The sequence below is a fragment of the Yersinia sp. 1652 StPb PI genome (genome assembly GCF_041538345.1).
Taxonomy (GTDB): Bacteria; Pseudomonadota; Gammaproteobacteria; order Enterobacterales; family Enterobacteriaceae; genus Yersinia; species Yersinia enterocolitica_E.
This window is the reverse complement of sequence record NZ_JAULSM010000001.1, coordinates 169,947-285,289: the sequence shown is the minus strand read 5'-3', so window position 1 is coordinate 285,289 and position 115,343 is coordinate 169,947. Positions and strand designations below refer to the sequence as shown.

The window sequence follows — 115,343 nt, the reverse complement described above, 5'->3', positions numbered from 1 at the left end:
GGAGTGCGCATCTTTGAGCCACGGTGCGAATGTTTAACACCTTCCAGTGGTTCACGTTCTCCGGGAATGGTCCACATGGCGGTTTCAAAATCCACTTCTGACCAACGGGCAAAGCGTAATTCACTGGAACGGATAAAGACCAATAAAGTCAATTCTACCGCTAGCCGAGTGAGTGGCCTGCCACTGTAGTAGTCGATACGGTGAAGTAACTCTGAAACACGGTTTAACTCAAGTGCAGCACGGTGCTTTCTTTTACCAGTAGCAACAGCGCCCGCCATCTCCTGCGCGGGGTTGTAATCAATTAAACCGCTTTGTACCGCATAGCGCATTATTGCTGTGGTTCGTTGTTGCAGACGGGAAGCCACCTCAAGACGTCCAGACATCTCTACGGCTTTGATTGGAGGCAAAAGATCACGGGTTCCGAGGTCTGCAATATTCCGTTTGCCTATGGCTTGAAAGAGATTGTCCTCTAAGCTTTTGAGCACTCGAGCACTGTGAGCTTCTGACCATTGACGATTACTGGCATGCCACTCTCTGGCTACCACTTCAAAAGTTATCGCTTCTTGCTCCTGCTCTACCTTAACGGCTTTCTTGCTCTCACTTGGGTCCACACCGTTAGCTAACAGCTTACGAGCTTCGTCACGCCGTGCCCTGGCATCAGCCAACGATATTTCAGGGTACTTCCCCAGCGCCAGCATCTTCTCTTTACCACCAAAGCGATAGCGTAGCCGCCAGTATTTCGAGCCATTAGGGTGAACCAGTAACACCATGCCTTCGCCGTCGGTAAGTTTATAGGCTTTTGCTTCAGGCTTGGCTGTACGAACCTTCACATCACTCAGAGCCATGTTGAGTATCCTTTCAAGGGTTCTGCGTGGGTACAAACATTATCGAACCGGGATATACCCGCAATTGTACCCACATCAGTAAGTTGATGTAGATTGAATCAGGTTGACTTATGTTGAGTGAAAAAGCGAGAGGAGCCTTGCGGGGACTGGATTTTAGACATAAAAAAAGACGTCCGTAGACGTCTATTTACATACTAATGGTGCCGAAGGCCGGAATCGAACCGGCATGCCTCGCGGCGGTTGATTTTGAGTCAACTGCGTCTACCGATTTCGCCACTTCGGCACTGAAGTAGTATGCGGAGAACGAGGTGAATTATACCTAGCAATGATCTGCATGCAACTGTTATCCCACCAAGTTTAGTCTAAGTGTCGAAAAAAACGCCATCAACGCCGTTTTAGCAGCAAATAAACACTGATTAGGAGGAAAAGTATACTCGGCAACAGCGCACCGATGACCGGTGGAATGCTGTAAACCAAACTAAGTGGACCAAAAATCTGATCCAGTACGTAGAAAACAAAGCCGAAGAAGATACCGGTAACCACCCGAACCCCCATCGGTACACTACGTAATGGGCCAAAAATAAATGACAACGCCATTAGCATCATTACCGCGACTGAGAATGGTGCGAATATCTTGCCCCACATGTTCAACTCGTAACGGCTCGATTCCTGCCCACTTTGCCGCAGGTACTTACTGTAATCGTATAAACCACGAATGGAGAGCGAGTCGGGATTCATCGCAACCACCCCCAGTTTCTCTGGGGTCAGATTGGTTTTCCACTCGCCAGTCAAGGTCTGAGAACCAGTCACTTGCTTAGGATTGGTAAGATCAGATTCATCAACCTGCGATAAACGCCAAATATTGTCGTCATAAGTGGCTGTTGCGGCGTAACGCACCGAAAGCAGGCGATCTTGTTTATCAAAATGATAAATGTTAACCCCGGTCAGTTCATTGTCACCCGATACCCGCTGGATATAGATAAAGTCAGAACCGTCTTTCGCCCACAGACCCGATTGCGTTGATAAGAGTGAACCGCCATACATCTGCTGAGCGCGGAAATTACGCGCCATCTGCTCACCTTGAGGCGCAACCCACTCGCCGATCGCCATTGTCAACAATACCAGCGGAATCGCGGTTTTCATCACCGACGCAGCGATTTGCATGCGGGTAAAACCTGATGCCTGCATCACCACCAGTTCACTGCGAGTCGCTAATGACCCAAGACCCAGCAATGCGCCTAATAGCGCCGCCATCGGGAAAAAGATCTCAATATCCTTAGGGATACTCAGTAGGGTGTACATGCCAGCGGAAACTGCTGAGTAGTCACCCTGCCCGACTTTACGTAGCTGATCGACAAACTTGATGATGCCAGAGAGCGATACCAGCATGAATAACGTCATCAAAATGGTATTGAGGATAGTCCGTCCGATATAACGGTCTAATACACCAAACATCAGGCAGCACCTCTCAATCGCGCACGTAACTTACGAGCCGGCAGGCCATCCCACAGGTTCAATACCACCGCAACCGCCAGATATGCACCGTTTACGGTCCACATCCAGACAAGTGGGTCCAGCTTGCCGTTACCTGCATTAGAGCGCAGGGAGCTTTGTAACAGGAAGAAAATCAAATACAGCAACATTGCCGGCAACATGCTCAGCACTCGCCCCTGACGTGGATTGACAACACTCAGTGGCACCACCAACAACGCCATGATAATCACCGATACAATCAGTGTCAGACGCCAATGAAACTCTGCGCGGGCATCGGGTTCATTTGCACGCCATAGCTGTTTCATGCTCATCTGTTCAGCCACATTGTTGTTTTGTTGCACTTCCTGATGGCCGATTATTGCTTGGTAATCAACAAAATCAGTGATGCGGAAATCGCGCAACAACGCGGTGCCTTCATAGCGGGTACCTTTGTTTAAAATAACCACTTGTGAGCCATCTGGCCGTTCGGTCATATGGCCGCTATCTGCCACAACCACAGAGGGGCGTTGATTACCGTTTGGCCGCAATTGTGCCAAAAATACACGGTTAAACTCTTTGCCTGTCACATTACCGATAAATAAGGCTGAATTGCCATCGGTTGAAGACTTAAACTGCCCACCGGCCAAAGCGGCCAGGCTTGGGTTAGCGCGGGCGTCGTTCAATACTTCATCTTGATGTTTAGAAGACCACGGACCAAGCCAAATGGTATTAACCGCCGCCAGAGCAGAAGTCACCAGCGCCAGAATCAATGCAGCCATTATGAGGGATTTTTTGCCCATGCCGCAGGCATGCATCACGGTGATTTCACTCTCCGTGTACAATTTGCCCAACGTCATCAGCAGGCCAAGGAATAAGCTCAATGGCAGGATAAGTTGTGCCATTTCCGGCACACCGAGCCCCAAAAGGGATAAAACCAGGTTTGTCGGTATTTCACCATCGACCGCAGCGCCTAATATCCGTACTAACTTCTGACTAAAGAAGATTAATAGCAGGATGAACAGAATCGCAATTTGGCTCTTAAGTGTTTCCCGTACCAGATATCTAATGATGATCACGCTAATACGCCTGTGAAAACTTGTCTTTTTGCAGGAAAATCGATAGTTTCATCGTTAATCCGCCATTTATTCTCATCATATGGCAACCTTCACAGCTAAAATAGTATTACAGCATCTAGCGTTTAGGTGTCCTATAGGAACATGCTTATAGTCGCCAAAACAAAACAACTTATGCCGTTAAGGTTAACACACGTCGTTAACACAACGGAGAGAGATCGTTGCGGAGCGCTACATTCTAGCGGTAGCTTCCGCCTTTGTCTTTAAGATTCAGGAGAGTGCATGGAGTTCAGTGTAAAGAGCGGCAGCCCGGAAAAACAGCGCAGTGCCTGTATTGTAGTCGGCGTTTTCGAACCTCGTCGTCTATCTCCCATTGCCGAACAACTCGACAAAATTAGTGATGGCTACATCAGCGCTTTATTGCGCCGTGGTGAACTTGAAGGCAAAGTCGGGCAGACGCTGTTACTGCACCATGTGCCGAATATTCTCTCCGAGCGCATCTTGTTAATTGGTTGTGGTAAAGAGCGTGAGCTTGATGAACGCCAGTACAAGCAAGTGATCCAGAAGACCATCAATACCCTTAATGACACCGGTTCAATGGAGGCCGTCTGCTTCCTGACTGAACTGCATGTTAAAGGCCGCAATACTTATTGGAAGGTGCGTCAGGCGGTAGAAACAGCCAAAGAAACGCTTTACACCTTCGATCAACTTAAAAGTAATAAAACCGAGCCTCGCCGCCCGTTGCGTAAAATGGTGTTCAATGTGCCAACCCGCCGCGAATTGACCAGCGGTGAGCGCGCAATACAGCACGGTCTGGCAGTGGCATCTGGTATCAAAGCCGCTAAAGACTTGGGCAATATGCCACCCAACATCTGTAACGCCGCGTATCTGGCGTCTCAGGCGCGCCAACTGGCCGATGCGTTTAGCACCAACATCATTACTCGCGTTATTGGTGAGCAACAGATGAAAGAGCTGGGAATGCACTCTTATCTGGCTGTTGGCCATGGTTCGCAGAATGAATCATTGATGTCAGTGATAGAATATAAGGGTAATCCGAACCCTGACGCTAAGCCAATTGTGCTGGTAGGCAAGGGGCTGACCTTCGACTCTGGTGGTATTTCCATCAAACCGGCCGAAGGCATGGACGAGATGAAATACGACATGTGCGGTGCAGCAACCGTTTATGGCGTGATGCGGGTGGTGGCTGAGCTGCAATTGCCGTTGAACGTAATTGGTGTATTGGCGGGTTGTGAGAATATGCCGGGTGGCCGTGCTTATCGCCCTGGTGATATTCTAACCACCATGTCCGGCCAAACAGTCGAAGTGTTGAATACCGATGCGGAAGGCCGTTTGGTACTGTGCGATGCGCTGACCTACGTTGAGCGTTTTGATCCAGAACTGGTGATTGATATCGCGACACTGACCGGCGCGTGTGTGGTGGCATTAGGGCACCACATTACCGGTTTGATGTCGAATCATAATCCATTGGCTCATGAGCTGATTGGGGCGTCCGAACAAGCCGGTGACCGTGCATGGCGCTTGCCGCTGGGTGATGAATACGCCGAGCAACTGGACTCCAATTTTGCCGATATGGCAAATATTGGTGGCCGTGCTGGTGGAGCCATTACCGCAGGCTGCTTCTTGTCGCGCTTTACCCGTAAATATAGCTGGGCGCATCTGGATATCGCTGGCACTGCATGGCGTTCAGGTAAGAACAAAGGTGCAACAGGCCGTCCGGTCGCGTTGTTGTCTCAGTTCCTGCTAAATCGTGCAGGACTAAACGGCGACGATTAATCGTTTTATGTATTCCATTTGATATACACCCAAGCTCATTGGGGTTGCAGGTAGGCGGCAAACGAACTCATCCCGATGAGCTTACACAGTCAAGTGATTCGGGTGAGTGAGTGCAGCCAACACCCCTGCGGCGTCAAGGACGAAGGGTGCTGAGAACCTATGAAAAACGCCACCTTCTACCTGCTCGAACACGACACGCCCGCCGGTGAACTACGTGCTCATGAGGCGTTGGCCTGCGAAGTTGCAGCTGTCCATTGGCGGGCGGGCAAACGGGTGCTAATCGCCTGTGAAAGTCAGGAACAGGCTCAGCGGCTGGATGAAGCCCTGTGGCAACGAGCACCAGACCAATTTGTGCCACACAATCTGGCCGGTGAAGGGCCAAAATATGGCGCGCCAGTCGAACTTGCCTGGCCGGAACGGCGCGGTAATTCACCCCGCGACCTGCTTATCAGCCTGCTGCCAGAGTTCGCAGGTTTTGCCACCGCTTTCCATGAAGTGGTAGACTTCGTCCCTTACGAAGAAAATTTGAAACAGTTGGCGCGCGACCGATATAAGTCTTATCGCAGCGTCGGCTTCCACTTGACTACGGCAACGCCGCCAACTAATTGAAATAAAAAGAAAATGGAAAACACACCTTCTAATATCGACAAAACTGAGCCGTCCCTCGATAAAACATACAGCCCGCAAGAAATCGAACAGCCGCTGTATGAACACTGGGAAAAACAGGGCTATTTCAAACCGAACGGCGATACCAGTAAAGAAAGCTATTGCATCATGATCCCGCCGCCAAACGTAACCGGCAGCCTGCACATGGGCCATGCTTTCCAGCAGACGATTATGGATACCTTGATTCGCTACCAGCGCATGCAGGGGAAAAATACCCTCTGGCAGGCGGGTACCGACCATGCCGGTATCGCAACCCAAATGGTGGTTGAGCGTAAGATTGCCGCAGAAGAAGGCAAAACCCGCCACGATTATGGCCGCGATGCGTTTATCGATAAAATCTGGCAGTGGAAAGGCGAGTCCGGCGGCACCATCACTCGCCAGATGCGCCGTCTGGGTAACTCCGTGGATTGGGAACGTGAGCGTTTCACCATGGACGATGGCCTGTCTAATGCGGTTAAAGAAGTGTTTGTTCGCCTGCACAAAGAAGATCTGATTTACCGTGGCAAGCGCCTGGTGAATTGGGATCCAAAACTACGCACCGCTATTTCTGATCTGGAAGTAGAAAACCGCGAATCCAAAGGTTCCATGTGGCATCTGCGTTATCCGCTAGCCGATGGTGCCAAAACCGCCGAAGGTAAAGATTATCTGGTGGTCGCCACCACTCGCCCGGAAACCGTATTGGGTGATACCGGTGTTGCAGTGAACCCGGAAGATCCGCGCTATAAAGATCTGATCGGTAAAGAAGTTTACCTGCCGTTAGTTGGCCGCCGTATTCCGATCCTCGGTGACGAACATGCCGATATGGAAAAAGGCACTGGTTGCGTGAAAATCACCCCAGCGCACGACTTTAATGACTATGAAGTAGGTAAACGTCACGCCCTGCCGATGATCAACATTCTGACTTTCGACGGTGATATCCGTGCTGAAGCTGAAGTGTTTGATACTAACGGTGAAGCTACCGATGCTTGCAGCGGTGCAATCCCAGAACAATTCCAGGGTCTGGAACGTTTTGCTGCCCGTAAAGCTGTCGTCGCTGAATTTGATAAACTTGGCCTGCTGGAAGAGGTTAAACCGCACGACCTGACGGTGCCTTATGGCGACCGTGGCGGCGTGGTTATCGAGCCGATGCTGACCGACCAATGGTATGTACGCACAGCACCGCTGGCTAAAGTTGCCATTGAAGCGGTAGAAAACGGTGAAATTCAGTTCGTGCCTAAGCAGTACGAAAACATGTATTACTCATGGATGCGCGACATTCAGGATTGGTGTATCTCTCGCCAACTGTGGTGGGGCCACCGTATTCCGGCCTGGTATGACGAGCAAGGTAAAGTGTACGTCGGCCGCGATGAAGCTGAAGTGCGCCGCGAAAACAATCTGGGCGCAGACGTGGCATTGCGTCAAGACGAAGACGTGCTGGATACCTGGTTCTCATCCGGTCTGTGGACATTCTCCACATTGGGCTGGCCTGAGCAAACCGATGCGTTGAAAACCTTCCACCCGACCAGTGTTGTGGTCAGTGGTTTCGACATTATTTTCTTCTGGATTGCGCGCATGATCATGATGACCATGCACTTTATGAAAGATGAAAATGGTAAGCCGCAGGTGCCGTTTAAGACCGTCTATATGACCGGTCTTATTCGCGATGACGAAGGGCAGAAAATGTCCAAGTCGAAAGGTAACGTCATCGACCCACTGGATATGGTTGACGGTATTTCACTGGAAGAGTTGCTGGAAAAACGTACCGGTAACATGATGCAGCCACAGTTGGCGGAAAAAATCCGCAAGCGCACCGAGAAACAGTTCCCGAATGGTATTGAACCGCACGGCACTGATGCCCTGCGCTTTACGCTGGCAGCGCTGGCCTCTACCGGCCGTGATATCAACTGGGACATGAAACGCCTGGAAGGCTATCGTAACTTCTGTAATAAGCTGTGGAATGCTAGCCGTTTCGTGCTGATGAATACTGAAGGACAAGATTGCGGGCAGAACGGCGGCGAAATGGTGCTATCACTGGCTGACCGCTGGATTCTGGCGGAATTCAATCAGACCATCAAAGCCTACCGTGAAGCGATGGATACTTACCGCTTCGATCTGGCGGCGGGTATTTTGTATGAGTTTACCTGGAACCAGTTCTGTGACTGGTATCTGGAGCTGACCAAGCCGGTGATGAACAGTGGTTCTGATGCTGAACTGCGCGGTACCCGTCATACCCTGATTGAGGTTCTGGAAGCATTGCTGCGCCTGGCGCATCCAATCATTCCTTACATCACTGAAACTATCTGGCAGCGGGTTAAAACCCTGAAAGGCATCACAGCAGATACCATTATGCTACAGCCTTTCCCAGAATATGATGCCAGCCAGGTCGATGAGAAAGCCCTGAGTGATTTGGAGTGGATCAAGCAAACCATCATTGCGGTGCGTAATATCCGTGCAGAGATGAACATCGCGCCAGGTAAGCCGCTGGAAGTCATACTGCGTGGAGCCAGTGCTGAAGCTCAGCGCCGTGTGTTGGAAAACCAGAGTTTCATCCAGTCGCTGGCACGCTTGTCCTCTCTCACTCTGCTCGCTGACGGTGATAAAGGCCCGGTGTCGGTGACCAAACTGGTTGAAGGCGCAGAAGTGCTGATTCCAATGGCGGGCTTGATCGATAAAGCCACTGAGCTGGATCGTTTGGCGAAGGAAGTCGCAAAACTGGAAGCAGAGATTGAGCGTATCGAAGGCAAACTGGGTAACGAAGGCTTTGTGGCGCGCGCGCCTGAAGCGGTAGTTGCCAAAGAGCGTGAAAGAATGGCGGCCTGTGCTGAAGCCAAACAAAAGTTAATTGAGCAGCAGGCAGTCATCGCTGCTCTGTAATTAACCCGGGTCCCGACAGCCTGATAAGAACAGCGAGCTAATTATTTAGCCGCTGTTTTTTTTATCATTACATTCATTCAGTGTCATACCCTAAATAATTCGAGTTGTAGGAAGGCGACAAGCGAGAGACAAATCGGTCGGGAACCGATTTGAACAGCATTTATGCCAGCCCGCAGGATGAGGCTCATTCATCCCGATGAGCTTACTGGTAGTATGTGATTCGGGTTATTGAGTGCAACCAACGCACATACAGCTTGAAGTATGACGGGTATAGATGGTATTACAGATTATTACTATGTTATTACCCATTGGTTTATAGAGTAATACGCCATGACCACTGCCACACCGATCCGTCTGCTGGTGCGCCCTATCACCGTCGCAGACAATCTCGCTATCGCCAATGTTATCCGTGATGTTTCGGCTGAATTCGGCTTGACCGCAGATAAAGGCTATACCGTATCTGATCCTAATCTGGATCACTTGTTTGAGCTGTATAGTCAGCCACGTAGCGCTTATTGGGTGATCGAGGTCGACGGTAATATCGCTGGCGGCGGCGGCGTAGCACCGTTGTCAGGTGGCGAAGCCGATCTGTGTGAATTGCAGAAAATGTATTTCCTGCCCATATTACGCGGTAAAGGTTTGGCAAAACAGTTAGCGTTACAAGCGTTGGCGTTTGCTCGTCAGCAGGGTTTTGGTCGCTGCTATCTGGAAACCACTGCCAGCCTGACCAGCGCCATTGGCTTATATGAGAAACTGGGTTTTGAGCATATTAACTGTTCGATGGGCAATACCGGCCATGTGGACTGCGAAGTGACGATGTTGAAAAAACTGTGATTATTCAGGGCGCATCGAGCGCCCTGATAGTATTAGCTGGAAAATGCCGCTAACACCGCTATAGCGTCAAGCACCAGGGCAATTACCCAAAGTCATTGGCGCTATAGCAAGGCAGCAAACGAGCAAATCCCGATGAGCTGACTCAAGTCAGTGATTCGGGTGAGTGAGTGCAGCTAACACCGCTATAGCGTCAAGGACGAAGGGTAATTTAGTGGCGCTTACCGTCGTCGTCTTCATCCACCAACTCTTCACCGTCGAAATCACCGTCTTCGTCATCTTCGGCGTTCGGGTCTTCGTAGTAGGTGCCCCAACCATCGTAGTTAACGCCACAGGTTTCGGCCAGTGCAATCAGTTGTTCAACCTGTGCATCAATGATTTCAGCATTTAGTGCAACTTCACTGATCACGTCACAACACATCACTAATGAGCCATCTTCCACTTCCAGCTCTTCAGCATCTGTCACTTCATAACCCAGCTTGAATGCTTCAACGGCAGCCTTCTCCAACACGTCGAACTTCTCAGCGGAAAGGTGATGTTCAATGGTGTATAGCGCATCTGGGTCACTGCCATCGTCTAGCAGTTCTTCGATGATCAGGCGGGTCTCGTCACGTTGTTCGTCCAGCATTTCGCGGTTTGCCATGCCTTTATCCTCAGTCAATGGGCTTTGTATGATGCTATTTTCCCACACCCACGCTAATGCCTCCACTATAAACGAGAAAGATTTATTGATTAGGGTTGTAATTGAATAATTATACGTATAAATTGAATTTAAATTCATATTGAAGTTCAATTAATCCCCCCAATAATTGGTGTTGTAGCCAGACAGCAAGTTATGAAGGGCAAATGGAGATGAACAGATGAGTCAGTTCTATAAACGTCACTTTCTAAGGTTACTGGATTTTACCCCCATCGAGATTACGGCCCTGCTGGATCTAGCTGCTGAACTCAAGCAAGCCAAGAAATCAGGCTGTGAGCAGCAAAAATTAGCAGGTAAGAATATCGCGCTCATCTTCGAAAAAGACTCGACTCGTACCCGATGCTCTTTCGAAGTTGCCGCATATGATCAAGGTGCTCGCGTGACTTACCTCGGCCCAGGTGGGAGCCAAATTGGGCATAAAGAATCAATTAAAGATACCGCCAGAGTGCTAGGCCGCATGTATGACGGTATCCAATATCGCGGTCACGGGCAACAAATCGTTGAAACGTTGGCCGAATTTGCCGGCGTCCCGGTATGGAATGGTCTGACAAATGAATTCCATCCAACCCAGCTACTGGCTGATTTGCTGACCATGCAAGAGCATTTGCCGGGTAAGGCGCTGAGTGAAATGAAGTTTGCCTATCTTGGTGATGCGCGTAACAACATGGGTAACACCATGCTGGAAGCGGCGGCTCTGGTTGGAATGGATCTGCGCCTGGTTGCACCAAAAGCATGTTGGCCGGAGGCCAGTCTGGTGGCGGCTTGTCGAGCGCAGGCACAGAAAACGGGCGGAAAAATCACCCTGACAGAAGATATTGCCGAAGGGGTAAAAGGCGCTGATTTCCTGTACACCGATGTTTGGGTGTCAATGGGTGAGCCGAAAGAGGTGTGGCAAGAACGTGTTGCCTTACTGAAACCTTATCAGGTCAATATGGAGGTGGTAAAACTTACCGGTAACCCGCAGGTCAAATTCCTGCACTGCCTGCCTGCATTCCACGATGACCAAACTACCGTGGGCAAACAAATGGCCGAACAGTATGATTTGCCGGGGGGAATGGAGGTTACCGAAGAGGTGTTTGAATCTGCTCACAGCATCGTATTTGATCAAGCAGAAAACCGCCTGCATACCATCAAAGCAGTGATGGTCGCGACATTGGGTCAAGACTAAACATAACAGGGCCGATCATCTGATGTGTCGGCTTTTAATTATTTTCACATCTAATCAATAAGCGTTATTGGTGCAGGCAGATTGAGTGCGGACAGCGCGCAGCCAACGGAGCATACACGGAGTATGTGACGGCGGCGAGCACTGCCCGAAGCTCAAGCTGACAAGTGAAATAGCTTATTTTACAGATATCTTCACAACAGCTTTACGCACATTAGCCGGTTCCCCCACCGCACACAGTGGTTTATGCACTTCACCCGGGTAGAACACCACAAAATCACCGGTCTGCATAACAAACTGCTTCTCATCAACACCCGCCGGTAAAAAAGCGATGTCTTTGTCCGCTAACCAGTCAGTGTCCGGCTTACCGGCAGGCTGATTACTGAACGTCATCCCCTCGACGCCCGCCAAAACAATCTGAATATCCAGATACTTAGCGTGATATTCCGCACGGCGATTTTCCAGATAATCCGTGCAGTCATTGGAGATCAATACGAATAGATTATTGCCATCAATATCATGCTTACCCAATGGGGTTTCTGCGGTGATATGGCTCTTCACATACTCAATAGCTTCTTTTAATTGTGCAGGCAGATAAGGCAACAATTCCAAATGATGAATATTTCCGGTAATCATGGCTTTCCCTTTCGTGTAAATAAAATGAAATAACGTTTCATTATAACCAGTTCACTGTTCATTTAGTGGGAAGTGTTTAACATTTATTAAGCTGGAATAAAGATTGTGCTGCTGGACGAATTAATAATCATTACTTTTTTGTAAAATTTTTTTATCACTAATTGTTATAACAAATAACTGTTGAGACTTTGACCACAGACAGTAAAGCCATTATCGTGAGAAACTGCGATGAAATAGTCGAAAAAACAATAATTTCCTAGCGATGTTAACTATCTATACTTGCTATTAACGCGAAAACATTCGTGGTTGTAGCCCATTTCGGGGAGTCACAATGAAAGCTAAAATTCTGTCATTATTGGTTTTGACAGCACTATCTGGCGGTGCATTGGCAGCAACGCCACCAGATACTCTGGTCGTAGTACAATCCCTGGATGATATCGTCAGCCTTGATCCGGCTGAAAGTAATGAACTGTCGAGTATTCAAACGGTTCCAAGTCTCTACCAGCGGCTGGTACAGGCTGATCGTGATGACCCGGCAAAAGTGGTGCCGATCCTTGCTGAAAGTTGGCAAGGTGATGCCGCAGCCAAAACCCTTACCGTGAAATTACGTCCGCAGGCTGAATTTGCTTCTGGTAATCCAGTGCAGGCCGATGACGTGATTTACTCCTTTACCCGTGCGATAAAAATGAACCGTTCACCGGCTTTCATCCTTAACGTACTGGGCTGGGATGCTAGCAACATCGATCAACATCTGAAAAAGATTGATAACAAGACCGTTCAACTGAGCTGGAGCGCTGATGTCAGCCCAGCGGTTGCTCTGAATATCTTATCAACCCCAATCGCCTCAATTGTTGATAAGAAAGCCGTCAGCGCCAATGTTAAAGAAAACGACTATGGTAATGCCTGGCTGAAAATGCATTCCGCCGGTAGTGGTCCGTTCAAAATGCGGGTATATCAGCCGCACCAAGCCATCGTGCTGGATGCCAACCCGACATCTCCGGGTGATAAGCCGCTGATTAAAAATATCATTATCAAAAACGTACCGGACCCAAGTGCCCGCCGCCTGCTTATTCAGCAGGGTGATGCCGATATTGCCCGTGAATTGGGGCCAGATCAGACCGCCGCGCTGAAAACACAAGCTGGCGTTAAGGTGGTTGAGATCCCTTCAGCGGAACAAAACTATTTGGTATTCAACACCGCCAACCCTGCTAACCCACTATTGAGCAAACCTGAATTCTGGCTCGCTTCACGCTATTTGGTTGATTATGAAGGAATTACCAAAGATCTGCTGAAAGGCCAATATTTCGTGCATCAAAGTTTCCTGCCGGTCGGTTTACCAGGTGCTCTCGAAAGCAATCCATTCACCTTTGATCCGGCTAAAGCTAAAGAGATTTTGGCCAAAGCAGGCATTAAAGATGCCACATTGACACTGGATGTTGAGAACAAACCTCCGTTTATCACCATCGCTCAATCGTTACAGGCAAGTTTTGCTCAAGGTGGCGTGAAATTGGTGTTACTGCCAGCAGCAGGCAGCCAAGTGTATGGTCGAGTCCGCGCTAAACAACATCAGTCTGCTATCCGCTTGTGGATCCCGGATTACTTTGATGCGCACTCCAATGCCAGCGCCTTTGCCTATAACGACGGCAAGAGCAGCACTGTTGCCGGTTTAAACGGTTGGGTTATTCCTGAGCTGAATAAACAAACACTGGCCGCCGTCGCAGAAGCCGATCCGGCGAAACGCACTGCGCTCTATACCCAGTTGCAACAAGAGCTGCAACAGAACTCGCCTTATATCTTTATTGATCAAGCCAAAGCACAAGTTGTGCTGCGCGATAACGTAAAAGGCTACCAGCAAGGTTTGAATGCGGATATGGTCTATTATGACCGTGTCAGCAAATAGCCTATTCCCTGCGTACTTGAAGTTGCAGGGTTGTTAGCTGCGTGAACTTACCCGAATCACTTACCAGTGTAAGCTCATCGGGACTCGTTCATTTGCCGCCTACCTGTAACGCCAAGTTCTTGGGCATAGCTGGTTGATATATCGATAAATGTATCTATGAAACAGTGAGTTGCTAGTCGATGTCTGTAGCACTAAATAATACGCCGGGAACCCAATCCCGGCGTCGTCTTTGGGGGTTTTTACAGGGTTTATTTACCCTGGCCCTGACCTTATTCGGTCTGCTGGTAATTACCTTTTTCCTGTCGGCGCTGTCGCCGGTAGATAGGGTATTACAAATCGTGGGGGACCACGCCAGTGAGGCTACCTATCAACAAGTTAAACACCAACTTGGGCTGGATCAGCCATTAGCCGTGCAGTTCTGGCACTATTTGGTGCGGCTGCTGCATGGCGATCTGGGTACTGCCAGTGCCAGCGGCCAACCCGTGTTACAGGATCTGCTGACAGTTTTCCCCGCCTCGTTAGAATTGGCCACCTTGTCATTAGTGATTGGCGCAGCACTGGGGGTTATCCTCGGCTTGTTGTGCGCCCGCTGGGCAGGCAGCAAGCTGGATGCCACGATTCGCTTTATCACCTTGCTGGGTAACTCGGTACCTATCTTTTGGCTTGGCCTGCTGATGTTGCTGCTGTTTTATGCGCGCCTGCAATGGAGCCCGGGGCCCGGTCGCCTTGACGATATTTATCAATATACTGTGGAAGCGAAGACCGGATTTGCGCTGATTGACACCTGGCGCTCCAATGATACCGGTGCCTTTAGTAATGCCATCGCCCATTTAATTTTGCCGGTTTCCCTGCTTTCTTACTATGCTCTGGCCAGTATCACCCGCCTGACCCGCTCAGCCTGCTTGAGCGAGCTGAATAAAGAGTACATTACACTGGCGCGAGCGAAAGGCGCGGGTGAAATGCGAATTCTGCTGATGCATGTACTACCCAATATCCGTGGCACATTACTGACCGTGATTGCGCTGGCCTATACCAGTATGTTGGAAGGTGCGGTGTTAACCGAAACCGTTTTTGCCTGGCCGGGTATTGGCCGTTACCTGACCAGCGCACTATTTGCTGGCGATACCACCGCGATTATGGGCGGGACACTGCTGCTAGGTATCTGCTTTATTTTGATTAACAATGTGACGGATCTGCTGGTCCGCCTGCTGGATCCGAGAACGCGCTGATATGTCGATGATAACCTTCTGCCACGCGCTAAAGCGTTCCCCCTCCACCAGCATTGGACTGTTTATTCTCTCTTCGCTGGTGATCATTGCGATTTTCGCTCCGTGGTTAGCGCCACAAGATCCCAACTGGCAAAACGCAGCCGACCGTTTATTACCGCCGGGTGCACACCACTGGCTCGGTACTGATAGTTATGGCCGCGATATGCTGTCGCGCCTGATTTACGGCACCCGCCCAACCTTAGGGCTGGTACTGCTGGTTACCGTGATCACGCTACCATTGGGGTTACTGGTCGGCGTGCTGTCCGGCTATTACGGTGGCTGGCTCGAACGCATTTTGATGCGCATCACTGATGTAGTGATGTCGATGCCACGGCTGATTCTGGCCTTTGCCTTCGTGGCGATGCTCGGCCCCGGTTTGATTAACGGTGCATTGGCATTGGCACTGACTACCTGGCCGGCCTATGCCCGTCAGGCCAGAGCCGAGATCCAATTATTGCGCAAAAGTGATTATCTGGCCGCCGCTGAAATGATGGGAATTAAAGGTCTTCGGCTATTGTGGGGCCATATTTTACCCATGTGTCTCCCCTCGGCGGTGGTGCGTCTGGCGCTGGATTTAGCTGGCATTATTTTGGCCGCTGCCGGGTTAGGTTTCCTCGGGCTAGGAGCCAGACCGCCCATGTCCGAATGGGGATCAATGGTTGCTGACGGAATGCAGGTTATCTTCGATCAATGGTGGATCGCCGCGATCCCAGGCTGCGCCATTTTGCTCAGCAGCATGGCTTTTAATCTGTTAGGCGATGGCCTGCGCGATATTTTGGATCCTCACCATGACTGATAAAATTTTCGCCGTTGAAGGCTTGAGTGTCGACTTTAAACAACAGCGGGTGGTGGATAATATCTCTTTCCAGCTCGGCCATGAGCGCGTAGCACTGGTCGGTGAATCCGGTTCCGGTAAATCCATTACTGCCAGAGCACTGATGGGGTTAGTTCGCTCACCGGGCAAAGTCAGCGCCAAAAAGCTGAGTTATTACTCTGACAATACCGATGAACAAGGAAATCCCGGTAAGATCGTCGAACACGATTTGACATCCCTTAAGCCGAAACAGTGGGGTGCGTTACGTGGCAGTGAAATTGCTATGGTGCTGCAAGATCCCCGCTACGCACTGAATCCGGTGCGAACCGTAGGTAAGCAAATTGAAGAATCCCTGCTGTTACATAATGCTCTCTCAGGGGCCGATGCTCATGAACGAGTATTAAATGCACTGGCTGCCGTCGGGCTGAATGAAGGTGCTTACCACAGCTATCCTGGCCAACTCTCCGGCGGAATGGGCCAGCGGGCAATGTTAGCTATAGCATTGGTGAATAACCCACGAGTATTAATTGCCGACGAACCAACATCAGCCTTGGATGCCAAACTGCGTAATCAAATTCTTGAATTGATTGTTGAACAAACCGAGCAGCGCAATATGAGTTTACTGTTGATAAGCCACGATTTGCCGTTGGTCGCTGAGCATTGCCATCGCGTGCTGGTGATGTATCAAGGGAAACTGGTCGATCAAGGGGCGGCGGCAGATTTGCCTTATTCAACTCATCCTTATACCCATACGTTATGGGCCTGCCGCCCGAATGCCGGTACCTATGGCACTGACTTGCCAGTATTAGATCGCAGCGCTGATTTCTCTGGAGGTTCCCATGGCACTGATTGAAGTCAATAATCTCCGGGTCAGTTTCCCTCAGAAGAATCAGGTAAAAACAGCGGTTGAATCAGTAAGTTTTGCCGTTGAAGCGGGTGAAACCTTCAGCCTGATCGGCTCATCCGGTTGTGGTAAATCCACGGTATTACGTACTTTGGCCGGTCTACAGCGAGAATGGCAAGGGGAGATAACCTTGCTGGGTACGCCGTTACGGCCAGGGCAACGTTTCACCGGCCAACTGCGTAAAGATGTGCAGATGGTGTTTCAAGACCCTTATGCGTCGCTGCACCCTCAGCATAATATTCAACGCACATTGGGTGAGCCATTACAGATTCACGGTGAAAAGAATATCCAGCAGCGAATCGTAAGTGCATTAGAGCAAGTAGGTCTGCCTGCTTCTGCCGCCCAGCGTTACCCTCATCAGTTCTCTGGCGGCCAGCGCCAGCGTATTGCTATTGCTCGCGCCCTGTTATTGCGACCAAAACTGTTGTTGCTGGATGAACCGACTTCAGCATTAGATATGTCGGTTCAGGCGGAAATCCTCAATTTGCTCAATCACTTGAAACGCGAACATGGCATGACGTATTTATTGGTCAGCCACGACAGCGATGTGGTGGCCCATATGTCTGAACGCGCGGCCCTGATGGAGAGCGGGAAGATAGTAAGAGAGTTTGCCCGGCGGGATTTAGAGCTGGCTGAGCATTTTATGGGATAGCGTTTTGCCGTTCACTCGTGGGTTAAGTTTGGTTGATAGAATAGATCGGATCACTGTTTCCGTTGATAATCATTCAGCGCTCACTTAATTTCCGCCGCTTCAACCGAGTTAAGGCCCATAAGCGTGGGCCTTAACAATCCGCGCTTACGCACGTATCGCTGGCCTGCTGCGCAGGTACCCTCGGCTCATCACTTCGCTGGCGGGACGGTGTGATTCGCATCCATGCTCAAGCACACCTCAACCCGCCATCCTTGGCGGGTTGCCCTTGCTACACTCTTCACTCGGCTGCTCAAATGTGCTTTTAAACATCAAAACCTAAAGAAAGGGTTTTGATTTTGACGTTGGGCGCAATCAGGAATATTGCCGACAAAGATTGCAGGCCGAATGAGCCGCATGGACGCGGCGAAAGGGGCTGTCGAGCTGGGAGCGAGTCGGCCCCGGTTCGATTAGCCAGCAAGCTGCCGGAGGGCATGGCGAAGCCACAATATTTCGCGCAAGCGCGGGATTCCACAAGGGGGCGCGCCCGCCCCCTTTGGCGGTTGAGGCGACTAAGGTTAGGTTAGCTGTAAAATTATAACAACCGAACCGGATCACCAAATCACCAAATCACCAAATCAACCAAAATAATCAACCGGATCACTTACCACCAGGACGAGTGACTAAAACCCCTTCATCAACCCCACCACACCCTGCACATAACCATCCAACGTCTCCTCCTCCATCTCATTTGCCCCCTGCACCAAAAATGGTGGTAAATAATCCATTCCGGTCAGGTTCGCCATGGCATGGAAGGGCAATAACAGATCTAACGCCGGATAACGGTTATATCCCTGTGGCGTATAATCCTGAGCCTTCCCTCCAGTGGAGACCACCAACTGCAACGGCTTACCCTGTAGCTTATTGCCACCACTGCCGTAGGCAAAACCATGGGTTAATACCGCATCCTGCCATTCACTTAAAATAGCCGGTGAGCTGTACCAGTAAAACGGAAACATCATCACAATCACATCATGTGACTTCAACAACTCCTGTTCCCGCGCCACATCTATCTGAAAATCAGGGTATTCACGCATCAGTTCATGCACCGTGACATTCGCTAGTGGGCGGATGGCCTCTATCAACCGACGGTTAATACGAGACTCATCCGGGTGACGATGGGATGTTAAGACTAAAATAGCGGGCATAGCACTTCTCCAACCAGTTTGATAAACCTATTTTTTCATTTTCCGGCTGGTCGGTGTAGGCTGCTATCAGTCACATTAATTTCAACTAAAGGTATCAACCACTATGTCGCTGCCTCTGGATATTCATCGTTTACTGCCCGCTTTTCTCACCGCAGCTCAGAGTGACAACTTCTCCACCGCAGCCAGGCAGCTAGGTATCACACCCGCTGCGGTCAGCAAGAATATCCGCATACTGGAAGAAAAACTGGCGCTACGTCTGTTTCAGCGCAATACCCACAGCGTGGTGCTAACGGATGAAGGCAAAACATTATTGGCACGAGTGGCACCACTGTGGCAGGCACTTTCCACCACTCTGGATACGGTGCGTAATGATGAGCGACAACCCAGTGGTACGGTGCGGGTCAGTGTCATCCCCGGCTTTGGCCGCCAACTGTTGATGCCACTTATTCCAAAATTTATGGCACGTTATCCGCAGATTGATTTGGATCTTTCACTGGAGGCCAGAGTGGTGAATTTGGTCGGAGAAGGATTTGATGTCGGTATCGGCACTCGCATCGATCCCGATAGCCGCTTGATTGCTCGTCAGCTTTACCCAATGCAAATGCTGCTGGCGGCATCCCCTGCTTATCTGGCCCGCAATGGTTCACCCAGTAACCCACAGGATCTCTATCAGCATCAGTGTTTAATACACCGTAATCCATCAAATGGCCGGAGAGTAAAATGGCAATTGCAGCAGAATAATGAGGTTCAATCCTTAGAGTTGTCAGGTCGTTTGATCTCTTCCCAGCCGGATATGCTGCTACATGCCGCATTAGCGGATATGGGGATCACCTATGTGGCACAATGGCATGCAGCGCCACACTTTGCCGATGGCAGCCTTATGCCGGTATTGGTGAGTTACTGGCCCGCCCCGACCCCAGTATGGCTTTATTATGCTTCTGCCGATTTACCCCCCAGAGTCCGTGTTTGGGTTGATTTCCTGTTAAAACATTTCGGCCCACATCACACTTTTTCCGCACAATAAGTCACATAAAAATATCGTTTTTGTGACGCACTGAGCAGGGAATAGACCTAACGTCGATTTCCTTGTTCTAAGTCAAATTAGTTGACTGTCACTTCTGCCATTACCCATATATAGTGGTTGTAGGAATTCAAACATCTATATGTAGTAGTTATCCACAAAACCATCCACACCTCCCTCGCAGCCCTTACCCGCTGCGGCTTGCCTTGTGGATAAGATTTCTTGTGGATAATTATTACCGGCTACAGGAGCAGGCATTGTGAAAACAGTAGTGATTAAACGGGACGGTTGTCAGGTACCTTTTGATGAGGTGCGGATCAAGGAAGCCGTCGAGCGCGCAGCCTTGGCTGTTGACGTTGTGGACGCAGATTATTGTGCAACTGTTGCCCGTGTGGTCGCTCAGACGATGGAAAACCAGCCGAAAGTTGATATCCGCGACATCCAAACTGCGGTAGAAAACCAACTGATGGCCGGTCAATACAAGCAGTTAGCCCGCGCCTATATTGAATATCGCCATGACAGGGATATCTCGCGGGAGCTGCGTGGTCGCCTGAATCAGGAAATCCGTGGATTGGTTGAGCAAAGTAACAAAGCGCTGCTTAACGAAAATGCCAATAAAGACAGTAAAGTGATCCCCACCCAGCGCGATCTGCTGGCCGGTATTGTGGCGAAACACTATGCCAAACAGCATATCTTGCCACGGGATGTGGTGTTAGCGCATGAACGTGGTGAAATCCACTATCACGATTTGGATTACGCGCCCTTCTTCCCAATGTTCAACTGTATGTTGATTGATCTCGATGGCATGCTAACCCAAGGCTTTAAAATGGGTAATGCGGAAATTGAACCACCGAAATCCATTTCTACCGCCACCGCAGTGACCGCACAGATTATCGCGCAGGTTGCCAGCCATATCTATGGTGGTACAACCATTAACCGTATCGATGAAATTCTGGCCCCGTTTGTCACTGAAAGTTTTAACAAACATAAATCTGTGGCTCAAGAGTGGCAAATTCCTGATGCCGCCGGTTATGCCATGTCGCGCACCGAGAAAGAGTGTTACGACGCCTTCCAGTCACTGGAATATGAAGTTAACACCCTCCACACCGCCAATGGTCAGACCCCCTTTGTCACTTTCGGTTTTGGCTTAGGTACCAGTTGGCAATCGCGCATGATCCAGCAGGCCATTTTGCGTAACCGTATTGCCGGTTTGGGCAAAAATCGCAAAACCGCGGTATTCCCGAAACTGGTGTTTGCTATCCGTGACGGTCTTAATCACAAGTTTGGCGATGCCAATTACGATATCAAACAGTTGGCGCTGGAGTGTGCGACTAAACGCATGTACCCGGACATTCTAAATTACGACCAAGTGGTAAAAGTAACCGGTTCCTTTAAAACACCAATGGGTTGCCGCAGCTTCCTCGGAGTGTATGAAGAAGAGGGTAAACAGATCCACGATGGCCGTAATAACCTCGGGGTTATCAGTCTCAACCTGCCACGTATTGCGCTGGAAGCCAAAGGCGATGAAGCCCAATTCTGGCAATTACTGGATGAACGCCTGCTGTTAGCCAAGAAAGCCCTGATGACCCGTATTGCCCGTCTGGAAGGGATTAAAGCCCGTGTGGCTCCGATTCTGTATATGGAAGGGGCTTGCGGCGTGCGCTTACAAGCCGACGACAACGTTTCTGAGATCTTTAAAAATGGCCGCGCATCCATCTCGCTGGGCTTTATCGGTATTCATGAAACGGTTAATGCGCTGTTTGGTCATCAGACCCATGTCTTTGATGACCAAAAGTTGCGTGAAAAAGGCGTGGCTATCGTCGAACGGATGAGACAAGCAACAGATAGCTGGAAAGATGAAACCGGCTACGCCTTTAGCCTGTACAGCACACCAAGTGAAAACCTGTGTGACCGTTTCTGCCGCCTTGATACCGCTGAATTTGGTGTGGTGGACGGCGTCACCGACAAAGGCTATTACACCAACAGCTTCCATCTGGATGTTGAGAAAAAAGTTAACCCATACGACAAACTGGACTTCGAAGCACCTTACCCACCATTGGCGAACGGCGGCTTCATTTGTTACGGCGAATACCCTAACTTGCAGCACAACCTCAGAGCGTTGGAAGATGTCTGGGACTACAGCTACAGTCGGGTGCCTTATTACGGTACTAACACGCCAATTGATGAGTGCTACGAATGTGGCTTCACCGGTGAATTCTCTTGTACCAGTAAAGGTTTTACCTGCCCGAAATGTGGCAATCATGAGCCATCGAAAGTCTCGGTAACCCGCAGAGTATGTGGCTATCTGGGTAGCCCGGATGCACGACCATTCAATGCCGGTAAGCAAGAAGAAGTGAAGCGGCGCGTGAAACATCTGGCGAACGGACAACTGGGCTGATTTTCAATATTGAAATTACCCCAATAATATTAATCGCCCCCAGAGGAATTGGAGTTGCAGGTAGGCAGCAAGCAAATAACAAATCGGTCGGGAACTGATTTGAACAGCATTTATGCTAGCCCGTAGGGTGAGCCTCAAGGATGAGGCTCATTAATCCCGATGAACTTACGCAGTCAAGTGATTCGGGTTTGTGAACGCAGCGCCCCCCCTGCAGCTTCAAGTACGAAGGGGAACATATTGGACAAGTAATTATTAACTATCATCAATACTACCCGGTCGATGTCATCAACGGCCCCGGCACCCGTTGCACGCTGTTCGTCTCTGGCTGCGTGCACCAGTGTGTGGGTTGTTATAACAAAAGTACCTGGCGACTGAATTCGGGTAAGCCATTTACTCGTGAACTAGAGGATCAGATAGTGGCTGATCTCAATGACGCCCGCATCCATCGGCAGGGGTTATCCCTCTCCGGCGGTGATCCGCTGCACCCGCAAAACCTGTCTGCGATACTGCAACTGGTTAAGCGAGTGCGTAATGAGTGCGATAGCAAAGATATTTGGGTCTGGACGGGCTACACCCTGGCTGAACTGAGCGACGAACAACAGCAAGTGGTTGATCTGATCAACGTGTTGGTTGACGGCAAATTCGTACAAGATCTAAAAGATCCTTCGCTTATCTGGCGTGGCAGCGGTAATCAGGTTATCCATCACCTGCGTTAATTGGCAAAATTATAGGTCAAAGTAGCATTAAACCGCCAATCACGGCGTGTGCTATCACTGGGGAGGTCGCCAATCGGCCTCGCCCCTTCCAATGACAGTGAATAGTGTTTGTTGTCACCAAAGGTCACCCCAACGGCATATGAAGCCAGCTTCTTCGCGGGGAAAATGGCAGAGTTGTACCACGTGTGGGCTGTATCCAAAACCACATAAGGTTGAACCGTCTTCAACCAGTTGCCCTGTTCCCGGTTATGCAGATAGCGCATTTCTACCTGCCCGCCATAACCATAATCCCCGGTTGCGTCACTGTCTGGATAACCACGGCCGAAGCGCAGTCCGCCAAATGTGACATGCTCGGCCTCGGGTAAATCATTGTCCGACCAATCCCCTTCTGCCGAGGCACTCAAGCGCCATTTCTCATCCATCAGATATGCCCCGTCACCGGTGAGTTTCCAGCGGGTAAAGCCCAAGTCGCCCCACGGTACCGAACTGGATGCCAGAGCACCATTGATCCCCTTGCGCACACTGGCGCGGGTGCTCCAATAAGATTGGGTATATTCCTGATAACCCGCCAGTGCTAATTCAGCCGCCGGATAACGCATTCGCTGATTCTGCTCTTCTAAATCCAGCAAATAATTATTAACAGTATTAAATCGGGCGCGAGTTTTTAGATTGTAACTTTTCTCCAGATAATCTACGCCACCACTCAGGGTCCATTGCCGCTTGCGCGTTAATTGCAATGGATAACTCAATACCACACCACCGGTATATTGCGTCTGCTCGGAACGCGTTGATAAGGTAATATCCTGCGGATACAATGTCAGTACATCGGTATAGTCTTTGGGCACCTGCTTATAATAGCTGCCACGGGTTTGTAGTAATAATCCATTGCTCCCTAGATATTGCTGATAGTTTAAACCAAGATATTGGTCGCGATTTTTACTGTCGAGCGGTAATAACGTCGCCACACCAAATTGTTCGGCATAGGGTGTAAATCCACTTAAGGTTGCATTAAGTACACCACTGTATACTCCTTTGCGGCTATCCAGCGCAGTACTAACATTCCAGTTACGTGGATGTCTGGCTTTAACGTCCAGTAGTGTCGCGCCATAAATATTATCCGGGTTTTTAGCCGTGGCAATGACTTTGGTATCCGGGGTCCGGCTCATCAAAATATTGTAGCGTTCAAAGGTGTCCTGCGTCAGTGGCTTCTCTGCCATGATGCGCTGTGATAGCTTGGTTAGCCAGCGGCCTATCGCAACATTTTCACTTTGAATCCGCGTATTGGCAATGTAACCCTCAACCAAGCCTATTTTTACCGTGCCATTAATAAAGTTATCTGAGGGTAAATAAGCATAAGAGAGAATATAACCGTCTTGCTGATATAATGTAGTAATAGATTGGGTTGCCACCAATAAATTCTTTAACGGTACTTTTTTACCAATATAACCGTTGAACGGCTCACGAAGTAACTTAAGATCATAACGCGTACCACCAATAAATTGAATATGCTGCACATCAATTAAGGTTTCAAGTGTTAACTTAGCGTTGGGAGCAGGCACTGAAATAGCAGGTGGCGCTGTTCGTGTGGTTTGGGGTTTAGTAATGTCACGTGATATTCTGGACGGGTTATTCTGATCAATCAACATGGGAACCGTATTGGCCCATGCACTATATTGCCATATCCCACCAGTACCAAATAACAATAACAGCCACACTCTATTATTCATAGAATATTTCCTTATGCGCACATTAAATTATAATTTTAATAGCCTATTTTTATTATCGTCAGATAGCGAGGCTCTCCCCAGAGAGTAAGGGAGAGCAAATCTCATTATATTTTTAATTGGTTTTTGGTTTTAATATTCCGCCCAAGCCTCCCCCCGCACTGGCATTTGCGTTAGCGGAGACGCCCGCAGTCAACCCACCGGTAATGCCACCAACGGTGTTAGTCACACCTGCCAGCAACCCGCTATTACTGCCACCGGTGCTGGGAGTCAAGGTCGTGGTAACGCCCGCCAATAAGCCATTCGAACCACCAGTTGACGCAGGAGGAGTGACCAGACCACCGGCCTTCTCAACTGCCTGCCCGGTGCCTTGTAATACCTGGCCCACGCCCGCTAAGGTTGGCACACTCGTACCCACTTGTGTCCCCGTCGCCGCAACGGTGCCGCCGACCGCGGTCAATAAGTTATTAACCGGCGCGCCAATCCCCGTTGTTCCACCTACGGTTTGCGTAATGTCTTGTACCTGACCCACCACCGGCGTCACTATGCCAGTCGCTGCGGTCGTCAACTTACTGGTGGTACCGGTTTGCAGGTCTTGCGCCAGCCCATTACCAATGGACGTTACCGCACCGCCGGTCTTATCCACCAGCCCACCTGCCGTACTGGTAACACCGCCCAATGGTGTATTAGCAGCGATACCTGAGACCGTGCCTCCCAATCCTGAAACACCAGTACCGACATCAGCGACGGCTTTCGGTACACTGGCTGCTGTCGTGCCTAAAGCATTAGGATTATTTCCTAATTGGCCGACGCCATTCTGTAATCCGGTCCCAACCTCACTGACTGCATTACCTGCACTGTCGACCACGGTGACCAAACCACCACCGACGATTGGCAAGTTGCCGACAGGTGTTTGGCTGACAACATCACTGACCGTATTGCCGACACCATCTACGGCGGTACCGACACCACTAACCACATTCCCGACCGCGGAATTATTCGCGGTTGTCCCACCACCGTTATCTGTTCCTCCGCCCGTTCCGCCGCCAGTGCCGCCGCCAGTGCCAGTGCCACCACTGCCATCACTACCAGAACCGGTTCCACCGGCGGCCTGACCCGAATTATTCTTCGCAGTATTGTGAGAACCACCACCACTTCCACTACATGCCGCAAGTGAGCTGGCAAGCAATATTACCAAACTGATTGTGCTCAGACGGCTGATATTATTAGGGCTCATAGCATAACCCCCCAGAGAGAACGCCACAGCGGCGTGAAATAACTATAAGAGACACTTATGTTTCACTCAAGTTAAGACAATGTTTATTTTTTGTTTGAAATGAAAATTTATCGGCTGGATATGTATCATTTTGATAATGCGATAAAACTTTTTCTTATAAAAATCTCTATTTTCTGAATAAAACCCGCACCGATAAGCGCAAAAACTTCATCGTTCCGCCATCTCAGCTTAACCCTACTGTCATCAAAAACAGCCAGCATAGCGGTGAGATCACTTACCGGTTATCACTATGACTATCCGCCCTCTGCTCGTCCGTTTTGCTACTGCTGTTACTTCGCTGCGGCTAGAAACGGCCATGAGGGGGATAGCACTGAGAGGGTATATCTGCCATGCACTTATCTAGACCACCGACCAGCTACCCCACCCGCTATCAACAAATTGCGGCCCAATTAGAACAGGAATTGCGTGGTGTCTATCGTTGTGGCGATTACCTGCCTTCTGAACAACAACTGGCTGATCGCTATCAAGTTAACCGCCATACCTTGCGCCGGGCAGTGGATGAACTGGTTGAGCGTGGCTGGCTACAACGCCGCCAGGGTATCGGCACGCTGGTATTAATGCGCCCGTATGACTATCCACTGCATGCTAATGCTCGCTTTAGCCAGAACTTACTGGATCAAGGTAGCGACCCCACCAGTGAGCGCTTACTCGCAGTCTTGCGCCCGTGTATAGAGCATGTAGCCAAAGCGCTCTCACTGGCAGAAGGCACCACAGTGATCCATTTACGTACTCTGCGGCGGGTTAATGGCGTGCCAGTCTGTGTTATCGATCACTACCTGCCAGACCTACGCTGGTGGCCTGCTTTACAACAATTCAACTCCGGTTCATTGCATCAATTCATCACCCAGCATTTACAACAACCACTGAGTCGTAGCCAAACCCGCATCAGCGCACGTCGTGCTCAGGCAAAAGAGAGCCGCTTACTCGAGATTGCGACTCATGCGCCGCTGCTCTGTGTGCGGACCTTAAATATCTGTGTTGATAGCCAGCAGGTGGCGGAATACTCCGTCAGCCTGACGCGGGCCGACATGATTGAATTGACGATGGAGCACTGAATGGAAACTCGCCATACCACTCGGCAAAACTGGATGTCGGTGTTAGCCCACTGCCAGCCAGCAGAGTTGCTCGCTCACTGGCAAGCCTTGAATTTATCACCGGAATATCAGGTGATCCGCGCCCCAGAGATAGGTTTAAACCAATTACAGGCACGGATGGGGGCTACTGGTCGCCGTTTTATCCTTGGTGATATGACTATAACGCGTGCCGTTATCAAGCTTAACGACAGCACGGATGTTTATGGTTACAGCTACATTGCCGGGCGTAATAAGCCTCATGCCGAGCTGTGTGCCGTGCTGGATGCCTTGTTACAACTCTCCACCGTCAAGGGTAAACCCGCCGGGTTGAATGAATTATTGCTGAAAACCGTGATTCACCCACTGGCCGCAATACAACAAGAACGGCGGCAATTACGCGCTGATGCTATCACCGCCAGTAAGGTTGATTTCTTCACCTTGGTGCGGGGAGAGGACTGATGAACTTATTAACTCATTTTGAGCATCCGGTAGATGATGCGCAGCACACTTTTCGTCGTATTCTCAAAGCGTTGAGTGAACCGGGAGTGCTGGTAACACTGCCCCATGCTACCGGCTGGCAACCACTGAACCCAGCAACCACCAGTGTTCTGCTCACGCTGGCCGACCAAGAGACGCCGCTCTATCTCGACGCGGCACTTAATAGTGACAGCGTGCAACACAATGTGCGTTTTCATACCGGTGCGCCCCTGATGACATGCAGTGATAAATCCTCTTTTTCATTATTTAATAATGAGATAACAGCGGAGCAACTCGCCACCTGCCCGGCAGGTAATGAACTGTCACCGGAACAATCCACTACGGTGGTGATTCAGACCGACAGCCTACATCACGGCATGCCATTACGGTTACGCGGGCCAGGTATTGAACACAGCCGCACCGTTGCACCACACCTGCCCGCCACCGTCTTGAATTATCTGCTTAACCGCCCTGCTGCATTTCCGGCTGGCATCGATTTTCTGTTTACCTGTGGCGAGAACCTGATGGCAATCCCACGAACCACCCATGTGGAGGTGTGCTGATGTACGTTGCAGTCAAAGGGGGCGAAAAAGCGATTGCAGCAGCCCATCAATTGCTGGAACAGCAACGGCGTGGCGACAGCCAGATCCCGGCAGTCGATTGCGAGCAAATTGAGCAACAACTCGGTCTGGCGGTTGATCGGGTGATGACCGAAGGGGGCATCTATGATCGCGAGCTGGCCGCACTGGCAATTAAACAAGCCAGTGGTGACTTGGTGGAAGCCATTTTCCTACTACGCGCTTACCGCACAACCTTACCCCGTTTGGCTGTCAGTCAACCGCTAGCAAGCGAGCATATGCGGCTAGAGCGTCGTATTTCAGCCATTTACAAAGACTTGCCCGGCGGGCAAGTGCTCGGTCCAACCTATGATTACACCCACCGGCTGCTGGATTTTACCCTGCTGGCCGCAGGCGATGCACCGCAAGCCCGCCACGGTGGCGAAACATTATCCGATGATTTATTGCGCAATAACTGTGCCCATGTGTTTGATTTATTAGTTCAAGAGCAGCTTGCCCTGACAGAGCAAGATGACGGTACTCAGCCGGAAGATATCACCCGCAATCCCCCCGTTTATCCCTGCAATCGCTCGGCCCGGCTGCAACAATTGGTCCGTGGTGACGAAGGTTTTCTGCTGGCGCTGAGCTATTCCACGCAACGCGGTTATGGCCGCACCCATCCCTTTGCCGCCGAGATCCGCACCGGTCACCTGACCGTTTCAATTCAGCCGGAAGAACTGGGATTTGCTATTGATATCGGCGAAATCTTACTGACCGAATGCGAGATGGTGAATGGCTTTGTCAACCCGGAATCAGAACCTCCGCACTTTACACGTGGTTATGGTCTGGTGTTTGGCCGTGGTGAGCGCAAAGCGATGTCGATGGCGCTGATGGATCGAGCCTTACAAAGCCGCGAATATGACGAAAAGGTCACCAGCCCGGCGCAGGATGAAGAATTCGTGCTCTCCCATGCCGATAATGTCGAAGCCGCGGGGTTTGTTTCTCATCTTAAACTGCCGCACTACGTAGATTTCAAGCGGAACTGGAATTGCTAAAACGCCTGCGTCGTGAGCACTTACTCGCCTCGCAACAGCCATCCTCTCAAGAACAGGAACCACGCCATGACTGAGGTTCTCACCGGTTATAATCTGGGATACCTGGATGAGCAAACCAAACGGACTTTACGCCGCGCGCTGCTAAAAGCAGTGGCGATCCCCGGTTATCAAGTGCCGTTCGGCGGGCGGGAAATGCCGATGCCTTATGGTTGGGGCACCGGTGGCATTCAACTGACCGCCAGCCTGATTGGCCGCAAAGATGTGTTAAAAGTGATCGACCAAGGGGCAGATGACACCACCAATGCTGTCTCTATCCGCCGCTTTTTTCAGCGCGTCAGCGGGGTGGCGACCACCGAAAGCACGGTCGATGCCAGCTTGATCCAAACCCGGCATCGCATTCCTGAAACACCTCTGAGCGAAGATCAGATCCTTATCTATCAAGTACCGATCCCAGAGCCACTGCGCTTTATCGAACCACGCGAAACCGAAACGCGCAAAATGCATGCGCTGGAAGAATACGGCGTGATGCAGGTAAAACTGTATGAAGATATCGCCCGCTACGGCCATATCGCCACCACCTACGCCTATCCGGTCAAAGTGAACGATCGCTACGTGATGGACCCTTCGCCGATCCCAAAATTTGATAACCCCAAAATGCACATGATGCCCGCGCTACAACTGTTCGGGGCCGGTCGCGAGAAGCGGTTATATGCCCTGCCTCCCTTTACCAAGGTGGAAAGTCTGGATTTCGACGATCACCCATTTACCGTGCAGCAATGGGATGAACCTTGTGCCTTGTGCGGCTCGCGCCACAGCTATCTTGATGAAGTGGTGATGGACGATCAGGGCAGCCGAATGTTTGTCTGTTCTGATACTGATTTTTGCCAGCAGCAACGGGTGGCACAAGAGGTAAATATTCAATGATTTCCGAACAGGTTATTTCATCATCCGCAGCCGCTCACCCACTGCTATCAGTGGAGAATCTCACACATTTGTATGCGCCAGGTAAGGGGTTTAGCAACGTCTCTTTCCAGCTCTATCCCGGTGAAGTATTGGGAATTGTCGGTGAATCCGGCTCTGGCAAAACCACCTTATTAAAATCGATTTCTGCCCGGTTGCCGCCACAGCATGGGCAGGTTATTTACCACTCTGGTGCCCAGCAACCGGTTGATTTATATCAGATGGCTGAAAGTCAGCGCCGCCGTTTACTGCGCACCGAATGGGGGGTGGTTCATCAGCATCCACTGGATGGTTTGCGCCCACAGGTTTCCGCCGGTGGCAATATCGGCGAGCGTCTGATGGCTATTGGCCAGCGCCATTACGGCGACATCCGTCAACAAGCAGGGCGCTGGCTGGAGGATGTCGAGATCCCACTATCACGCCTGGATGACTTACCCACTACCTTCTCCGGCGGCATGCAACAACGCCTACAAATTGCCCGCAATCTGGTGACCCATCCCAAGCTGGTATTTATGGACGAACCGACGGGCGGCCTGGATGTATCAGTACAAGCGCGACTACTGGATTTACTGCGCAATCTGGTGGTGGAAATGCAACTGGCAGTGGTGATTGTCACTCATGATCTCGGTGTGGCCCGGCTATTGGCACACCGGTTGCTGGTGATGAAGGAGGGTCAGGTTATCGAAAGCGGCCTGACCGATCGAGTGCTAGACGATCCCCATCATCCCTACACCCAACTATTGGTTTCATCGGTGCTACAAAACTGACTGTTTTGTCTGTTAACCCGTGAATAGATTAACGAGAACTCACTATGAATCACCAGCAACCGCCTATCAATCACCCACAACTGAGAGTTGAAAATCTCAGTAAAACCTTCGTACTACACCACCAGCATGGTATTCGCTTGCCGGTATTGCATCAAACCTCACTGGAAGTGAGTAGCGGTGAATGTGTGGTATTACACGGCCATTCCGGCAGCGGTAAATCTACTCTGCTACGCTCTTTATATGCCAACTATCTGCCAGACAGCGGTCATATCTGGGTCAAGCATCAGGGGGAATGGCTCGACATTGTGGCAGCCCCAGCGCGACAAATTATGGCGGTACGCCGTCATACCGTGGGTTGGGTCAGCCAATTCTTGCGGGTGATCCCACGGATCAGTGCATTAAATGTGGTGATGCAACCGCTACTGGAGCTTGGCGTTGAACGCCATATATGCCAACAACGCGCGCAGGATCTCCTGACTCGCCTTAATGTTCCACCACGGTTATGGGATCTGGCCCCCTCGACCTTTTCCGGCGGCGAGCAGCAGCGGGTCAATATCGCCCGTGGTTTTATCAAAGATTACCCCATATTGCTGCTTGATGAGCCAACGGCCTCGCTCGACAGCACCAATAGCGCGGCAGTTGTTAGCCTGATTGATGAAGCTAAACAGCGAGGGGCCGCCATCATTGGAATTTTCCACGATGAGGCCGTACGTAACCATGTCAGTGATCGCTTACTGGTCATGACGCCCTTTCCCGCCGATGCCAGTCCGGAGATACCCGCATGATCCTCAATAACATCAACCTTATTCTTGAAGATCAGGTGGTCAACGGATCACTCGAAATCAAAAACGGGGTTATCCACAATTACAGTGATCGCCCAACCCAACTCTCTGCCGCCATAGATGGACAAAATGGCTGGCTGTTGCCGGGATTGATCGAGCTGCATACCGATAATCTGGACAAGTTTTTTACCCCACGCCCCAACGTTGATTGGCCTGCTCATTCGGCGATGAGCAGCCATGATGCGCTGATGGTTGCCAGTGGGATCACCACCGTGTTGGACGCAGTGGCGATTGGCGATGTACGCGATGGCGGGCATCGTCTGGATAATCTGCAAAAAATGATTAATGCGGTGGTAGATAGTCAGCGGGCGGGACTGAACCGGGCAGAACACCGGATTCATTTACGTTGTGAATTACCTCATGAAAGTACTCTGCCGCTGTTTGAAGAACTGATGATGCAGCCTGAACTGTCATTGGTATCGCTGATGGATCACTCACCAGGCCAGCGTCAATTCGCCTCCCGGGCAAAATATCGTGAGTATTATCAGGGCAAATACCATCTTAATGATCAACAAATGGCAGAGTTTGAGGAAGAGCAAATCACACTGTCAGCGCGCTGGTCCGCGCCGAATCGAACAGCGATCGCCGATCACTGCTCTCAGCGGGGCATTGCCCTCGCCAGCCACGATGATGCCACGGCGGAACATGTGGCACAATCACAAGCACTGGGCAGTGTGATTGCTGAATTTCCAACCACGGAGGTGGCAGCCAGAGCGTCACATCAGCATGGTTTACAAGTATTGATGGGCGCGCCAAATATCGTCCGTGGCGGCTCCCATTCAGGCAATGTTGCAGCACACCAACTGGCCGCTATTGGAGTACTGGATATCTTATCGTCTGACTATTACCCGGCCAGCTTGCTGGATGCGGCCTTTCGTATCGCACACGATGCAACCAATAGCTTCACCTTACCGCAAGCGGTTAATTTGGTAACACGTAATCCTGCCAACGCCTTGGGACTAAAGGATCGCGGTGTTATTGCCGAAGGTAAACGAGCTGATTTGATACTGGCACGCGCTCATGACAGTGCGCAAAGTAAACATGTGTACGTGCAAAACGTCTGGCGTCAGGGAATACAGGTGTTCTGATGGGGCGCTTAATCTATCTGATGGGGGCATCGGGGGCCGGAAAAGATTGCCTACTGTCGGCTCTGCGGGCAGCCAATCCGGCAAATATTATCGTGGCACATCGTTATATCACCCGCCAGGCCAATGCCGGGGCGGAAAACCATGTTGCGCTGAGTGAACAGGAGTTTTTACTGCGGGCGGCCCAAGGATTATTCGCGTTGTACTGGCAAGCACATCAGTATCGCTATGGGATAGGTATTGAGATTGATATCTGGCTACAAAACGGGCTGGATGTGGTGGTTAATGGCTCCAGAGCTTATCTGCCAGAGGCACAACAGCGCTATCCCGACCAACTTTTGCCGCTCTGTCTGACGGTTTCTCCGGTTATTTTGGCGCAACGATTGCAACAACGTGGCCGAGAGAACAGTGAACAGATCAATGCACGATTACAACGGGCGCAGCACTATCAGCAACAGCTACCGGTTAACTGTTTACAACTGTCTAATGATGGTGAGTTGCACCACACACTGGGGCAGTTACAACAATTACTGGTAGCTCCCCTAGCTGGTAAAGAAATGGGGGATAAAAAATGGAACTGACACTGTTAGGCACCGGATGCGCCCAGCAGGTGCCGGTATTTGGTTGTGACTGCGTGATTTGTGCTAAAGCCAGAGTGCAGCCCGCATTGGGCCGCAAACCTTGCAGTGCCATGTTGCGATATCAAGGGGAAACTACCTTGATTGATGCCGGATTACCGACACTGGATCAGCAGTTTACTGCGGGGGAAATTCAGCGTTTTTTGCTTACACATTACCACATGGATCATGTTCAGGGGTTATTTCCGTTACGTTGGGGATGCGGAAATTCGATCCCGATCTACGGACCGCCGGATCCAGACGGCTGTGACGATCTGTTCAAACATCCTGGAATTCTGCATTTTCAGCCGCCGATGGCCGCATTCCAGACCATCCATTTTGGTGACTTACGGGTCACACCGGTGCCGCTAACCCATTCCAAAATAACCTTCGGCTATTTATTGCAAAGCCCCAGCCGGACCATCGCCTATTTAACCGATACCGTCGGGCTACCCGCTGATAGTGCGCTATTTCTGACCAGCAAAAATATCGATCTGCTGGTGCTGGATTGCAGCCATCCGCCGCAGACGCCGCCGCCACGCAATCATAATGATGTAACCATCGCGTTAGCCATTAAGGATTTGCTAATGCCACAACAGACGTTGCTGACCCACGCCAGCCACCAACTTGATCGATGGTTGCTTGACCACCCATTACCGGCAGAGGTGGCAATCGCCCATGATAATCAGACGATTACCCTATTATGATCAACGCTGCTGCATCTGAGCGGAGGTTAAGATTGTCACGCCCTCTTTCGGCGGCGCAAAAGCCTGATCCAGCATCGCCTGAGCCACATCTTTGCCTTTAATCAAGCGCCACTTATCCGGCAATAAGGCAAACAGAGGTGCACTTAGGCTCTCCATCAAGCGGGGCTTGTCGCGCTGACCCGCCAGCATTGAGGGCCGGGCAAAAGTAAGTTGTGGCCAGCCCTGAGCCTGTAAGTCACGCTCGGCCTCACCTTTGGTGCGGTTATAAAACACCCATGAGTTGGCATTAGCCCCCATCGCGCTTACCAATAGAAAATGCCGTGCGCCCAGCCGCAAGCCGGTTTCACCAGCGGCCAATACCAAGCGATAATCCACCAAACGAAATGCCGCCTGGCTGCCAGCTTGCTTACGAGTGGTCCCCAAACAGCAAAAGACCAAATCCACCGGTTGATCCAAGGTTTTCAGCAACTCACCGATATTTTCACCCTGCGGATTAATCAGTTTATTCATGGCTGGCAAGGGATTACGGCTAGGTGCAATGATGGATGTCACTCTGGCATCCAAACGTAACAGGCGCAGTAATTCGCCCCCCACCAGGCCACTTGCGCCCAGTAATAATACCTTCGCCATCTGACCTCCTGCCTTCTGGTATTGATGCTAATGCCGCGAAAAAGTGCAGAAACAATTATTGAAATCAATCGTTATGAATAATACATACCAGAAACACTATACCCTATATAATTCGAGTTGCATGAAGGCGGCAACTGAGCGAATCCTCAAGAGTTTACATAAGTAAGTGACTGGGGTGAACAAAGGCAGCCAACACACATGCAGCTTGAAGTATGACGGATATATGACATAGCATCGAGAAATAGCAGTTATCATTAAAACAGGGAATTTATAGTGAAGAGTCTTGCTGCCAATACAGTTTTTTGCCAAAACCAAGGGTATTATTGGTCATCTTGATTTCCAGCAGATTGAGCTGCCAGAGTGGGGCGGATACCACTTTAGCCACCGGAAAACGGCGGCAGTAGCGCTGGCGGGCGCGGTGTTCCGCATCTCCCGTTAATTCGCTTATCTCTGCGCGGTATTGAATACCTTTAATCAAGGCTACTGTACGCGGCTGGGTGGCTATGGTGCCGACAACCTGTGGGTTTATCTGCATCAGTTCACCATGTCGGGTGTGCTTTTCTGTCATGATAAAAAGTGCCATCTGTGTTTCGTCAAATACGTAAAAACAGTTGGCACACCACATATCGATACCACTGCCCGCACACAGCGTCAGTACATGTTGCTGGCGCAGAAAGCGGTTAATACCAAGCAGATCCTCAGGGTTATTCACGTCACTCATAATTCACAACACCCTCTGGCTTAGAAATAGTCCTGAGTGTACATCAAGTCCCCCGCAACAAGCAGCTCTGCGGCTATTCAGTTGAGCTTACTCACACTGAAAAGCCATTGCCCCTCCTTCCCCATACTTATCTCTGAGCAGGGGATCATTGCCAGCATATCCTTCCTGATAATAGGGTCTTAGCCGAGAAACAACCTAATAACGTGATTTAGCTAACATTTACCGCATAAGGCACATATGAATTTATATGCAAAATTTACGTATAAATTTGGATGTAACAAATAATTATGGATTAACAAATAAAATACAAAAACTATTAAGAACCCGCTCTCATTACTAATATTGGATAATAATAAGCCTGCCAATGTATCCGTCGTGTTAAATATAACCTTACTGTTTTGCATAACATACAGTACAGTTTTGAATAAACAACGTTTAAAATGAATAAAATCGATAAATTATTCATTTTTTAGTCATGTCACCTTTTAAAATCGGTAGAAAACATGACTTGAGTCACAGAATGAATAAGTGTTATGACTAAAATAGCCACCATCAGTTCATTGCTCGTAAACCTTGATTAAAAAATAGAGACCTTACGTAAATGGAAAATAACAACAAAAAAATGGCGCATATAAGGCGAACAACGCATTTAATGATGCCGGCACATCGTAGTTATTTTAACTTTTCTTATTATCACTATAGATAACATCCTCCCTGCGATGACATCCACTTTTATTGGATAGTCATTGTCTATGCACAATATTTAACAAATGCGAAAAGTGTTTACGACCTTTACGTTGAGTTAACTATTGTCTGCTTTCTCCGAAGAGACTAACACTCGATTATATTTATACGTCTATCTGATTGTGGTTTTTTATTAACCAATCGATACTCAGCCTGTGTTATTCATCTTTCAGCAGAAACATAGCTATCCTGTAAAATTTACTGTCACCTTTGTCATTAATGCTAAATGACCAGAGGATCACTGCGTCTGAAATTCAGTCACGGTGTTACGCAGAAAGCAGCCAAGACTATTAATGAATGTTATTTCATTGATACGGACTGCTATACAAAAAATTTAATGGCAATTAACTTAAATAAACCAACAAATAATGTAGGCGTAATTGTCACAGGCAATTTTAGTACGACCAGCGCACAGAAACCGGAGCGTACACCATGACCTTATAAATCATGGCTACGTGAGGATTTCGAGCACTGCTCAACCTCAAAGTGACAAGTAAAATAGCCTCTTAAAATAAAAGAGAATTTATGATGAAAAAATTAAATATCGCGGCAAGTTTATCGGCAATACCTTGCTTTGAATCACAGCGCGAAGTCGTAGATGTTTTACATACCGATTTTACTGATATTGCAGCCGTGGTGCTTTCAGTTCAGGACATTAATAATGGTGTAATTGATAGCATTCATGAGTTGGGTTTAGAGATTCCAATTTTTGCCGCTGTCTGCTGTGAAGAAGAGTTGAATACCGATGTATTACCCTCTTTAAATGGGGTATTTGAACTGTGTGGCGACAATACTGATTTTTATGGTAAACAACTGGAATCAGCCGCAGAAAAATATGAAAAAGAGCTGTTGCCACCGTTCTTTAGTACATTAAAGAAATACGTGGAGATGGGTAATTCTACCTTTGCTTGCCCTGGTCATCAGGGTGGTCAATTCTTCCGTAAACACCCAGCGGGCCGCCAATTTTTTGACTTCTACGGCGAAACTATTTTCCGCTCTGATATGTGTAATGCCGACGTAAAATTAGGTGATTTGCTTATTCATGAAGGCGCACCTTGTGATGCTCAAAAACATGCAGCAAAAGTATTTAACGCCGATAAAACTTATTTCGTACTGAACGGCACTTCTGCTTCTAATAAAGTCGCTACCAATGCGCTGTTAGCACGTGGTGACCTGGTGCTGTTTGACCGTAATAACCATAAATCCAACCATCATGGTGCGCTGATTCAGGCCGGTGCAACACCGGTATATCTGGAAACTGCCCGTAACCCATTTGGCTTTATTGGTGGTATTGATGCCCACTGTTTTGAAGAAAAATACCTGCGTGAACAAATCCGTAGCGTAGCACCTGATCGTGCTAACGAAGCGCGCCCATTCCGTCTGGCTATCATCCAACTGGGTACTTATGACGGCACCATCTATAACGCTCGCCAGGTTGTGGATAAAATTGGCCACCTTTGCGACTATATTCTGTTCGATTCTGCTTGGGTAGGTTACGAACAATTCATTCCAATGATGAAAGATTGTTCACCATTATTACTTGAACTGAATGAAAATGATCCGGGCATTATCGTTACTCAATCAGTACATAAACAACAAGCCGGTTTCTCACAAACGTCGCAGATCCATAAAAAAGATAAACATATTAAAGGTCAGGATCGTTACTGCAATCATAAACGCTTTAATAACGCCTTTATGCTACACGCCTCCACCAGCCCATTCTATCCATTGTTTGCTGCTTTAGATGTTAACGCAAAAATGCATGAAGGCAAAAGTGGTCAACGCATGTGGCTTGATTGTGTTAAGACCGGTATTGAAGCACGTAAAATGATCTTGAATACCTGTAATATGATTAAGCCTTTTGTACCGGTAGAAGTTGATGGCAAACTGTGGCAGCAATATGACACCGATACCATGGCACAAGACTTACGCTTCTTTAACTTTATTCCTGGCGAAAAATGGCATGCATTTGAAGGTTATGAAGAGTCACAATATTTTGTTGACCCATGCAAACTATTATTAACCACTCCGGGTATTGATACTAATACTGGTGAATATACAGCATCAGGGATCCCAGCAACCATTCTGGCTAACTTCCTGCGCGAAAATGGTATCGTGCCAGAAAAATGTGACCTCAACTCGATCCTATTCTTATTAACGCCAGCAGAAGACTTGGCGAAAATGCAGCACCTGGTCGCACAAATTGCCCGTTTTGAACGTTTCATCGAAGAAGATGCAATGTTAAGCGATGTATTACCTACTGTGTATCGTAATAATGAAACACGTTACAAAGGTTATACTATTGGCAAATTATGTCAGGAAATGCATGACCTTTATGTCAGCTATGATGTTAAACAGCTACAGAAAGAGATGTTCCGCAAACAGTATTTCCCTAAAGTTATGATGAATCCACAGGATGCCAATATTGAATTCGTCCGTGGTCATGCCGAATTAGTACCATTGTGTAAAGCCGAAGGTCGAATTGCTGCTGAAGGTGCGCTTCCTTACCCACCGGGAGTATTGTGTGTAGTCCCTGGTGAAGTTTGGGGGGGTGCTGCACAGCGTTATTTCCTGGCATTAGAAGAAAGTATTAATTTACTACCAGGGTTTGCGCCTGAGTTACAAGGTGTTTATTTACAAGTCGACGAAGATGGTTGGAACCGTGCATACGGTTATATGATGAAGCAATAAGTTAACAATAATAAATTTATACCCAATTTAGTTGGCGTTACAGCCTGGCGGCAAACGAAATAACCCCGAATCACTGGTTAACATTAAGTGATTCGGGTGACAACTCTATTTGCGTGGCCCAAGTAGGATGGACCGAGTAATGATAATCGCCAACAAGGCTGTAATTTCAAATAAAAAGGGATTTGACGACACCAATAACTCAAACCTGCGGGAATAAATTATTCCTGCAGTCTCTGAAATTAAAAAAGAGATAATAAAAATGAGTAAAACAAATAATAAGATGGGAGTAGTACAGCTAACAATTCTAACCGCCGTCAATATGATGGGGTCAGGAATAATTATGCTGCCAACCAAACTCGCCGAAGTCGGGACAATCTCTATCGTCTCATGGTTAGTCACCGCAGTAGGTTCAATGGCACTGGCCTATGCCTTCGCCCAATGTGGGATGTTCAGCCGTAAATCCGGTGGTATGGGCGGCTATGCTGAATATGCGTTCGGCAAATCTGGCAACTTTATGGCGAACTACACCTATGGTGCTTCACTGTTGATTGCCAATATCGCCATTGCAATCTCTGCGGTAGGTTACGGCACTGAATTGTTGGGAGCGACACTAACACCACTGGGTATTTGTATTGCAACCATTGGCGTGCTGTGGCTGGCAACAGTTGCTAACTTCGGTGGCGCGCGCATTACCGGGCAGATCAGTAGTGTTACTATCTGGGGGGTTATTATCCCAGTGGTCGGTATCTCAATCGTTGGTTGGTTCTGGTTTAGTGGTTCAGCCTATATGGCGGCCTGGAACCCACATGCAGTTCCCACTTTTGAAGCCATCGGCTCTTCAATCTCAATGACGCTGTGGGCCTTCCTTGGTCTGGAATCTGCTTGTGCCAATACTGATGCTGTCGAAAACCCTGAACGTAACGTTCCGATCGCCGTACTCGGTGGGACTTTAGGTGCAGCAGTTATCTATATCATCTCAACCAACGTGATTGCCGGTATCGTACCAAATATGGATTTGGCTAACTCTACAGCGCCGTTTGGCCTGGCGTTCGCTTATATGTTCACCCCTGCGGTCGGTAAAATCATCATGGCATTGATGATCATGTCCTGCGTGGGTTCATTACTGGGTTGGCAGTTCACCATCGCTCAGGTATTCAAATCCTCTGCTGATGAAGGCTTCTTCCCGAAAATTTTCTCAAAAGTCAGTAAAGCCGATGCCCCCATCAAAGGGATGCTGACCATTGTTGTCATCCAGAGTGTGCTGTCCCTGATGACCATTAGCCCGTCACTGAACAAACAGTTCAACGTGCTGGTCAATCTGGCGGTAGTCACCAATATCATCCCTTATATTCTGTCGATGGCGGCGCTGGTCATTATCCAGAAAACCGCCAATGTGCCACCAGCCAAAGCACGTAAAGCCAATATCATTGCCTTCATTGGTGCGATGTATAGCTTCTATGCGCTTTACAGCTCAGGGCAAGAAGCCATGACATGGGGTGCGATTGTTACCTTCCTTGGTTGGACACTGTACGGTTTGGTTTCACCACGCTTTGAGTTTGCAGCAAAAACCAAATAACTAGCCATAACCCTGCGGGTGGAAGGTCACTTCCCCCGCATATTTAACCAATCAGGTGCCAGTAGATAAAAAAATCAGGATACCGCAGCCGATTCCGGTAATAATGTTCCGCACCGCTCCCCCCGGACTGGAATAAAATTATGTCGGACAGCCTATGGTATCTCTATCTACTGCGCACCCCCACCGGCATGCTCTATACCGGTATCACCACAGATGTAACACGGCGATTGGCCCAACATCAGGTAGGGAAAGGCGCGAAAGCGCTGCGAGGAAAAGGTGAGTTAACATTGGTATTTCAGTGTGAGGCAGGGGATAGATCGACAGCATTGAAGTTAGAATATCGGGTGAAGCAACTCAATAAGCAGCAAAAAGAAAAGCTGGTAATTAGCCAGCCTTCTTCGTTGCTATCGTTACCTGGAGTTAAAAGCGATTAAACGGGGCAGAGAACACCACTTCACCATCAGCACCCGCCAGTGCATCTTCCGCCAACGCATAAACCTGAAAAGCCTCTTCAGTACCGGGCCAACGGCAGGTCAATTGATGACGAGCCGCTGGTACAAAACCGAAACGCTGATAATAGGCTGGGGAGCCTAGCACCACGACAGCGGCATAGCCAAACTCATTCAGAGAGTCTAGCCCTTCGTAGACCAGTTTTTCAGCCAAACCCTGGCGGCGCAACCCCTCCGCCACGGCCAGTGGTGCCAGTGCGACCCATTGACGGTCTTCACCTCCCACCTCAACCGGGCTGAATGCTGCATAACCAACCACACCGCCTTCATCGTCAGTTGCCACGATACCCAACGTCAATAAGCCATCTTCACGCAGTTGCTGTACCAGCTCGGCCTCTGCATCTTGCTTGAAGACTTGACGCAACAGGGCGTCTATCCCCGGCGCATCCACCGGAATTTCAACCCGGATCAGCACGATGCTAATGTACGGGAAGCACTCACCGCACCCTCTTGCTGACCTGCCTCGATAAATTCAGCCAGTTGTTGCAGGCCAACACGCAGTAGTGTTGGCATGGACTCCAACTCAATGGCATCCATTAGATTTTTGACATACAGGCCCAATTCGGTATCCCCTTCAATTCGTAACCGGCGCTGGAAAAACAGCGTATCCGGATCTTCTTTACGGGCAGCGATCAAAATCAGATCGTTGGCATCACCGCTAAAGCTCACATCAGCTTCAGCCTGTTGGCTTACGACCAGCCTACCGTGTTCTACTGTCATAAACCATTGCAATGCGAGGTCTCGCACTTCAATTTTTAACCAGCGGGATTCCAAAAATTCCAGTTCTCCGTCCAGCAGAGCCTGACGAAGTTGCCACCCCAGCACTTGCTCTATTACCTGACGTTTTAAGGCAAAGGGGGTCAATTTTAACGGACCCCGCAGTAGCGCCGGCCCTTGACGCACCAGACGTGCTCGTAGTTCTCCCAACACAGGCAGACTCCTTTTTGGTGATATCCCCTTTGTACTTGAAGCCGCAGGGGTGTTGGCTACCTGCAATTCCAATTACTTTGGGTATCAATCTGCATAAAATAAAGTTCTATTTTGCCACATTAGCAAAACCGGAAAGCGCGTTATATCGATAAATTTTGCACCAAGTTATCGCTGAAAGTATTGCTAAATATCAGAAGAATGACACCAATGCCAAAGAAACTGCCTTAAATCAAGGTCTGGGGGGAGCAGGTTAACTAGAATCGCCACTCGATAAAATTTTCATCGCCACGAATATCATCTTCGGATGGGGAACAATAATTGCCAGCGGTAACCTCAGCAAGGCGAGCCGTTGACTCATTCAGGAAAACTCTATGGAGCTGCTTTGTCCTGCCGGCAACTTACCCGCATTAAAGGCCGCCATCGATAATGGTGCCGACGCGGTTTATATTGGCTTGAAAGATGATACCAACGCCCGCCATTTTGCTGGCCTCAATTTCACCGATAAAAAGTTGCAGGAAGCGGTCAATTACGTTCATAGCCGCAAACGTAAACTGCATATCGCCATTAACACCTTCGCCCACCCTGACGGTTATTCCCGGTGGCAGCGGGCGGTGGATATGGCGGCACAGCTTGGGGCGGATGCCCTGATCCTGGCTGATTTGGCCATGCTGGAATATGCCGCCGAACGTTACCCGGAGGTTGAGCGCCATGTATCGGTACAGGCGTCGGCCACCAATGATGAAGCTATCCGCTTTTATCAACGTCATTTCGATGTGGCGCGAGTGGTTTTACCACGCGTACTGTCAATGCATCAGGTGAAACAACTGTCGCGTACCAGCCCGGTGCCACTGGAGGTATTTGCCTTTGGCAGCTTATGCATTATGGCTGAAGGGCGTTGCTACCTTTCTTCCTATTTGACCGGTGAATCACCCAATACGGTCGGAGCCTGCTCTCCAGCGCGCTTTGTTCGCTGGCAGCAAACCCCACAGGGGATGGAGTCTCGCCTTAATGAAGTGCTGATCGACCGTTATGAAGATAATGAGAATGCCGGATATCCCACCCTGTGCAAAGGCCGTTATCGGGTAGACGGTCAGCGCTATCATGCGTTGGAAGAGCCAACCAGCTTGAATACGCTTGAGTTATTACCGGAGCTGTTTGCTGCCAACATTGCGTCAGTGAAAATTGAAGGCCGCCAACGCAGTCCAGCTTATGTCAGCCAGGTTGCCAAGGTCTGGCGACAGGCGATTGACCGCTATCAGGCCAACCCTTCGCAGTTTGTCGCCAAAGCGGAATGGATGGAACAACTGGGCGCAATGTCCGAAGGTACTCAAACTACATTGGGTGCTTATCATCGTAAGTGGCAGTAGCCGGAGGAAACATGAAGTACGCCTTAGGCGCAGTACTCTATTACTGGCCAAAAACTGATATCGAAACCTTTTACCAGACTGCGGCCAACAGCAGCGCCGACATTATTTATCTCGGTGAGAATGTCTGTACCAAACGCCGTGAAATGAAGGTGGGTGACTGGTTGGCACTTGCTAAAGAAGTGGCTGCCAGTGGCAAACAGGTGGTGATTTCCACACTGGCGCTGCTGCAAGCACCGTCAGAGTTGAATGAATTAAAGCGTTATGTGGAAAACGGTGAGTTTTTGCTGGAAGCCAATGACCTGGGGGCGGTGAATATGGCCGCTGAACGTGGCTTACCCTTTGTTGCCGGCCATGCCCTGAATTGCTACAACGCTTATACTCTGCGAATTTTACACCGTCAGGGCATGATGCGTTGGTGTATGCCGGTTGAGCTATCACGTGACTGGCTGGTTAATGTGCTGCAACAGTGCGAAGAGTTGGGGTTCCGCAATCAGTTTGAGGTAGAAGTATTGAGCTACGGCCACCTGCCGCTGGCTTATTCTGCCCGTTGCTTCACCGCGCGCTCAGAAGACCGAGCCAAAGATGAGTGTGAAACCTGCTGCATCAACTACCCACAAGGGCGGCCGGTATTATCACAAGAAGACCAACAGGTATTCATCCTAAACGGTATTCAAACCCAAAGTGGCTACTGCTATAACCTCGGTAATGAACTGATTTCCATGCAAGGATTAGTGGATATCGTGCGACTCTCTCCGCAAGGTCTGGATACGCTGACAGTTATCGAGCAGTTCCGGGCTAATGAGCAGGGATTGAGCCCACTCATCTTGACCGATAAAGCCGACTGTAACGGCTACTGGCGGCGTCTCGCCGGGCTGGAATTGGTGTCATAAGAACCCATCGGGCGTAGCACTACGCCCGTATCACTCCATGCGCAGGCATGCTTACCCAGTCACTCGATATAGCTACCACAACGAATCGTAGGGGCCATAGCGTTCTCTTTTTCATCGCTTCAATCATCCTTTTGCCGCCGCATTTATTCCCCCTTGCCAAACCACGATTTAGATTATGCTTTTATAGGTGATAGTCGCGCACTGTATGTGGCTTCTTATGTGCGTATTAATGCGGCTAGCCCCCTGTTTGGATTAATAAATTAGTGCGTTCGCCCTTCAAGCGACTCGACATAAGGTTAAGATGGACGATTCTATGACTGACAAAAAGACAGTTCCGCTTTCAGTGCTTGATTTATCGCCGATAGCGCAAGGCAAAACACCACGAGAGGCTTTTCATGCTTCGCTGGATCTGGCTCAGCATGCTGAAAAGTGGGGATATCACCGCTATTGGCTCGCTGAGCATCATAACATGACAGGTATTGCCAGCGCGGCGACCTCAGTACTGATTGGCTATATTGCCGGAGGTACCAAGAGCATCCGTGTCGGCTCCGGCGGCGTCATGCTACCTAACCACTCACCACTGGTGATTGCAGAACAGTTTGGTACCCTCGCCTCTCTCTACCCAGACCGTATCGATCTCGGCCTTGGCCGTGCGCCCGGCAGTGACCAACGCACCATGATGGCATTACGCCGCCATCTGTCCGGTGAAGTGGATAACTTCCCCGCCGATGTTGGCGAACTGCAAAACTACTTTGCTGAAGTACAACCGGGGCAAGCGGTACAAGCCGTGCCTGGGCAGGGTTTGCACGTTCCATTGTGGCTACTGGGTTCCAGCCTGTATAGCGCTCAATTGGCTGCGGCCATGGGCCTGCCGTTCGCCTTCGCCTCACATTTCGCACCAGATATGTTATTCCAGGCGCTCAAGCTCTATCGGGAAAACTTCAAGCCGTCCATTCAATGGCCAAAACCCTATGCTATCGTTTGTGTGAACGTGGTGGCCGCAGATAGCGAGCGCGATGCCCATTTCCTGTTTACCTCCATGCAGCAGCAATTTGTCAATTTGCGCCGCGGCACGCCGGGTCAACTACCGCCACCAGTAGAAAACATGGATAAGATCTGCTCACCCGCCGAACAATTTGGTGTCGATCAGGCGCTACGCCTATCTATTATTGGTGATAAAAGTAAAGTGCGGCATGGGCTTCAGTCATTACTGCGGGAGACCCAGGCTGACGAATTGATGGTGAATGGCCAGATTTTCGACCATCAGGCACGACTATATTCATTTGAAATAGTTGCCGGATTACAGCCAGAGTTACAAGCTGTTGAGCACCTATAACTCGCCAACTGAAGCAAAATTATAGACATAAAAAAACCAGCCCGAGGGCTGGTTTTTATTTTTAATCATCAGAAATGATTAAGACTTATGCGTCACCAAAACGACGGCGAGTAGGTGCCGCTGCTGCTGGTGCAGACGCTGGTGCATCTTCACGACGCGGAGCTGCTGAGCGCTGACCATCACGGTTGCCACGACGTTGTTCGCCACCACCGGCTGGAGCACGGTCACTACCGAATGAACGACGAGGAGGAGCACCTGCTGCGCCATCACGACGTTCGCCACCGAATGAACGGCCACCACCACCACCACGACGCTCACCACCGGCACCAGCACCACCAGCAGGACGCTCACGGCGTTCATGTGGCTGCGCATCACCCAACAACTGCATGTTCAGCGGCTTGTTCAGGATACGGGTACGGGTGAAGTGAGATAACATTTCGCCCGGCATGCCTTTTGGCAACTCGATAGTTGAATGCGAAGCAAACAGCTTGATATTACCAATGTAACGGCTGCTGATGTCGCCTTCGTTAGCAATCGCGCCAACGATATGACGGACTTCAACACCATCATCACGGCCCACTTCAATGCGGTACAGTTCCATCTCACCAACATCACGACGTTCGCGACGTGCTGGACGCTCACCACCATCACGGCTGTCAGCGCGGCTGTCAGGACGAGGCTCACGACGACTGTCACCACGATCACGGCCACGATCGCTACCACGGTCATCACGGGAATTGAATTCACGCTGCGGACGACGCGGAGCTTCTGGTGGCAGAATCAGAGGACGTTCGCCCTGTGCCATTTTCAGCAGTGCAGCAGCCAGGGTTTCGAGATCAAACTCTTCTTCTGGTTGCAGCTTAGCCAGCAATGCACGGTACAGGTCCAAATCACTGCTTTCCAGCTGTTGGCCAACTTTAGCAGCAAACTGAGCTAAACGACGTTCACCCAACAATTCGGGGTTTGGCAACTGAACTTCTGGGATAGTCAGTTTCATGGTGCGTTCAATGTTTTGCAACAGACGGCGTTCACGGTTCTCAACGAACAGCAACGCACGACCAGCACGACCGGCGCGACCAGTACGGCCGATACGGTGAACGTAAGACTCTGAATCCATAGGGATATCATAGTTTACGACCAGGCTGATACGGTCAACATCCAAACCACGTGCCGCAACGTCAGTTGCAATCAGAATATCCAGACGGCCATCTTTCAGGCGGTTCAGTGTCTGCTCACGTAAAGACTGGTTCATGTCACCGTTCAAGGCAGCGCAGTTATAACCGCTACTTTCCAAGGCTTCAGCCACTTCCAGTGTGCCATTTTTGGTACGCACGAAGATAATAGCTGCATCGAAATCTTCAGATTCCAGGAAACGTACCAGTGCTTCGTTTTTGCGATAGCCGCCACCCACTCTCCAGAAGCTCTGGCTGATGTCAGGGCGGGTAGTCACGCTAGACTGGATGCGGACTTCCTGTGGATCTTTCATAAATTTACGGGTAATACGACGGATCGCATCTGGCATAGTCGCAGAGAACAGTGCGGTCTGATGCTCAGCCGGCATCTGCGCCAGAATGTTTTCGACGTCTTCGATAAAGCCCATACGCAGCATTTCATCTGCTTCATCCAACACTAAACCGCTCAGGTTGGACAGGTTAAGAGTACCGCGTTTCAGGTGGTCTAACAGACGACCTGGGGTACCAACAACAATTTGTGGCCCCTGGCGCAAAGCGCGTAATTGAACGTCATAACGCTGGCCGCCGTAAAGGGCTACAACGTTGACGCCATTAATGTGTTTAGAGAAATCAGACAATGCCTGTGCGACCTGAATAGCCAACTCACGGGTTGGTGCCAGCACCAGAACCTGTGGAGCTTTCAGCTCAGCTTTAATATTGTGTAACAGCGGCAAACCAAACGCGGCTGTTTTACCACTGCCTGTTTGCGCCATGCCGAGAACATCACGGCCGTTTAACAGGTGTGGGATACATTCCAACTGGATAGGAGATGGTTTTTCATAACCAAGATCAGTCAGAGCGGAAAGAATAGGAGCAGATAGCCCCAGATCAGCAAAAGAGGTTTCAAGCTCAGTAGTCATGTACACGTGCCTCATTAATAATGGCAGCCAGTCTACATAACTCGTCGAGAAAATTTTCAGTCATTTTCATTGAAAAGTGTGAACCGGCTCAAATTAGATTATAAAACGAACAAAAAGGCCATCACCTGTTAGGGTGATTAACATTGGTAAAAACCAAGATAGTCAGGCTAATAGTTGTTCGTCAGCTATTGCTGGTCCGATTCCGATAGGTCGTCTTGTTCTTGGCCCAAAAGCGCCAATTCCAACAATGCATAGCGGTGCTCAACAAAATTATGAACGTTGTTAGCTACCGTCAGTTTGAACAGCGCCGAAGCGGTGTCCTTGTCCCCCAGACTTAGGTAATGTTTACCTAAATAGAAGTCAGTTTCACTGAGATGCTCAGCGAGCGAAGTGTTATCCATTGCATCTGACTTGAGCCTTTCCATCAGCGTTTTTTCGCTGATCGTGCCCAAGTAGAATTCGACAATATTCCATCCCCATTGCCCTCTGTCCGATTTTTCATAGCGCTGTTGTAACGCTACTGCAGCCGCCTTGGGATCGATTTCTCTTTCCACCAGATACAGCCATAACGAACGGAAGGGATCATTTGGATCGTCTTGATAAAACGCCTGCAGATCATCCTGCGCCAACGGGAGTCGACCGCCATAATACAGAGCGATACCCCGGTTTAAACGCGCGTAATTGTAAGTTGGATCAAGCTCTAGTACAGAATCAAACGCTTCATAGGCAGCATCAAAATTGCCTGCCTGCGTTAAATAAATGCCCAGATAGTTAAAAACTTCTGGCATATCAGGACGAATAGCTAACGCTTGCGAAAAATCATTTCGCGCTAGTGCCCGTAGCCCGAGGCTATCATACAGCACTCCGCGCTCATATAAAAGCTGCGCGCGCTCATCATCCGTAAGTGCCCGACTTGCAAGGATTTGTTCCATGCGAGCCAGAATCACTTCCTGCTGCAACGTAGGTTGCAACGGGATAGCCAACACCTCGTCTTTACGCCAATCATGGTTGCTGCATCCTGCCAGCATGAGTGCTGTCGCAACGTAACACCAGCGCAAGAAAGGCTTCATTTCCTACTCCCGAAGACAAACATTGGATAAATATCCTTTCATCCATTTGTTTAACACAAGAGCATCCTGCCCTCGAGATAACACAGCCCCTCACCAGAGGTAAGGGGCTATGGAATACTTTATTACTCTGCTGCTTCTGGTGCCGGAGCTTCTGCGTCAGGAGTAGTGGCTTCTTTGATGCTCAGGCGGATACGGCCCTGGCGATCAACTTCCATTACTTTAACTGGCACTTCTTGGCCCATTTGCAGATAGTCAGTCACTTTCTCTACACGCTTGTCAGCGATTTGAGAAATATGAACTAAACCTTCTTTACCGCCGCCGATTGCCACAAATGCACCGAAATCAACGATACGAGTTACTTTACCCGCATAGATACGGCCCACTTCGATTTCAGCAGTGATTTCTTCGATACGGCGGATAGCGTGTTTCGCTTTATCGCCGTCGGTTGCTGCAATCTTAATGGTGCCATCATCTTCGATTTCAATGGTGGTGCCAGTTTCATCAGTCAGCGCACGAATCACAGAACCACCTTTACCGATCACATCCTTGATTTTCTCAGGATTGATTTTCATGGTGTAGATACGTGGAGCAAACTCAGAGATATCACCACGAGGTGTGCTGATAGCCTGTTCCATAACACCCAGAATGTGCAGACGCGCACCCTTGGCCTGGTTCAGAGCCACCTGCATGATTTCGCGGGTGATACCTTCAATTTTAATGTCCATTTGCAGTGCAGTAATACCGTCACGGCTACCGGCCACTTTAAAGTCCATGTCGCCCAAGTGATCTTCGTCACCCAGAATATCAGACAGAACAACAAAGTTTTCGCCTTCTTTAACCAGACCCATCGCGATACCCGCAACAGCGGCTTTAATTGGCACACCTGCATCCATCAGGGCCAAAGAAGCACCACAAACAGAAGCCATTGAGGAAGAACCGTTAGACTCGGTGATTTCAGAAACCACACGAACAGTGTAAGGGAACTCGCTCGGGCTTGGCATTACTGCCAGTACACCACGTTTCGCCAGACGGCCATGGCCAATCTCACGACGCTTAGGTGAACCAACCATACCTGTTTCACCAACACAATATGGAGGGAAATTATAGTGTAGCAGGAATGAGTCAGTACGCTCACCCATCAGCTCATCAATATTTTGCGCATCACGGGCAGTACCCAGTGTTGCAGTAACCAGCGCCTGAGTTTCACCACGGGTGAACAACGCAGAACCATGGGTACGTGGCAATACGCCAGTACGCACATCCAGACCACGGATCATGTCTTTTTCGCGGCCATCGATACGTGGCTCGCCACGCAATACGCGGCTACGAACGACGTTTTTCTCAACATCGCCCAGAATGTCATGAATCTCGCTAGCATCTAAAGATTCATCTTGTGCCAACAGCGCTTCAGTGACGTCAGCTTTAATAGCATCAACCTGAGTATAGCGCTCTTGTTTCTCAGTGATACGATAAGCATCACCCAGACGAGCTTCTGCCAGCTCAGCAACACGCGCGTGCAGCGCTTCGTTAACTGGCTCTGCATGCCAATCCCACTTAGGTTTGCCAACTTCAGCAACCAGAGCGTTGATATTCTCAATCACAACTTGTTGTTGTTCGTGGCCGAAGATGACCGCGCCTAACATTTGATCTTCAGACAGAATCTGTGCTTCTGATTCAACCATCAATACTGCGTCAGCAGTACCGGCAACAACCAGATCCAAGCGGCTCTCTTTCAGCTCATCGGTCGTTGGGTTCAGCACATACTGGTCGTTGATGTAACCAACACGAGCAGCACCAATTGGGCCGTTAAATGGAATACCTGACAGGCTCAGCACCGCTGAGGCACCAATCAGTGCCACGATGTCTGGGTTAACTTGTGGGTTAACAGAAACAACGGTCGCAATCACCTGCACTTCGTTCAAGAAGCTGTCTGGGAACAGTGGGCGGATCGGACGGTCAATCAGACGTGAAGTCAGTGTTTCGCCTTCACTTGGGCGGCCTTCACGACGGAAGAAGCTACCTGGGATACGGCCAGCAGCGTAAGTACGCTCCTGATAGTTAACAGTCAGAGGGAAGAAGCTCTGACCTGGCTTGGCTTTCTTTTGGCCAACAACAGTCACAAATACTGCGGTGTCGTCCATGCTTACCATTACAGCAGCCGTTGCCTGGCGAGCCATCATACCGGTTTCAATGGTAACGGTATGTTGACCGTACTGGAATTTACGAATAATCGGAGTCAGCAAAATAGTATCCTTATACTATGCGGTGCCGGATCGTATTGACGACCTCATCCACCTGTTACTAATACCTTCACACTGCATCCTCGCGACTAATGACAATCCTTAACTCTCATTGAGTTAAAGTCTCTCATTAGCCGCGCGAACCTCTGCACCGGAAGATCCTATGTTTGAAATTTACGCTTCATACTTGACGCTACAGCAGTGTTAACCTTTCTCACTCACCCGAATCACTGACCTGAGCCAACTCTGCGGGCGGATCCGTTTGCTGCTTACTTACAACTTCAATTACTTTGGGTAATGAACAACAATATACTAACGTATTCTATCATTGCTTCTTAGAAAAAAGGGGCCAATTTGGCCCCTTTCTCCCGAAACTCGCAGACTTAGCGACGCAGACCCAGACGCTCGATCAGGGAAGCATAACGTGCTACATCTTCACGCTTCAGGTAGTCCAGCAGCTTACGACGCGTGGATACCATACGCAGCAGACCACGACGGCTGTGGTGATCTTTTTTGTGCTCGGAGAAGTGACCTTGCAAATGGTTAATTTGAGCAGTCAACAGAGCAACCTGAACTTCGCTTGAACCGGTGTCATTGGTACCGCGACCGAAGTCAGCAACAATTTTAGCTTTCGCTTCAACACTTAGAGACATGATACAACTCCAAATATATAGATAAATTAAAACAGGCGCCGATCTCTAATTCAGCAACCCAATATGTAAGCCGCACTATTCTACTCTTTGCACTGCGGAATCGCAAGGTAGCCGCCTTCCTGCAACTCGAATTATATAAGGTATGGCCTACAGTGCATTTTCCTGCGCCTCTACTACCAGGCGTTTGGGTGCAACACGGCCATCCTCTGCGATAGTGCCGATACCAATGAAATTACGCTCTTCGCCTTCAGTGATACGGACCATACCTTCGCTTGGCGCGCCAGCAACATGCACCGGTTGTCCTTGCTTTACATAGGCTGCAACAGCAGGTAACAGATTGACTTCAGGGAAGTTTAATACTGCACTGTCCATCGGTAGCAACAGTAAATCCAGCTCTGGATTTGGTGAGCGCTCTTCTGCCTGTGCCGCTTCAACTATGGCAGTCAACTGCTCTAAAGTCACCATGCGATCACTTGGGTAAGCGGCCACTTGCAAACGACGCAGATAGCTAACATGTGCCCCACAGCCTAATAATTCACCCAAATCATCAACAATAGTGCGAATGTAGGTGCCTTTTGAGCAATGAATTTCCAGCTCAAGGTCATTGCCTTCCCAGCGGATAAATAGCAATTCATACACGGTAATGCTACGGGCGTCGCGCTCTACTTCAATCCCCTGCCGGGCATATTCATACAACGGTTTACCTTGATGCTTCAGTGCCGAATACATGGAAGGTATCTGCTGGCTATCGCCGCGGAAACTATCCAGAGCAGCATCCATCTGCGCCTGAGTGACGTTAACTTCACGCTCACTGATTAACGCACCTTCGGCATCCGAAGTATCTGTGCGCTGGCCCAAACGGGCAACCACCAGGTAGCGCTTATCAGAATCGAGCAAGAATTGAGAGAATTTGGTCGCTTCACCAAGACAGATAGGCAACATACCGGTCGCCAGTGGATCGAGTGCACCGGTATGGCCTGCGCGGTTAGCGCTAAAGAGACGTTTTACTTTCTGCAAAACATCATTAGAGGAGAGGCCCAGCGGCTTATCCAATAACAGAACGCCGTTAATGTCACGGCCGCGACGACGTGGACGCCCCATTACTTCTCCTCGTCGTTACCTGGATTAACCTGACGTTCTACATCATTTTTGATGACGTTAGTCACCAGGTTAGACATCCGCATGCCTTCAATCAATGAGTTATCATAAGCGAAGGTCAGTTCCGGTACGATACGCAAGCGCATCGCTTTACCCAGCAGAGTGCGGATATAACCAGAGGCATCTTGCAGTGCTTTAATGCCATTTTTAACTGTATCCGGGTCTGCGTTATCGGTTAACACATTCAGGAAGGTCACAAAGACTTTAGCGTAAGCCAAATCACGGGACAGCTCGATACCGGATACGGTAGCCATGCCAACACGTGGGTCTTTGATTTCGCGTTGTAAGATGAGTGCGATCTCTTTTTGCATTTCCTGCGAAACACGTTGAGAACGGCTGAATTCTTTTGCCATTTGGATTCTCCAGACAAATTGGGGGGCCAAGGCCCCCCAAATGGATATAAGCAGATCTGAGGCGATTAATCGATAGTACGTTTGATTTCGATAATTTCGAAGACTTCGATCACATCACCAGTACGGACGTCGTTATAGTTCTTAACGCCGATACCACACTCCATACCATTACGAACTTCGTTAACGTCATCTTTGAAGCGGCGCAGAGATTCCAGCTCGCCTTCATAGATAACCACGTTGTCACGCAGAACACGGATTGGATTGTTACGCTTAATCACACCCTCAGTAACCATACAACCTGCAATGGCGCCAAATTTCGGTGATTTAAACACATCACGAACTTCAGCCAGACCAATGATTTGTTGTTTGTACTCAGGTGCCAACATACCACTCATCGCCTGTTTGACTTCGTCGATCAAGCTATAAATTACTGAGTAGTAACGCAGATCCAGACCTTCAGTTTCAACCACACGACGGGCTGAAGCATCAGCACGAACGTTAAAGCCAAGGATGATTGCGCCAGAAGCTGCGGCCAGTGTTGCGTCAGTTTCGGTGATACCACCAACGCCTGAGCCAACAATGCGCACTTTCACTTCATCGGTAGACAGATTTTCCAGTGAATCACAGATAGCTTCACAAGAACCCTGTACGTCAGACTTGATTACGATGTTCAGTTCAGAAACTTCGCCTTCGGTCATGTTAGCAAACATGTTTTCCAGCTTAGATTTCTGCTGACGAGCCAGTTTGACTTCGCGGAATTTGCCCTGACGGTACAGTGCAACTTCACGAGCTTTCTTCTCGTCACGAACCACGGTCACTTCATCACCGGCAGCAGGAACACTGGACAGACCCAGGATTTCCACCGGAATAGACGGACCAGCAGACGTGATATCACGGCCCAACTCGTCACGCATCGCACGTACACGGCCATACTCAAAGCCACACAGTACGATATCACCTTTGTTCAAGGTACCTTTCTGAACCAGCACGGTAGCAACAGGGCCACGGCCTTTATCCAAGAAGGATTCGATAACCACACCGTTTGCCATGCCAGTACGAACTGCTTTCAGTTCCAGAACTTCAGCTTGCAGCAGGATTGCGTTCAACAATTCATCAATACCGATACCAGCTTTCGCAGATACGTTGATGAACTGAGAGTCACCGCCCCACTCTTCTGGCTGGACACCGTACTGAGACAGCTCGGTTTTAACGCGGTCTGGATCAGCTTCTGGCTTATCGATTTTGTTCACTGCAACCACAACCGGCACTTTCGCCGCTTTGGCATGCTGAATAGCTTCGATAGTCTGTGGCATCACGCCATCGTCGGCTGCAACAACCAACACCACGATATCAGTCGCCTGAGCACCACGGGCACGCATTGAAGTAAACGCGGCGTGTCCTGGGGTATCCAGGAAGGTGATCATGCCGTTTTCAGTTTCAACGTGATAAGCACCGATGTGCTGTGTAATACCACCGGCCTCACCTGACGCCACTTTCGTGGAGCGGATGTAATCCAGCAGAGAGGTTTTACCGTGGTCAACGTGGCCCATGATGGTCACAACCGGAGCGCGATGCTCGGCTGCGGCTTCAGCGCCAGTATCACGGTCGCTCATCAAAGCTTCTTCCAGTTCGTTTTCACGACGCAGAATCACTTTGTGGCCCATCTCTTCAGCAACCATCTGTGCTGTTTCTTGATCGATAACCTGGTTAATGGTTGCCATAGCACCCAGTTTCATCATTGCTTTGATGACCTGAGAGCCTTTAACAGCCATTTTGTTTGCCAGTTCAGCAACTGTTACAGTCTCACCAATCACAACATCGCGGTTAACCGCAACAACAGGCTTGTTGAAGCTCTGTTGCAGTGTGCTTGGTTTACGTTTGCCTTTACGGCCAACAGCACGTGCTTCTTCACGATCAGCTTTAGACTCGGAGAGTTTATTGCCTTTTTTCTGCTTAGTTGCTTTACCACCACGAGTGCGGCTACGGCGATCACCTTCAACTTTGGCGTCGTTTTCGTCTTCCGCGGCGCGCGCATGTTGTGAGGTGGTTACATGGTAGTCAGCAGACTCAGTCTGCTCAGCCACAGGTTCTGGCCATTTACCTTCGTTTTCGGCTGCCATTTTACGGGCTTCCTCAGCAACGCGTTTAGCATCTTCCTCGACCTTACGGCGTGTTTCTTCTTCTACTGAGCGTTTCAGCTCGGCAGCTTCAGCTTCACGGCGTGCTTTATCGGTCTGAGCTGGCTTGATTTTTTCGTCGGTTTGTTGATTCGTCACTTTTTCTTTTTCCGCTGCTTGGCGTTTAGCTTTTTCAGCGGCCTCACGTTTGGCTTGTTCTTCGGCCGCACGTTTAGCTTTTTCTTCAGCGATTTTCTGCGCTGCTGCTTCCGCTTCACGTTGTGCCTGCTCTTCCGCTTCACGCTGTGCCTGCTCTTCCGCTTTCGCTTGTTCAGCTTCCGGCGTATTTACATAAGTGCGTTTCTTGCGGACCTCGATTTGCACCGATTTACTTTTTCCGCCGGTGCTCGGAATATTCAAGGTGCTACGCGTTTTGCGTTGCAACGTGAGTTTATTAGGCGCACTGCCGTGTTCACGGTTTAAGTGCGCCAGCAATGTTTCTTTTTCTTGCTGGGTAACTGAGTCTACTTCAGACTTCTTGATCCCTGCATCAGCAAATTGCTGTACCAGGCGATCAACTGGGGTCTGAATCTCAGCTGCCAGCGATTTTACGGTTACATCTGTCATGCTGTTCCTTCCTGCTACAGTTTATTACGCGTTATCGCCAAACCAACAGATATTACGTGCAGCCATAATCAGCTCGCCGGCTTGCTCATCGCTAAGCCCTTCAATATCTGCCAGATCGTCGATACCCTGCTCGGCAAGATCTTCCAGCGTACACACACCGCGCGCAGCCAATTTGAATGCCATGCTACGTTCCAGACCCGCCAGGTTCAGCAGATCATCAGCGGGTTTTTGGTCGCCAAGACTTTCTTCTTGTGCCAGGGCCAGCGTGGTCAATGCAGCTTTGGCGCGATCACGCAGCGCTTCAACCGTATCTTCGTCAAGACCATCGATTTCCAGAAGTTCTTTCATTGGCACGTAAGCCAATTCTTCCAGAGAAGAGAAACCTTCCTCTACCAATATGGTGGCAAAGTCCTCATCGATATCAAGATATTTGGTGAAGGTATCAATAGCGGCATGAGCTTCGGCCTGATGCTTCGCCTGAAGATCGTCCGCCGTCATTACGTTCAGTTCCCAGCCACTCAGTTGTGCTGCTAAACGTACGTTCTGGCCGTTACGGCCAATTGCCTGGGCCAAGTTGCTGGCTTCAACGGCAACATCCATCGTGTGTCTGTCTTCATCAACCACAATAGACGCAACATCAGCTGGCGCCATGGCATTAATAACAAACTGGGCTGGATTATCATCCCACAATACAATATCAATGCGCTCGCCGCCAAGCTCGCTGGAAACAGCCTGAACTCGGGCACCACGCATACCGACACAAGCACCGACTGGATCGATACGTTTGTCGTTGGTTTTGACCGCAATTTTAGCACGCGAACCAGGATCACGGGCGGCAGCTTTAATTTCGATCAATTCTTCGCCAATTTCTGGCACTTCAATACGGAACAGTTCGATCAGCATTTCAGGACGTGAACGGCTGACAAATAACTGAGCACCGCGAGCTTCTGGACGCACGTCATACAGAACACCACGGATACGGTCGCCTGGACGGAAGTTTTCACGCGGTAGCATGTCTTCACGGCCAATAACGGCTTCAGCATTGTTACCCAGATCCAGTGCAATACTGTCACGGTTAACTTTTTTCACCACACCGGTAACAATTTCGCCCAGATACTGACGGAACTGATCAACCACCATAGCACGTTCGGCTTCACGTACTTTCTGTACGATGACCTGTTTAGCTGTTTGGGTTGTGATACGGTCAAAAGTAACAGATTCAATCTGGTCTTCGACATAATCACCCAACTGGAGGGTTGGATCTTCATATTGAGCCGCATCCAACGTGATTTCACGCGTTGGCATGGTAACTTCGTCAACTGCGACCCAACGGCGGAAAGTGTCGAAATCACCGGTTTTACGGTCGATGCTGACGCGAACTTCAATTTCTTGTTCGTATTTTTTCTTGGTCGCTGTCGCTAGAGCGGTTTCCAACGCCTCAAAAATCTTCTCGCGCGGAAGGGATTTCTCATTGGAAACTGCTTCTACAACAGCCAGAATCTCTTTGTTCATCCTAGTTGCCTCATCCAAACTTTAAAAGTGGGGTACCAGGTTCGCTTTCTGGATGTTGCTCAGCGCGAACACTTCATCTTTTCCATCCACAGTAACCGTGATCATTTCACCATCAACGGCTTTAATAATGCCCTGCCATTTACGGCGGTTCTGCATTGCCATACGCAAAACCAAAGTGACTTCTTCACCGAGGTAACGAGTATAGTGTTCAGCGGTGAACATAGGGCGATCAAGGCCCGGAGAGGAAACTTCTAAGTTGTAAGCGACCGTAATTGGATCTTCTACGTCCAATACAGCGCTGACCTGGTGGCTGACATCAGCACAAGCATCAACAGTGATTCCGTCGTCACTATCAATATAGATTCGTAGCGTCGATTGGCGCCCCCGGATGAACTCGATGCCGACTAATTCATAGCCTAAGGCCTCAACCGGTGCTGAAATTATCTCTGTTAACTTTTGTTCTAATGTGGACAAGCCCACCCCCAAGACATAAAAAAAGGGCCTAATAGCCCAGTGATTCTGCTGTCAAATAACAAAAAACCCCGAAATTCGGGGCTTTATGCAACTGGACCCTGTTTGCCGCAAAGCGGCTTCGGTACAACTTTCTGACAAGTATTTTTTTCAAATTGAAATCGAAAGTATCTGAGGTCTACCGAATACAACATTTGAAAAAAAACACTTTAGGAAAGTGGTTGCGGGGGCCGGATTTGAACCGACGACCTTCGGGTTATGAGCCCGACGAGCTACCAGGCTGCTCCACCCCGCGTCCGAAAACGTGGCAAATATTACGTTGATAACGACAAAAAAGCAAGTTATCTGACTGATTTGGTACCGAGGACGGGACTTGAACCCGTAAGCCCAATCGGGCACTACCACCTCAAGGTAGCGTGTCTACCAATTCCACCACCCCGGCACTGATTCAACTGGTTGTTTTTACTATTTAAGTCGTCACAACCATTTTAAAACTTTTTTCTATCGTTACTACTTACTGCTGGCAAAACATTACTGCGGGATATCGCTACTTGGCTTAGCTGGTGCTACTGGAGCTGTAGTCTGCTCAGTTTTTGCAGGCGTACCCAAGTTTTCCCACTCGCTGCCTGTATGGCCCTGGTTGGTGCTCATATTGCCCAGAATCAAGCTAATGACGAAGAACAGCGTCGCCAATAAAGCCGTCATGCGAGTCATAAAGTTACCGGAACCATTCGAACCGAACAGAGTTGCAGACGCACCTGCTCCGAATGAGGCTCCCATATCCGCGCCTTTACCTTGCTGCAACATGATCAGAGCAACTAGCCCAATCGAAATCAGCAAGAAAAATACCAGAAGAGCTTCGTACATAGTTGTACCTGTATCCTTGCGGATTCACCGCATGCCAAATGCTTTTCACCCATCAGCGGGGACTTATTCACCCACTTAAGCGGGTGTGAATACTAACCAAAGCGCATAGTACACGCAAGGGCAATTTCACAACACGAGTTCATTTGCAGAAAAAAACGTCAAGTTATTCAACTTCAGCGCAATTTATGGGGGAAAGAGTCACACCCTCCCCCATAAAAACACCATTAACCTGCCGCTTTCACCGCATCTGCGATCCGGTTTGCCATTTCAGCAATCAATGATTCTTCAGCATCACCTTCAACCATCACGCGGATTAATGGTTCGGTACCTGATTTACGCAACAGAACGCGGCCACGCTCGCCCAGTTCTTTTTCGACTTGACAGGCAACCTTGTTAACCTCATCTGATTCCAGTGGGTTATGATCACCGGAGAAACGCACATTGACCAGAATTTGTGGCATCAATTTCATGCCACTGCACAGGTCATGTAGGCTCATATGGTTACGCACCATCGCCGTCAGCACTTGCAGACCAGCAACAATGCCGTCACCGGTGGTAGTTTTATCCAACAAAATCACGTGGCCTGAGTTTTCAGCACCAATACGCCAGCCTTTCTCTTGCATGGCTTCCAGCACGTAGCGGTCGCCCACTTTGGCACGAACAAAAGGAATGCCGAGCTGTTTCAGTGCAAGCTCTAGGCCCATATTACTCATTAGCGTACCAACCGCACCGCCTTTCAGTTGGCCCTGACGCAAGCCTTCGCGCGCGATGATATACAAAATCTGGTCGCCATCAACCTTGTTGCCCAGATGATCAACCATCATCAAGCGGTCACCATCACCGTCAAATGCCAGGCCAACATGTGCCTCTTCAGCCAGCACACGCGCTTGCAGCAAGCGAACATCCGTGGCACCACATTCTTCATTGATATTCATGCCATCAGGTTCACAGCCGATGGTGATAACATTTGCCCCGAGTTCACGTAATACACTTGGGGCGATGTGATAGGTGGCACCATTGGCGCAATCGACCACAATTTTTAACTCTTTCAGGCTAAGTTCGCTCGGGAATGTGCCTTTACAGAACTCAATGTAGCGCCCGGCCGCATCCACGATACGGTTAGCTTTACCCAATTCGGCAGATTCAACGCAGGTTAATGGTTTTTCCATTTCTGCTTCAATGGCCTCCTCCACATCATCAGGCAGTTTGGTGCCATCAATTGAGAAGAATTTAATGCCATTATCTTCGAAAGGGTTATGGGACGCTGAAATAACAATACCGGCTTCAGCGCGGAAAGTTCGGGTCAGATAAGCAACAGCAGGGGTCGGCATCGGGCCGGTAAATGATGCCGATAGCCCAGCGGCAGCCAAGCCGGCTTCCAGCGCCGATTCCAGCATGTAGCCGGAAATACGCGTATCTTTACCGATGATAATTTTACGAGAACCATGTCGAGCCAGAACTTTACCGGCAGCCCAGCCGAGCTTTAATACAAAATCAGGCGTAATCGGACTCTCACCCACTTTGCCGCGAATGCCATCTGTACCAAAGTATTTACGGTTACTCATAATTTTTGTTTATCCCTTCGCTGAAAGTGTTGCCTCGACGATACGCATCGCCTCGACAGTTTCTTTGACATCATGCACTCGGACAATCTGTGCGCCTTGCATAGCGGCAATGACAGCACAAGCGACACTCCCGATGACCCGCTGTTGTGGCGGAACATGTAATAACTGACCCACCATCGATTTTCGCGACATTCCCACTAACAATGGCAACCCAAAATGGTGCAGTTCAGCCAGTCGCGCCAATAACTGATAATTATGCGCCAAATCTTTACCGAAACCGAAGCCTGGGTCGAGTAACAATTTACTTTTTGCGATACCGGCCGCAACACAGCGAGCGATATGGTATTCAAAGAACTGGTTTACATCAGCCAGTAAATCATCGTAATGCGGTGACTGCTGCATACTTTGCGGTTGCCCCTGCATATGCATCAGGCACACCGGCAGACCGGTTTTTGCCGCAGCGTCAAGCGCACCTGGCTCTTGTAATGAGCGGATATCATTAATCAGATGGGCGCCAGCTTGAGCAGATTCAGTGATAACCGCCGCTTTAGAGGTATCTACAGATAACCAAATATCAAAGCGCTTGGCTAATGCCTCGACAACTGGCACTACCCGATCAAGCTCCTCCTGCTCACTCACTTGTGCAGCACCAGGACGGGTGGACTCGCCACCAATATCAATCAGCGTAGCACCTGCTGATAACATCAATTGGGCATGCTGTAATGCTTTATCAATATTATTGTGATGTCCACCATCCGAAAACGAATCCGGGGTGACATTCAAGATACCCATAACTTGTGGGAGAGAGAGATCCAGAACACGATCTCTGGCAGTTAACTGCATGTAATTACGCCTCAAAAGTGGCAATTCACTTTAATTTTATACCCAAAGTCATTGCGTTGCAGCAAGGCAAACCGAACAAGCCCCGATGAACAGACCAAAGTTCAGTGATTCAAGTGGGAACCGCAGCAACGCCAAGTAAGCAGGATATGACAGAAAAAGAAAAACCCCGGGCAAGCCCGAGGTTTATATTAATCACAACGCTTTTAGATGCCAACAGTTGACTTACTTATCGCCCAACTGTTCTGACATGGTATTTGAATTGCCTGGCGTTGGTACATTTGGCTCATCAACCGGCGTTGGTGCCTTTGGTGTGCTGTCATTGTCAGATGATTTATTCTTGGTCGCATCATCCCAACCCGCTGGCGGGCGAACTTCTTTGCGATTCATCAAATCATCAATCTGCGGTGCATCAATCGTTTCATACTTCATCAAAGCATCTTTCATGGTATGCAGAACATCCATATTTTCCATCAGCAAAGTACGTGCACGCTGATAGTTACGCTCGACAAGTAATTTAACTTCCTGATCGATAATACGCGCGGTTTCATCAGACATATGCTTGGCTTTTGCCACAGAACGGCCAAGGAATACCTCGCCTTCTTCTTCAGCATACAGCAACGGCCCCAGTTTTTCGGAGAAGCCCCACTGCGTCACCATGTTACGCGCGATAGACGTGGCAACTTTGATATCATTCGATGCACCGGTAGAGACTTTTTCCGGCCCGTAAATTATCTCTTCAGCAAGACGACCACCGTATAAGGTAGAGATCTGGCTTTCCAGTTTCTGACGGCTAGCGCTGATAGCATCACCTTCCGGCAGGAAGAATGTTACACCCAACGCACGACCACGTGGAATAATGGTCACTTTATGTACTGGGTCATGTTCAGGTACCAGACGACCGATGATCGCATGGCCTGCTTCATGATAAGCCGTTGATTCTTTTTGTGCTTCTGTCATTACCATGGAGCGACGTTCCGCACCCATCATAATTTTATCTTTCGCTTTCTCAAACTCAGCCATCGAAACAACACGCTTGTTACCACGAGCAGCAAACAACGCGGCTTCGTTGACCAGGTTAGCCAGGTCAGCACCAGAGAAGCCTGGTGTACCACGTGCGATAACTGAAGCATCGATATCGGTATCTAATGGCACGCGGCGCATATGAACTTTCAGAATCTGTTCACGACCACGGACATCAGGTAAGCCAACCACAACCTGACGGTCAAAACGACCTGGACGCAGTAACGCCGGGTCAAGAACGTCTGGACGGTTAGTTGCTGCGATGACGATGATGCCTTCATTGCCTTCAAAGCCATCCATTTCAACCAGCATTTGGTTCAGTGTCTGTTCACGTTCATCATGACCACCACCCAAACCAGCGCCACGTTGACGGCCTACCGCATCGATTTCATCGATAAAGATGATACAAGGTGCGGCTTTTTTAGCCTGCTCAAACATGTCACGGACACGGGATGCACCCACACCAACGAACATTTCTACGAAGTCAGAACCAGAAATAGTGAAGAATGGCACTTTAGCTTCACCTGCAATGGCTTTCGCCAGCAAGGTTTTACCTGTCCCTGGAGGACCAACCATCAATACGCCTTTCGGAATCTTACCGCCCAGTTTTTGGAAGCGGCTTGGCTCACGCAGATAGTCAACCAATTCACTGACTTCTTCTTTTGCTTCGTCGCAACCGGCCACATCAGCAAAAGAGGTTTTTATTTGATCTTCTGTCAGCATGCGGGCTTTGCTCTTGCCAAAGGACATCGCCCCTTTGCCGCCGCCACCTTGCATTTGACGCATAAAGAAGATCCAGACCCCAATCAACAACAACATTGGGAACCAGGAAATAAAGATAGAGGCCAGCAAGCTCGGCTCTTCCGGTGGCTCACCAACAACTTTCACATTTTTAGTCAATAAGGTATCTAACAGCTTTGGATCGTTGACCGGAATGAAAGTCGTATATTTGCTGTTATCTTTCTTACTGACGTTAATTTCACGCCCATTAATACGCGCTTCACGAACCTGTTCTTGGGTTACGTCGGACATGAAAGTAGAGTAATCCACTTTACGGCCATTCGATTCGCTGGGTCCAAAGCTCTGGAATACAGACATCAGTACGACTGCAATAACTAACCAGAGAATTAGGTTTTTCGCCATGTCACTCAAGGGATTAACCTCATATTACAACTGTGTTAACAAACAGCGTTAGGGTACTACAGTTTCCGCCCTGTCGCTACAATGTACACTTCACGCGATCGCGCACGAGAAGCGTCTGGCTTACGAATCTTAACTTTCGTAAACAGGGAGCGAATTTCCCGTAGGTATTCATCAAAGCCATCTCCCTGAAACACCTTCACCAGGAAACTTCCGCCTGGCGCAAGTACATCACGACACATATCTAAAGCTAATTCAACCAGATACATTGATTTAGGTATATCGACTGCCGGAGTACCACTCATATTCGGGGCCATATCACACATGACCACCTGAACTTTTTTATCCCCAACACGCTCAAGTAAAGCTTTCAGGACGAGTTCATCACGAAAATCGCCCTGAAGGAAATCGACACCAACGATAGGATCCATTGGTAGAAGATCACATGCGATGACCCGCCCTTTACCGCCTATTTGGGTTACTGCATATTGGGACCAACCGCCGGGTGCAGCGCCTAAATCGACTACTGTCATACCGGGTTTAAAAAGTTTATCGTTCTGTTGTATTTCATCAAGTTTAAACCAGGCGCGGGAGCGTAGCCCCTTTTTCTGTGCCTGAATTACATATTTATCGCTAAAGTGTTCTTGTAACCAGCGACTAGAGCTAGCCGAACGCTTTTTATTAGACATCTCTTTTTCCAACTATCTTAATTAAGAGCCCGCGCATCTGTTGCTTAGCTCGCGTAAACTCCCCATCGACGTAGACCGATTTGGTGATACACATGAGATGGCGGTAGAATGAACCGTTTTCAATCCCAACTTAAGCAAAAAAGACGATGAATCTGAATAACAAACAAAAACAGCACCTGAAAAGCCTGGCCCATCCATTAAAGCCAGTAGTCATGCTGGGCAATAACGGGTTAACCGAAGGGGTGCTGGCTGAAATCGAACAAACGCTGGAACATCATGAACTTATTAAGGTGAAGATCACTGCTGAAGAGCGTGAAACCAAAGCCCTAATTGCTGATGCCATCGTGCGTGAGACCGGTGCCGTTAACGTCCAAATCATCGGTAATATTTTAGTGCTCTATCGCCCAGCGAAAGAGCGGAAAATTATTTTACCGCGTTAATGACGCTTGTTTTAGAGAAAAGGTGCCATGCACTTTGTTCTGATAAAAGGCCGCAAGCGGCCTTTTACTTTTCTTTACAACTTCATTTTTGAGAAATAACGCGTAATAGCTGCTCAGATGGACAAGTATTACACATAATCCACGCTAAGAATTTCATATTCTACTTCGCCGCCTGGAGTTCGAATAACAACGACGTCATCGACTTCCTTACCAATCAGGCCACGAGCGATAGGTGAGTTAACCGAAATAAGATTTTGTTTAAAATCCGCTTCATCATCACCCACAATCCGGTATTGCTGCTCTTCTTCGCTATCCACATTTAATACACGAACCGTGGCACCAAAAATAACGCGGCCATTATTAGGCATTCTGGTGATATCAATCACCTGCGCATTAGAGAGTTTTGCTTCTATTTCTTGAATCCGGCCTTCACAGAACCCTTGTTGCTCGCGGGCTGCATGATATTCCGCATTTTCTTTCAAGTCACCGTGTTCGCGGGCAGTGGCGATATCAGCAATAATTTTAGGGCGACGAACGCCTTTTAAAAAATCCAGCTCTTCACGCAGTTTCTCTGCGCCATTTACCGTCATCGGAATCTGTTTCATCTTTTAAATACCTCTAAATCTATCCTGTTCAAAAAACCGTCATCCTAACGTTTTCGAATGAAAATGCGGCTAGTTTGATAGCCTACCCGCCTCCAGGCGATAAACAAAAAAAATCACCCCGGAGCCAAAACCCCAAGTCAGGATCAATTCTGCATTTTGATATGCATTTTAACGTAGAGTTCCTTTAGGGTCATCGTTTACTTTCGCCCTCGTTGCACCGTAGTATGGCAACACGTTATTCAGCAGTTATACCGAAATTATGCATTTTTCACGAATTGTCAGTGGATTGGCCTGTGCTATTGCGATCAATATCAGCATATCTAACGCCAATGCGGCTCAGGTCGAAAATTACACACAGTATCTGCCTGATGGGGCAAATCTTGCGTTAGTAGTACAAAAAATCGGGGCTACGACCCCAGCAATAGACTATCACGCTCAGCAGATGGCCTTACCCGCCAGTACGCAAAAAGTCCTGACCGCATTGGCCGCTTTGCTACAGCTTGGACCTGATTTTCGCTTCAATACCACACTAGAAAGTCACGGTCCGATCACCGACGGTGTGTTGCGCGGCAATTTAGTTGCACGTTTTGATGGTGACCCCACTTTAACACGCCAGCAGTTGCGTAATATGGTGGCTACGCTAAGAAAAGCCGGTGTAAAACAAGTTGCAGGTGATTTGATCATTGATACGTCGGTTTTTGCCAGCCACGACAAAGCACCCGGTTGGCCGTGGAACGATATGACACAATGTTTTAGTGCCCCACCTGCGGCGGCCATTGTCGATCGTAACTGTTTTTCAGTCTCACTATACAGCGCACCTAATCCGGGTGACATGGCATTTATCCGAGTTGCATCCTATTATCCGGTGCAAATGTTCAGTGAAGTACGTACTTTAGCTAAAGGTTCACCAGATGCGCAATATTGCGAGTTAGATGTCGTTCCAGGCGAATTAAACCGATTCACGCTTACCGGATGCCTGACACAACGCAGTGAACCGCTGCCTCTGGCCTTTGCAGTACAAAATGGTGCCAGCTATGCCGGTGCCATCTTGAAAGATGAACTGAAAAAAGCGGATATTCAGATTGACGGCAGCCTACGCCGGCAGACGACCCCCAATGCCGCTGGCACCGTGCTAGCGCAAGCGCAGTCAGCACCGTTACATGACTTACTGAAAATCATGTTGAAAAAGTCTGACAACATGATTGCCGATACCGTATTCAGGACCATTGGTCATCAGCGATTTGGTGTATCGGGCACATGGCGCGCCGGTGCCGATGCGGTGCGTCAGGTTCTGCGCCAGAAGGCCGGTGTGGATCTGGGGAACAGTATTGTCGTGGATGGATCGGGTTTGTCACGTCATAATCTCATTTCACCGGCAACCATGATGCAAGCTTTGCAATATATAGCTCAACATGATCAAGAACTTAATTTTATCTCAATGCTGCCATTATCGGGCTATGACGGTACATTACGTTATCGTGGTGGCCTGCATGAAGCGGGTGTTGATGGCAAAGTTTCGGCCAAAACCGGTGCACTACAAGGCGTATACAATTTGGCCGGATTTATTACTACCGCCAGTGGGCAACGCATGGCATTTGTCCAATTCTTGTCGGGTTACGCCGTACCACCTGAAGATCAAAAAAATCGTCGGGCACCTTTGGTTCGCTTCGAAAGCCGCCTGTATAAAGACATCTATCAGAATAATTAAAAATTATGAAACTACTGATTGTTGAAGATGATGAACTGCTGCAACGCGGGATAGCTATGGCCCTGACCAATCAGGGCTATGCCTGTGACTGTGCCGGTACCGCAGCCGAAGCACACAGTTTATTACACACCAGTCAGTACAGCATGGTAATCCTCGATCTCGGCCTACCGGATCAAGATGGTGCCGTGTTGTTGCGTCAATGGCGGCGCCAGCATGTCACCTTACCGGTACTTATCCTCACCGCCCGTGATGCACTGGAAGATCGGGTTGACGGGCTGGATGCCGGTGCTGACGATTACCTTATCAAACCTTTCGCGTTAGCCGAGTTACTGGCACGCGTTCGCGCATTGATTCGTCGTTATCAGGGGCAAAGTGACAATTTGGTGCAACAAGATGACCTGAGCCTTAACTTATCAACACAGCAAGTCTGTTTGCAGGATCAGCCGCTGGAAGTCACGCCCAAGGAGTTTGCGATCCTCTCGCGCTTAATTATGCGGGCCGGTCAAACCGTTAACCGTGAGTTATTACAGCAGGATCTGTATACTTGGAATGATGATCTCGGCTCCAATACGCTAGAAGTGCATATCCATAATCTTCGCCGCAAATTAGGCAAAGATCGTATTCGTACCGTAAGGGGTATTGGCTATCGTCTGGAGGCACAATCATGATCAGTATGCGACGCCGTCTGATTTTAATGCTGGCGTTAATATTATTGGTTACCCAGTTGATCAGTGCCTTTTGGTTATGGCATGAAAGTCAGGAGCAAATCAGCTTCCTGGTTGATGAAACCCTTAGCGCACAAGCGCGTAATGAGCGGGTTGATACGGAAATAGCGGAAGCCATTGCATCACTGCTTGCGCCGTCGCTCATCATGATGGCCATCACCCTTTTGCTCTCTTTCTGGGCGATCAGTTGGATTATTCGTCCACTGGATCAATTGCAAAAAAAGCTGGCTGAACGTTCAGCCGATAATCTCACCCCAGTGATTGTTAAGAGCGATATGCAAGAAATCGTCTCTGTAACATCGACACTTAACCAGTTGTTATTCCGGCTCTCTAATACTATTGCGCAAGAACGCCTGTTCACTGCCGATGCCGCACATGAGTTACGCACACCTCTGGCCGGGATTCGTCTGCACCTTGAGTTGATGGAACAACAAGGGATCACTGAAAGTAACTCATTGATTAGTCGCATCGACTTATTGATGCATACTATTGAACAGTTACTGACACTCTCCAGAGCAGGCCAAAATTTTGCTAGTGGCCTATATCAATCTCTTGATTGGACTGAAAATGTGGTGCAGCCACTGCAAGATGAATTACAGGAAATGTGTGATCTTCGGCAACAAACTATCCAGTGGGAATTTCCGCCTTATGCCAAGACAGAAGGTGACGCCACGCTACTGCGCCTGATGTTGCGAAATCTGGTTGAAAATGCCCATCGTTATAGCCCGGTTGGTAGCCAGATTTCAGTCAAACTCGTTACTGAAAACTTGGGTGCCATTCTGCAAGTGATGGATGAAGGGCCGGGAATAAAACCAGAACAGGCGGGTGAACTGACTCAAGCGTTTCGTCGTATGGATCAACGCTATGGCGGCAGTGGGTTAGGGCTAAATATCGTGATCCGTATTGTTCAACTGCACCAAGGCAGGTTAACACTGGAGAACCGCCCAGACCGTTCAGGACTGCAGGCGCAATGCTGGATACCTGCCGTCACCCATGGCACGGCGTTACCTCCATTTAGCTAGTGTCGCCCATTAGGTGTTCAAATAAAAGGGCCGCCACAGGTGAAGTGGCAGCCCTCATTTATACTCATAACAACGTTATGACTCACAACAACCGGAAATTTAACGTTCGTAGATAAACTCTACGCCGTCATCATCTTCCTCATCCCAATCGTCGTCATCTTCTTCTACCGCTGCCGCTTCCACTTCAGCCAGTTGTTCACGGTGATAATCATCCCACATGAATTCAACTTTTTCTGGCGCACTTTCTGCAATGGCCATAGCTTTAGGTTGGGTGTTAAGGAATTTCATGACATCCCAGCACAGCGCGTTTACATTGTCGCGATTTGCTGCGGAAATCATGTAGTACTTATCTTCCCATCCCAGCGCTTCTACAATGGCCTTAGCGCGGACCTCAGCTTCTTCTGTACCTATCAGGTCAATCTTATTGAAAACAAGCCAGCGTGGCTTCTCTGCAAGATTTTCGCTGTATTGCTGTAACTCATTAACGATGACTTTGGCATTCTCAATCGGATCTGATTCATCGATCGGAGCCAGATCAACCAAGTGCAACAGTACACGACAACGTTCCAGATGCTTCAGGAAGCGAATACCCAGACCAGCACCGTCTGATGCGCCTTCGATCAAACCGGGGATATCGGCAACCACAAAGCTCTGCTCATGATCCATTCGTACCACACCCAGACTTGGGATCAATGTCGTAAATGGATAATCAGCTACTTTTGGTTTAGCCGCAGAAACCGCACGAATAAAGGTGGATTTACCCGCGTTTGGCAAACCTAACATCCCCACATCAGCCAGCAGCAACAACTCAAGCATCAATTCACGTGTTTCGCCTTCAGTACCCATGGTTTTCTGGCGTGGCGCACGGTTTACCGATGATTTGAATCGAGTGTTCCCTAACCCATGGAACCCCCCTTTCGCGACCATCAGAACCTGACCATGGCGGGTCATATCACCCACAATCTCACCCGTACCCTGATCCAGTACGCGGGTACCAACCGGGACTTTAATGGTGATATCTTTACCACGTTTGCCGGTACAGTCACGGCTCTGGCCATTCTGCCCACGTTCAGCACGGAAAGACTTCACAAAACGGTAATCAATCAGCGTGTTAAGGTTTTCATCGGCCAGCAGGTAAATATCGCCACCATCACCACCATCACCACCGTCAGGACCACCATTAGGGATATATTTTTCGCGGCGGAAGCTGACACAACCGTTACCACCGTCACCGGCTACAACCAAAATAGTAGCTTCATCAACAAACTTCATTTACTTTCTCCGTAAATCATTCACCGGGCCGCTGCTTTTGCGGAGCAACCAGGTTTATTTCTGTCCGACGTGGCCACCAACGATGTCCAATTGCGGAAAACATTGCGCCGGCCACTACCACGAATGCGCCTGCGTATCCCACAAGATTGAGGGACGGTGCAGCAAACATTTCTGGCCAGGCCAGCGCCAATAGAATTGAAAAAAACAAGGTAAACAACGGCGTCAATGTGACAAGTGCGCTTACCTGAGCTGCCTGCCAGCGCGCCATGGCCTCAGCCAAAGCACCGTAACCCACCAGGGTATTAACCCCACAAAATAGTAAACAGGCAAACTGCCACCCATTTAGCTGAAAAATAACGGCTGGTTTCGCCATTGGGAATAATGCAATTGCACATAAAGTGTACAACAATAATAGGATTTGTTGCGATGCCATACGCCTTAATAGCACCTTCTGGGCGACACCATAGCTGACCCAAACAACCGCTGCACAGACACCCAATGCCACGCCAAGCGTATAATCAGTCAAACGGGTAAAGATTTCATGCAGACTGGTATTAAAAAATAACAACAAGCCGCAAATCAGCATACCCGCACCAATAACCTGGGTAATGCGCATCCGCTCTTTTAAAATCAACACACTGGCAACCATCATACCGACTGGTGATAATTGCCCGATAACCTGGGATGCCGTCGGACTTAGATATTGTAATGATGAACTGAAGAAGATGAAATTCCCCAGCAGGCCACACGTCGCAACTATCAGTAATACCAGCCAGCGACGTTGGCGAAAAAGTGTAAGCGAGGGTAGCTGACGACGCGAAGCCAGAATAATCCCCAAGCCGATAGCCGCCATCGTGAAGCGATACCAAACAATGGTAAAAGGCTCCATCACCTCAAGCACTTGCTTCATTGCGATCGGCAAGGCACCCCAGAATACGGCAGTGGTTAGTGCCAAAAAAATACCTAAACCAGCCTGCTGCTTCGTATCCATTTTTTACCGAAGGGGGTTAACCCTGAAATGTAAAAAGCCCCGCAACGAAATTGCAGGGCTTACATCTATTTACAGGACGCGAAAAACTTATACAGCTTCGATGCTGATAAATTTACGGTTTTTCGGGCCTTTAACTTCGAACTTGACTTTACCGTCAGCCAAAGCAAACAGAGTATGGTCTTTACCGCAACCTACGTTGGTGCCTGCATGGAACTTAGTTCCACGTTGACGAACGATGATGCTGCCTGCCAGAACTGCTTCGCCGCCAAAACGTTTTACGCCAAGACGTTTACTTTCGGAGTCACGACCGTTACGAGTCGAGCCACCAGCCTTTTTATGTGCCATTTATCCGCTCTCCTAAATCTTAAGCGCTGATACCGGTGATTTTAACATCAGTGAACCACTGACGATGACCTTGCTGCTTACGGTAATGCTTACGACGACGGAATTTAACAATCTTAATCTTCTCGCCACGACCGTGAGCAATTACTTCAGCCTTGATCTTGCCACCATCGACTAAAGGAGCGCCGATATTGATTTCTTCACCGTTAGCAATCATCAGAACTTGGTCAAACTCAACAGTTTCACCAGTTGCGATGTCCAGCTTTTCCAGGCGAATGGTTTGACCTTCGCTTACTCGGTGTTGTTTACCACCACTTTGGAAAACCGCGTACATATAAAACTCCGCTTTCCGTGCACTCCACTTTTGTAGTCCAGAGCGCACTATAAATATTCACAATAGGGCGCGAATTCTACGCAAAAATGTAGTGAATGACAAGTATATAATCAGCCCAAGCGAAGAAAAAAAGCACAGTTTCTTACATCATGTTTATTTGATGGATTTTTCAAGTACAATCATAGTCTCAGGGAACGTCATGTAATAATGTGGGCGGTAATCTCATCGCAGTTAAAGAGAAAAACAGCTGAATATAACAATGAACCTAGAAAAGATTATCGAGTTAACCGCGCCGGATATGGCGGCAGTAAACACAACAATTCTCGACCAGTTGAACTCTGATGTTGTTCTCATCAATCAATTGGGCCATTACATTATCAGTGGTGGCGGGAAACGAATTCGCCCTATGATCGCCGTTTTGGTGGCCCGTGCGTTGCACTACCAAGGCAGTAAGCATATCACTGTCGCGGCATTGATTGAATTTATCCACACAGCGACCTTGCTGCATGATGATGTGGTCGATGAATCTGATATGCGCCGTGGTAAAGCGACGGCTAATGCGGCATTTGGTAATGCCGCCAGTGTATTGGTGGGCGACTATATCTATACGCGCTCATTCCAGATGATGACCGGCCTCGAATCACTGCGCGTTCTTACTTTGATGTCAGAAGCCACAAACGTTATTGCTGAAGGTGAAGTCTTACAGTTAATGAACTGTAATAACCCAGACATCACTGAAGAAAACTATATGCAGGTTATTTACAGCAAAACGGCTCGCTTGTTTGAGGCAGCCTCACAGTCTGCGGCCGTGCTGGCGGATGCCACTGAAACGCAGGAGTTAGCGTTACAGAATTATGGCCGTTATCTGGGTACTGCATTCCAGCTCATTGATGACCTGCTCGATTACAGCTCTGATGGCACCACTTTGGGTAAGAATACCGGTGACGACCTCAATGAAGGTAAACCTACATTGCCCCTACTGCATGCCATGCGTAATGGCACAGTGGAACAAGCAGCCATGATTCGGCAAGCAATTGAACAAGGCAATGGCCGCCATTTACTCGAACCCGTATTGGCTGCAATGCAGCAGTGTGGCTCACTTGACTATACCCGTCGGCGTGCAGAGGAAGAGGCTGACAAAGCTATTGCTGCGTTACAGATTCTCCCTGAAAGTGAATACCGTCTGGCTCTTGAGGGTTTAGCGCACATTGCCGTACAACGCGATTTTTGAGAAACCATTAAGAAACCCGCGCTTTGCCGCCCGGGTTTATCTTTTTTGCTATTAATCCAAACGTTTCATCAGTGTTCCTACCCCTTCCCGCAGCAAAAATGCAATAGCTCGCGAGCGCTCAGCATCAGTGAGTTGATTGTAAGCTTCAATCCATATAGCCAATGGGTCATTGCGCTGCACAACATATTCCGCGGGGGTTTCTTTCAAGCGTAAAACACTCAGTACATCAGATGGTAGCCCCTCGATAGCGTATTCTACCGCCTTTCCCTGCACCCCAAGTTTACGTCTGCGTTCCCAACCTTCCTTTCTGGCTCGACCATTAACCCCTGCAGGCGTTTTAGGCAACCCGCCAATACCAATAAGCTCAGCAGCGGTAATCCATTGTTTTTTCATATCCATTCTCTATCAATGAGCTGCTGTAGCAAGTTCCTGGCACAAAGTGCACATCTGGCGGGCTTAATCGATTCTCAATTGCTCGATCAGGCTTTTAGCTCCTTCACGAAAAATAAAGGTAATAACCTGCTCCCGTTCAGCCTCCGTAAAACGATAGTAAGCCTCTATCCATAGGGCTAATGGGTCTTGCCGTACTGGCGTATACTGTGCCGGCTCTTCTCTTAAATGTAATGAATTCAGTATGGTGGAAGGTAAACTTTCAACATGATACTCCACCGCCTTCCCTTGAACGCCACGACGACGGCGCTGTTCCCACCCCTCACGTTTCGCCATGAGGTTAATGCCTTGTGGTGATGAGGGTAATCCCTCAAGACCTGCCAGTTCCTTAGCGGCAAACCACTCTTTTTTCATGGTGTTGCTTCCTAATATGCGTTGCGACACAAAAAAGGAATATTTAGAAAACATTTAAAATCTTTTAGAAAATAAATGGTATGATCTTTCTAAATGGTCACTTTCTGTTCACAGTACGATTAACAATGTACTGTTATTTATATCACTAACACGTCAGCTGCTTAGAAAAAAAAAGGATTAAAGATGATTTTAAGGAAATCTGATTGGCACCCAGCAGACATCATTGCCGCACTACGTAAAAAAGGCACAACTTTAGCCGCCCTCTCTCGTGAGGCAGGGTTAAGTTCCTCCACTCTTGCCAATGCGTTAACTCGCCCTTGGCCAAAGGGGGAATGGTTGATTGCCGAATGTTTAGAGATTCATCCTTCCGAAATTTGGCCAACACGCTATTTTGATCCGAAAACAGGGGTTCTTCTTGACCGAAAAGTGAGGATACGGCCGGCTATTCTTCGGGCATAAAAAAACCGCCGATGCATAGCTTCGGCGGTTGATAATATTATCTCAGGGGCAGCTTTAAGCCCCTGCTACTACTTGTTATTGACGAACTGCTCGCCCAACTCAATATCTTTGTGCAATACATCAAGCATGCTTTCTAGCGCTTGCTGTTCAAACGCACTCAGTTTGCCAATGTCTTTACGTTCAGCAACACCCTCTTTACCTAACAGGATTGGCTGAGCAAAGAAACGGGCATATTTACCGTCGCCTTCAACGTAAGAACATTCAACAACATTGCTTTCGCCTTGCAGAGCACGAACCAGAGAAAGACCAAAACGTGCCGCAGCCTGCCCCATCGATAGAGTCGCTGACCCGCCACCGGCTTTTGCTTCAACAACTTCAGTACCCGCATTCTGGATACGTTTAGTCAGGTCAGCCACTTCTTGCTCGGTAAAGCTAATGCCTGGAATTTGTGACAACAATGGCAAAATGGTAACACCAGAGTGGCCACCGATAACCGGCACTTCGATATCTTGAGGTTGCTTACCTTTCAGTTCAGCAACAAAGGTATTAGAGCGAATGGTATCCAGTGTCGTAATGCCAAATAATTTATTCTTGTCGTAAACACCGGCTTTTTTCAGTACTTCTGCGGCGATCGCTACTGTCGTGTTAACTGGGTTGGTAATGATACCGATTAATGCTTTCGGGCAAGTACGCGCGATTTGCTCAACCAGATTACGGACGATGCCAGCATTAACATTGAACAGATCTGAACGATCCATGCCCGGTTTACGTGCAACACCCGCAGAAATCAGAACAATATCGGCCCCTTTAAGGGCTGGGGTAGCATCTTCGCCGCTGAAGCCTTTAATATTAACAGCGGTCGGGATATGGCTCAGATCAACCGCAACACCGGGAGTCACTGGCGCGATATCATATAATGAGAGGTCTGAACCTGAAGGAAGCTGGGTCTTGAGTAGAAGAGCGAGGGCCTGGCCGATACCACCAGCGGCACCGAGAACTGCAACTTTCATCCTATACTCCTTTTTATATTTAATTTAAATTTGCCGTGAATTCATCTATTTAGGCACCTTAATTTATTGTGATTTTAAACACAATCTATTAACAGTCAGATTGAGATATCACGCATCAAAAAGGCGCATAAGACGTATGCATTTTAGAGTAAATCGCTTATTCATTAATGATATAGCGCACATTATTCTAAAATTTACTGAAGTATTCATGACAGGTTAATCGGCGGTTACATTACACCCTTCCGTTACATCAGAACAACATCATTTTAATAACATTTTAGTTACTCACGCCGAATGTTGATAAAAACTGATTTAGCATAATCGTAACAGTAAGATGATATGAAAATTTCACCACACCTTGATATCAGTGCTTTTATCACCAATACTCCATAGTCATGTTGAATAAAAATTCATTTATATGCATAATAATCCTATTCACTATTGACTGATCAAGGCATAGAAAATGCGTAATCCCGCAAAACAAGAAGATCTTATCAAAGCGTTTAAAGCGTTATTGAAAGAAGAGAAATTCAGTTCTCAAGGTGAGATCGTTTTGGCCTTGCAGGAAGAAGGCTTCGAAAATATCAACCAATCCAAAGTTTCACGTATGCTAACCAAATTCGGTGCGGTTAGAACGCGTAATGCCAAAATGGAGATGGTTTACTGCTTACCCGCAGAATTGGGGGTGCCAACAACCAGTAGCCCACTAAAAAATCTGGTCTTGGATGTCGATTATAATGATTCAGTCGTTGTGATTAATACCAGCCCTGGTGCGGCACAGCTGATCGCCCGCCTGCTGGATTCATTAGGTAAGGCTGAAGGGATCTTAGGCAGTATTGCTGGTGACGATACCATTTTCACAACGCCTGCCAGAGGTTTTACGGTTAAACAACTGCATGAAGCCATTCTTGGGCTATTCGAACAAGAGCTTTAATTCCACATCTTTATGTCTGATGTATATAGATGCGGCCTTCTGCGCCGCACTGTATCCCTGTCACCGTTATCCGATTAATCATACCTTCATAGCCTTTAACCAGGGCATATAACTACTGATTTCGGTCTAAGCCACAAAATAATTCTGCTTATCTCTCCCTTACAGTCAAACCTACCACTGACTAACGCACTTTTAGTCAAAAACGCTTATTCAATTGAAAACATTAAGTTTTTACTTGAGCGTGCTGTTTTTTAATCACTTTTTATTCCTTTTAGTTCTTAAAAAGTAGTCACTAACGATAAAGTGACCTTAAATATTATTAGCTTGCTATTAATATTCTCAGTTACTAGATGTATACTCATTTTCGTGACGTAAATCACACTTCATGCAAAGTGATAAAGAATAAATAGAGGCAATAACATGAATATTAAAACTACCATCGCAACCGCCAGCATTCTCTCTGTACTGTCATTTGGTGTTTTTGCAGCAGATTCTATCAATGAGAATCAGGCTGCAAAATTACAACCAATGGGCACCATTACCGTCAGTGGCCTTAACGGCGCACCATCCGATATTCGTCAGGCGCTGTCTGATAAAGCTGATGCTATGGGCGCTAAAGCTTACAAAGTGATCGAAGTGCGAGAAGAAAATAACTGGCATGCCACTGCCAAGATTTACCAGTAATTCGCGATAGATAGATCAAAAATGGCGTGAAGCCCAAATTGAAAAAAATTAAATAAACAGTAAAAACAATAAACTAAAAGTACCAGAATCATTAAAAGTACTTTTGGATTGTTGAATCTGATTAAGGAAAAATCATGAAAATCAAAACTACTCTGGCAGCCCTGAGTTTACTTTCTGTTGTTGCTTTCGGCGCATCTGCTGCGGAATCAATCAATGCCGCCCAAGCAAGCAAAATGACTGATTTAGGCGCAGTCAGTGTGAGCGCGATTACCGGTGCTCCTTCTGATATTGAGCAGGCCATCGCGAAAAAAGCTGATAGTGAAGGCGCTACGGCATACAAAATCATTGGTATGCATCAAGACAATGGTTGGCACGCCACAGCTAAGATTTACAAATAAGATTAAGCGCCAGCAGTGAAAGTAAATGCCCCGCTCAGAGGGGCATACTTTCGTATCTTGATGATTTATTCAATAGACTGAAAATAAAGATAAATACTAATTTTTAGCTTATTGAATAGAGTATTGATTGCAACAAGGTATTGGCTGAAGTCAGCCCACATCCGAATAATCCCTCGTCTATCCGACGAACCCTTTACCCCCGCTATCGCGGGGGCTTTTTTTATCCGACTTAATCCTGCGATAGAGCTTCTTGCTCCGCTTTTTTATCCAAAGCGCTCAGCAATTTGTTATGAATCCCACCAAAACCACCGTTACTCATCACTAGAATGTGATCACCCGGTTGTGCTGTTTTCACGATCATATCGACTAACGCATCAATATCAGCACTCCAATGTGCAGGCTGAATACAAGCTTCGGCCACTTCCACTACCTGCCAAGGGATATGCTGCGGCTGGAACAGGAACACTTCATCCGCACGGCCTAATGAAGGTGCTAACTCATTTTTACATAGCCCTAATTTCATGGTGTTAGAACGTGGCTCTAAAACAGCCAAAATACGCGCAGTCCCACCCACTTTACTGCGCAGTGCCGCCAGAGTGGCAAGAATAGCGGTTGGATGGTGAGCAAAATCATCATAAACCGTGACACCATGAGCTTCACCCCGCAATTCCAGCCGGCGACGAGCATTAATAAAATCACCCAGTGCCTTGCAAGCATCGGCGGGTAAAACCCCCACATGACGGGCGGCAGCGATCGCCATCAAACCGTTATGCATATTGTGTTCACCCACCAGTGACCAGCTGACCTCACCCACTAATTTATTATCAAGAAACACTTCATAAACACTGGCATCGGTTGATACTTTGCGCGCCGACCAACTGCCAGTTTCGCCGACCAACTCTTGCTCACTCCAGCAGCCCATCGCCATCACTTGCTTCAGGTGATTATCATTATCCGGCACGATGATTTTGCCTTTCCCTGGCACTAAACGTACCAGATGATGGAATTGCTTCTGGATAGCTTTCAGATCGTCAAAAATATCCGCATGATCGAACTCAAGGTTATTCATAACCAGCGTTCTTGGGCTGTAGTGAACAAACTTAGAGCGCTTATCAAAGAAGGCGCAATCATATTCATCAGCTTCAATGACAAAGAATGGGCTATTACCTAAACGTGCTGATACATCAAAATTACCCGGCACTCCGCCAATGACGAATCCCGGTTCATAACCACAGGCTTCCAGAATCCAGGTCACCATACCCGCAGTGGTGGTTTTTCCGTGTGTACCCGCCACCGCTAATACCCAGCGCTCTGGCAATACATGGTCATGTAACCATTGTGGGCCGGAAACATAAGGGATGCCTTGCTCTAATACTGCTTCAACACAAGGGTTACCACGGCTCATGGCATTACCAATGATCACTAAATCCGGGGTGGGACTCAGTTGAGCTGGGTCATATCCCTGAATTAAATCGATCCCTTGATTCTCCAGCAACGTGCTCATTGGTGGATACACGTTAGCATCCGCTCCTGTCACTTCATGACCTAATGAGCGGGCCAGCATTGCCAGGCCGCCCATAAAAGTGCCGCAGATACCTAATATGTGAATGCGCATAAATTTTCCGTATTAATAAGCTTCGAGTTTGTAACCATTCTACCGCTCAGAATCAAAGAGAAGAAATGGAATTGCCTATGAATCATTCTCACCTTTGGGCTACACTGCTGCCATCAGGTGTGTTGTTTGTTAATAAATCGATATTTAACCGTAGATCCAGGGATTGAGTCATGAAAACGTTAGGCGAATTCATCGTTGAGAAACAGCTAGACTTCTCTCACGCCACCGGCGAATTAACTGCATTACTTTCAGCAATCAAACTCGGCGCGAAGATTATTCATCGCGATATCAACAAAGCAGGTCTGGTTGATATTTTAGGTGCCAGCGGTGTTTCCAATATTCAGGGCGAAGACCAGATGAAACTGGACTTGTTTGCCAATGAAAAATTAAAAGCGGCCCTAAAAGCGCGTGGCGAAGTTGCCGGTATCGCCTCCGAAGAAGAAGATGATATTGTTATCTTTGATGGTGGCCGGGCAGAAAATGCCAAATATGTCGTTCTGATGGATCCGCTGGATGGTTCTTCAAATATCGATGTGAATGTATCCGTCGGTACTATTTTCTCCATCTATCGCCGCATTACCCCATTTGGTACTCCGATTACCGAAGCTGACTTCCTGCAACCTGGCACTAAACAAGTTGCCGCAGGTTATGTCGTCTACGGTTCTTCAACCATGCTGGTCTATACCACAGGTTACGGTGTCCATACTTTCACTTATGATCCGTCGCTGGGCGTTTTCTGTTTATCCGGCGAAAAAGTGCGTTATCCCGCAACCGGTTGCATGTATTCCATCAACGAAGGGAACTACATTAAATTCCCATTGGGTGTGAAGAAATACATCAAGTACTGCCAGGAACAAGATGAAGCCACCCAGCGCCCGTATACCTCACGCTACATTGGTTCACTGGTTGCCGACTTCCATCGTAACTTATTGAAAGGCGGTATTTATATTTACCCAAGCACCGCTAGCCACCCACAAGGGAAACTGCGTTTACTGTACGAATGCAACCCTATGGCCTTCTTGGCAGAACAAGCCGGTGGTAAGGCGACGGATGGGGTGAACCGCATTTTGGATATCGTGCCAGAGAAACTGCATCAGCGCGCACCTTTCTTTGTCGGTACCAAATCCATGGTGGAAGATGCGGAAGGTTTTATTGCCAAATTCCCGGATGAAGAAGCCAAGTAATTTGGGTAAATACAGTTAAAAAAGAGAGCAGCGGCCCCTAAGCCGCTGCTTTTTTATGCTCCAACCGCCAACTCATGATTGTGCAATTTAAACACTGCCATACTGGCTGACAATGCATTGGCTTGCTCTTCTAATGATCGCGTCGCCGCGGCGGCCTGTTCAACCAATGCGGCGTTCTGCTGGGCAACCTGATCCATTTGCGCAATAGCTACATTCACTTGCTCAATACCGCTACTTTGTTCATAACTTGCGGCTGAGATCTCACGCATCAATGCCGTTACCCGGCTAACTTCATCAGCGATCTCATGCATGGTTTTCCCTGCCGATTCGGCCATGTCTGCGCCCTCCTTCACCCGACTTTGCGACTCAACAATCAGATCTTTGATCTCTTTCGCCGACTGCGCACTGCGTTGTGCCAGATTACGTACCTCACCCGCGACCACAGCAAAACCACGCCCCTGTTCACCGGCTCTGGCGGCCTCAACCGCAGCGTTAAGTGCCAGAATATTAGTCTGAAACGCAATACCATCAATTACGGCAATAATATCGGAGATACGGCGCGAACTGGTGGTAATTGCCTGCATCTTATCAACCACATGACTCACGGCCTCACTGCCCTTATTGGCAATATCCGATACACTCATCGCCAAACTATTAGCCTGATCCGAGTTTTCAGCATTCATTTTTACGGTTGAGGTCAACTGCTCCATGCTGGCCGCAGTCTGTTCCAAAGAAGACGCCGACTCCTCTGTACGTTCAGCCAAATGACTGTTACCGGCAGCTAATTCCCGCGAGCCAATACCAATCTGCCCACCCACATCCCGTACATTACTCACTGACGCCACCAGCGATTGCTGCATCGTCTGTAACGCCTTTGCCAATCGGGCCAATTCAGTGTTGCCCTCACTATTGATACTGTGAGTTAAATCACCAGCAGCTATATATTCCAACTGATGAATTGATTGCACCAACGGCTGCAAAATAATGTATTTGAGCGCAAACCATGCCAGTACCGCAGAGATCAACGTGATCACCCCAGCAGCTACAATGATCGTCAGTTTAATTTTGGCGGCATTATTTGCATTGGCGATTTGCAATTGACCAGCATCCAGTGCATAGCTGCGAAAGGCAGTGACATCATTGTTAAAGGCTTTACTAATGTCGGTAATACTCTTTTCCAATACAGCGTAATACTCGTCAGCATACCCCGCCTTGATCGCGGTCAGCATGGGTATTACGCCCTTATCAATATAATTTTTATAACTTTTCTGGATATTTATCGCCAATCCCTGCCCGTCTCCCCGGTCAGATACCGCACTGACAAAACGTGCCATCTCTTTTTGCGATAATGCCAGTGAACCTTCAGCCTGTTTTGCCGTTTGTAACGATTCCTCAATCAGACCAATTTCTAACTGATGGATCGCCAGAGCTGCTTCAGTTCTGGCGCTTAACGTGGCATTAAAGCTATTAGATAGAGATCCCAGTTCCTCCCCCTGGATTTGATTTATGATTTGCAACGAGCGCGAACTTTCCTGAATTGAATTAATCCCGATAACACTGACAACTAATAAAATCAACGACATAAAGCTTAGCTGGGCAATAAGCCCATTCTTAATGGTAATCTTTTTTAACATCGGTTTTTTTCCGGTTATGTGCAAATGGTTAAGATTACAAAGCGTTAGCATTACAGCGGACGGTCTTATTGTTTGATTAAGTTATCGGCTATACAGATGTCAGCTTGAACTCTCACCGGAAAAACAGCTCAAAATAGATACATTTAGCGAATGACGGGATTTTATCTCACTGAAATGGCCCTCACTCAGGCAATCTCACCGCTATCTGACAGTGAAAAGGGCGGGAATTCACAAAAGAGTTGGCTATAATAGCCAGCACTCCATTTCTGGTTTGATAAAAGGAAACCGACATGAGCTTGAACCAAGTACCCGCAGGTAAAGACCTGCCAGAAGATATCTATGTAGTGATCGAAATCCCTGCGAATGCGGATCCGATCAAATATGAAATCGATAAAGAGACTGGCTCGCTGTTTGTAGACCGCTTCATGTCTACTGCCATGTTCTATCCATGTAACTACGGTTATATCAACAACACCCTGTCATTAGATGGCGACCCGGTTGATGTGCTAGTGCCAACACCGTATCCGTTGCAACCAGGTTCCGTGATTCGTTGCCGTCCGGTTGGCGTGTTAAAAATGACTGACGAAGCGGGCGAAGATGCCAAGCTGGTTGCGGTTCCACACAGCAAACTGACCAAAGAATACGACCACGTTAAAGATGTAAATGATCTGCCAGAACTGCTGAAAGCGCAGATCAAACATTTCTTTGAACATTACAAAGACTTGGAAACAGGCAAGTGGGTGAAAGTGGATGGCTGGGAAGATGCCGCCGCAGCTAAAGCCGAGATCCTAGCCTCTTTCGAACGTGCGAAGAAGTAATTTCCCGTTTCGCATGCCAAAAAGCGCCTCTTGAGGATGCTTTAAGCGCGAAAAGTAAAAACACCGCCTTGTGAGCGGTGTTTTTTTTTGCTAATAACAGCTTAATTTTACGGCTTGTCGCTCTCTTCATGGCGTTTTAGCCAATCGCCACTGTAGATACGTGGCACACCTTCGAGCGGTAAGCGATAAAGGTATATCCACGCGCTACCATAAGGCGTCTGAATCAGCTCGCGCCGGTAATCCTTAGTATTACTTTTAAGTTCATCTAACTCATTCATAATAGATGAGTTAATCCGATAAACCTCACAATGCACAGTGCCGTCTCCGGGGATAACCGCCGGATAATGACCTAAGTTGTACATATCAAAGCCTGCAAGGTCATGTTCACCCAACCACTGGGCGTCCGTCATCCAATGACTATTACCTTGCTTGCGCCGTAAACTACCGTAGACAATAATTCGCATGGTTAGAACTCAAACTGATAAAGCACATCTAATGCCTGATCAATACCAGACACCGCTTCCAGATACAACCTTGGCATCAATCGATAACGTAATGTTAACGTCGCCAGCGAGTCAAATATACCCACACCGTATTTTACTTGCAGATCTTTAGTGACATAACCACTTACCACGACTTGTGAGCTATCACCGACTCCCTGCGTATCCAGTGCCAGGTTACTGACACCAAATGCCTCGCCGATTTTACCCACAAGTTTACCGCTCTGCGCAACCCCCATGCCAATAAGCATTGAGGTCATCATGCCACTGTCGGCCCCCGAATTACTCAACCCCTGACCACGCAACAGGTATGATAACGCCTCCTGCTGTGACATAGCCGGATCCGAGAATACTTCTAGCCGTGGAGCATCAGCCATCCCGGTAACCCGCACACCAGCAGTAACACCGTCTGCCGTAGCATCTGGATTTCGTATCGCTTCAATATTGAGTAGCGGCTGATCCGGCGGGCCGGAGAACAGCAATATCCCTTTATTGACGATTAAATCCTGACCATAAGCACGGAAGCTACCCGACGGAATATTAATTTGCCCGTTCAAGCCCAACCCGCGCTGATCCTGGATCATTTTCAAATTACCTTGCAAACGGGCTTTCAAACCAAATGCATTCAGACGCACATCATTACCTACCCGAATCACCAGATTACTGTTGATTGGAATACTGGCCGTCCGTGGGGAGATAGGTTTCAGATCGTTATTGAGCATCACCTCATCTGATGAGACACCCACCGCATTTTCCGGCACTTCCTGCACCGTTATCCGCGCCCATGGAATATCGACCGAACCATTGAGGGTGAATAACTGCGGTGTCGCTTCAAAAACAATGTCCGGTGAAACATCAATCCGCACCATCGGTGGAACCGTGACCCGTAACTTATTGCCTTTTGCGGCGATTCGGGCACGCCAGGCATTGATATCACGCCAATCGGCATCACCGGAGAGATTGAGCTGCCCTTGAGAAGTCCGAATTAACCCCTCCAACGTTGAGGTCATACCGTCGAAGTTCATCACCAGACGCCCTTCGGTAATATCAAATGGCATCCAGCTACCATCAACATCGACATTATCCAGCGCCAAACGACCAAAGACTAGCGGGCTCTTCGCATTCCCCCCTAAACGCAGATTGGCGTTTAATGTACCAGCGGCTTTTTCACCATCACTCAGTATCGGGTTAATCATTGCCAAAGAAATATTACTGATAGCAATATTACCGGACAAATTGCGCCGCCCTTGTGGATCAGCAACCTGTACCTGCCCGGAGAACTGGCCGTTATTCACCAGTTTAATCAACCAATCAGCCCGCACTTGCCCATTGGTTAGGCCACCATTGAGATTCAGCGTTTCAAAAGCAATCGGTAGCGGGTTCCCTTGCACCATTTGCTGCACTTTAACCCCATTGCCACTGAGCGATACCCGTACATCTGGCAGGTTACCACCGGCCGTCCAACTGACATCGGCCCGGCCAGTGAACACGCCACTCATGGTGGTATCCGGCCCAAGGAATGGTTTTATCATCGCTAAATCAAAGCGATTAAGCACCACACTCGCCTGCCCACTAGGGCCAGCTTCAATGGCCCGAGGAACACAAAGTTCTGCATTTGGGTTAAGCCAACAGTGGGGTCCGATGGTGACCCGCTGTTGGCTATTTTGGTAATCCAATGCCATCGCACGGCTTAAACGCCATTCACCTACCGGCGTATCGAAACGCGTGTTATTAAGCGAACCGCGCCAACGTTGTTGTTGGCGATCGAAGCTCCCATCCAGCGCCAACTGACCGGAAACGGGTTCCCCTTGTATATTCAGGCGCACCTGATGCTGTTTTTCGCTACCCCGGGCATCTAGCGTCAATAAACTTACAACCAACTCCGCTTGCTTGAGTTGCTCAACCCTAACGGCCAATTGACCCTGAATCTGATCCGTGGAGCGAACGTCGCCATCAATCTTAACCCGGTTAATGGTCAGTTCCTGCCATTGCAGGCGGCTGGCGGTGAGGTCCACTAACAGTTGTGGTGCTGTAAGGTTGCCGCGCAATTTCAGCGCCCCTTTCATCACGCCTCCCAATCCCGGTAACGCACCATCAAGTTGTGGCGCATCCACAGTGGCATCGAGCTGCCAGGTGTCACTAAGGTTACCTCTCACATCTAGCCTATTACGGCCCAATGCCAGATTAATGCCCGGAATATGCCACTGGCCTGCCGCATTCCCTGTCAGGGAGCCACGGGCCGTCACACGGTTTTGTTTCACATTCCCGTCCAGTACCAGCTCCGGTACTTGTAATTGCCAACTACCACCGTGGATACTGCCACGGGTGACAATTCTACCGTCCAGTTTTGCTGGCCACTCCGGCCACTGCTTCGCGGTGTTAATACCCGATAAGGTTAATACCGAGTTCCAACTGATTGCTTTACTCCAATCCACTACGCCAGTCAGGTCAGTGTTACCTTGCAATGCCGCCAGACGTAAACGGGTCAGATTGAATTGCTCAACACTCCCTTTACCGTCAAGAGTGAACACTGCCGGTGGCAGGTCAGTGCCTTTAAAATCAGAACGGATCGAGAGTGCGTAATCTGTCGCCTGCCCATTGAGGCGCATTTGAAGATTATCAATTTGATATTGCGGTTCGCCACTCAACGGCCAACGCAGTTGCTTGCTTTGTAGAGTTAACGCCAGTGGCAAACCAGCCTGTGCCAGCGCAGTTTCTGCATCCAGTTGCGCGCTCACCGGGCCTGACAGATTGAGTGCCACGTTGAGTTTTTCGCGCAGCGCACCACCGACAGTTAATTTTACTTTTTCGCCTTTCAACGGCTCAATGTTCAGCGCACTATTGATGACCATACTCACTGGCCACTTATCGGCCAGCGTGGCGTCACCCTGTGCTGACAGCCCACCCTGTGGCGATTTAATCTCCAGCTTATCCAATGTTATTTGGTTTTGTTGCGTGCTGGCTTGCAGCAAAAGACTACTGATAAGTACGTCGGTATCACCTGTAAGCCGGAGTTGTTGCCCTGAGATCTCTTTAATCTGTAAATCCAGCGGCAAGCGGAAGTCCGGCAATTCTGGCAGTAACGGTTTAGCAAACAGCGCTTTTAACGTTTCACCTAGCGGAGCTTCCTGCTCTGATGGCGCGGCTGCCTGTTGCTCAACCGCTTCTTTTACCGCGATAGCCGTTTCAACCGCAGGTTTAGCCGCATCCGGCACCATCGCTGGCACCGTTTTTGGTAAAGCTATCAATAACCCACTGATTTTGGTCGGCATTAGTGCCAGTGCGCGCTGTTGCCAATGTGCTCCAGTGCGGAATTCATCCAGTGAAATCGCGGTGTCATCAATAGTGACTTTGACATTATTCAGCGACAGCATACGCAATGTAATGGGGTACGGAGTACTAAGTTCCCCCATCGGTTCACTACTGGCAGGAGCAGGGGCCGCAGGCGGCATGGCGTTGGTATCCACCACCACATCAATATCTTGTGCCGTCAGGGCATTAATGCACAACTCACTGCGTTTTAGACAAGAGAGCTGTAATGAAAGATGGAACTGCCCTGCTTTAACAGTGACACCCGGCATTTGATATTGAATGCCTTTTAAGGTGAGGTCACGCCACCCCCCACTGACACTGGCGATATCCAGCCCGGGAACCCAACGTGCGGCACTGTTTATCACAAAATGTAGACCACTGGTGGTGCCTAACAAACCCGCCAAAGCCCCGACCAGCAGCAGGATAATGAGCAGAAATGCGATACTGAGTCTCTTTATCCACTTCCCTCCCTTTACCAACATCATAGTTCAGGCCCCAAACCGATATAAAATTGCACGCCACGTGCTTCGTTGTCACCAATAGGTTTGGCGATGTCTAGCTTGATCGGACCGACCGGAGAAGCCCAACGGACCCCAACCCCGGCGCCAGTTTTGAAATCGCTCTTGCGAATATCGTTAACCGCTTCACCCGAATCGACGAATACAGCCCCCCACCATCTTCCGGTAACGTTATATTGATACTCAAGCGTACCGGTTGCCAGTTTAGAGGCACCGGTTAATTTACCTTCGCTATCGCGTGGGGAAATATCACGGAATTTATAGCCACGAATACTGCGATCCCCACCGGCGAAGAAGCGCAGTGACGGCGGTACCCGGTCGAAATCATTGGTTTCAATCCAGCCTAAGTTACCCCGAACGACAAAACGGTTCTTCTCACCCAAAGTACGAATCCACACGTTTTGCGCCTGGAATATGGCGAAATCGACATCTGACCCCCATGTGGTATCAGACACATCAATAGAATAATTCTGACTATCCCCCCACACCGGCATAGCGCCGCCGCGCTGACGGGTACGGCTGATGTTCACCCCCGGATACAGCAACATGGTGGTATCGGTGACACTACCTTGAGTAAAGTGATCTAAACTCCAACGCAGGTTAACTGAGCGTTTCCAACCACTGGACAGATCCCAGAAACGGGCAACGTTCAGGGTGGTGGTGTCAGATTTTGTATCATTCAGATCGGTGCGTTTGAACCCACCCTGTAGCAGGTAATACTGTTCCAGCGGGTTTTTTAACAGTGGGATTCGATAGCTGAAATCCAGCGTCTGTTCGGGCGCGGAAAGTGTAGTACTGGTGGTTAGACTATGCCCGTAGGAGTTCATCCACGGCTTACGCCAACTGGCCGTCAGACGTGGACCGACATCGGTCGCATAACCGCCCCCCAATTCAACCGTATTTTCGGTACGTGGAGTGACGACCGCATCCAGTGGCAGGACTTTGGTTTTTCTCGCGTCGCGAAAATCCGGTGAAACCACCACCGAGTTAAACCAGTTAGTCGCAGCCAGACGGCGGTTCAATTCAGCCAGTTCATCAGAGGTATAAAACTCACCTTCATGAAAGGGCACCAAATTTTGCAGAAAATCTTCACGGATTTGCGAGCCTTGGAAGGCAACTTTACCAAACCGGTAGCGCTCGCCACTGTCAAAATCAATATCCCAAAAAGCTTTGCGCAACTCAGCGGCAACGCCCAACTGGCTTTTGATCATATTGGCGTCAAAATAACCACGGCGTAACGCTAAGCCCGTCAGTGAACTTTTGAAATTATCAAAATCACCATGATTGAGGACTGAGCCAATTTTAGGGGTATCGCGGCGTACCAGTGATAGATAATCAGGATCAGTTTTCGCCCCACCTTGCAGCACAATATCAACACCAGCAATCAAAACCGGTTCACCAGGAATCACTTTGGCAATTAAAACGGAACGTGCAGGTGCCGGGCGCGGCTGCAAATCAAAGGTGATGGTGGGGTCGTAATAACCTAACGCGCGTAGCCCCTGACGAATGGCGTCATCCACCCTTGAGCGGAAACGGCCATCGGACGTCACTTCATCCGTACCAATTGTTGATAAACGCGCCCTGACGTTTCTCTCTAAATCCCCGCTAAGACCTTCGACCTGCAACCGCACATTGGCAGCGTAGGCAAGAGGTGTGGCGAGCAATACGCACAAAAAACACAAAATAGGGTATCGTGGCACGCGTACTCCTAATTAATTTTATACCTGCCATCTTCCAAATTGCAGGTGTATTGGCAACTCTCATTACTCGACCTGACCTCTGCAAGCAGCATTTAAATCTGCTCCCAGAAGATTTGTCATCCGAATCACTTACCCTATAAGCTCATCAGGGTGCTCTCCCTTGCCGCTTTACCGCATCTTGAAACCTATTGGGTATATTTTCCTGTAAAAACGATCTGACGGACTTTTTATCACTTACGCAATCATTCCGCACTTAAAGACCGATTTAAGCCTGTTATCCCTAAAACTCCACCTTAAGCCGATACATTAACGCAGAATGGCTCTTATTGTGTGCAAACTCGCAATCAGATACAACTGTCTATACCTATTCACTGTAAACATCTTGTTATTAATTTACTGTAAACTTCAAATTCACTGTAAATATTGGAGCCTATTTTGGTGCAAAATTTTGACAAAACTGCCGTCATTGATGCGGCGAATGCCTTACCCGGGCGAATCACACCAATGCCAGTCGCAACTCTCCATGTGGTGAATGGGCATTCCATGACACATATCCCTGACGGAATGGAGATCGCTATCTTCGCCATGGGCTGCTTCTGGGGTGTTGAGCGCCTGTTCTGGCAACTGCCTGGCGTCTACAGTACTGCCGCAGGTTATTGCGGTGGCTACACGCCAAACCCAACCTATCATGAAGTTTGTAGTGGCCGCACAGCCCATGCAGAAGTGGTTCGTGTTGTCTTTGATCCGGCCATCATCAGCTATAAGCAACTATTGCAGATTTTCTGGGAAAATCACGATCCCGCCCAAGGAATGCGTCAAGGCGGAGATGTCGGAACACAATATCGTTCAGCCATTTACGTTTTGACACCTGAGCAGCAAGTGCAAGCTAACGAGAGCAAAGCCTTGTTCCAGCAAGCCATGGAGCAAGCTGGTGATCGCCGGTTGATTACCAGTGAAGTGGCGGTTGCACTGCCGTTTTACTATGCCGAGGATGACCACCAGCAATATTTGCACAAAAATCCACATGGATATTGTAACCTTGGTGGTATTGGCGTGTGTATGCCGCCTGATTTGTAAGGTTGCCCACGCGCTTATCGCTGCGATTATCCCCAAATTGCGTAGAGTTGCAGGTTGGCAGCAAGGGAATGACAAATCGCTTGGAATGCGGTTTGAACAGCATTTATGCTAGCCCACAGAGGGATTTCAAGCATGGCCGGAGTAATGAACCTAGCTAACTCCGCTGCAACTTAAAGTAAGACGGGTTATACTATTCGGGCTGTTCACTCGGCCCGATGGCGGCTTTCTGCCGTTATCTTAAATTTAAACAGTATTTTTTAATTCAAACAAATGTATGGCCTTCCTTACGATCGCCGGCGCGATTGTCGGTACGACACGGACAGATTATGTTAAACAGTATTTTACTGATTCTTTTTTTAATTGCGGTGAGTGCCTTCTTCTCATTATCAGAGATTTCACTGGCAGCTTCGCGCAAAATTAAACTAAAACTTCTGGCGGATGAAGGCGATATCAACGCCTTGCGGGTACTTAAATTACAAGAGACTCCGGGGATTTTCTTCACCGTGGTCCAGATTGGCTTGAATGCCGTCGCCATTCTGGGGGGTATCGTCGGTGATGCTGCGTTTTCTCCCTCCTTTAAATTGGTGTTTGAGCGCTTCATGTCACCAGAGCTTGCCGACCAGGTGAGTTTCATTTGCTCGTTTGTTCTGGTCACCAGTTTATTTATTCTTTTTGCCGACTTAACCCCGAAACGCATCGGTATGATTTCACCTGAAGCGGTTGCCGTTCGGATCGTCAACCCGATGCGCTTCTGTCTGATGATTTGTCGCCCACTAGTTTGGTTCTTCAATGGGATGGCGAATCTAATCTTCCGACTATTCAAGCTACCAATGGTACGCAATGATGACATCACATCAGATGATATCTATGCCGTCGTGGAAGCAGGTGCATTAGCCGGGGTGTTACGTAAGCAAGAGCATGAATTGATCGAAAACGTCTTTGAACTGGAGTCACGTACTGTTCCTTCGTCGATGACGTCACGTGAAAGTGTGATTTATTTTGATCTGCGGGAAAGCGAAGACAGCATAAAAGAGAAGATTTCGACCCATCCACACTCTAAATTCTTGGTATGTGATGGTCATATCGATCAAGTTGTGGGTTATGTCGACTCTAAAGACTTGCTGAACCGGGTATTAGGTAACCAGAGTCTGGTACTGAGCAGTGGCGTGCAAATTCGCTCAGCCCTGATTGTGCCAGACACATTGACACTCTCCGAGGCACTGGAGAGCTTTAAAACCGCCGGTGAAGACTTTGCCGTTATCCTCAACGAATACGCCCTGGTGGTTGGTATCATTACCCTGAATGACGTGATGACCACGCTGATGGGGGATTTGGTCGGTCAGGGGCAGGAAGAGCAAATTGTTGCTCGTGATGAAAGTTCATGGCTGATTGAGGGCGGCACCCCGATTGAAGATGTAATGCGAGTGCTGCATATCGATGAGTTCCCGCAGTCTGGCAATTATGAAACCATCGGCGGCTTTATGATGTATATGCTGCGCAAAATTCCCAAACGCACTGATTTCGTCAAATATGCCGGCTACAAGTTTGAAGTAGTCGATATCGATAGCTACAAAATCGATCAGCTACTGGTGACTAAACTCAGTGACCTACCAGCCCCAATCCTGCCAAAAGCCCCACACGAAAGCAGTGATGCCTAGTGAAAGTTTAAATCAGTCATTATTTAAAACATTAGCGGCCCCAAAATAGGGGCCGCAATTAAATTTGTTCGGGGTGAGTTTTTTACATTTCAGCCTGCAAACGCATCACCTGCCGATTAACCTCAGACATCACCTCAAAGTGGCGTTTATCCCTAACTTTCGGGATTAAAATCTTACCTTTGTCAAACTCAAAAGCCCCCATATCTTTGATATATAACCTCCCTCGGAAAAGCGTTTTGACATACATCGCCACTTTAGCCGGATTGTAACGTTGGAAGATCCTCATTTTTTTACTTTCCTCCCATGACATCAATACGCTCCCTCTGGTGCCTTAGCGACCAAGATCACAGGTAACGTAATATAATTGCAGGGTAATAGACCTAGAGTATGGGCTTTAGTTCCGCCAAAACCAGTCATTGCTGCTGGATTTACACAAAATTACAGGGCCATATAGATAAAATGAGACTTAATTACAGAATAACCATCTAGTAAGTGTCAGAAATAAATACTGTAGAGAAACAGGACAGACCTCTGATCTGCACCTATTATTGGAAAACTGATGCCCAATAGGTTTCAAGATGCTGGCAAGCGGCAAACATAATCTGCCAACACCGCTGCAATTTGAAAGACTACGGGTAGACCTGCATGCAGGACTTAGTACCCGACATTACCCATAAGATCCCACAAGGACATGCCATGATAAAAAATAGCCTGCTGATACTGTCACTACTACTCACACCACTAATGGCCTGCGCTCACACCCTACAAATCAACCAGCGGGTACCGCCGGTGGGTGTCAGCGATAAAGGCGAATTAAATTATGATAAAGCTACTGATCAGTTTAGCTACAAAAACTGGAATAGCTCGCAACTGCCCGGCAAAGTGCGGGTCATCCAACATATTGCTGGCCGCACCTCGGCAAAAGAGCTGAATGCCCCGTTAGTGGAAGCCATTAAGCACGCTAATCTGCCACACGAACATTACCAAACGACGACAATCGTCAATACTGATGACGCCATCATCGGCACGGCAGTGTTTGTACGTAACAGCATTGAAAGCAATAAACGCGACTTTCCCTGGTCACAATTTGTGGTCGATAGCGACGGGAATGTCAAAAAGGCCTGGGGTCTAGCGGAAAAAGGCTCGGCGATTGTGGTATTGGACCCACAAGGGAATGTGAAATTTGCCAAAGATGGCGCATTGACACCGCAGGAAGTACAGCAGGTGATCGATCAATTGCACCAACTGGTGAAACAGTAATCTCCCCTTAAGGTTTGAAGCTACAGGGGATTCGCTGCGGGCACGCACCCGAATCATATGATTCGTTTGCGTGCCACCTCCCTGCAACGCCACACCCTTTGGCTATGTGGTTAGAATAAAGACACTCTAAAGCCGGGGTTCAGGAAAGATTCACGTGGGGTATAAGAGAGTGGTTTACCCTGCCAATCGTGAACCAGTGCTCCGGCAGCAATGGCTACTGCATGCCCGGCGGCAGTATCCCATACATTAGTAGGCCCAAAGCGCGGGTACAGTTGCGCCTTCCCTTCCGCCACCAGACAAAACTTGAGTGACGAACCGACTGATACAGTCTGGTGTTCACCTAATTGCGACAAATAATCTTCCAGTTCAGCATCACTGTGGGAGCGACTGACTACCACTAACGGCGGTAGCGCAGCACGCACCTGAATCTGCATGCGCCTGCCACACTCCTCTTTCCACGCCTGGCCGTTTTCAGCGCTGTACATCACTTCAGTCACCGGGGTATATACCACGCCAAGCACCGGTACTCCTTGGTCAATCAACGCGATATTAACGGTAAACTCGCCATTCCGATGCAGAAACTCTTTAGTACCGTCCAGAGGATCAACCAGCCAGTAGCGCTGCCAGTGTTGACGTACCGCCCAAACCGGCGGATCTTCTTCAGATAACAGCGGGATATCGGGAGTCAGTGCCGCCAATCCGGCTTTGATAATCTGGTGAGCGGCAAGATCAGCCGCTGTCACTGGCGAATCATCTTTCTTATGGGCCACATCAAGGGGTTTATCCCCCTGATAGACCGCCATAATCGCCACGCCTGCCTCGCGGGCCAACTGGCAAATTTGCTCTAACATCATCCACCCCTTGGTATTATGAGTCATGCCGGATACTGATAATGGCTGTTTAAATCGATAGTGATTGTTTAGACCAATAGTGATTGTTTAGACCAATATAGTGGCTCGCGCTACTCGTTCGCCATATATACAGTTTAGAACGCAAACGTAAAAATTAATTATCTAAGCCCAGTAGATTTCCAGATGAAGGCAACAAGTGCCACCAGCAGACCTGCAAGTGACAAGATAACGGGGATATGCCCTCAATCATCAGAGTTGCAGACTAATAAGATTCCTACCAAATAGCCATCAATGTCGGTAACTTCCAATAAAATCAGTGGGATTAACCTGCCACAACTGTGAACTTCTGCGCGTTATCCTGGGGCATTTTCTGCCAAACTTCACACTTTGTTGTAGCAATTAATTAAAGTTACATATTCTTTTGCGATACATGTCGAATAGATTTTAATGGAGAAAGCCATGATCACGCGTCCGCTGACGTTATCTCTTCTTGCCAGCCTGATTGCTGTCGCGACCTCAATGTCTGTAGCAACTGCTGCTACCGTTGATTTGCGGGTATTGGAAACCACCGACCTGCACAGCAATATGATGGATTTTGATTACTACAAAGATAAACCTACCGAAAAGTTTGGTCTGGTGCGCACTGCAAGCCTGATCAGTGCTGCTCGCCAACAAGCGACCAACAGCGTACTGGTGGATAACGGTGACCTGATCCAAGGTAGCCCGCTTGGTGACTATATGGCAGCCAAGGGATTGCAAACCGGAGAAATTCACCCAGTCTACAAAGCTATGAATACGCTGGATTATGCGGTAGGGAATATCGGTAACCATGAGTTTAACTACGGTCTGGATTATCTGAAAAAATCGCTAGCTGGCGCAAAATTCCCCTATGTGAATGCCAACGTGATTGATGTGAAAACCGGTAAGCCGCTGTTCCAGCCTTATCTGATTGTCGACACGCCAGTGCAAGATCGTGAAGGTAAAATCCATAACTTGCGCATTGGTTACATTGGTTTTGTCCCGCCACAAGTGATGATATGGGATAAAGCGAATCTGAGCGGAAAAGTGACCGTTAACGACATCACTGAAACGGCCAAGAAATGGGTGCCTGAGATGCGCAAGCAAGGTGCTGATTTGGTGGTGGCTATCCCGCACTCCGGGCTTTCCAGTGATCCTTATAAAACCATGGCAGAAAACTCAGTTTATTATCTCAGCCAGGTTGCGGGGATCGATGCCATCATGTTCGGCCACGCCCATGCCGTTTTCCCCAGTAAAGATTTTGCCGCCATCAAAGGTGCTGATATCGCTCAAGGCACTTTAAATGGTATTGCAGCAGTGATGCCGGGCCAGTGGGGTGATCATCTGGGGGTGGTCGATTTCGTCCTGAATAATGATAAAGGCCCATGGCAAGTTACTGAAGCCAAAGCTGAAGCACGCCCAATCTATGATAAAGCAGCACAAAAATCGCTGGCAACCGAAGATGCCAATCTGGTAAAAGTGCTAGCAGCAGACCATCAGGGTACTCGTGACTTCGTCAGTCAGCCGATCGGCACAGCATCGGACAATATGTACAGCTATCTGTCACTCATCCAAGACGATCCGACAGTGCAGATTGTGAACAATGCTCAACGCGCCTATACCGAACACTTTATTCAAGGCGACCCCGATTTAGCCAATCTGCCGGTGCTCTCTGCCGCCGCCCCCTTCAAAGCCGGCGGGCGTAAAAATGATCCCGCCAGTTTTGTTGAAGTGGAAAAAGGTGAGCTGACCTTCCGTAATGCCGCCGATCTCTATCTGTACCCGAACACACTGGTGGTGGTGAAAGCCAGTGGGGCGGAAGTTAAGCAATGGTTAGAGTGCTCTGCCGCGCAATTCAATCAAATTGATGTGACCAGCAGCAAGCCACAATCGTTGATTAACTGGGATGGTTTCCGCACTTATAATTTTGATGTTATCGATGGCGTGAAATATGAAATCGATGTCAGCCAACCTGCGCGCTATGACGGTGAATGCGCACTGATCAATGATAAAGCTGAACGGATTAAAAACCTGACATTTAATGGCAAACCTATCGATCCGAAAGCCACATTCCTGATTGCGACCAACAACTATCGGGCTTATAGCGGTAAGTTTGCCGGTACGGGTGACAGCCATATTGCATTTGCTTCTCCTGATGAAAACCGGGCGGTACTGTCGGCTTATATCAGTGCTGAAACCAAGAAACACGGGCAAGTTACCCCACAGGCTGATAATAACTGGCGTCTGGCAACGATCGACAGCAAGCAGCCACTGGATATCCGCTTTGAAACGTCACCAAGTGCTAAAGCCGCTGAATTTATCAAGCAAAAAGCGCAGTACCCGATGAAAGTACAAGGTACTGATGAAATTGGCTTTGCCGTTTATCAAATCGACTTACAGAACAAATAATCTCGGATAACAGCGCTTCAACGCGCTGTTATTTTTCACAAGTACCTCTTTGTGGTTATATCGCAATCTATAACATGTATTTATTATGCATGTTATAAATGTTTAATTACTCAATGAGGTGTCATTATGGATTACCGCAATCAGTGTCTCGGTGCCCTGGCTATCGCTATTCCACGAGCCACAAAATTATTCCGTCACCACCAGCTCGATTTCTGCTGTGGTGGTAAACAGACACTGCTACGCGCAGCCAATAAGCTGAATCTTGATATCGATGAGCTGGAAGCACAACTGAGTGCCTTGCAATCCGAACCTCAGTCATCTGAAGATTGGCAACAGCAGCCACTGGCTAATATCATCGATTTTATTATCAGCCGCTACCATAACCGCCATCGTGAGCAGTTACCGGAATTAATTCTGATGGCGGAAAAAGTTGAACGGGTACACGGCGAGAAACCAGCCTGTCCGCGTGGACTGGCGGTTGAACTTACTGCAATTTTAGAAGAGCTAACCCAGCATATGTACAAAGAGGAACAAATTCTGTTCCCAATGATAACCCGTGGTATGGGGTCTCAGGCTGGTGGGCCAATATTTGTGATGGAAGCGGAACACGATGCTGTTGGGCAGCAGCTAGAAGTGGTAAAACAGTTAACACAAAATGTCACCCCACCAGAAGGGGCCTGCAATACCTGGCGGGCACTCTACACCGGTATCAATGAATTCATAACTGATCTAATGGAACATATTCATCTGGAAAACAATTTGCTGTTCCCGCGCGCGCTAAAAGGCGAATAATCTCGCTATTGGTCATGGCCGGCATCAATAAATGTAAAAGGGCGACATCACGCCGCCCTTTCTGGTTTCACCGCATGCAGAAATTACAGAATTTCCAGCAGTTCCACTTCAAACATCAATGCACTGAAAGGTGGAATAGTCGCACCCGCGCCACGCTCGCCATAAGCCAGGCCGTGCGGGATGTACAACTTCCACTTAGAACCTACTGGCATCATGGATAAGGCTTCAATCCAGCCTGGAATAACACCACTGACCGGGAATTCTGCTGGCTGACCACGTTCAACTGAGCTATCAAATACCGTACCGTCAACCAGACGGCCCGTATAGTGCACACGAACACGGTCCTGGCGGGATGGGATCGGGCCATCACCTGCCTGTAACACGGAGAACTGTAAGCCAGACTCAGTGGTGGTCACATCATCACGCTTGGCATTTTCTTCTAAGAAGGTTTTGCCTTCTTCTACCAGAGCTTGCTGGCGATCAACACGCACTTTATCAGCCTTTTCGTGCACTTCTTGTAGTGCGCGATGTATTACATCAACCGGGACGGTCGGTGCATTCCCTTCCATCGCGTCACGCAAACCTGCCAACAGTGCTTCTGGCAATAAACCTTCCAGCCCGGACTCTTGCAATTGCTGCCCGATTTGTAAACCAATTCCGTAGCTCGCTTGCGCTTCAACGCTATCAAAAGAAGGGGTCGTCATGGATTTTCCTTTAGTCACTCATCATATTGAAGTTGCCAGCATAACAGCAGCAGGGGAGCGCGGTAAAATCTTGCGTCGTGAATGATGACTTTTGTCGAAGAAAAAGAAACAATGACACCCCGCGCGTGGATCCCGTTGAATGGCTCAAGCCCGTGATTCGGGTAATTAAAAGCACCCAACAAACCGTAGTTTGGAAGGTAACGGGGATAAAGGTATATACTTAGAAGCCTATGGGGTTACCGCCCATATTTAATTTTATGTTGTTTTACGTTGTTGAAGAGAGGTTACCATGGGCAGAATCGCGCCCAGGAGAAGGAAGAATAATCGGGTTTATCAACCACTGCTGCACACCTGGCTGACGATTAGGCAGAAGATCATGCCGGATTCTAAAGCTGCCGATGAGCAAAACCTGATGTCTGAAATCAGTGCGCCTGAGCACACAGCCTCTGCGGAGAACGTTGTTACTACTGAAGATAGCGTTGCTGCAAACGTTAATGTGCCCCCTGAATCCGTGGCAACCGCCACAGCAGAAAAGGGGATCAAAGGTCTGCTGCTGAAAATCTGGCATTTGCCGGACAGTTTCGAATGGATGGAACCTTTGCCTCTGTTCCATCGCCGCTGGGTTATTGTCGCCACCGCTGTATTGCTGCTGGCACTGCTGTGGCCCGCAGCGCGGGATAACACCAACCTTTCCTTCCCAGTGAGCGCGCCGTCCAGCAGCGCGCCACTACAAGCCCAATTACAGGGCAATCTTGATGCTCCGCCACCTCCAACGGTGGCGTCTCCCGAACCCGAACCACCGACTTTGACGCAGGGAAATTGGCAAAGTTATCAAATTCAATCAGGGAAAACACTGGCACAGTTATTCCGTGATAATAACCTGCCGGTCAATGAAGTTTTTGCGATGGCACAGGTTGAGGGTAGCGATAAGCCATTGAGTAATCTGAAAGCTGGGCAAGAAATCAAAATTATGTTGGACGCTCAAGGTGTAGTCGCCGCACTGGCCATTGAAACCACCAATAATACAGAAGTGCTGTTTACCCGACAGAGCGATGGCAGTTATCGTCGTGACCGTTAATCGCCGTTATCCATAGCCACTTTTGTCCTGCCCGTTACCTTCTTTGATATTGTCACGTCGTCTCTCCCGAATTAGGTTGTTTTCTGGATGGTTAACGCCATCCACCATTGATAACCACATTCATATACCCAACAGATTTCAAGATGCAGCCAGGCGACAAGCGCATAGATCCCGATGAACGTCCCCAAGAGTCATGACTATCGCCAACACACCAGCAGCCTGAAAGATAGCGGGTAGAAATAAAGGGAGTGACTATGATATGAAATACAAATTACCTTTTTTAATGCTATTCACCTCGTTTGGTACCTTAGCTCAGTTACATTGCCCGCCAGTGGATACAATTAAACAGATTGGTGGAGTTTACAGTGCACCTGCGGCAGGTAATGAAGAATGGGTTGGCATATTACAAGGTACCCTTCCACCAAACAGTTCAGTTAAAAATTTTAGTGAAGCGCTGATCATCATTGATAGTGATAAAAACAATATCGTTGGACAGGGTGAGTTTCAAAAGTGTACCTATAACTTGCAGGCGCAAGGTAGGCAGATAGATATGTTCTACGGTAATAAAACTTGGTCAGTATCGGTCAGTGGGCAACCACTCTGGGTGTACCAACAAAATCCTTTTCTAGAAATTTACCAGTGTTCAGGTGTTGCCGCCGAAGAGTGCAAGTTTGAAATTTTAGCGGCGGGTTAAGCTTTTAGTGTTGAGCCAAACATGCAGATGACTATTTTCATCAACCACCAAAAAGCAAAACGCCAGCACGAGGCTGGCGTTTTAGCAGGTTAACAGCAGCGTAACTTACGCTTCTGCAACCACGATCACGTTCAGTTTAGCGAACACGTCGCTGTGTACCTGGAAGTGAACTTCATGATCACCTGTGGTACGCAGAACGCCATTCGGCAAACGAACTTCGCTCTTGGTAACTTCAACGCCAGCCGCAGTTACTGCGTCAGCGATATCACGAGTACCGATAGAGCCGAACAGTTTGCCTTCATCGCCAGATTTAGAAGCGATGGTGACACTGCCCAGTTCGTTAATTTTGGTTGCGCGAGCTTGTGCAGCAGCCAGAACGCCAGCCAATTTGGCTTCCAATTCTGCACGGCGTGCTTCAAAGAACTCTACGTTTTTCTTCGTTGCCGGAACAGCTTTACCTTGTGGAACCAGGAAGTTACGAGCATAGCCCGCTTTAACGTTCACTTGGTCACCCAGGCTGCCCAGGTTTGCTACTTTATCAAGCAGAATAACTTGCATTACCTTATCCTCTCAAAGTCGTTAATGGACAGTGGCCGATTACTGATGACGATCAGTGTACGGCAACAAAGACAGGTAGCGTGCGCGCTTGATACAACGGGCGAGCTGACGCTGGTATTTTGCGCGAGTACCGGTAATACGGCTCGGGACAATTTTACCACTTTCAGTGATATAGTTTTTCAGCGTAGCGATATCTTTATAATCAATCTCTACAACGCCTTCCGCGGTAAAACGGCAGAACTTGCGACGACGGAAATAACGTGCCATTTGGCTAGTCTCCAGAATCTATAAATTCAATCTGCTCGGCATGCAGAACCAATTTGTTCAGCCCATTGCGACCTTGATGGCAGCTAATGAAGCCTTCAACGGTTAACTGACTGCCGACCGTTATACTGTGAGTTAATGCTTGTGACTTTTGTCCGCTGACAATAACCGGCATTCTGCACCATGTTTGTCGGCTAAATCCGGCTTCCTGCTGTGTTGATCGGTGCTCAAGCACAAATTGACAATGCGGAATACCAGAAGGACTTACTTTTCGAACCGGCGTCTTGCACACTGTGCCAGAAAGTACCAGACGATTAGTGGTCACCACGGCAATTACTCTTCAGAATCCCCAGCTTCAGAATCATCATTGGCTTCTGATGCGAAGTCGTGACGCTCACGGCGTTCGTCTTTCGCTTTAACCATTGGTGATGCTTCAGTTACCGCGTGTTTAACGCGCATAACCATGCTACGGATAACGGCGTCGTTGAAGCGGAAGTTTGTTTCCAGCTCATCGATCGCTTCCTGCGGGGCTTCAACGTTCAGCAGAACGTAGTGAGCTTTATGCAGTTTATTGATCGGGTAAGCCAGTTGACGGCGGCCCCAGTCTTCCAGACGGTGGATCGTACCAGCAGCATTAGTGATAGTTGCACTATAGCGCTCGATCATGCCCGGAACCTGTTCGCTTTGGTCAGGATGGACCATAAAAACGATTTCGTAATGACGCATCGATTATTGCTCCTTACGGATTATTCAGCCTCCTGATAGGGTCAACCGCGGCCCATGGAGGCAAGGAACGTGTTTGTGTGCGGCTGAAAAATGACGCGTAACTATACTTGCGGGCGGTTTGAAACTCAAGGACTGGCGGGGATTTATTCTTGTTCTGGCCCTTACTGCGCTAAAAAGGCATTTTTTGTTCATTAAATAACCAATGGATGTAGATCCATTAGTCTATTAAATCTTTCAATAAAATCATTGGCTCAGTGAAAATATCATTCATTTTTTTTGACCAAGTGAATCAATTACTACGTATTTTTAAATTAACAAAAGCGACTAGAATTATTTACATCCACCGCATATTAAGCGGTAGCGTTAATCGAAAGTTATTCAAAGTATATAAACATACCCTAAATAATTCGAGTTGCAGGAAGGCGGCAACTGAGCAAATCCTCAGGAGCTTACACCAGTAAGTGACTGGGGTGAACGAAGGCAGCCAACGCGCCTGCCACTTGAAGTATGACGGGTAAAAGATATTGGAGTCACCTATGAAACACACTCTCATCATCGCAGCCACGGTCAGTTTGCTCCTATCCGCCAACACGTTTGCCGCCACAGAAATCAGCCGCCAGGAAGCGATGCAGCAGCAGCGTGTCAGTATCGGCGAAATCTCTCTTAACCATAATGTGGTGTCACCGGATGACGCCGTGGCACAAATCAGCAAAATGGCTGATGAGCGCGGCGCTACGGCATACCACATTACTCAGATGCATGAGCCGGGTAGCAACAGCTCAATTCGGGTCAATGCTGAGATTTACCGTTAGACGCAGCAGTATAGATACAACACCAGTGAATACGACGACCAACAACCAAAAAAGCCCTTTGATATGCCCTTGCCCCCAGACCTTTGGGGGCTTTTTTATAAGTGGCTGCTGAAGAATGTGACTCCAGCCTTTAATGCACTTGGGGTAATTTTGTGGCCAATACCGGCCTCGGTAATATAGGTTAGCTGATTAGCGCGCCCGCTTGCCCTTAACGCCTGTACCAATCGCGTACTTTCTGCTGCTGGCACCACTTCATCAGCCTCGCCATGCCAGACCAATAAGGGCCGCTCTGCAATTTTTTCTAGCTGATGGTGCAGTTCATAATCCGCCAGCGGCGCTAAACGGCGCTCAAATTCAGCAGCGTTGACCGGCTGCCCTGCTTTCAATGGCGGAAACAGCGAGCGGGCCAGTGAGGTAAAATCACCTGACCCCATAAAGTCTGCGGCCACTTTCACCCATGGATAGCGAGCAAACGCTCCCAATGTGGTCATACCGCCCATTGATGCCCCCGCCACGCCAATGCGATCACCGTCAATCAATCCTGCTTGTTGATAATGTTGTTTAATCGCAGGCAACTCATCAATGTTTGATTTCAGGATCTCCCAGAAATAGGATAAGCGCTGTGATTCATCACCGTTAAACCGCGCACCGTGCATATCCGCATCTGGCAAGATGGTGCGAAAACCGGCTTGTGCGAAGGCATAGGCGAAGTAGGAATAGACCTCTTTTGATGAGGTGTAGCCATGATAGAAAAAAATGGTCGGTAGCGGCTGCTGGCGTTTACCCGCAGGGGCAGCATGAATCACCTCAATACCATTAATATTTTCCAGCGATATCTCAATCATGGCAAAAATCCTTTATTGATGCAGCGGAGCGTAAACAGGAAAAACCAGCGTAATATACCCAAGGAACAAGGCAGTGTGCCAAAATGAGGATATAAAGTCTTAAATCAATTTCTTCCAAGATATTACGCTTCACCTTGGGGTACTACGGTAACCGCGCCGTTGATAAAGAGGCAATAAATGAAGATAAAACGTGTGATGGGGGTTTTGCTGCTGGCGCTCGGGCTTTCGGGTTGTAGTGTTTTTCATACGACACCAGCACCCCCTCCTGCAATCCAGCCTTATGCACAAGAAATTACCCGCGCCCAGAGCCTTAATTTGCAAAAAGTAGGCACCGTTTCAGCACAGGTATTTGGTAGCCCGATGGATATAGAAGCCGAAATTCAACGTAGGGCTAATGCCAGTGGCGCGCCCTACTATTTGATTATTATGTTGTCCGACAGCATTTATCCCGGCACCTGGTATGCCAACGCACTGCTGTATAAGTAACTCATTGCTGCTGACTGCTGATTTACCTATTGAAAGCCGCTGCCGCGATTGAGCAGTAGCGCGCAAACCGCTTCCGGCAGCATATATTGATCACGGTGATCCAAGGTCATGCGGCACCAGGCATCGGCCAATGGTGGTGAGGCAAAACGCAGTAGCTGAGAAGCACAACACAGATCGAATAGTTGCTGAGTTAATGCCCGCCCTTGTTCCTCTTTGGGGTTTTTCAGCCGCTGCTGTAATTGCCGCCACCCACGATCAAACAATCGATTCTGCCCGCGAACCGGATAGAACTCCTGCTGTAGCATCTCGAGGGCTGCCGGTAGTTTGCGAAATGTGCGCAGTACATCAAGGCACATGATATTGCCGGAACCTTCCCAAATACTGTTTACCGGCATTTCACGATAGAGCCGTGGCAGTTCACTCTGCTCACAATAGCCAATCCCACCCAGCACCTCCATCGCCTCGGCAACAAACCCACTGCCTTGCCCACATACCCGATATTTAGCCGCAGGAGTCAGTAGACGGCTAAATATCTTCTCATGAGCCTCATCTGACTTTTCCCAGGCGCTAGCTAAGCGCATCAGCAGTGCTGTATGCCCCTCCAGACGCAATGCCATGCGGCTCAGCACTTGTCGCATCAAAGGTTGGTCTACCAGTGGCTTACCAAAGGCCTGCCGCTGCCACGCATGATACAGCGCGACGGAGAAGGCACGCCGCATCAGACCATGGCTACCCAGTGCACAATCAAAACGGGTATAGCCCCCCATTTTTAAAATTTGGCGCACACCGTCGCCCTCATCCCCCAATAACCAAGCAGTCGCATTATCAAACTCAACTTCACTGCTGGCATTGGAGCGGTTGCCAAGTTTATCTTTCAGCCGTTCTAATCGAATGGCGTTATAGCTGCCATCCGGCAATATTTTAGGCAAAAAGAAGCAGGATAGCCCGCCATCGGTCTGCGCCAACACCAGGTGTGCATCACTTTGTGGTACAGAGAAAAACCACTTGTGCCCCACCAGACGATAAGCCTCACCATTGCCCCGCCCCTCCAGCGGCTCAGCCCAGGTAGTATTACTGAGTACATCGGAGCCACCCTGTTTTTCTGTCATGCCCATTCCTATCAACAAGCCCCGTTTCTGGCTACCAATGGACTGATGGGGATCAAAGCGATCAGAAAGTAGTGGCGATAGCCAGTTTTGAAATAGTGGAGGGAGTGTTTGCTGTAGTAGTGGGATAGCACCAAAGGTCATGGTTATTGGGCAGAGCGTGCCCGCTTCCACCTGCGCATGCAGGATAAAACGCGCCGCACGGGCGGCAAAAGAACCGATTCGAGCATCTTCCTGCCACGGTAGATTATGCAGGCGATGATTGACCAGCTCTTGCATTAACATATACCACGCGGGATGAAATCGCACTTGGTTCAACCGCTGCCCGACAGCATCGTAGCGCAATAACTCAGGAGGATTGGTGTTTGCCAGCCGCCCAAGTTCAAGAGACTCCTGTGATCCCAATTGTAGCCCGATCAAAGAGAGAGTCTCTCCATCCCAACCAGCGTGTTCACGCATCACGGCTTCCCGCAACGCCATGTCAGACAAAAATAAATTACTGTTCGATAATGGCTCCGGCTGATTGAAAACCAAGTGAGTCTGCCACTCCATACCTTCCTCCATTTCGGTACTCTATCCAAAGTAACTGTACCATCGGCATTCATAAATCAGGGTTAAGTATGGTGCAGGCGCGAATTTTTGCTGGCAGGCTCATCACAAACGGGGATGAAAGCCCTCTATATCACTGATGATTTAATTAAAATCCCTATAAAAAAGCCAGCATCCGTAAATGCTGGCTTTCTGAACTCAATAGCAAAAGAGATATTACGCTTTCAATGCTCGCTGGCGCACAACTTCAAATAAGCAAACCCCAGTGGCAACCGAGACGTTTAGCGAAGAAACCGTACCCGCCATTGGAATACTGATCAGTTCATCGCAATGCTCACGGGTCAAACGGCGCATGCCTTCACCTTCAGCCCCCATCACCAGCGCCATCGGGCCAGTCATTTTGCTCTGATACAAGGTGTGGTCTGCTTCACCGGCAGTGCCAACAATCCAGACATTGTGTTCTTGCAGTAACCGCAGGGTACGCGCCAGATTAGTCACTTTAATCAATGGCACATTCTCAGCGGCACCACTGGCCACTTTCTTGGCAATAGCATTAAGCTGCGCTGAACGATCGCGTGGCACAATAACCGCATGGACACCAGCGGCATCGGCGCTACGCAAACATGCACCGAGATTGTGCGGGTCAGTTACGCCATCCAGCACCAGCAAGAACGGCATATCCACACTTTCCAGCAGGGCAGGTAAGTCATTTTCCTGATACTGACGCCCTTCACGCACTCGCGCTACGATCCCCTGATGGACACCCCCTTCAACCTGGGAGTCCAGCCATTGGCGGCTAGCCACCTGAATCACTAAACCGGCAGCTTCCAGTTCCGCGACCAAAGGTTGCAGACGGCGATCATCACGGCCCTTCAGAATAAAAACTTCCAGGAAACGTTGCGGATCATTGTCTAGCAGGGCTTTGACGGCGTGAATACCGTAAATAATTTCGCTCATGATGCTCTTTTATAATAAATGATTAAACATATACCCTAAATAATTCAAGTTGCAGGAAGGCGGCTAGTGAGAGAATCCCGATGAGCTTACGGTGTTGTAAGTGATTCGGGTGATTAAACGTAGCCAACGCACATGCAGCTTGAAGTATGACGGGTATAAATGATTAAATTAATGCGGGTGACCAAAGCCACCCGACAATCAGCAGGCCATTACTGGTCGCTGCTGGTTTTCTTCTTCGCACGCTTGGCCTTGGTGGCGGCGGCAATTTTTTTGGTTTTAGCGGACGCTCGTTTTGCTTTCGCTTTGGCTTTTTTCTCAGCCAGCGCTTTATCGTCCGGCTTAGCGGCGGCATCTGCTGGGCGGAATGCACTATCCGGCTCGAAGTTCACTGGTTTTTTTGCCCGACGAGGCCGTTGCTGACCACCACCGGCTGGCGCGCCATCACGGCGCGGAGCACCAGATGAACTGCCACGCCCACCACGACCGGTTGAGGTATCACGCATCGTGCGCTGCCCATCAGCTTTCTTCGCCTTATCACGGGCTGTTTTACCCTCACCGCGCGGCTTACGGGTACTGGAGACCAGAGCAAAGTCAATTTTGCGCTCATCCATATGTACCGCCTCAACCCGAATTTCTACGGTATCACCCAAGCGGTAAACCTGACCTGAGGATTCGCCGATCAGACGTTGGCCGATGTTGTCGTAACGGTAATAGTCATTATCCAGGCTGGAAACATGCACCAAACCATCAATAAACAGATCATCCAAACGCACGAAGAAACCAAAGCCGGTAACACTGGCAATGATCCCGGTGAAGACTTTACCAACCTGATCCTGCATAAAATCACACTTCAGCCAGTCCGCTACGTTACGGGTAGCTTCATCAGCGCGGCGTTCAGTCATTGAGCAGTGTTCGCCCAATTGCAGCATATCTTCGTATTCACTGTGCCAGCCACCGGTTGGTGTCCAGCGCTCTTTCTGATTGCCTTGCTCTTTGGCGAGCTGGTACTTGATAGCGCGGTGCATCGCCAAGTCGGGATAACGGCGGATTGGTGAGGTGAAATGGCCATAAGAGGCCAATGCCAGGCCAAAGTGACCCCGGTTTTCTGGATCGTAAATTGCCTGTTTCATTGAGCGCAGCAACATGGTTTGCAGCATTTCATGGTCCGGGCGATCGGCAACTTCATCCATCAGTACAGCGTAATCTTTCGGCTCTGGCTTCAAGCCGCCACCTAAGGTCAGGCCCAGCTCATTCAGCACGCTACGCAGTGCGGAGATATGGTCATCACTTGGGCGGTCATGTACACGGAACAATGCAGGTTCGTTGTGTTTTTCGACAAAACGAGCGGCTGCAATATTCGCCAAAATCATGCACTCTTCAATCAACTTATGCGCGTCATTGCGCACCGTCGATTCAATTCGTTCAATGCGCCGTTCAGCGTTGAAGATAAACTTGGCTTCTTCGGTTTCGAACGCGATACCACCACGCTCAGCACGGGCCTGATCCAGCGCTTTATACATGGTATGCAGTTCTAACAGATGCGGTACCAGCGGCTTATATTGCTCACGCAGTGTCTCTTCACCATCAATAATCCGCCACACTTTGGTGTAGGTCAGACGTGCGTGGGAGCTCATCACTGCTTCGTAGAACTTATACGACGACAGCTTACCCTGTGAGGAGATGGTCATCTCACACACCATGCACAGGCGGTCTACCTGCGGATTCAGGGAGCAAAGGCCGTTTGAGAGCACTTCCGGCAGCATCGGAACCACTTGCGACGGGAAGTAAACCGAGTTACCACGGCTGCGAGCTTCATCATCCAGCGCGGTGCGCGGGCGCACATAATAGCTGACATCAGCAATCGCCACCCACAAGCGCCAGCCACCACCGCGTTTCTTCTCGCAGTAAACAGCATCATCGAAGTCGCGGGCATCTTCACCATCAATAGTGACCAATGGCAGGTTGCGTAAATCCACCCGCCCTTTCTTCGCCTCTTCCGGTACTTGTTCTTTCAGATCCACAACTTGTTTTTCAACTTGTGGCGGCCAGGTATGGGGGATCTCATGGGTACGCAGTGCGATATCCACCGCCATGCTGGTGCCCATGTTCTCGCCGAGCACTTCAACAATCTTACCTACCGCTTTAGTCCGGCGGGTCGGGCGCTGAGTCAACTCGACCACCACCATATAACCCATCCGCGCACCGTTGATTGCCTCTGGCGGGATCAGAATGTCAAAACTCAATCGACCATCATCTGGTACCACAAAACCGGTACCGGCATCAGTAAAGTAACGACCAACAATCTGGCTGGTTTTCGGTACTAATACGCGCACAATACGCGCTTCACGGCGACCTTTGCGGTCTGCGCCAACTGCTTGGGCCAATACCACATCACCATGAATGGCGGTTTTCATCTGTTCTGCGGAGAGATACAGGTCGTCTTTACTGCCTTCAACGCGTAAAAAGCCGAAACCATCACGGTGACCAATAACAGTCCCACGCAGTAAGTCGAGACGCTCAGGCAAGGCGTAGCACTGACGACGGGTGAAGACCAATTGCCCATCGCGCTCCATAGCGCGCAGGCGGCGACGCAGTGCCTCTAAAGGCTCTTCGCCGGTTAAATTAAGTTCATTGGCCAGCTCTTCACGGCTGGCAGGTGTTTCGCGCTTCGCGAGATGAGCCAAAATGAATTCCCGACTAGGGATCGGTGACTCATATTTTTCTGCTTCTCGTTCCAAGAATGGATCTTGTGACATTGCGGTTCCTCCGTTGTCAGCAGCAGGTCTTATACCCTGCGTACTTGAAGCCGCAGGGGTGTTAGCTGCGCGCTCTCACCCGAATCACTTACCAGTGTAAGCTCATCGGGATTCGTTTACTGGCAGCCTACCTGCAACTCCAAGTTCTTTGGGTATATATATCTTTGATTAAGCAAAAATCTACTCAACAAGTAACAGTTTGTAGAGCGGGGAATTATCTTTAACCATGTCAGCCAAAGTATAGTTATCCAGCTCGTTAAGGAAACTCTGTACCGCCTGATTAAGCACTTGTTTCAGACGACAAGCGGGTGTTATGTGGCAAAAATCACTACTGCAATTCACCAGAGACAGTGGCTCCAGTTGGCGCACAACATCACCAATTAGAATTTGGTTAGCCGGTTTACCCAACCGTATACCACCATTTTTGCCCCGCACGGCGGTCACCAGACCGACACGGCTCAACTGATTGATTATTTTAACCATATGATTGCGAGACACGCCATATACCTCAGTTACCTGAGAAATGCTGGTCATTTGGCCTTCCGGTAGCGAGGCCATATAAGTAAGCGCCCGCAAACCATAATCAGTAAAACTTGTTAACTGCACGTATACCCCTGAGTATCAATTTACCCGGCTTAACCCCATCGGAAATAACACTTTTTGGATAGGTTATAAGTGTGATTCAGAAAACTCATATCCTACATAACTCGAGTTACAGGAAGGCGGCAACTAAGCGAATCCCCAAGAGCTTACATCAGTAAGTGATTAGGGTGAATGAAGGCAGCCAAACGCACATGCAACTTGAAGTATGACGGATATATTCTTTGAATGATAAACCAGCCATAAAGCTTGCGGCTAATCATTTAGGTGAAGGGTGGCGCTTTTGGTATAAAACGGCATATCCGAGGTCACTTCTGCATCTAATTATACCCAAAATAGCTGGCTTTGCAGTTAACAATGTATAACGGGTATATACCCTAAATAATTCGAGTTGCAGGAAGGCGGCAAGAGAGAGAACCCCGATGAGCTTACATGAGGTAAGTGATTCGGGTGACAAATCGGTCAGGAACCGATTTGAACGCTGCTTGCAGCAGCCTCGCAGAGGCGAGGCCCATGGACGGGCCGAGTAACGAACGTAGCCAACGCACATGCAGCTTGAAGTATGACGGGTATAAACAATAAACCGGACTTAAGCCCGGCTTATTAAAGTCTGAATTCTGACTATTTGGCGGTTAGCCACTTAATCATAAATCAAACGAATCATGCATCAAATGGGTCGCGCAGGATCATGGTTTCTTCACGATCAGGACCGGTAGAGATAATATCAACCGGAACACCGGTCAGCTCTTCTACTCGTTTGATGTAGTTCAGGGCTGCCTGTGGCAACTTGCTATGTTCTTTCACACCAAAGGTGGTTTCTGACCAGCCTGGCATGGTTTCGTAAATTGGCTCGATACCTTCCCAACCTTCAGCAGCCAGTGGGGTAGTATCAACTTCGCGACCATCTGGCATGCGGTAGCCAACACACAGCTTCACTTCTTTCAGACCATCTAACACGTCCAGTTTGGTCATACAGAAACCAGACAGGGAGTTGATCTGCACGGCACGACGCACTGCAACGATATCCAACCAACCGGTACGACGGCTACGGCCTGTTGTTGCGCCATATTCGTTACCTTGCTTACGCAGGAATTCGCCAGTTTCATCATTCAACTCGGTAGGGAATGGACCTGCACCTACACGGGTGGAATAAGCTTTAACGATACCTAAGACGTAATCAACATAACGTGGACCCAAGCCAGAGCCTGTGGCTACGCCACCAGCAGTGGTGTTAGATGAAGTTACATACGGATAAGTACCGTGATCGATGTCCAGTAAGGTGCCTTGTGCGCCTTCGAACATGATCAGATCACCGCGCTTGCGGGCGCTGTCCAACAAGTCAGAAACATCAACCACCATGGCGGTCAAAATATCAGCAATAGCTAATACTTCATCCAGCACTGTTTGGTAGTCAACTGCGTCAGCTTTGTAGTAATGCACTAACTGGAAGTTGTGGTAATCCACAATTTCTTTCAGTTTGATAGCGAAGGTTTCTTTGTTGAACAAATCGCCTACGCGCAGACCACGGCGGGCAACTTTGTCTTCATAAGCAGGACCAATACCACGGCCGGTAGTACCAATCGCTTTTTCACCACGTGCTTTTTCACGCGCATTATCCAAAGCCACATGATAAGGCAGGATTAATGGGCATGCTTCGGAGAGTAACAGTCGCTCACGTACAGGCACACCGCGCGCTTCAAGTTCTGTCATCTCTTTCATTAAAGCGTCAGGTGCCAATACAACACCGTTGCCGATGATGCTGGTTACGTTTTCACGCAGAATACCTGAGGGAATTAAATGAAGAACGGTTTTCTCACCGTTGATAACCAAAGTATGGCCAGCGTTGTGACCACCTTGATAGCGCACAACATAATTAGCCCGTTCAGTCAGCAGGTCAACGACCTTGCCCTTACCTTCGTCACCCCATTGGGTGCCCAGTACGACGACGTTCTTACCCATCTCAAAAATCACCAGGTTGCTTAAAAAAGGATTCTAACATCTCATTCGGCTGCTTTCAGTACTTTTTAACACATAACTGAACAATTTTTGTGCTTACATTCAGCCACCCATGCGGCTACGCAACATGTAGTAGATAACCACACCAGCAACCACTAATCCGCCACCAAAACGGCGCAAAGTGGCATCCGGTAATTGGGTCATCGCCTGAATCATTTTGCGCCAGGCTTTGGGGTACAGCATCGGGCCAAGCCCTTCGAGCACCAAAACCAGACCCAATGCTAACAAGATGGTTGAATTCATTGTTTGTCTCAAATGGAAAAGGCCCGCGTTAACGGGCCTTACTGTTACGGTCAAGACGAGCTGTAACGACAGCCGTTATGGACGTTTGCTGGAGTTATCCGGCGACCTCATATAACGGAAGAAATCGCTATCCGGGCTCAGAACCATCACATCATTGCCGCTGTTGAAGCTGTTTTCATACGCACGCAAGCTACGAATGAAGGCATAGAAGTCTGGGTCTTTACTGAATGCGTCAGCAAACAGACGAGCTGCTTCTGCATCACCGCCACCACGAGTAATACGCGCCTGACGTTCTGCTTCTGCCAGTGTACGTGTTACTTCATAGTCAGCTGTTGCACGCAACTTCTCTGCTTCTTCCTGACCTTGTGAACGATGACGACGGGCTACCGCTTCACGCTCAGCACGCATACGTTGGAAGATAGCATCAGACACTTCAGCCGGTAAGTTGATCTGCTTGATTCGCACGTCAACAACCTCAATCCCTAGCGCCGCCATACTGTTAGGGTTAACCGCAGGCTGTTTGCCACGGGTTTCCTGCTCAACACGGGCTGCCGCAGAGGCAATTGCATCATCAGCTTCGGTGGTCACAGCTTCATCACCCACACTACCGGTGTTCAGCGCATCACGGACATCTGAAGTCAAACGCCCACGTGAGTCAGTAACGATGTCACGCACGTTCAAACGACCAATTTCAGAACGCAAACGGTCACTAAACTTACGTTTCAGCAGCACTTCGGCCTGAGAAACATCACCACCACCGGTGGCCAGATAGTAACGACTGAAATCGCTGATACGCCATTTCAAATAGGAGTCAACAATCAGGTCTTTCTTCTCGTTGGTAACGAAACGGTCAGCCTGGTTGTCCATGGTTTGAATACGGGCATCCAACCTTTTCACTGTTTCGATAAACGGTATCTTGAAGTGCAAGCCCGGCGCATACACCAGCGGCTTGTTATCACTATCACGTAATACCTTGCCAAAGCGTAGCACGATGCCGCGCTGGCCTTCCTGTACCACAAACAGAGAAGCGTAGAGTGCGATTAACACCACAACGACGATAAGTAAAAAAGACTTACGCATTGGTTATTCTCTCCCTACGCGAGTGGAAGTATCACGCTGAGCATTCGCCCGGCGCTGATCCATGATAGAGCCACTGGTTGAGCTGGTATTGGCGTTGCTTGCACCAGACTCTTGACTGCTATTAGCAGAAGAAGGCGGATTCAGACGAATCAGGCTTGTGTCTTTATTGCCATCCGCTGCCTTATCTGCACCTTGGCCGCGCAGCATTTGGTCCAGTGGTAACACCATCAGACTATTACCCTTATCACTCGCCAGTACTTTGCGGGTATGACCGAGGACCTTCTCCATCGTTTCGATGTATAGGCGCTCACGGGTAATTTCTGGTGCCGCCTTATACTCAGGCAACAACTTAGCAAAACCTGCGACTTCACCTTGTGCTTCCAACACTTTACGTGCGGCATAAGCACGCGCATCTTCTAACAGACGCTGCGCCTGACCATTCGCCCGTGGTTGGACTTCGTTGGTGTAAGCTTCCGCTTCACGAATATACTGTTGTTCGTTTTCACGGGCTGCAATCGCATCATCAAATGCCGCTTTAACTTCTTCTGGTGGACGCGCCGCCTGGAAGTTAACGTCCAGCAGCGTTATACCCATATTGTATGGACGAATAGTTTCTTCCAGTACACGTTGAGTATCGCTACGAACGATGGTACGGCCTTCGGTGAGGATTTTGTCCATGGTGTATTTACCAATAACACCACGTACTGCGCTGTCAGTTGCCTGACGCAAGCTGTCGTCCGGGTTAGTCACGCTAAACAGATAAGCGGCCGGATCAGTCACACGGTACTGCACGTTCATTTCGACGCGAACCACGTTCTCATCAGAAGTCAGCATCACGCCGGACGCTGCCAATTCACGTACCGATTCAACGTTAACTGGCGTTACTTCATCGATAAAGGTCGGTTTCCAGTTCAAACCAGGCTGTACAATGTGGCTTAATTTACCCAAGCGAGTAACGACACCGCGCTCGGCTTCTTTAATTGTATAGAAACCACTTGCCGCCCAGATAACCACCACAGCAACCACAGCAATGCCCACAATCCGGCCACTGAAACCAGGGCCTCTTGTCGTACCACTGTTATCATTGCCGCTGCCGCCACCTTTACCACCGAGGCTACTCAGTTTTTTGCTCAGTTTTCGAAAGATATCATCCAGATCAGGCGGCCCTTGGTCACGACCACCTTTATTATTGTTATTTCCGCCAGAGTTGCCGCCATTATTATTGCTGCTCCCCCACGGATCGCGGTCCTGTCCGTTATTACCGGGCTGATTCCACGCCATGTTTTAGCTCCATTCTTCTATGATTGGTTTTCTTCAGGCCAAGAGCACATGCCAAAGAAGCTGGCTCTTAATCTCACAAAAAAGATCAGGTAATCAACTAATTAGTCGCACCGACTAATTAATAATATAACTGACCAAATCTTGCTCTTGTTTACAGAGACGACGCCAATCAACGATAGGCATTCTGACCACCATACCGACGTTTCCGTCCTCGTCTATCCACTCTTTTTCAATTGCCTGAAGCTGGTAAAAACGGCTACGTAGACGACCTGCCTGAGGTGGCAAACGTAATTCAAAGTGTGCGATCTCACCTGAAAGACGCTCCGTCAACGCTTGAAAGAGCAACGAGATCCCTGCGCCGGTTTGGGCCGAAAGCCAAACTCTGACTGGCAGATTGTCTTCGTTGCGATCAATTCGCGGGACAAAATCATCCAACAAATCAATTTTATTCATTACTAATAATGTAGGTATTTCATCCGCTTCGATTTCTGCCAAAACAGAATCAACTGCGGCCATATTCTCGGTTACCCGAGGGTCTGCTGCATCAATAATGTGTAACAGTAATGAGGCTTGCCGTGTTTCTTGTAATGTCGCTTTAAAAGCAGCGACCAAATCATGCGGCAAATGCCGGATAAAACCTACCGTATCCGCCAACACTGTATCGCCCACATCCGCCACATTAATACGGCGTAAAGTAGGATCCAGCGTGGCAAATAATTGGTCAGCCGCATAAACATCAGCTGCCGTAATTTTGTTAAACAGGCTGGATTTACCGGCGTTGGTATATCCCACCAAAGATACTGTCGGAATTTCAGCACGGGTACGCGCACGTCGCCCCTGCTCACGCTGCTTTGCCACCCGCTCCAAACGGCTCAAAATCAAGCTGATACGGTCACGTAACAAACGGCGGTCGGTCTCCAACTGGGTTTCACCTGGCCCTCTTAGGCCAATCCCCCCCTTTTGACGCTCAAGATGCGTCCAGCCACGTACCAAACGGGTCGCAATATGGCGTAATTGCGCTAATTCGACCTGTAATTTACCTTCGTGGGTACGGGCCCGTTGGGCAAAAATATCTAAGATTAGTCCAGTACGATCAATGACCCGACACTCACACAAACGCTCAAGGTTTCGCTCTTGCGCTGCAGAAAGGGCATGATCAAACAAGACAACAGACGCGCCACTGGCTTTCACCGCGTCAGCAATTTCTTCGGCCTTTCCTTCACCGACAAAATACTTAGGGTGCGGTGCTTTGCGACTACCCGTCACAATTTGCAAAGCTTCTACGCCCGCAGAAGATACCAGCGCTTCAAATTCACGCAGATCTTCTGAGTTTTTGTCTTGCGAGAAATAGATATGAACCAGTACGGCCTGCTCACCGGCTTCATAGCGGTCAAACAAACGTGCAACCTCTCAAACGGATTAAAACCGCTAGTGCGGAGAACATAAACCCGAATCCGTTGTTTATGTTCCCCGTCATGGTCGACCAGCAATGCGCTTTATTCAGCGTCATCGCTATCCTGCTGCGGTTGTTGCGGCGCAGACGGATTACTACCATGATAATTATTGGTGCTTCCACTCGGCGTATTGCTGTGATGCGAAACCGGGCGAGAAGGCACTACAGTAGAGATGGCGTGTTTATAGACCATCTGACTGACTGTGTTTTTTAACAGAATGACAAACTGATCAAAAGACTCAACTTGGCCCTGCAGTTTAATGCCATTCACTAAATAAATAGAAACCGGAACCCGTTCACGACGCAATGCGTTCAGGAACGGATCTTGCAAAGATTGCCCCTTAGCCATTCTATATTTTCCTTATTTGCTTGTTGTTTTTAACTAAGAACCTATCGGCTCGAAAATAAACTGCGTAAAAAAAATCCGCGCGTTGAGTACTAATCAATTGTACACAATCATTCAACCTATGCACTAACAACCTGTATTACAGAGTCTAAAGCCTCTCCCGGCTTATCACTGTCGAGCCACTGAACTGAACTCCAGCCCCGTAACCAAGTCATTTGGCGCTTTGCCAGTTGACGTGTCGCACAAACTCCACGGTAAACCATTTCGTCGTAATCAATCTCACCGGACAGATAAGACCACATCTGCCGGTATCCCACACAACGAATGGCAGGCAAATCCGTATGCAAATCACCGCGGTTAAAAAGCGCCCTAGCCTCTGTTTCAAACCCTGCGTCCAGCATCTGATGAAAACGTAATTCAATCCGCTGGTGCAACAGTTCCCGGCTAACAGGCGCAATCGCAAATTGGTGAACCCGATAGGGTAAGGTTTCACCCGAAATTTTAGTCAGTTCCGTTAAAGTTTTACCTGAAATAAAAAAAACTTCCAGTGCTCTAGAGAGCCGTTGGGGATCATTAGGATGAATTCGCGCCGCTGCAACCGGGTCTACCTTGGCCAATT

General features: G+C 48.9%; 108 protein-coding genes, 3 tRNA genes and 1 pseudogene (2 of these 112 cut by a window edge). 50 read left to right on the top strand and 62 right to left on the bottom strand.

What is annotated here, in order from left to right:
• The 4 genes from Q2T71_RS01410 to lptF all read right to left on the bottom strand — a co-directional run.
• Nucleotides 1–845: the 5' portion of a tyrosine-type recombinase/integrase gene (locus Q2T71_RS01410; protein ID WP_372557875.1), read on the bottom strand. Its footprint begins 421 nt before the window's first position; 845 of the gene's 1,266 nt are visible here — the first part of the coding sequence; the start codon lies at nt 843–845; its stop codon lies beyond the left edge, outside the window.
• 198 nt (nt 846–1,043) lie between these two features.
• A tRNA-Leu gene (locus Q2T71_RS01405) sits at nt 1,044–1,128 on the bottom strand.
• 101 nt (nt 1,129–1,229) lie between these two features.
• Nucleotides 1,230–2,300, bottom strand: coding sequence for an LPS export ABC transporter permease LptG (gene lptG / locus Q2T71_RS01400; protein WP_083160821.1), 1,071 nt, complete (start codon nt 2,298–2,300; stop codon nt 1,230–1,232).
• Nucleotides 2,300–3,394, bottom strand: coding sequence for an LPS export ABC transporter permease LptF (lptF, locus tag Q2T71_RS01395; RefSeq protein WP_372557874.1), 1,095 nt, complete (start codon nt 3,392–3,394; stop codon nt 2,300–2,302). Before lptF ends, lptG begins: the two co-directional genes overlap by 1 nt.
• Nucleotides 3,395–3,673: 279 nt before the next feature.
• On the opposite strand from lptF, the gene pepA reads away from it, so the two are divergent.
• From pepA to Q2T71_RS01375, 4 genes are all read left to right on the top strand, one after another.
• Entirely contained in the window at nt 3,674–5,185 is a 1,512-nt protein-coding gene (pepA, locus tag Q2T71_RS01390) for a leucyl aminopeptidase (protein WP_005186600.1), read from the top strand.
• 159 nt (nt 5,186–5,344) lie between these two features.
• Entirely contained in the window at nt 5,345–5,794 is a 450-nt protein-coding gene (locus Q2T71_RS01385; RefSeq protein WP_004704882.1) for a DNA polymerase III subunit chi, read from the top strand.
• 12 nt (nt 5,795–5,806) lie between these two features.
• The gene (locus Q2T71_RS01380; RefSeq protein ID WP_372557873.1) at nt 5,807–8,704 is read left to right on the top strand and encodes a valine--tRNA ligase; all 2,898 of its coding nucleotides are present in this window, start codon (nt 5,807–5,809) and stop codon (nt 8,702–8,704) included.
• A 330-nt stretch (nt 8,705–9,034) separates the two neighbouring features.
• Nucleotides 9,035–9,538: a GNAT family N-acetyltransferase gene (locus Q2T71_RS01375; protein WP_372557872.1), complete on the top strand. Its 504-nt coding sequence runs from the start codon at nt 9,035–9,037 to the stop codon at nt 9,536–9,538.
• A 208-nt stretch (nt 9,539–9,746) separates the two neighbouring features.
• Here the strand turns inward: Q2T71_RS01375 and rraB are convergent, their stop codons facing one another.
• Nucleotides 9,747–10,178, bottom strand: a complete 432-nt coding sequence (gene rraB / locus Q2T71_RS01370) for a ribonuclease E inhibitor RraB (RefSeq protein WP_083160826.1) — start codon at nt 10,176–10,178, stop codon at nt 9,747–9,749.
• Nucleotides 10,179–10,395: 217 nt separating this feature from the next.
• On the opposite strand from rraB, the gene argF reads away from it, so the two are divergent.
• The gene (gene argF / locus Q2T71_RS01365; protein ID WP_372557871.1) at nt 10,396–11,403 is read left to right on the top strand and encodes an ornithine carbamoyltransferase; all 1,008 of its coding nucleotides are present in this window, start codon (nt 10,396–10,398) and stop codon (nt 11,401–11,403) included.
• 174 nt (nt 11,404–11,577) lie between these two features.
• On the opposite strand, the gene Q2T71_RS01360 is transcribed toward argF, so the two are convergent.
• Nucleotides 11,578–12,036, bottom strand: coding sequence for a YhcH/YjgK/YiaL family protein (locus tag Q2T71_RS01360; RefSeq protein ID WP_083160830.1), 459 nt, complete (start codon nt 12,034–12,036; stop codon nt 11,578–11,580).
• Between the two features lie 331 nt (nt 12,037–12,367).
• Here Q2T71_RS01360 and Q2T71_RS01355 point away from each other — a divergent pair, with 331 nt between their 5' ends.
• The 5 genes from Q2T71_RS01355 (at nt 12,368) to Q2T71_RS01335 (ending at nt 17,574) form a co-directional block, all read left to right on the top strand.
• Complete coding sequence (locus Q2T71_RS01355; protein WP_372557870.1) at nt 12,368–13,936, top strand: ABC transporter substrate-binding protein; 1,569 nt, start codon at nt 12,368–12,370, stop codon at nt 13,934–13,936.
• Between the two features lie 179 nt (nt 13,937–14,115).
• A complete protein-coding gene (locus Q2T71_RS01350; protein WP_372557869.1) occupies nt 14,116–15,165 on the top strand; it encodes an ABC transporter permease in 1,050 nt (349 codons plus the stop codon).
• A 1-nt stretch (nt 15,166) separates the two neighbouring features.
• Nucleotides 15,167–16,000, top strand: coding sequence for an ABC transporter permease (locus Q2T71_RS01345; RefSeq protein ID WP_005186584.1), 834 nt, complete (start codon nt 15,167–15,169; stop codon nt 15,998–16,000).
• Nucleotides 15,993–16,871 (top strand): ABC transporter ATP-binding protein, encoded by an 879-nt coding sequence (locus tag Q2T71_RS01340; RefSeq protein WP_372557868.1) that lies wholly within the window; start codon nt 15,993–15,995, stop codon nt 16,869–16,871. Before Q2T71_RS01345 ends, Q2T71_RS01340 begins: the two co-directional genes overlap by 8 nt.
• Entirely contained in the window at nt 16,858–17,574 is a 717-nt protein-coding gene (locus tag Q2T71_RS01335; RefSeq protein WP_372557867.1) for an ABC transporter ATP-binding protein, read from the top strand. The genes Q2T71_RS01340 and Q2T71_RS01335 overlap by 14 nt, the downstream gene beginning before the upstream one ends.
• Before the next feature lie 659 nt (nt 17,575–18,233).
• Here the strand turns inward: Q2T71_RS01335 and Q2T71_RS01330 are convergent.
• Nucleotides 18,234–18,758, bottom strand: a complete 525-nt coding sequence (locus tag Q2T71_RS01330; RefSeq protein WP_372557866.1) for an NAD(P)H-dependent oxidoreductase — start codon at nt 18,756–18,758, stop codon at nt 18,234–18,236.
• A 103-nt stretch (nt 18,759–18,861) separates the two neighbouring features.
• On the opposite strand from Q2T71_RS01330, the gene Q2T71_RS01325 reads away from it, so the two are divergent.
• From Q2T71_RS01325 to nrdG, 3 genes are all read left to right on the top strand, one after another.
• Entirely contained in the window at nt 18,862–19,782 is a 921-nt protein-coding gene (locus Q2T71_RS01325) for a LysR substrate-binding domain-containing protein (RefSeq protein ID WP_372557865.1), read from the top strand.
• 256 nt (nt 19,783–20,038) lie between these two features.
• Nucleotides 20,039–22,177, top strand: a complete 2,139-nt coding sequence (nrdD, locus tag Q2T71_RS01320; RefSeq protein ID WP_372557864.1) for an anaerobic ribonucleoside-triphosphate reductase — start codon at nt 20,039–20,041, stop codon at nt 22,175–22,177.
• Between the two features lie 251 nt (nt 22,178–22,428).
• Entirely contained in the window at nt 22,429–22,893 is a 465-nt protein-coding gene (nrdG, locus tag Q2T71_RS01315; RefSeq protein WP_372559811.1) for an anaerobic ribonucleoside-triphosphate reductase-activating protein, read from the top strand.
• On the opposite strand, the gene Q2T71_RS01310 is transcribed toward nrdG, so the two are convergent.
• Nucleotides 22,890–24,620, bottom strand: coding sequence for a ShlB/FhaC/HecB family hemolysin secretion/activation protein (locus tag Q2T71_RS01310; RefSeq protein WP_372557863.1), 1,731 nt, complete (start codon nt 24,618–24,620; stop codon nt 22,890–22,892). The genes nrdG and Q2T71_RS01310 overlap by 4 nt on opposite strands.
• Nucleotides 24,621–24,732: 112 nt before the next feature.
• Entirely contained in the window at nt 24,733–25,854 is a 1,122-nt protein-coding gene (locus Q2T71_RS01305) for a collagen-like triple helix repeat-containing protein (RefSeq protein WP_372557862.1), read from the bottom strand.
• A gap of 389 nt (nt 25,855–26,243) precedes the next feature.
• On the opposite strand from Q2T71_RS01305, the gene phnF reads away from it, so the two are divergent.
• The 10 genes and pseudogenes from phnF (at nt 26,244) to phnP (ending at nt 34,054) form a co-directional block, all read left to right on the top strand.
• Nucleotides 26,244–26,969 (top strand): phosphonate metabolism transcriptional regulator PhnF, encoded by a 726-nt coding sequence (gene phnF, locus Q2T71_RS01300; protein ID WP_372557861.1) that lies wholly within the window; start codon nt 26,244–26,246, stop codon nt 26,967–26,969.
• Nucleotides 26,970–27,446, top strand: a complete 477-nt coding sequence (gene phnG, locus Q2T71_RS01295) for a phosphonate C-P lyase system protein PhnG (RefSeq protein ID WP_372557860.1) — start codon at nt 26,970–26,972, stop codon at nt 27,444–27,446.
• Entirely contained in the window at nt 27,446–28,027 is a 582-nt protein-coding gene (gene phnH, locus Q2T71_RS01290) for a phosphonate C-P lyase system protein PhnH (RefSeq protein WP_372557859.1), read from the top strand. The genes phnG and phnH overlap by 1 nt, the downstream gene beginning before the upstream one ends.
• A pseudogene (locus Q2T71_RS01285) lies at nt 28,027–29,150 on the top strand (carbon-phosphorus lyase complex subunit PhnI). Before phnH ends, Q2T71_RS01285 begins: the two are co-directional and overlap by 1 nt.
• Complete coding sequence (locus tag Q2T71_RS01280; protein WP_372557858.1) at nt 29,143–30,000, top strand: alpha-D-ribose 1-methylphosphonate 5-phosphate C-P-lyase PhnJ; 858 nt, start codon at nt 29,143–29,145, stop codon at nt 29,998–30,000. Before Q2T71_RS01285 ends, Q2T71_RS01280 begins: the two are co-directional and overlap by 8 nt.
• Nucleotides 29,997–30,803 carry a phosphonate C-P lyase system protein PhnK gene (gene phnK, locus Q2T71_RS01275; RefSeq protein ID WP_372557857.1) on the top strand — a complete coding sequence of 269 codons (807 nt, stop codon included), beginning with the start codon at nt 29,997–29,999 and terminating at the stop codon, nt 30,801–30,803. The genes Q2T71_RS01280 and phnK overlap by 4 nt, the downstream gene beginning before the upstream one ends.
• A 65-nt stretch (nt 30,804–30,868) precedes the next feature.
• Nucleotides 30,869–31,588, top strand: coding sequence for a phosphonate C-P lyase system protein PhnL (gene phnL / locus Q2T71_RS01270; RefSeq protein WP_372559810.1), 720 nt, complete (start codon nt 30,869–30,871; stop codon nt 31,586–31,588).
• Complete coding sequence (gene phnM / locus Q2T71_RS01265) at nt 31,585–32,733, top strand: alpha-D-ribose 1-methylphosphonate 5-triphosphate diphosphatase (protein ID WP_372557856.1); 1,149 nt, start codon at nt 31,585–31,587, stop codon at nt 32,731–32,733. Before phnL ends, phnM begins: the two co-directional genes overlap by 4 nt.
• Nucleotides 32,733–33,311 (top strand): ribose 1,5-bisphosphokinase, encoded by a 579-nt coding sequence (phnN, locus tag Q2T71_RS01260; protein ID WP_372557855.1) that lies wholly within the window; start codon nt 32,733–32,735, stop codon nt 33,309–33,311. Before phnM ends, phnN begins: the two co-directional genes overlap by 1 nt.
• Complete coding sequence (gene phnP / locus Q2T71_RS01255) at nt 33,302–34,054, top strand: phosphonate metabolism protein PhnP (RefSeq protein WP_372557854.1); 753 nt, start codon at nt 33,302–33,304, stop codon at nt 34,052–34,054. The genes phnN and phnP overlap by 10 nt, the downstream gene beginning before the upstream one ends.
• Here the strand turns inward: phnP and Q2T71_RS01250 are convergent, their stop codons facing one another.
• Nucleotides 34,055–34,684, bottom strand: a complete 630-nt coding sequence (locus Q2T71_RS01250) for a hypothetical protein (protein WP_372557853.1) — start codon at nt 34,682–34,684, stop codon at nt 34,055–34,057.
• Between the two features lie 268 nt (nt 34,685–34,952).
• Complete coding sequence (locus Q2T71_RS01245; protein WP_193784741.1) at nt 34,953–35,405, bottom strand: YhbP family protein; 453 nt, start codon at nt 35,403–35,405, stop codon at nt 34,953–34,955.
• Between the two features lie 601 nt (nt 35,406–36,006).
• On the opposite strand from Q2T71_RS01245, the gene speFL reads away from it, so the two are divergent.
• The 4 genes from speFL to Q2T71_RS01225 all read left to right on the top strand — a co-directional run bounded on the left by speFL (nt 36,007) and on the right by Q2T71_RS01225 (nt 40,850).
• Complete coding sequence (gene speFL / locus Q2T71_RS01240) at nt 36,007–36,111, top strand: leader peptide SpeFL (RefSeq protein ID WP_105877053.1); 105 nt, start codon at nt 36,007–36,009, stop codon at nt 36,109–36,111.
• A 566-nt stretch (nt 36,112–36,677) separates the two neighbouring features.
• On the top strand, nt 36,678–38,840 hold the full coding sequence (speF, locus tag Q2T71_RS01235) for an ornithine decarboxylase SpeF (protein ID WP_372559809.1): 2,163 nt from the start codon (nt 36,678–36,680) through the stop codon (nt 38,838–38,840).
• Nucleotides 38,841–39,099: 259 nt separating this feature from the next.
• Nucleotides 39,100–40,416: a putrescine-ornithine antiporter gene (gene potE, locus Q2T71_RS01230; protein ID WP_050085596.1), complete on the top strand. Its 1,317-nt coding sequence runs from the start codon at nt 39,100–39,102 to the stop codon at nt 40,414–40,416.
• Nucleotides 40,417–40,556: 140 nt separating this feature from the next.
• A complete protein-coding gene (locus Q2T71_RS01225; protein ID WP_083160882.1) occupies nt 40,557–40,850 on the top strand; it encodes a GIY-YIG nuclease family protein in 294 nt (97 codons plus the stop codon).
• Here the strand turns inward: Q2T71_RS01225 and Q2T71_RS01220 are convergent.
• Both Q2T71_RS01220 and Q2T71_RS01215 read right to left on the bottom strand, forming a co-directional pair.
• Nucleotides 40,837–41,340, bottom strand: coding sequence for a GNAT family N-acetyltransferase (locus tag Q2T71_RS01220; protein ID WP_372557852.1), 504 nt, complete (start codon nt 41,338–41,340; stop codon nt 40,837–40,839). The two genes, Q2T71_RS01225 and Q2T71_RS01220, sit on opposite strands and share 14 nt — an antisense overlap.
• Nucleotides 41,334–41,855, bottom strand: coding sequence for an SCP2 domain-containing protein (locus tag Q2T71_RS01215; protein ID WP_372557851.1), 522 nt, complete (start codon nt 41,853–41,855; stop codon nt 41,334–41,336). Before Q2T71_RS01215 ends, Q2T71_RS01220 begins: the two co-directional genes overlap by 7 nt.
• A gap of 371 nt (nt 41,856–42,226) precedes the next feature.
• Between Q2T71_RS01215 and Q2T71_RS01210 the strand changes: the two genes are divergently transcribed.
• The 3 genes from Q2T71_RS01210 to Q2T71_RS01200 all read left to right on the top strand — a co-directional run bounded on the left by Q2T71_RS01210 (nt 42,227) and on the right by Q2T71_RS01200 (nt 45,448).
• Nucleotides 42,227–43,222: a peptidase U32 family protein gene (locus tag Q2T71_RS01210; protein WP_083160887.1), complete on the top strand. Its 996-nt coding sequence runs from the start codon at nt 42,227–42,229 to the stop codon at nt 43,220–43,222.
• Nucleotides 43,223–43,233: 11 nt separating this feature from the next.
• On the top strand, nt 43,234–44,112 hold the full coding sequence (locus Q2T71_RS01205) for a U32 family peptidase (protein WP_372557850.1): 879 nt from the start codon (nt 43,234–43,236) through the stop codon (nt 44,110–44,112).
• A 313-nt stretch (nt 44,113–44,425) separates the two neighbouring features.
• Nucleotides 44,426–45,448 (top strand): luciferase-like monooxygenase, encoded by a 1,023-nt coding sequence (locus tag Q2T71_RS01200; RefSeq protein ID WP_372557849.1) that lies wholly within the window; start codon nt 44,426–44,428, stop codon nt 45,446–45,448.
• 85 nt (nt 45,449–45,533) lie between these two features.
• On the opposite strand, the gene Q2T71_RS01195 is transcribed toward Q2T71_RS01200, so the two are convergent.
• The 17 genes from Q2T71_RS01195 to rlmE form a co-directional block, all read right to left on the bottom strand.
• Complete coding sequence (locus Q2T71_RS01195; protein WP_372557848.1) at nt 45,534–47,540, bottom strand: DEAD/DEAH family ATP-dependent RNA helicase; 2,007 nt, start codon at nt 47,538–47,540, stop codon at nt 45,534–45,536.
• Nucleotides 47,530–47,604 (bottom strand): protein YrbN, encoded by a 75-nt coding sequence (gene yrbN, locus Q2T71_RS01190; protein ID WP_223499600.1) that lies wholly within the window; start codon nt 47,602–47,604, stop codon nt 47,530–47,532. The genes Q2T71_RS01195 and yrbN overlap by 11 nt, the downstream gene beginning before the upstream one ends.
• A 121-nt stretch (nt 47,605–47,725) precedes the next feature.
• A complete protein-coding gene (gene nlpI / locus Q2T71_RS01185) occupies nt 47,726–48,610 on the bottom strand; it encodes a lipoprotein NlpI (protein ID WP_083160891.1) in 885 nt (294 codons plus the stop codon).
• A 122-nt stretch (nt 48,611–48,732) separates the two neighbouring features.
• Nucleotides 48,733–50,853 carry a polyribonucleotide nucleotidyltransferase gene (pnp, locus tag Q2T71_RS01180; protein WP_083160892.1) on the bottom strand — a complete coding sequence of 707 codons (2,121 nt, stop codon included), beginning with the start codon at nt 50,851–50,853 and terminating at the stop codon, nt 48,733–48,735.
• A 380-nt stretch (nt 50,854–51,233) separates the two neighbouring features.
• Complete coding sequence (gene rpsO / locus Q2T71_RS01175; protein ID WP_050085613.1) at nt 51,234–51,503, bottom strand: 30S ribosomal protein S15; 270 nt, start codon at nt 51,501–51,503, stop codon at nt 51,234–51,236.
• 147 nt (nt 51,504–51,650) lie between these two features.
• Nucleotides 51,651–52,604 (bottom strand): tRNA pseudouridine(55) synthase TruB, encoded by a 954-nt coding sequence (gene truB, locus Q2T71_RS01170; RefSeq protein ID WP_372557847.1) that lies wholly within the window; start codon nt 52,602–52,604, stop codon nt 51,651–51,653.
• Nucleotides 52,604–53,014: a 30S ribosome-binding factor RbfA gene (gene rbfA, locus Q2T71_RS01165; protein ID WP_032816249.1), complete on the bottom strand. Its 411-nt coding sequence runs from the start codon at nt 53,012–53,014 to the stop codon at nt 52,604–52,606. The genes truB and rbfA overlap by 1 nt, the downstream gene beginning before the upstream one ends.
• Nucleotides 53,015–53,079: 65 nt before the next feature.
• Nucleotides 53,080–55,758 (bottom strand): translation initiation factor IF-2, encoded by a 2,679-nt coding sequence (gene infB, locus Q2T71_RS01160; RefSeq protein WP_372557846.1) that lies wholly within the window; start codon nt 55,756–55,758, stop codon nt 53,080–53,082.
• A gap of 24 nt (nt 55,759–55,782) precedes the next feature.
• Nucleotides 55,783–57,270: a transcription termination factor NusA gene (gene nusA, locus Q2T71_RS01155; protein WP_083160895.1), complete on the bottom strand. Its 1,488-nt coding sequence runs from the start codon at nt 57,268–57,270 to the stop codon at nt 55,783–55,785.
• A 21-nt stretch (nt 57,271–57,291) separates the two neighbouring features.
• Entirely contained in the window at nt 57,292–57,744 is a 453-nt protein-coding gene (gene rimP, locus Q2T71_RS01150) for a ribosome maturation factor RimP (protein ID WP_002222054.1), read from the bottom strand.
• Between the two features lie 215 nt (nt 57,745–57,959).
• Nucleotides 57,960–58,036 (bottom strand) — tRNA-Met (locus Q2T71_RS01145).
• A gap of 60 nt (nt 58,037–58,096) precedes the next feature.
• Nucleotides 58,097–58,183: transfer RNA gene (locus tag Q2T71_RS01140), tRNA-Leu, on the bottom strand.
• Nucleotides 58,184–58,272: 89 nt separating this feature from the next.
• Nucleotides 58,273–58,608: a preprotein translocase subunit SecG gene (secG, locus tag Q2T71_RS01135; RefSeq protein ID WP_005186467.1), complete on the bottom strand. Its 336-nt coding sequence runs from the start codon at nt 58,606–58,608 to the stop codon at nt 58,273–58,275.
• Nucleotides 58,609–58,832: 224 nt separating this feature from the next.
• Nucleotides 58,833–60,173, bottom strand: a complete 1,341-nt coding sequence (glmM, locus tag Q2T71_RS01130) for a phosphoglucosamine mutase (protein WP_372557845.1) — start codon at nt 60,171–60,173, stop codon at nt 58,833–58,835.
• 9 nt (nt 60,174–60,182) lie between these two features.
• The gene (gene folP, locus Q2T71_RS01125; protein ID WP_372557844.1) at nt 60,183–61,016 is read right to left on the bottom strand and encodes a dihydropteroate synthase; all 834 of its coding nucleotides are present in this window, start codon (nt 61,014–61,016) and stop codon (nt 60,183–60,185) included.
• 222 nt (nt 61,017–61,238) lie between these two features.
• Nucleotides 61,239–63,179: an ATP-dependent zinc metalloprotease FtsH gene (gene ftsH / locus Q2T71_RS01120; RefSeq protein ID WP_083160903.1), complete on the bottom strand. Its 1,941-nt coding sequence runs from the start codon at nt 63,177–63,179 to the stop codon at nt 61,239–61,241.
• 56 nt (nt 63,180–63,235) lie between these two features.
• Entirely contained in the window at nt 63,236–63,865 is a 630-nt protein-coding gene (rlmE, locus tag Q2T71_RS01115) for a 23S rRNA (uridine(2552)-2'-O)-methyltransferase RlmE (protein WP_083160905.1), read from the bottom strand.
• A gap of 146 nt (nt 63,866–64,011) precedes the next feature.
• Between rlmE and yhbY the strand changes: the two genes are divergently transcribed.
• Complete coding sequence (yhbY, locus tag Q2T71_RS01110) at nt 64,012–64,305, top strand: ribosome assembly RNA-binding protein YhbY (RefSeq protein WP_004389225.1); 294 nt, start codon at nt 64,012–64,014, stop codon at nt 64,303–64,305.
• A 128-nt stretch (nt 64,306–64,433) separates the two neighbouring features.
• On the opposite strand, the gene greA is transcribed toward yhbY, so the two are convergent.
• On the bottom strand, nt 64,434–64,910 hold the full coding sequence (gene greA / locus Q2T71_RS01105; RefSeq protein ID WP_005186441.1) for a transcription elongation factor GreA: 477 nt from the start codon (nt 64,908–64,910) through the stop codon (nt 64,434–64,436).
• Nucleotides 64,911–65,169: 259 nt separating this feature from the next.
• On the opposite strand from greA, the gene dacB reads away from it, so the two are divergent.
• From dacB to pmrB, 3 genes are read left to right on the top strand one after another with little or no spacing between them, the layout of a single operon-like run.
• Nucleotides 65,170–66,618, top strand: coding sequence for a serine-type D-Ala-D-Ala carboxypeptidase (gene dacB / locus Q2T71_RS01100; protein ID WP_372557843.1), 1,449 nt, complete (start codon nt 65,170–65,172; stop codon nt 66,616–66,618).
• Between the two features lie 5 nt (nt 66,619–66,623).
• Nucleotides 66,624–67,286 carry a two-component system response regulator PmrA gene (gene pmrA, locus Q2T71_RS01095; RefSeq protein ID WP_005186436.1) on the top strand — a complete coding sequence of 221 codons (663 nt, stop codon included), beginning with the start codon at nt 66,624–66,626 and terminating at the stop codon, nt 67,284–67,286.
• Complete coding sequence (gene pmrB, locus Q2T71_RS01090; protein WP_372557842.1) at nt 67,283–68,365, top strand: two-component system sensor histidine kinase PmrB; 1,083 nt, start codon at nt 67,283–67,285, stop codon at nt 68,363–68,365. The genes pmrA and pmrB overlap by 4 nt, the downstream gene beginning before the upstream one ends.
• 99 nt (nt 68,366–68,464) lie before the next feature.
• On the opposite strand, the gene cgtA is transcribed toward pmrB, so the two are convergent.
• The 4 genes from cgtA to rplU form a co-directional block, all read right to left on the bottom strand.
• Complete coding sequence (cgtA, locus tag Q2T71_RS01085; protein ID WP_083160913.1) at nt 68,465–69,637, bottom strand: Obg family GTPase CgtA; 1,173 nt, start codon at nt 69,635–69,637, stop codon at nt 68,465–68,467.
• 16 nt (nt 69,638–69,653) lie between these two features.
• Nucleotides 69,654–70,628 carry a DMT family transporter gene (locus tag Q2T71_RS01080; protein WP_372557841.1) on the bottom strand — a complete coding sequence of 325 codons (975 nt, stop codon included), beginning with the start codon at nt 70,626–70,628 and terminating at the stop codon, nt 69,654–69,656.
• Nucleotides 70,629–70,715: 87 nt separating this feature from the next.
• Nucleotides 70,716–70,973: a 50S ribosomal protein L27 gene (gene rpmA, locus Q2T71_RS01075; RefSeq protein WP_083160917.1), complete on the bottom strand. Its 258-nt coding sequence runs from the start codon at nt 70,971–70,973 to the stop codon at nt 70,716–70,718.
• A gap of 19 nt (nt 70,974–70,992) precedes the next feature.
• Entirely contained in the window at nt 70,993–71,304 is a 312-nt protein-coding gene (gene rplU / locus Q2T71_RS01070) for a 50S ribosomal protein L21 (protein ID WP_005186422.1), read from the bottom strand.
• A gap of 259 nt (nt 71,305–71,563) precedes the next feature.
• Here rplU and ispB point away from each other — a divergent pair, with 259 nt between their 5' ends.
• Complete coding sequence (gene ispB, locus Q2T71_RS01065; protein ID WP_372557840.1) at nt 71,564–72,535, top strand: octaprenyl diphosphate synthase; 972 nt, start codon at nt 71,564–71,566, stop codon at nt 72,533–72,535.
• A 51-nt stretch (nt 72,536–72,586) separates the two neighbouring features.
• On the opposite strand, the gene Q2T71_RS01060 is transcribed toward ispB, so the two are convergent.
• Nucleotides 72,587–72,928: a DNA-binding protein gene (locus Q2T71_RS01060; RefSeq protein WP_372557839.1), complete on the bottom strand. Its 342-nt coding sequence runs from the start codon at nt 72,926–72,928 to the stop codon at nt 72,587–72,589.
• A 63-nt stretch (nt 72,929–72,991) separates the two neighbouring features.
• Entirely contained in the window at nt 72,992–73,339 is a 348-nt protein-coding gene (locus tag Q2T71_RS01055) for a DNA-binding protein (RefSeq protein WP_372559808.1), read from the bottom strand.
• Between the two features lie 183 nt (nt 73,340–73,522).
• Here Q2T71_RS01055 and Q2T71_RS01050 point away from each other — a divergent pair, with 183 nt between their 5' ends.
• Entirely contained in the window at nt 73,523–73,798 is a 276-nt protein-coding gene (locus Q2T71_RS01050) for a helix-turn-helix transcriptional regulator (protein ID WP_083160925.1), read from the top strand.
• 68 nt (nt 73,799–73,866) lie between these two features.
• On the opposite strand, the gene mdh is transcribed toward Q2T71_RS01050, so the two are convergent.
• Nucleotides 73,867–74,808: a malate dehydrogenase gene (mdh, locus tag Q2T71_RS01045; protein WP_083160927.1), complete on the bottom strand. Its 942-nt coding sequence runs from the start codon at nt 74,806–74,808 to the stop codon at nt 73,867–73,869.
• 463 nt (nt 74,809–75,271) lie between these two features.
• Here mdh and argR point away from each other — a divergent pair, with 463 nt between their 5' ends.
• The 3 genes from argR (at nt 75,272) to Q2T71_RS01030 (ending at nt 76,824) form a co-directional block, all read left to right on the top strand.
• Nucleotides 75,272–75,742 carry a transcriptional regulator ArgR gene (gene argR / locus Q2T71_RS01040; RefSeq protein ID WP_004707043.1) on the top strand — a complete coding sequence of 157 codons (471 nt, stop codon included), beginning with the start codon at nt 75,272–75,274 and terminating at the stop codon, nt 75,740–75,742.
• Nucleotides 75,743–76,162: 420 nt separating this feature from the next.
• Nucleotides 76,163–76,426 carry a peroxide/acid stress response protein YhcN gene (gene yhcN / locus Q2T71_RS01035; protein WP_372557838.1) on the top strand — a complete coding sequence of 88 codons (264 nt, stop codon included), beginning with the start codon at nt 76,163–76,165 and terminating at the stop codon, nt 76,424–76,426.
• Between the two features lie 134 nt (nt 76,427–76,560).
• Nucleotides 76,561–76,824, top strand: a complete 264-nt coding sequence (locus tag Q2T71_RS01030; RefSeq protein ID WP_083160931.1) for a YdgH/BhsA/McbA-like domain containing protein — start codon at nt 76,561–76,563, stop codon at nt 76,822–76,824.
• 229 nt (nt 76,825–77,053) lie between these two features.
• On the opposite strand, the gene mpl is transcribed toward Q2T71_RS01030, so the two are convergent.
• Nucleotides 77,054–78,439, bottom strand: coding sequence for a UDP-N-acetylmuramate:L-alanyl-gamma-D-glutamyl-meso-diaminopimelate ligase (gene mpl, locus Q2T71_RS01025; RefSeq protein ID WP_372557837.1), 1,386 nt, complete (start codon nt 78,437–78,439; stop codon nt 77,054–77,056).
• A gap of 170 nt (nt 78,440–78,609) precedes the next feature.
• Here mpl and fbp point away from each other — a divergent pair, with 170 nt between their 5' ends.
• Nucleotides 78,610–79,623, top strand: coding sequence for a class 1 fructose-bisphosphatase (fbp, locus tag Q2T71_RS01020; RefSeq protein ID WP_004875434.1), 1,014 nt, complete (start codon nt 78,610–78,612; stop codon nt 79,621–79,623).
• A gap of 53 nt (nt 79,624–79,676) precedes the next feature.
• Here the strand turns inward: fbp and Q2T71_RS01015 are convergent, their stop codons facing one another.
• On the bottom strand, nt 79,677–81,257 hold the full coding sequence (locus Q2T71_RS01015; RefSeq protein ID WP_372557836.1) for a methyl-accepting chemotaxis protein: 1,581 nt from the start codon (nt 81,255–81,257) through the stop codon (nt 79,677–79,679).
• A 290-nt stretch (nt 81,258–81,547) separates the two neighbouring features.
• Between Q2T71_RS01015 and ppa the strand changes: the two genes are divergently transcribed.
• Nucleotides 81,548–82,075, top strand: coding sequence for an inorganic diphosphatase (ppa, locus tag Q2T71_RS01010; protein WP_083160937.1), 528 nt, complete (start codon nt 81,548–81,550; stop codon nt 82,073–82,075).
• A 107-nt stretch (nt 82,076–82,182) separates the two neighbouring features.
• On the opposite strand, the gene Q2T71_RS01005 is transcribed toward ppa, so the two are convergent.
• From Q2T71_RS01005 to Q2T71_RS00995, 3 genes are read right to left on the bottom strand one after another with little or no spacing between them, the layout of a single operon-like run.
• Nucleotides 82,183–82,539 carry a gamma-glutamylcyclotransferase gene (locus Q2T71_RS01005; protein ID WP_372557835.1) on the bottom strand — a complete coding sequence of 119 codons (357 nt, stop codon included), beginning with the start codon at nt 82,537–82,539 and terminating at the stop codon, nt 82,183–82,185.
• A gap of 2 nt (nt 82,540–82,541) precedes the next feature.
• Nucleotides 82,542–86,369, bottom strand: coding sequence for a translocation/assembly module TamB domain-containing protein (locus Q2T71_RS01000; RefSeq protein WP_372559807.1), 3,828 nt, complete (start codon nt 86,367–86,369; stop codon nt 82,542–82,544).
• On the bottom strand, nt 86,369–88,105 hold the full coding sequence (locus Q2T71_RS00995; RefSeq protein WP_102970484.1) for an autotransporter assembly complex family protein: 1,737 nt from the start codon (nt 88,103–88,105) through the stop codon (nt 86,369–86,371). The genes Q2T71_RS01000 and Q2T71_RS00995 overlap by 1 nt, the downstream gene beginning before the upstream one ends.
• Before the next feature lie 438 nt (nt 88,106–88,543).
• Between Q2T71_RS00995 and msrA the strand changes: the two genes are divergently transcribed.
• Complete coding sequence (msrA, locus tag Q2T71_RS00990) at nt 88,544–89,182, top strand: peptide-methionine (S)-S-oxide reductase MsrA (protein ID WP_372557834.1); 639 nt, start codon at nt 88,544–88,546, stop codon at nt 89,180–89,182.
• Between the two features lie 326 nt (nt 89,183–89,508).
• A complete protein-coding gene (locus Q2T71_RS00985; protein ID WP_083160941.1) occupies nt 89,509–90,840 on the top strand; it encodes a hemolysin family protein in 1,332 nt (443 codons plus the stop codon).
• A gap of 82 nt (nt 90,841–90,922) precedes the next feature.
• Here Q2T71_RS00985 and Q2T71_RS00980 read toward each other — a convergent pair whose 3' ends face one another.
• A complete protein-coding gene (locus tag Q2T71_RS00980) occupies nt 90,923–91,126 on the bottom strand; it encodes a DUF1107 domain-containing protein (protein WP_372559806.1) in 204 nt (67 codons plus the stop codon).
• A gap of 410 nt (nt 91,127–91,536) precedes the next feature.
• Between Q2T71_RS00980 and Q2T71_RS00975 the strand changes: the two genes are divergently transcribed.
• Complete coding sequence (locus tag Q2T71_RS00975; protein WP_372559805.1) at nt 91,537–92,100, top strand: YtfJ family protein; 564 nt, start codon at nt 91,537–91,539, stop codon at nt 92,098–92,100.
• Between the two features lie 110 nt (nt 92,101–92,210).
• Here the strand turns inward: Q2T71_RS00975 and cysQ are convergent, their stop codons facing one another.
• Nucleotides 92,211–92,951, bottom strand: coding sequence for a 3'(2'),5'-bisphosphate nucleotidase CysQ (gene cysQ / locus Q2T71_RS00970; protein ID WP_193784743.1), 741 nt, complete (start codon nt 92,949–92,951; stop codon nt 92,211–92,213).
• Nucleotides 92,952–93,398: 447 nt separating this feature from the next.
• Here cysQ and Q2T71_RS00965 point away from each other — a divergent pair, with 447 nt between their 5' ends.
• Both Q2T71_RS00965 and ytfE read left to right on the top strand, forming a co-directional pair.
• Nucleotides 93,399–95,378, top strand: coding sequence for a bifunctional 2',3'-cyclic-nucleotide 2'-phosphodiesterase/3'-nucleotidase (locus Q2T71_RS00965; RefSeq protein ID WP_372557833.1), 1,980 nt, complete (start codon nt 93,399–93,401; stop codon nt 95,376–95,378).
• 126 nt (nt 95,379–95,504) lie between these two features.
• Nucleotides 95,505–96,170, top strand: a complete 666-nt coding sequence (gene ytfE, locus Q2T71_RS00960) for an iron-sulfur cluster repair protein YtfE (protein ID WP_372557832.1) — start codon at nt 95,505–95,507, stop codon at nt 96,168–96,170.
• Between the two features lie 83 nt (nt 96,171–96,253).
• On the opposite strand, the gene Q2T71_RS00955 is transcribed toward ytfE, so the two are convergent.
• Nucleotides 96,254–96,874 carry a peptidylprolyl isomerase gene (locus Q2T71_RS00955; RefSeq protein WP_372557831.1) on the bottom strand — a complete coding sequence of 207 codons (621 nt, stop codon included), beginning with the start codon at nt 96,872–96,874 and terminating at the stop codon, nt 96,254–96,256.
• Between the two features lie 289 nt (nt 96,875–97,163).
• Between Q2T71_RS00955 and Q2T71_RS00950 the strand changes: the two genes are divergently transcribed.
• Nucleotides 97,164–97,952 (top strand): LysM-like peptidoglycan-binding domain-containing protein, encoded by a 789-nt coding sequence (locus Q2T71_RS00950; RefSeq protein ID WP_372557830.1) that lies wholly within the window; start codon nt 97,164–97,166, stop codon nt 97,950–97,952.
• A gap of 259 nt (nt 97,953–98,211) precedes the next feature.
• The gene (locus tag Q2T71_RS00945) at nt 98,212–98,646 is read left to right on the top strand and encodes a DUF3757 domain-containing protein (RefSeq protein ID WP_372557829.1); all 435 of its coding nucleotides are present in this window, start codon (nt 98,212–98,214) and stop codon (nt 98,644–98,646) included.
• A 105-nt stretch (nt 98,647–98,751) separates the two neighbouring features.
• Here Q2T71_RS00945 and rplI read toward each other — a convergent pair whose 3' ends face one another.
• Genes rplI through rpsF form a run of 4 tightly spaced genes read right to left on the bottom strand, consistent with a single transcriptional unit; the run spans nt 98,752 to nt 100,194 of the window.
• Nucleotides 98,752–99,204, bottom strand: coding sequence for a 50S ribosomal protein L9 (rplI, locus tag Q2T71_RS00940; RefSeq protein WP_372557828.1), 453 nt, complete (start codon nt 99,202–99,204; stop codon nt 98,752–98,754).
• A 39-nt stretch (nt 99,205–99,243) separates the two neighbouring features.
• A complete protein-coding gene (rpsR, locus tag Q2T71_RS00935) occupies nt 99,244–99,471 on the bottom strand; it encodes a 30S ribosomal protein S18 (RefSeq protein WP_002210155.1) in 228 nt (75 codons plus the stop codon).
• A 4-nt stretch (nt 99,472–99,475) separates the two neighbouring features.
• On the bottom strand, nt 99,476–99,796 hold the full coding sequence (gene priB, locus Q2T71_RS00930) for a primosomal replication protein N (protein WP_049613473.1): 321 nt from the start codon (nt 99,794–99,796) through the stop codon (nt 99,476–99,478).
• Between the two features lie 5 nt (nt 99,797–99,801).
• Entirely contained in the window at nt 99,802–100,194 is a 393-nt protein-coding gene (gene rpsF / locus Q2T71_RS00925; RefSeq protein ID WP_002210153.1) for a 30S ribosomal protein S6, read from the bottom strand.
• Nucleotides 100,195–100,730: 536 nt separating this feature from the next.
• Between rpsF and Q2T71_RS00920 the strand changes: the two genes are divergently transcribed.
• Entirely contained in the window at nt 100,731–101,006 is a 276-nt protein-coding gene (locus Q2T71_RS00920) for a DUF1471 domain-containing protein (RefSeq protein WP_372557827.1), read from the top strand.
• Nucleotides 101,007–101,101: 95 nt separating this feature from the next.
• On the opposite strand, the gene yjfP is transcribed toward Q2T71_RS00920, so the two are convergent.
• Nucleotides 101,102–101,851: an esterase gene (yjfP, locus tag Q2T71_RS00915; protein ID WP_372557826.1), complete on the bottom strand. Its 750-nt coding sequence runs from the start codon at nt 101,849–101,851 to the stop codon at nt 101,102–101,104.
• Between the two features lie 177 nt (nt 101,852–102,028).
• Between yjfP and bsmA the strand changes: the two genes are divergently transcribed.
• A complete protein-coding gene (gene bsmA, locus Q2T71_RS00910; RefSeq protein WP_005193286.1) occupies nt 102,029–102,337 on the top strand; it encodes a biofilm peroxide resistance protein BsmA in 309 nt (102 codons plus the stop codon).
• A 26-nt stretch (nt 102,338–102,363) separates the two neighbouring features.
• Here bsmA and Q2T71_RS00905 read toward each other — a convergent pair whose 3' ends face one another.
• From Q2T71_RS00905 to miaA, 11 genes are all read right to left on the bottom strand, one after another.
• The gene (locus Q2T71_RS00905; protein ID WP_372557825.1) at nt 102,364–104,007 is read right to left on the bottom strand and encodes an isovaleryl-CoA dehydrogenase; all 1,644 of its coding nucleotides are present in this window, start codon (nt 104,005–104,007) and stop codon (nt 102,364–102,366) included.
• Nucleotides 104,008–104,208: 201 nt separating this feature from the next.
• Entirely contained in the window at nt 104,209–104,949 is a 741-nt protein-coding gene (gene rlmB, locus Q2T71_RS00900; protein WP_005193288.1) for a 23S rRNA (guanosine(2251)-2'-O)-methyltransferase RlmB, read from the bottom strand.
• Nucleotides 104,950–105,158: 209 nt separating this feature from the next.
• Nucleotides 105,159–107,705: a ribonuclease R gene (rnr, locus tag Q2T71_RS00895; protein WP_372557824.1), complete on the bottom strand. Its 2,547-nt coding sequence runs from the start codon at nt 107,703–107,705 to the stop codon at nt 105,159–105,161.
• Between the two features lie 180 nt (nt 107,706–107,885).
• A complete protein-coding gene (gene nsrR, locus Q2T71_RS00890; RefSeq protein ID WP_083160967.1) occupies nt 107,886–108,311 on the bottom strand; it encodes a nitric oxide-sensing transcriptional repressor NsrR in 426 nt (141 codons plus the stop codon).
• Between the two features lie 654 nt (nt 108,312–108,965).
• Nucleotides 108,966–110,264, bottom strand: coding sequence for an adenylosuccinate synthase (locus Q2T71_RS00885; protein WP_083160969.1), 1,299 nt, complete (start codon nt 110,262–110,264; stop codon nt 108,966–108,968).
• Nucleotides 110,265–110,363: 99 nt separating this feature from the next.
• Nucleotides 110,364–110,564, bottom strand: coding sequence for a DUF2065 family protein (locus Q2T71_RS00880; protein ID WP_005193214.1), 201 nt, complete (start codon nt 110,562–110,564; stop codon nt 110,364–110,366).
• Between the two features lie 75 nt (nt 110,565–110,639).
• Nucleotides 110,640–111,644, bottom strand: a complete 1,005-nt coding sequence (gene hflC, locus Q2T71_RS00875) for a protease modulator HflC (RefSeq protein ID WP_083160971.1) — start codon at nt 111,642–111,644, stop codon at nt 110,640–110,642.
• Nucleotides 111,645–111,647: 3 nt separating this feature from the next.
• Entirely contained in the window at nt 111,648–112,925 is a 1,278-nt protein-coding gene (hflK, locus tag Q2T71_RS00870; RefSeq protein ID WP_083160973.1) for an FtsH protease activity modulator HflK, read from the bottom strand.
• A 114-nt stretch (nt 112,926–113,039) separates the two neighbouring features.
• On the bottom strand, nt 113,040–114,323 hold the full coding sequence (gene hflX / locus Q2T71_RS00865) for a ribosome rescue GTPase HflX (protein WP_083160975.1): 1,284 nt from the start codon (nt 114,321–114,323) through the stop codon (nt 113,040–113,042).
• A gap of 98 nt (nt 114,324–114,421) precedes the next feature.
• The gene (hfq, locus tag Q2T71_RS00860; RefSeq protein WP_002209151.1) at nt 114,422–114,727 is read right to left on the bottom strand and encodes an RNA chaperone Hfq; all 306 of its coding nucleotides are present in this window, start codon (nt 114,725–114,727) and stop codon (nt 114,422–114,424) included.
• A 116-nt stretch (nt 114,728–114,843) separates the two neighbouring features.
• Nucleotides 114,844–115,343: the 3' portion of a tRNA (adenosine(37)-N6)-dimethylallyltransferase MiaA gene (gene miaA, locus Q2T71_RS00855; RefSeq protein WP_372557823.1), read on the bottom strand. Its footprint extends 442 nt past the window's final position; the window shows 500 of its 942 coding nt (coding positions 443–942); the start codon falls outside the window, past its right edge — the gene reads right to left on this strand; it ends in the stop codon at nt 114,844–114,846.

What these genes read in the sequence shown, in the direction of transcription:
- Q2T71_RS01310 (WP_372557863.1), bottom strand. Translation starts at nt 24,620, where the DNA reads ATGAATAATAGAGTGTGGCTGTTATTGTTATTTGGTACTGGTGGGATA.
- ftsH (WP_083160903.1), bottom strand. Translation starts at nt 63,179, where the DNA reads ATGGCGAAAAACCTAATTCTCTGGTTAGTTATTGCAGTCGTACTGATG.
- Q2T71_RS01225 (WP_083160882.1), top strand. Translation starts at nt 40,557, where the DNA reads ATGTCGGACAGCCTATGGTATCTCTATCTACTGCGCACCCCCACCGGC.
- Q2T71_RS00920 (WP_372557827.1), top strand. Translation starts at nt 100,731, where the DNA reads ATGAAACACACTCTCATCATCGCAGCCACGGTCAGTTTGCTCCTATCC.
- Q2T71_RS00945 (WP_372557829.1), top strand. Translation starts at nt 98,212, where the DNA reads ATGAAATACAAATTACCTTTTTTAATGCTATTCACCTCGTTTGGTACC.
- Q2T71_RS00950 (WP_372557830.1), top strand. Translation starts at nt 97,164, where the DNA reads ATGGGCAGAATCGCGCCCAGGAGAAGGAAGAATAATCGGGTTTATCAA.
- rraB (WP_083160826.1), bottom strand. Translation starts at nt 10,178, where the DNA reads ATGGCAAACCGCGAAATGCTGGACGAACAACGTGACGAGACCCGCCTG.
- Q2T71_RS01355 (WP_372557870.1), top strand. Translation starts at nt 12,368, where the DNA reads ATGAAAGCTAAAATTCTGTCATTATTGGTTTTGACAGCACTATCTGGC.
- argF (WP_372557871.1), top strand. Translation starts at nt 10,396, where the DNA reads ATGAGTCAGTTCTATAAACGTCACTTTCTAAGGTTACTGGATTTTACC.
- Q2T71_RS00965 (WP_372557833.1), top strand. Translation starts at nt 93,399, where the DNA reads ATGGAGAAAGCCATGATCACGCGTCCGCTGACGTTATCTCTTCTTGCC.
- lptG (WP_083160821.1), bottom strand. Translation starts at nt 2,300, where the DNA reads ATGTTTGGTGTATTAGACCGTTATATCGGACGGACTATCCTCAATACC.
- rlmE (WP_083160905.1), bottom strand. Translation starts at nt 63,865, where the DNA reads ATGTCTAATAAAAAGCGTTCGGCTAGCTCTAGTCGCTGGTTACAAGAA.
- Q2T71_RS01345 (WP_005186584.1), top strand. Translation starts at nt 15,167, where the DNA reads ATGTCGATGATAACCTTCTGCCACGCGCTAAAGCGTTCCCCCTCCACC.
- rpsF (WP_002210153.1), bottom strand. Translation starts at nt 100,194, where the DNA reads ATGCGTCATTACGAAATCGTTTTTATGGTCCATCCTGACCAAAGCGAA.
- rpmA (WP_083160917.1), bottom strand. Translation starts at nt 70,973, where the DNA reads ATGGCACATAAAAAGGCTGGTGGCTCGACTCGTAACGGTCGTGACTCC.
- greA (WP_005186441.1), bottom strand. Translation starts at nt 64,910, where the DNA reads ATGAAACAGATTCCGATGACGGTAAATGGCGCAGAGAAACTGCGTGAA.
- mpl (WP_372557837.1), bottom strand. Translation starts at nt 78,439, where the DNA reads ATGCGCATTCACATATTAGGTATCTGCGGCACTTTTATGGGCGGCCTG.
- phnP (WP_372557854.1), top strand. Translation starts at nt 33,302, where the DNA reads ATGGAACTGACACTGTTAGGCACCGGATGCGCCCAGCAGGTGCCGGTA.
- yhcN (WP_372557838.1), top strand. Translation starts at nt 76,163, where the DNA reads ATGAATATTAAAACTACCATCGCAACCGCCAGCATTCTCTCTGTACTG.
- Q2T71_RS01380 (WP_372557873.1), top strand. Translation starts at nt 5,807, where the DNA reads ATGGAAAACACACCTTCTAATATCGACAAAACTGAGCCGTCCCTCGAT.
- pmrB (WP_372557842.1), top strand. Translation starts at nt 67,283, where the DNA reads ATGATCAGTATGCGACGCCGTCTGATTTTAATGCTGGCGTTAATATTA.
- Q2T71_RS01015 (WP_372557836.1), bottom strand. Translation starts at nt 81,257, where the DNA reads ATGTTAAAAAAGATTACCATTAAGAATGGGCTTATTGCCCAGCTAAGC.
- pepA (WP_005186600.1), top strand. Translation starts at nt 3,674, where the DNA reads ATGGAGTTCAGTGTAAAGAGCGGCAGCCCGGAAAAACAGCGCAGTGCC.
- Q2T71_RS01335 (WP_372557867.1), top strand. Translation starts at nt 16,858, where the DNA reads ATGGCACTGATTGAAGTCAATAATCTCCGGGTCAGTTTCCCTCAGAAG.
- secG (WP_005186467.1), bottom strand. Translation starts at nt 58,608, where the DNA reads ATGTACGAAGCTCTTCTGGTATTTTTCTTGCTGATTTCGATTGGGCTA.
- glmM (WP_372557845.1), bottom strand. Translation starts at nt 60,173, where the DNA reads ATGAGTAACCGTAAATACTTTGGTACAGATGGCATTCGCGGCAAAGTG.
- phnK (WP_372557857.1), top strand. Translation starts at nt 29,997, where the DNA reads ATGATTTCCGAACAGGTTATTTCATCATCCGCAGCCGCTCACCCACTG.
- ispB (WP_372557840.1), top strand. Translation starts at nt 71,564, where the DNA reads ATGAACCTAGAAAAGATTATCGAGTTAACCGCGCCGGATATGGCGGCA.
- rnr (WP_372557824.1), bottom strand. Translation starts at nt 107,705, where the DNA reads ATGTCACAAGATCCATTCTTGGAACGAGAAGCAGAAAAATATGAGTCA.
- ytfE (WP_372557832.1), top strand. Translation starts at nt 95,505, where the DNA reads ATGGATTACCGCAATCAGTGTCTCGGTGCCCTGGCTATCGCTATTCCA.
- hfq (WP_002209151.1), bottom strand. Translation starts at nt 114,727, where the DNA reads ATGGCTAAGGGGCAATCTTTGCAAGATCCGTTCCTGAACGCATTGCGT.
- mdh (WP_083160927.1), bottom strand. Translation starts at nt 74,808, where the DNA reads ATGAAAGTTGCAGTTCTCGGTGCCGCTGGTGGTATCGGCCAGGCCCTC.
- Q2T71_RS00980 (WP_372559806.1), bottom strand. Translation starts at nt 91,126, where the DNA reads ATGAGGATCTTCCAACGTTACAATCCGGCTAAAGTGGCGATGTATGTC.
- speFL (WP_105877053.1), top strand. Translation starts at nt 36,007, where the DNA reads ATGGAAAATAACAACAAAAAAATGGCGCATATAAGGCGAACAACGCAT.
- nlpI (WP_083160891.1), bottom strand. Translation starts at nt 48,610, where the DNA reads ATGAAGCCTTTCTTGCGCTGGTGTTACGTTGCGACAGCACTCATGCTG.
- Q2T71_RS01210 (WP_083160887.1), top strand. Translation starts at nt 42,227, where the DNA reads ATGGAGCTGCTTTGTCCTGCCGGCAACTTACCCGCATTAAAGGCCGCC.
- Q2T71_RS01060 (WP_372557839.1), bottom strand. Translation starts at nt 72,928, where the DNA reads ATGAAAAAACAATGGATTACCGCTGCTGAGCTTATTGGTATTGGCGGG.
- Q2T71_RS00975 (WP_372559805.1), top strand. Translation starts at nt 91,537, where the DNA reads ATGATAAAAAATAGCCTGCTGATACTGTCACTACTACTCACACCACTA.
- fbp (WP_004875434.1), top strand. Translation starts at nt 78,610, where the DNA reads ATGAAAACGTTAGGCGAATTCATCGTTGAGAAACAGCTAGACTTCTCT.
- Q2T71_RS01330 (WP_372557866.1), bottom strand. Translation starts at nt 18,758, where the DNA reads ATGCCCGCTATTTTAGTCTTAACATCCCATCGTCACCCGGATGAGTCT.
- rlmB (WP_005193288.1), bottom strand. Translation starts at nt 104,949, where the DNA reads ATGAGCGAAATTATTTACGGTATTCACGCCGTCAAAGCCCTGCTAGAC.
- yjfP (WP_372557826.1), bottom strand. Translation starts at nt 101,851, where the DNA reads ATGATTGAGATATCGCTGGAAAATATTAATGGTATTGAGGTGATTCAT.
- rpsO (WP_050085613.1), bottom strand. Translation starts at nt 51,503, where the DNA reads ATGTCTCTAAGTGTTGAAGCGAAAGCTAAAATTGTTGCTGACTTCGGT.
- Q2T71_RS01030 (WP_083160931.1), top strand. Translation starts at nt 76,561, where the DNA reads ATGAAAATCAAAACTACTCTGGCAGCCCTGAGTTTACTTTCTGTTGTT.
- Q2T71_RS01055 (WP_372559808.1), bottom strand. Translation starts at nt 73,339, where the DNA reads ATGAAAAAAGAGTGGTTTGCCGCTAAGGAACTGGCAGGTCTTGAGGGA.
- cysQ (WP_193784743.1), bottom strand. Translation starts at nt 92,951, where the DNA reads ATGTTAGAGCAAATTTGCCAGTTGGCCCGCGAGGCAGGCGTGGCGATT.
- Q2T71_RS01005 (WP_372557835.1), bottom strand. Translation starts at nt 82,539, where the DNA reads ATGCGAATTATTGTCTACGGTAGTTTACGGCGCAAGCAAGGTAATAGT.
- dacB (WP_372557843.1), top strand. Translation starts at nt 65,170, where the DNA reads ATGCATTTTTCACGAATTGTCAGTGGATTGGCCTGTGCTATTGCGATC.
- phnM (WP_372557856.1), top strand. Translation starts at nt 31,585, where the DNA reads ATGATCCTCAATAACATCAACCTTATTCTTGAAGATCAGGTGGTCAAC.
- Q2T71_RS00905 (WP_372557825.1), bottom strand. Translation starts at nt 104,007, where the DNA reads ATGGAGGAAGGTATGGAGTGGCAGACTCACTTGGTTTTCAATCAGCCG.
- rplI (WP_372557828.1), bottom strand. Translation starts at nt 99,204, where the DNA reads ATGCAAGTTATTCTGCTTGATAAAGTAGCAAACCTGGGCAGCCTGGGT.
- phnH (WP_372557859.1), top strand. Translation starts at nt 27,446, where the DNA reads ATGAACTTATTAACTCATTTTGAGCATCCGGTAGATGATGCGCAGCAC.
- Q2T71_RS01205 (WP_372557850.1), top strand. Translation starts at nt 43,234, where the DNA reads ATGAAGTACGCCTTAGGCGCAGTACTCTATTACTGGCCAAAAACTGAT.
- Q2T71_RS01245 (WP_193784741.1), bottom strand. Translation starts at nt 35,405, where the DNA reads ATGAGTGACGTGAATAACCCTGAGGATCTGCTTGGTATTAACCGCTTT.
- ppa (WP_083160937.1), top strand. Translation starts at nt 81,548, where the DNA reads ATGAGCTTGAACCAAGTACCCGCAGGTAAAGACCTGCCAGAAGATATC.
- argR (WP_004707043.1), top strand. Translation starts at nt 75,272, where the DNA reads ATGCGTAATCCCGCAAAACAAGAAGATCTTATCAAAGCGTTTAAAGCG.
- Q2T71_RS01325 (WP_372557865.1), top strand. Translation starts at nt 18,862, where the DNA reads ATGTCGCTGCCTCTGGATATTCATCGTTTACTGCCCGCTTTTCTCACC.
- Q2T71_RS00885 (WP_083160969.1), bottom strand. Translation starts at nt 110,264, where the DNA reads ATGGGTAAGAACGTCGTCGTACTGGGCACCCAATGGGGTGACGAAGGT.
- Q2T71_RS00985 (WP_083160941.1), top strand. Translation starts at nt 89,509, where the DNA reads ATGTTAAACAGTATTTTACTGATTCTTTTTTTAATTGCGGTGAGTGCC.
- Q2T71_RS01080 (WP_372557841.1), bottom strand. Translation starts at nt 70,628, where the DNA reads ATGGATACGAAGCAGCAGGCTGGTTTAGGTATTTTTTTGGCACTAACC.
- infB (WP_372557846.1), bottom strand. Translation starts at nt 55,758, where the DNA reads ATGACAGATGTAACCGTAAAATCGCTGGCAGCTGAGATTCAGACCCCA.
- pmrA (WP_005186436.1), top strand. Translation starts at nt 66,624, where the DNA reads ATGAAACTACTGATTGTTGAAGATGATGAACTGCTGCAACGCGGGATA.
- Q2T71_RS01375 (WP_372557872.1), top strand. Translation starts at nt 9,035, where the DNA reads ATGACCACTGCCACACCGATCCGTCTGCTGGTGCGCCCTATCACCGTC.
- Q2T71_RS00955 (WP_372557831.1), bottom strand. Translation starts at nt 96,874, where the DNA reads ATGACGACCCCTTCTTTTGATAGCGTTGAAGCGCAAGCGAGCTACGGA.
- nusA (WP_083160895.1), bottom strand. Translation starts at nt 57,270, where the DNA reads ATGAACAAAGAGATTCTGGCTGTTGTAGAAGCAGTTTCCAATGAGAAA.
- Q2T71_RS01195 (WP_372557848.1), bottom strand. Translation starts at nt 47,540, where the DNA reads ATGACTACTGAGCTTGAAACCTCTTTTGCTGATCTGGGGCTATCTGCT.
- Q2T71_RS00880 (WP_005193214.1), bottom strand. Translation starts at nt 110,564, where the DNA reads ATGAATTCAACCATCTTGTTAGCATTGGGTCTGGTTTTGGTGCTCGAA.
- Q2T71_RS01340 (WP_372557868.1), top strand. Translation starts at nt 15,993, where the DNA reads ATGACTGATAAAATTTTCGCCGTTGAAGGCTTGAGTGTCGACTTTAAA.
- phnG (WP_372557860.1), top strand. Translation starts at nt 26,970, where the DNA reads ATGGAAACTCGCCATACCACTCGGCAAAACTGGATGTCGGTGTTAGCC.
- truB (WP_372557847.1), bottom strand. Translation starts at nt 52,604, where the DNA reads ATGGGGCGTCCACGTCGTCGCGGCCGTGACATTAACGGCGTTCTGTTA.
- Q2T71_RS01200 (WP_372557849.1), top strand. Translation starts at nt 44,426, where the DNA reads ATGACTGACAAAAAGACAGTTCCGCTTTCAGTGCTTGATTTATCGCCG.
- phnN (WP_372557855.1), top strand. Translation starts at nt 32,733, where the DNA reads ATGGGGCGCTTAATCTATCTGATGGGGGCATCGGGGGCCGGAAAAGAT.
- Q2T71_RS01360 (WP_083160830.1), bottom strand. Translation starts at nt 12,036, where the DNA reads ATGATTACCGGAAATATTCATCATTTGGAATTGTTGCCTTATCTGCCT.
- phnF (WP_372557861.1), top strand. Translation starts at nt 26,244, where the DNA reads ATGCACTTATCTAGACCACCGACCAGCTACCCCACCCGCTATCAACAA.
- bsmA (WP_005193286.1), top strand. Translation starts at nt 102,029, where the DNA reads ATGAAGATAAAACGTGTGATGGGGGTTTTGCTGCTGGCGCTCGGGCTT.
- yhbY (WP_004389225.1), top strand. Translation starts at nt 64,012, where the DNA reads ATGAATCTGAATAACAAACAAAAACAGCACCTGAAAAGCCTGGCCCAT.
- Q2T71_RS01050 (WP_083160925.1), top strand. Translation starts at nt 73,523, where the DNA reads ATGATTTTAAGGAAATCTGATTGGCACCCAGCAGACATCATTGCCGCA.
- rpsR (WP_002210155.1), bottom strand. Translation starts at nt 99,471, where the DNA reads ATGGCACGTTATTTCCGTCGTCGCAAGTTCTGCCGTTTTACCGCGGAA.
- Q2T71_RS01000 (WP_372559807.1), bottom strand. Translation starts at nt 86,369, where the DNA reads ATGTTGGTAAAGGGAGGGAAGTGGATAAAGAGACTCAGTATCGCATTT.
- hflK (WP_083160973.1), bottom strand. Translation starts at nt 112,925, where the DNA reads ATGGCGTGGAATCAGCCCGGTAATAACGGACAGGACCGCGATCCGTGG.
- potE (WP_050085596.1), top strand. Translation starts at nt 39,100, where the DNA reads ATGAGTAAAACAAATAATAAGATGGGAGTAGTACAGCTAACAATTCTA.
- rplU (WP_005186422.1), bottom strand. Translation starts at nt 71,304, where the DNA reads ATGTACGCGGTTTTCCAAAGTGGTGGTAAACAACACCGAGTAAGCGAA.
- cgtA (WP_083160913.1), bottom strand. Translation starts at nt 69,637, where the DNA reads ATGAAGTTTGTTGATGAAGCTACTATTTTGGTTGTAGCCGGTGACGGT.
- speF (WP_372559809.1), top strand. Translation starts at nt 36,678, where the DNA reads ATGAAAAAATTAAATATCGCGGCAAGTTTATCGGCAATACCTTGCTTT.
- Q2T71_RS01280 (WP_372557858.1), top strand. Translation starts at nt 29,143, where the DNA reads ATGACTGAGGTTCTCACCGGTTATAATCTGGGATACCTGGATGAGCAA.
- hflC (WP_083160971.1), bottom strand. Translation starts at nt 111,644, where the DNA reads ATGCGTAAGTCTTTTTTACTTATCGTCGTTGTGGTGTTAATCGCACTC.
- Q2T71_RS01305 (WP_372557862.1), bottom strand. Translation starts at nt 25,854, where the DNA reads ATGAGCCCTAATAATATCAGCCGTCTGAGCACAATCAGTTTGGTAATA.
- Q2T71_RS01385 (WP_004704882.1), top strand. Translation starts at nt 5,345, where the DNA reads ATGAAAAACGCCACCTTCTACCTGCTCGAACACGACACGCCCGCCGGT.
- Q2T71_RS01250 (WP_372557853.1), bottom strand. Translation starts at nt 34,684, where the DNA reads ATGGCGAAGGTATTATTACTGGGCGCAAGTGGCCTGGTGGGGGGCGAA.
- folP (WP_372557844.1), bottom strand. Translation starts at nt 61,016, where the DNA reads ATGCAGTTAACTGCCAGAGATCGTGTTCTGGATCTCTCTCTCCCACAA.
- rbfA (WP_032816249.1), bottom strand. Translation starts at nt 53,014, where the DNA reads ATGGCAAAAGAATTCAGCCGTTCTCAACGTGTTTCGCAGGAAATGCAA.
- Q2T71_RS01350 (WP_372557869.1), top strand. Translation starts at nt 14,116, where the DNA reads ATGTCTGTAGCACTAAATAATACGCCGGGAACCCAATCCCGGCGTCGT.